General features: G+C 64.6%; 107 protein-coding genes (2 of these 107 running past the window's edge). 52 read left to right on the top strand and 55 right to left on the bottom strand.

The features are described 5' to 3' along the window. Positions 1-946: the 3' portion of an aminobacteriohopanetriol synthase HpnO gene (hpnO, locus tag J2R78_RS02490; RefSeq protein WP_050387129.1), read on the top strand. 446 nt of this gene lie to the left of the window's left edge; 946 of the gene's 1,392 nt are visible here — the last part of the coding sequence; its start codon lies off the left edge, out of view; its stop codon occupies positions 944-946. Positions 947-1,048: 102 nt separating this feature from the next. Here hpnO and J2R78_RS02485 read toward each other — a convergent pair whose 3' ends face one another. The 4 genes from J2R78_RS02485 to J2R78_RS02470 all read right to left on the bottom strand — a co-directional run bounded on the left by J2R78_RS02485 (position 1,049) and on the right by J2R78_RS02470 (position 3,757). Then, on the bottom strand, positions 1,049-1,819 hold the full coding sequence (locus J2R78_RS02485) for an anti-sigma factor (protein WP_253609580.1): 771 nt from the start codon (positions 1,817-1,819) through the stop codon (positions 1,049-1,051). After that, the gene (locus J2R78_RS02480; RefSeq protein ID WP_018270594.1) at positions 1,816-2,373 is read right to left on the bottom strand and encodes a sigma-70 family RNA polymerase sigma factor; all 558 of its coding nucleotides are present in this window, start codon (positions 2,371-2,373) and stop codon (positions 1,816-1,818) included. The genes J2R78_RS02485 and J2R78_RS02480 overlap by 4 nt, the downstream gene beginning before the upstream one ends. A 94-nt stretch (positions 2,374-2,467) precedes the next feature. Beyond that, complete coding sequence (locus J2R78_RS02475; RefSeq protein ID WP_253609579.1) at positions 2,468-2,791, bottom strand: cupredoxin family copper-binding protein; 324 nt, start codon at positions 2,789-2,791, stop codon at positions 2,468-2,470. Between the two features lie 12 nt (positions 2,792-2,803). After that, the gene (locus J2R78_RS02470; protein ID WP_253609578.1) at positions 2,804-3,757 is read right to left on the bottom strand and encodes a metallophosphoesterase; all 954 of its coding nucleotides are present in this window, start codon (positions 3,755-3,757) and stop codon (positions 2,804-2,806) included. 249 nt (positions 3,758-4,006) lie between these two features. On the opposite strand from J2R78_RS02470, the gene J2R78_RS02465 reads away from it, so the two are divergent. Then, positions 4,007-4,414 carry a GFA family protein gene (locus tag J2R78_RS02465; RefSeq protein WP_253609577.1) on the top strand — a complete coding sequence of 136 codons (408 nt, stop codon included), beginning with the start codon at positions 4,007-4,009 and terminating at the stop codon, positions 4,412-4,414. 98 nt (positions 4,415-4,512) lie between these two features. On the opposite strand, the gene J2R78_RS02460 is transcribed toward J2R78_RS02465, so the two are convergent. Beyond that, entirely contained in the window at positions 4,513-5,067 is a 555-nt protein-coding gene (locus tag J2R78_RS02460) for a Spy/CpxP family protein refolding chaperone (RefSeq protein ID WP_233475477.1), read from the bottom strand. 181 nt (positions 5,068-5,248) lie between these two features. Between J2R78_RS02460 and cax the strand changes: the two genes are divergently transcribed. Beyond that, entirely contained in the window at positions 5,249-6,352 is a 1,104-nt protein-coding gene (cax, locus tag J2R78_RS02455; RefSeq protein WP_253609576.1) for a calcium/proton exchanger, read from the top strand. Positions 6,353-6,430: 78 nt separating this feature from the next. On the opposite strand, the gene J2R78_RS02450 is transcribed toward cax, so the two are convergent. Together J2R78_RS02450 and J2R78_RS02445 are read right to left on the bottom strand one after the other, a co-directional pair. Then, positions 6,431-6,664: a hypothetical protein gene (locus J2R78_RS02450; protein WP_253609575.1), complete on the bottom strand. Its 234-nt coding sequence runs from the start codon at positions 6,662-6,664 to the stop codon at positions 6,431-6,433. A 166-nt stretch (positions 6,665-6,830) separates the two neighbouring features. Continuing rightward, positions 6,831-7,277 carry a hypothetical protein gene (locus tag J2R78_RS02445; RefSeq protein ID WP_076833062.1) on the bottom strand — a complete coding sequence of 149 codons (447 nt, stop codon included), beginning with the start codon at positions 7,275-7,277 and terminating at the stop codon, positions 6,831-6,833. A 14-nt stretch (positions 7,278-7,291) separates the two neighbouring features. Between J2R78_RS02445 and J2R78_RS02440 the strand changes: the two genes are divergently transcribed. Beyond that, positions 7,292-7,783, top strand: coding sequence for a hypothetical protein (locus tag J2R78_RS02440; RefSeq protein WP_253609574.1), 492 nt, complete (start codon positions 7,292-7,294; stop codon positions 7,781-7,783). A 254-nt stretch (positions 7,784-8,037) separates the two neighbouring features. On the opposite strand, the gene J2R78_RS02435 is transcribed toward J2R78_RS02440, so the two are convergent. Together J2R78_RS02435 and J2R78_RS02430 are read right to left on the bottom strand one after the other, a co-directional pair. Then, entirely contained in the window at positions 8,038-8,952 is a 915-nt protein-coding gene (locus J2R78_RS02435) for a hypothetical protein (protein ID WP_256560420.1), read from the bottom strand. 14 nt (positions 8,953-8,966) lie between these two features. Continuing rightward, positions 8,967-10,019, bottom strand: coding sequence for an AraC family transcriptional regulator (locus J2R78_RS02430; protein ID WP_253609572.1), 1,053 nt, complete (start codon positions 10,017-10,019; stop codon positions 8,967-8,969). A gap of 205 nt (positions 10,020-10,224) precedes the next feature. Here J2R78_RS02430 and J2R78_RS02425 point away from each other — a divergent pair, with 205 nt between their 5' ends. The 6 genes from J2R78_RS02425 to J2R78_RS02400 all read left to right on the top strand — a co-directional run bounded on the left by J2R78_RS02425 (position 10,225) and on the right by J2R78_RS02400 (position 15,218). Beyond that, positions 10,225-10,611 carry a helix-turn-helix domain-containing protein gene (locus J2R78_RS02425; RefSeq protein ID WP_253609571.1) on the top strand — a complete coding sequence of 129 codons (387 nt, stop codon included), beginning with the start codon at positions 10,225-10,227 and terminating at the stop codon, positions 10,609-10,611. 106 nt (positions 10,612-10,717) lie between these two features. After that, positions 10,718-11,386, top strand: coding sequence for a hypothetical protein (locus J2R78_RS02420; protein ID WP_253609570.1), 669 nt, complete (start codon positions 10,718-10,720; stop codon positions 11,384-11,386). A 106-nt stretch (positions 11,387-11,492) separates the two neighbouring features. After that, a complete protein-coding gene (locus tag J2R78_RS02415) occupies positions 11,493-11,834 on the top strand; it encodes an HdeA/HdeB family chaperone (protein ID WP_018270606.1) in 342 nt (113 codons plus the stop codon). A gap of 93 nt (positions 11,835-11,927) precedes the next feature. Further along, positions 11,928-13,361 carry a DUF1254 domain-containing protein gene (locus J2R78_RS02410; RefSeq protein ID WP_253610065.1) on the top strand — a complete coding sequence of 478 codons (1,434 nt, stop codon included), beginning with the start codon at positions 11,928-11,930 and terminating at the stop codon, positions 13,359-13,361. Between the two features lie 212 nt (positions 13,362-13,573). Beyond that, a complete protein-coding gene (locus J2R78_RS02405; protein WP_309144978.1) occupies positions 13,574-14,575 on the top strand; it encodes a transporter in 1,002 nt (333 codons plus the stop codon). A 133-nt stretch (positions 14,576-14,708) separates the two neighbouring features. Then, a complete protein-coding gene (locus tag J2R78_RS02400; RefSeq protein ID WP_253635991.1) occupies positions 14,709-15,218 on the top strand; it encodes a DUF2721 domain-containing protein in 510 nt (169 codons plus the stop codon). A gap of 26 nt (positions 15,219-15,244) precedes the next feature. On the opposite strand, the gene J2R78_RS02395 is transcribed toward J2R78_RS02400, so the two are convergent. The 5 genes from J2R78_RS02395 to J2R78_RS02375 form a co-directional block, all read right to left on the bottom strand. Beyond that, entirely contained in the window at positions 15,245-16,147 is a 903-nt protein-coding gene (locus J2R78_RS02395; RefSeq protein WP_253609568.1) for an alpha/beta fold hydrolase, read from the bottom strand. A 7-nt stretch (positions 16,148-16,154) separates the two neighbouring features. After that, the gene (locus tag J2R78_RS02390) at positions 16,155-17,774 is read right to left on the bottom strand and encodes a GMC family oxidoreductase (RefSeq protein WP_253609567.1); all 1,620 of its coding nucleotides are present in this window, start codon (positions 17,772-17,774) and stop codon (positions 16,155-16,157) included. 197 nt (positions 17,775-17,971) lie between these two features. Continuing rightward, positions 17,972-19,279 carry an MFS transporter gene (locus J2R78_RS02385; protein WP_253609566.1) on the bottom strand — a complete coding sequence of 436 codons (1,308 nt, stop codon included), beginning with the start codon at positions 19,277-19,279 and terminating at the stop codon, positions 17,972-17,974. 236 nt (positions 19,280-19,515) lie between these two features. Beyond that, the gene (locus J2R78_RS02380) at positions 19,516-19,968 is read right to left on the bottom strand and encodes a MaoC family dehydratase (protein WP_253609565.1); all 453 of its coding nucleotides are present in this window, start codon (positions 19,966-19,968) and stop codon (positions 19,516-19,518) included. Between the two features lie 11 nt (positions 19,969-19,979). Further along, on the bottom strand, positions 19,980-20,471 hold the full coding sequence (locus J2R78_RS02375) for a MaoC family dehydratase (protein ID WP_253609564.1): 492 nt from the start codon (positions 20,469-20,471) through the stop codon (positions 19,980-19,982). 170 nt (positions 20,472-20,641) lie between these two features. Here J2R78_RS02375 and J2R78_RS02370 point away from each other — a divergent pair, with 170 nt between their 5' ends. Continuing rightward, positions 20,642-21,412, top strand: a complete 771-nt coding sequence (locus J2R78_RS02370) for an IclR family transcriptional regulator C-terminal domain-containing protein (RefSeq protein WP_253609563.1) — start codon at positions 20,642-20,644, stop codon at positions 21,410-21,412. A gap of 164 nt (positions 21,413-21,576) precedes the next feature. Continuing rightward, positions 21,577-22,203 carry a pyridoxamine 5'-phosphate oxidase family protein gene (locus J2R78_RS02365; RefSeq protein WP_253609562.1) on the top strand — a complete coding sequence of 209 codons (627 nt, stop codon included), beginning with the start codon at positions 21,577-21,579 and terminating at the stop codon, positions 22,201-22,203. A gap of 43 nt (positions 22,204-22,246) precedes the next feature. Here the strand turns inward: J2R78_RS02365 and J2R78_RS02360 are convergent, their stop codons facing one another. Next, a complete protein-coding gene (locus J2R78_RS02360; RefSeq protein WP_057015672.1) occupies positions 22,247-22,672 on the bottom strand; it encodes a hypothetical protein in 426 nt (141 codons plus the stop codon). 262 nt (positions 22,673-22,934) lie between these two features. Here J2R78_RS02360 and J2R78_RS02355 point away from each other — a divergent pair, with 262 nt between their 5' ends. Beyond that, positions 22,935-24,107 (top strand): M20 aminoacylase family protein, encoded by a 1,173-nt coding sequence (locus J2R78_RS02355; RefSeq protein WP_057015671.1) that lies wholly within the window; start codon positions 22,935-22,937, stop codon positions 24,105-24,107. A 3-nt stretch (positions 24,108-24,110) separates the two neighbouring features. Here the strand turns inward: J2R78_RS02355 and J2R78_RS02350 are convergent, their stop codons facing one another. Continuing rightward, positions 24,111-25,292 (bottom strand): cytochrome P450, encoded by a 1,182-nt coding sequence (locus J2R78_RS02350; RefSeq protein WP_253609561.1) that lies wholly within the window; start codon positions 25,290-25,292, stop codon positions 24,111-24,113. A 138-nt stretch (positions 25,293-25,430) separates the two neighbouring features. Between J2R78_RS02350 and J2R78_RS02345 the strand changes: the two genes are divergently transcribed. Then, positions 25,431-26,339 carry a LysR family transcriptional regulator gene (locus J2R78_RS02345; RefSeq protein WP_253609560.1) on the top strand — a complete coding sequence of 303 codons (909 nt, stop codon included), beginning with the start codon at positions 25,431-25,433 and terminating at the stop codon, positions 26,337-26,339. A gap of 91 nt (positions 26,340-26,430) precedes the next feature. On the opposite strand, the gene J2R78_RS02340 is transcribed toward J2R78_RS02345, so the two are convergent. Together J2R78_RS02340 and J2R78_RS02335 are read right to left on the bottom strand one after the other, a co-directional pair. Further along, the gene (locus J2R78_RS02340) at positions 26,431-28,053 is read right to left on the bottom strand and encodes an inorganic phosphate transporter (protein WP_057015669.1); all 1,623 of its coding nucleotides are present in this window, start codon (positions 28,051-28,053) and stop codon (positions 26,431-26,433) included. A gap of 539 nt (positions 28,054-28,592) precedes the next feature. Beyond that, the gene (locus J2R78_RS02335) at positions 28,593-30,041 is read right to left on the bottom strand and encodes a UdgX family uracil-DNA binding protein (RefSeq protein WP_253609559.1); all 1,449 of its coding nucleotides are present in this window, start codon (positions 30,039-30,041) and stop codon (positions 28,593-28,595) included. Between the two features lie 383 nt (positions 30,042-30,424). Between J2R78_RS02335 and J2R78_RS02330 the strand changes: the two genes are divergently transcribed. From J2R78_RS02330 to J2R78_RS02320, 3 genes are read left to right on the top strand one after another with little or no spacing between them, the layout of a single operon-like run. Next, positions 30,425-31,204 (top strand): ImuA family protein, encoded by a 780-nt coding sequence (locus tag J2R78_RS02330; RefSeq protein WP_253609558.1) that lies wholly within the window; start codon positions 30,425-30,427, stop codon positions 31,202-31,204. Next, entirely contained in the window at positions 31,095-32,744 is a 1,650-nt protein-coding gene (locus tag J2R78_RS02325; protein ID WP_253609557.1) for a DNA polymerase Y family protein, read from the top strand. Before J2R78_RS02330 ends, J2R78_RS02325 begins: the two co-directional genes overlap by 110 nt. Then, positions 32,741-36,178: an error-prone DNA polymerase gene (locus J2R78_RS02320; protein WP_253609556.1), complete on the top strand. Its 3,438-nt coding sequence runs from the start codon at positions 32,741-32,743 to the stop codon at positions 36,176-36,178. Before J2R78_RS02325 ends, J2R78_RS02320 begins: the two co-directional genes overlap by 4 nt. Before the next feature lie 1,056 nt (positions 36,179-37,234). Here J2R78_RS02320 and J2R78_RS02315 read toward each other — a convergent pair. Next, positions 37,235-37,522 (bottom strand): hypothetical protein, encoded by a 288-nt coding sequence (locus tag J2R78_RS02315; protein WP_018270628.1) that lies wholly within the window; start codon positions 37,520-37,522, stop codon positions 37,235-37,237. Between the two features lie 122 nt (positions 37,523-37,644). Here J2R78_RS02315 and J2R78_RS02310 point away from each other — a divergent pair, with 122 nt between their 5' ends. From J2R78_RS02310 to J2R78_RS02300, 3 genes are all read left to right on the top strand, one after another. Beyond that, on the top strand, positions 37,645-39,051 hold the full coding sequence (locus J2R78_RS02310; protein WP_253609555.1) for a CoA transferase: 1,407 nt from the start codon (positions 37,645-37,647) through the stop codon (positions 39,049-39,051). 151 nt (positions 39,052-39,202) lie between these two features. Further along, positions 39,203-40,450 carry an efflux RND transporter periplasmic adaptor subunit gene (locus tag J2R78_RS02305; protein ID WP_057015665.1) on the top strand — a complete coding sequence of 416 codons (1,248 nt, stop codon included), beginning with the start codon at positions 39,203-39,205 and terminating at the stop codon, positions 40,448-40,450. Positions 40,451-40,565: 115 nt separating this feature from the next. Further along, positions 40,566-43,694, top strand: a complete 3,129-nt coding sequence (locus J2R78_RS02300; protein ID WP_253609554.1) for an efflux RND transporter permease subunit — start codon at positions 40,566-40,568, stop codon at positions 43,692-43,694. An 11-nt stretch (positions 43,695-43,705) separates the two neighbouring features. On the opposite strand, the gene J2R78_RS02295 is transcribed toward J2R78_RS02300, so the two are convergent. Both J2R78_RS02295 and J2R78_RS02290 read right to left on the bottom strand, forming a co-directional pair. Beyond that, positions 43,706-44,674 carry an amidohydrolase family protein gene (locus tag J2R78_RS02295; RefSeq protein ID WP_253609553.1) on the bottom strand — a complete coding sequence of 323 codons (969 nt, stop codon included), beginning with the start codon at positions 44,672-44,674 and terminating at the stop codon, positions 43,706-43,708. A 138-nt stretch (positions 44,675-44,812) separates the two neighbouring features. Continuing rightward, positions 44,813-46,231 carry a TolC family outer membrane protein gene (locus tag J2R78_RS02290; RefSeq protein WP_253609552.1) on the bottom strand — a complete coding sequence of 473 codons (1,419 nt, stop codon included), beginning with the start codon at positions 46,229-46,231 and terminating at the stop codon, positions 44,813-44,815. Between the two features lie 242 nt (positions 46,232-46,473). Here J2R78_RS02290 and J2R78_RS02285 point away from each other — a divergent pair, with 242 nt between their 5' ends. After that, positions 46,474-48,345 (top strand): acetyl-CoA hydrolase/transferase C-terminal domain-containing protein, encoded by a 1,872-nt coding sequence (locus J2R78_RS02285; RefSeq protein WP_253609551.1) that lies wholly within the window; start codon positions 46,474-46,476, stop codon positions 48,343-48,345. A gap of 75 nt (positions 48,346-48,420) precedes the next feature. Here J2R78_RS02285 and J2R78_RS02280 read toward each other — a convergent pair whose 3' ends face one another. Together J2R78_RS02280 and J2R78_RS02275 are read right to left on the bottom strand one after the other, a co-directional pair. Further along, positions 48,421-49,200: an enoyl-CoA hydratase gene (locus J2R78_RS02280; protein WP_253609550.1), complete on the bottom strand. Its 780-nt coding sequence runs from the start codon at positions 49,198-49,200 to the stop codon at positions 48,421-48,423. A gap of 124 nt (positions 49,201-49,324) precedes the next feature. Beyond that, positions 49,325-50,284, bottom strand: coding sequence for a hypothetical protein (locus J2R78_RS02275; RefSeq protein ID WP_225641783.1), 960 nt, complete (start codon positions 50,282-50,284; stop codon positions 49,325-49,327). A gap of 49 nt (positions 50,285-50,333) precedes the next feature. Between J2R78_RS02275 and J2R78_RS02270 the strand changes: the two genes are divergently transcribed. Together J2R78_RS02270 and J2R78_RS02265 are read left to right on the top strand one after the other, a co-directional pair. Continuing rightward, entirely contained in the window at positions 50,334-50,879 is a 546-nt protein-coding gene (locus tag J2R78_RS02270) for a sigma-70 family RNA polymerase sigma factor (protein WP_057015660.1), read from the top strand. 2 nt (positions 50,880-50,881) lie between these two features. Beyond that, complete coding sequence (locus tag J2R78_RS02265) at positions 50,882-51,520, top strand: NrsF family protein (protein ID WP_076833110.1); 639 nt, start codon at positions 50,882-50,884, stop codon at positions 51,518-51,520. A 221-nt stretch (positions 51,521-51,741) separates the two neighbouring features. Here the strand turns inward: J2R78_RS02265 and J2R78_RS02260 are convergent, their stop codons facing one another. Beyond that, positions 51,742-52,848 (bottom strand): DUF2336 domain-containing protein, encoded by a 1,107-nt coding sequence (locus tag J2R78_RS02260; protein ID WP_028331661.1) that lies wholly within the window; start codon positions 52,846-52,848, stop codon positions 51,742-51,744. 57 nt (positions 52,849-52,905) lie between these two features. Continuing rightward, the gene (locus J2R78_RS02255) at positions 52,906-54,054 is read right to left on the bottom strand and encodes a GGDEF domain-containing protein (protein ID WP_253609549.1); all 1,149 of its coding nucleotides are present in this window, start codon (positions 54,052-54,054) and stop codon (positions 52,906-52,908) included. Positions 54,055-54,471: 417 nt separating this feature from the next. On the opposite strand from J2R78_RS02255, the gene J2R78_RS02250 reads away from it, so the two are divergent. The 4 genes from J2R78_RS02250 (at position 54,472) to J2R78_RS02235 (ending at position 58,523) form a co-directional block, all read left to right on the top strand. After that, the gene (locus J2R78_RS02250; RefSeq protein WP_016843228.1) at positions 54,472-55,041 is read left to right on the top strand and encodes a sigma-70 family RNA polymerase sigma factor; all 570 of its coding nucleotides are present in this window, start codon (positions 54,472-54,474) and stop codon (positions 55,039-55,041) included. Beyond that, the gene (locus tag J2R78_RS02245; RefSeq protein ID WP_050387103.1) at positions 55,038-55,757 is read left to right on the top strand and encodes a hypothetical protein; all 720 of its coding nucleotides are present in this window, start codon (positions 55,038-55,040) and stop codon (positions 55,755-55,757) included. The genes J2R78_RS02250 and J2R78_RS02245 overlap by 4 nt, the downstream gene beginning before the upstream one ends. 37 nt (positions 55,758-55,794) lie before the next feature. Next, on the top strand, positions 55,795-57,480 hold the full coding sequence (locus J2R78_RS02240; RefSeq protein ID WP_253609548.1) for a S8 family serine peptidase: 1,686 nt from the start codon (positions 55,795-55,797) through the stop codon (positions 57,478-57,480). A 551-nt stretch (positions 57,481-58,031) separates the two neighbouring features. Beyond that, a complete protein-coding gene (locus tag J2R78_RS02235) occupies positions 58,032-58,523 on the top strand; it encodes a TIGR03809 family protein (RefSeq protein WP_253609547.1) in 492 nt (163 codons plus the stop codon). Positions 58,524-58,600: 77 nt separating this feature from the next. Here the strand turns inward: J2R78_RS02235 and J2R78_RS02230 are convergent, their stop codons facing one another. Beyond that, positions 58,601-59,974, bottom strand: a complete 1,374-nt coding sequence (locus J2R78_RS02230; protein WP_253609546.1) for a TIGR03808 family TAT-translocated repetitive protein — start codon at positions 59,972-59,974, stop codon at positions 58,601-58,603. 137 nt (positions 59,975-60,111) lie between these two features. Then, positions 60,112-61,212, bottom strand: coding sequence for an IS30 family transposase (locus tag J2R78_RS02225; protein WP_253609545.1), 1,101 nt, complete (start codon positions 61,210-61,212; stop codon positions 60,112-60,114). 261 nt (positions 61,213-61,473) lie between these two features. Here J2R78_RS02225 and J2R78_RS02220 point away from each other — a divergent pair, with 261 nt between their 5' ends. Further along, complete coding sequence (locus J2R78_RS02220; protein ID WP_057015652.1) at positions 61,474-61,764, top strand: hypothetical protein; 291 nt, start codon at positions 61,474-61,476, stop codon at positions 61,762-61,764. A 32-nt stretch (positions 61,765-61,796) separates the two neighbouring features. Here the strand turns inward: J2R78_RS02220 and J2R78_RS02215 are convergent, their stop codons facing one another. The 13 genes from J2R78_RS02215 to J2R78_RS02155 form a co-directional block, all read right to left on the bottom strand. Then, on the bottom strand, positions 61,797-62,444 hold the full coding sequence (locus J2R78_RS02215; RefSeq protein ID WP_253609544.1) for a pyroglutamyl-peptidase I: 648 nt from the start codon (positions 62,442-62,444) through the stop codon (positions 61,797-61,799). Further along, positions 62,441-63,433 carry a methylmalonyl Co-A mutase-associated GTPase MeaB gene (meaB, locus tag J2R78_RS02210; protein WP_253609543.1) on the bottom strand — a complete coding sequence of 331 codons (993 nt, stop codon included), beginning with the start codon at positions 63,431-63,433 and terminating at the stop codon, positions 62,441-62,443. Before meaB ends, J2R78_RS02215 begins: the two co-directional genes overlap by 4 nt. Before the next feature lie 304 nt (positions 63,434-63,737). Beyond that, complete coding sequence (locus J2R78_RS02205; protein ID WP_256558766.1) at positions 63,738-64,523, bottom strand: RsiV family protein; 786 nt, start codon at positions 64,521-64,523, stop codon at positions 63,738-63,740. Beyond that, positions 64,520-64,864, bottom strand: coding sequence for a DUF86 domain-containing protein (locus tag J2R78_RS02200; protein ID WP_092079463.1), 345 nt, complete (start codon positions 64,862-64,864; stop codon positions 64,520-64,522). The genes J2R78_RS02205 and J2R78_RS02200 overlap by 4 nt, the downstream gene beginning before the upstream one ends. Before the next feature lies 1 nt (position 64,865). Continuing rightward, complete coding sequence (locus tag J2R78_RS02195; RefSeq protein ID WP_092079466.1) at positions 64,866-65,162, bottom strand: nucleotidyltransferase family protein; 297 nt, start codon at positions 65,160-65,162, stop codon at positions 64,866-64,868. 34 nt (positions 65,163-65,196) lie between these two features. Beyond that, positions 65,197-67,353 (bottom strand): methylmalonyl-CoA mutase, encoded by a 2,157-nt coding sequence (gene scpA / locus J2R78_RS02190; RefSeq protein WP_253609542.1) that lies wholly within the window; start codon positions 67,351-67,353, stop codon positions 65,197-65,199. 55 nt (positions 67,354-67,408) lie between these two features. Then, positions 67,409-67,879 carry a GFA family protein gene (locus J2R78_RS02185; protein WP_253609541.1) on the bottom strand — a complete coding sequence of 157 codons (471 nt, stop codon included), beginning with the start codon at positions 67,877-67,879 and terminating at the stop codon, positions 67,409-67,411. Next, entirely contained in the window at positions 67,876-69,750 is a 1,875-nt protein-coding gene (locus tag J2R78_RS02180; protein ID WP_253609540.1) for a methylmalonyl-CoA mutase subunit beta, read from the bottom strand. Before J2R78_RS02180 ends, J2R78_RS02185 begins: the two co-directional genes overlap by 4 nt. Positions 69,751-69,855: 105 nt before the next feature. After that, a complete protein-coding gene (gene folK, locus J2R78_RS02175) occupies positions 69,856-70,347 on the bottom strand; it encodes a 2-amino-4-hydroxy-6-hydroxymethyldihydropteridine diphosphokinase (RefSeq protein WP_253609539.1) in 492 nt (163 codons plus the stop codon). A gap of 6 nt (positions 70,348-70,353) precedes the next feature. After that, positions 70,354-70,734 (bottom strand): dihydroneopterin aldolase, encoded by a 381-nt coding sequence (gene folB, locus J2R78_RS02170; RefSeq protein ID WP_016842351.1) that lies wholly within the window; start codon positions 70,732-70,734, stop codon positions 70,354-70,356. After that, a complete protein-coding gene (gene folP / locus J2R78_RS02165; RefSeq protein ID WP_253609538.1) occupies positions 70,731-71,588 on the bottom strand; it encodes a dihydropteroate synthase in 858 nt (285 codons plus the stop codon). The genes folB and folP overlap by 4 nt, the downstream gene beginning before the upstream one ends. An 87-nt stretch (positions 71,589-71,675) precedes the next feature. Continuing rightward, complete coding sequence (locus J2R78_RS02160; protein ID WP_253609537.1) at positions 71,676-72,083, bottom strand: DUF4332 domain-containing protein; 408 nt, start codon at positions 72,081-72,083, stop codon at positions 71,676-71,678. 57 nt (positions 72,084-72,140) lie between these two features. After that, positions 72,141-72,506, bottom strand: a complete 366-nt coding sequence (locus J2R78_RS02155) for a hypothetical protein (protein ID WP_016841849.1) — start codon at positions 72,504-72,506, stop codon at positions 72,141-72,143. A gap of 339 nt (positions 72,507-72,845) precedes the next feature. On the opposite strand from J2R78_RS02155, the gene J2R78_RS02150 reads away from it, so the two are divergent. From J2R78_RS02150 to J2R78_RS02140, 3 genes are all read left to right on the top strand, one after another. Next, a complete protein-coding gene (locus tag J2R78_RS02150) occupies positions 72,846-74,471 on the top strand; it encodes a helicase HerA-like domain-containing protein (RefSeq protein WP_253609536.1) in 1,626 nt (541 codons plus the stop codon). Between the two features lie 95 nt (positions 74,472-74,566). Next, complete coding sequence (locus J2R78_RS02145; RefSeq protein ID WP_253609535.1) at positions 74,567-75,967, top strand: M20/M25/M40 family metallo-hydrolase; 1,401 nt, start codon at positions 74,567-74,569, stop codon at positions 75,965-75,967. 112 nt (positions 75,968-76,079) lie between these two features. Further along, on the top strand, positions 76,080-76,616 hold the full coding sequence (locus tag J2R78_RS02140) for a transposase (RefSeq protein WP_253609534.1): 537 nt from the start codon (positions 76,080-76,082) through the stop codon (positions 76,614-76,616). Between the two features lie 153 nt (positions 76,617-76,769). On the opposite strand, the gene J2R78_RS02135 is transcribed toward J2R78_RS02140, so the two are convergent. Beyond that, entirely contained in the window at positions 76,770-77,549 is a 780-nt protein-coding gene (locus J2R78_RS02135; RefSeq protein WP_028331642.1) for a class II aldolase/adducin family protein, read from the bottom strand. A gap of 146 nt (positions 77,550-77,695) precedes the next feature. After that, positions 77,696-79,345 (bottom strand): glycosyltransferase family 39 protein, encoded by a 1,650-nt coding sequence (locus tag J2R78_RS02130; RefSeq protein WP_253609533.1) that lies wholly within the window; start codon positions 79,343-79,345, stop codon positions 77,696-77,698. Positions 79,346-79,684: 339 nt separating this feature from the next. Here J2R78_RS02130 and J2R78_RS02125 point away from each other — a divergent pair, with 339 nt between their 5' ends. Further along, complete coding sequence (locus tag J2R78_RS02125) at positions 79,685-80,578, top strand: DUF308 domain-containing protein (RefSeq protein ID WP_253609532.1); 894 nt, start codon at positions 79,685-79,687, stop codon at positions 80,576-80,578. A 177-nt stretch (positions 80,579-80,755) separates the two neighbouring features. Next, the gene (locus J2R78_RS02120; protein ID WP_057015640.1) at positions 80,756-81,169 is read left to right on the top strand and encodes a MucR family transcriptional regulator; all 414 of its coding nucleotides are present in this window, start codon (positions 80,756-80,758) and stop codon (positions 81,167-81,169) included. Between the two features lie 4 nt (positions 81,170-81,173). Here the strand turns inward: J2R78_RS02120 and J2R78_RS02115 are convergent, their stop codons facing one another. Together J2R78_RS02115 and J2R78_RS02110 are read right to left on the bottom strand one after the other, a co-directional pair. After that, on the bottom strand, positions 81,174-81,605 hold the full coding sequence (locus J2R78_RS02115; protein ID WP_141343262.1) for a SufE family protein: 432 nt from the start codon (positions 81,603-81,605) through the stop codon (positions 81,174-81,176). Positions 81,606-81,749: 144 nt separating this feature from the next. Then, positions 81,750-82,130 carry a DUF5330 domain-containing protein gene (locus tag J2R78_RS02110; protein WP_253609531.1) on the bottom strand — a complete coding sequence of 127 codons (381 nt, stop codon included), beginning with the start codon at positions 82,128-82,130 and terminating at the stop codon, positions 81,750-81,752. 433 nt (positions 82,131-82,563) lie between these two features. Here J2R78_RS02110 and J2R78_RS02105 point away from each other — a divergent pair, with 433 nt between their 5' ends. Together J2R78_RS02105 and J2R78_RS02100 are read left to right on the top strand one after the other, a co-directional pair. Further along, positions 82,564-84,375, top strand: a complete 1,812-nt coding sequence (locus J2R78_RS02105; protein ID WP_253609530.1) for an ATP-binding protein — start codon at positions 82,564-82,566, stop codon at positions 84,373-84,375. Beyond that, positions 84,368-85,132: a peptidoglycan-binding protein gene (locus J2R78_RS02100; protein WP_253609529.1), complete on the top strand. Its 765-nt coding sequence runs from the start codon at positions 84,368-84,370 to the stop codon at positions 85,130-85,132. Before J2R78_RS02105 ends, J2R78_RS02100 begins: the two co-directional genes overlap by 8 nt. A gap of 123 nt (positions 85,133-85,255) precedes the next feature. Here J2R78_RS02100 and J2R78_RS02095 read toward each other — a convergent pair whose 3' ends face one another. Beyond that, positions 85,256-86,899 (bottom strand): ankyrin repeat domain-containing protein, encoded by a 1,644-nt coding sequence (locus J2R78_RS02095; RefSeq protein ID WP_253609528.1) that lies wholly within the window; start codon positions 86,897-86,899, stop codon positions 85,256-85,258. A 225-nt stretch (positions 86,900-87,124) separates the two neighbouring features. Between J2R78_RS02095 and J2R78_RS02090 the strand changes: the two genes are divergently transcribed. After that, positions 87,125-87,469 carry a DUF1491 family protein gene (locus tag J2R78_RS02090; protein WP_016841837.1) on the top strand — a complete coding sequence of 115 codons (345 nt, stop codon included), beginning with the start codon at positions 87,125-87,127 and terminating at the stop codon, positions 87,467-87,469. Here J2R78_RS02090 and J2R78_RS02085 read toward each other — a convergent pair. Further along, a complete protein-coding gene (locus tag J2R78_RS02085; protein WP_156436513.1) occupies positions 87,466-88,398 on the bottom strand; it encodes a DUF2336 domain-containing protein in 933 nt (310 codons plus the stop codon). The genes J2R78_RS02090 and J2R78_RS02085 overlap by 4 nt on opposite strands. Positions 88,399-88,693: 295 nt before the next feature. Between J2R78_RS02085 and J2R78_RS02080 the strand changes: the two genes are divergently transcribed. Next, positions 88,694-88,888 carry a hypothetical protein gene (locus J2R78_RS02080; protein ID WP_024579523.1) on the top strand — a complete coding sequence of 65 codons (195 nt, stop codon included), beginning with the start codon at positions 88,694-88,696 and terminating at the stop codon, positions 88,886-88,888. 16 nt (positions 88,889-88,904) lie between these two features. Continuing rightward, entirely contained in the window at positions 88,905-89,672 is a 768-nt protein-coding gene (locus J2R78_RS02075; protein ID WP_038379546.1) for a hypothetical protein, read from the top strand. Between the two features lies 1 nt (position 89,673). Here the strand turns inward: J2R78_RS02075 and J2R78_RS02070 are convergent, their stop codons facing one another. After that, positions 89,674-90,534: a LysR family transcriptional regulator gene (locus tag J2R78_RS02070; protein ID WP_225641820.1), complete on the bottom strand. Its 861-nt coding sequence runs from the start codon at positions 90,532-90,534 to the stop codon at positions 89,674-89,676. A gap of 91 nt (positions 90,535-90,625) precedes the next feature. On the opposite strand from J2R78_RS02070, the gene J2R78_RS02065 reads away from it, so the two are divergent. Beyond that, positions 90,626-91,468 carry an MBL fold metallo-hydrolase gene (locus tag J2R78_RS02065; protein WP_253609527.1) on the top strand — a complete coding sequence of 281 codons (843 nt, stop codon included), beginning with the start codon at positions 90,626-90,628 and terminating at the stop codon, positions 91,466-91,468. Here the strand turns inward: J2R78_RS02065 and J2R78_RS02060 are convergent. The 3 genes from J2R78_RS02060 to J2R78_RS02050 are packed head-to-tail and all read right to left on the bottom strand — an operon-like array spanning position 91,465 to position 94,935. Next, the gene (locus tag J2R78_RS02060) at positions 91,465-92,085 is read right to left on the bottom strand and encodes a DUF1254 domain-containing protein (RefSeq protein WP_057020197.1); all 621 of its coding nucleotides are present in this window, start codon (positions 92,083-92,085) and stop codon (positions 91,465-91,467) included. The two genes, J2R78_RS02065 and J2R78_RS02060, sit on opposite strands and share 4 nt — an antisense overlap. Further along, positions 92,082-92,660, bottom strand: coding sequence for a DUF1214 domain-containing protein (locus J2R78_RS02055; RefSeq protein ID WP_016841830.1), 579 nt, complete (start codon positions 92,658-92,660; stop codon positions 92,082-92,084). Before J2R78_RS02055 ends, J2R78_RS02060 begins: the two co-directional genes overlap by 4 nt. Before the next feature lies 1 nt (position 92,661). After that, on the bottom strand, positions 92,662-94,935 hold the full coding sequence (locus J2R78_RS02050; protein WP_253609526.1) for a transglycosylase domain-containing protein: 2,274 nt from the start codon (positions 94,933-94,935) through the stop codon (positions 92,662-92,664). A 288-nt stretch (positions 94,936-95,223) separates the two neighbouring features. Between J2R78_RS02050 and J2R78_RS02045 the strand changes: the two genes are divergently transcribed. Further along, the gene (locus J2R78_RS02045; protein WP_092079527.1) at positions 95,224-95,760 is read left to right on the top strand and encodes a YcgN family cysteine cluster protein; all 537 of its coding nucleotides are present in this window, start codon (positions 95,224-95,226) and stop codon (positions 95,758-95,760) included. A 159-nt stretch (positions 95,761-95,919) separates the two neighbouring features. Further along, the gene (locus J2R78_RS02040) at positions 95,920-97,515 is read left to right on the top strand and encodes an MDR family MFS transporter (RefSeq protein WP_253609525.1); all 1,596 of its coding nucleotides are present in this window, start codon (positions 95,920-95,922) and stop codon (positions 97,513-97,515) included. Positions 97,516-97,637: 122 nt separating this feature from the next. On the opposite strand, the gene J2R78_RS02035 is transcribed toward J2R78_RS02040, so the two are convergent. Then, positions 97,638-98,882 carry an IS4 family transposase gene (locus J2R78_RS02035; RefSeq protein WP_253610063.1) on the bottom strand — a complete coding sequence of 415 codons (1,245 nt, stop codon included), beginning with the start codon at positions 98,880-98,882 and terminating at the stop codon, positions 97,638-97,640. A 602-nt stretch (positions 98,883-99,484) separates the two neighbouring features. On the opposite strand from J2R78_RS02035, the gene J2R78_RS02030 reads away from it, so the two are divergent. The 5 genes from J2R78_RS02030 to J2R78_RS02010 all read left to right on the top strand — a co-directional run bounded on the left by J2R78_RS02030 (position 99,485) and on the right by J2R78_RS02010 (position 105,371). Continuing rightward, complete coding sequence (locus J2R78_RS02030; protein ID WP_253609524.1) at positions 99,485-100,708, top strand: ABC transporter substrate-binding protein; 1,224 nt, start codon at positions 99,485-99,487, stop codon at positions 100,706-100,708. A gap of 94 nt (positions 100,709-100,802) precedes the next feature. After that, on the top strand, positions 100,803-101,678 hold the full coding sequence (locus J2R78_RS02025) for a branched-chain amino acid ABC transporter permease (RefSeq protein WP_050424320.1): 876 nt from the start codon (positions 100,803-100,805) through the stop codon (positions 101,676-101,678). 1 nt (position 101,679) lies between these two features. Further along, a complete protein-coding gene (locus J2R78_RS02020; RefSeq protein WP_253609523.1) occupies positions 101,680-102,606 on the top strand; it encodes a branched-chain amino acid ABC transporter permease in 927 nt (308 codons plus the stop codon). Beyond that, on the top strand, positions 102,607-104,085 hold the full coding sequence (locus J2R78_RS02015) for an ATP-binding cassette domain-containing protein (protein ID WP_225164487.1): 1,479 nt from the start codon (positions 102,607-102,609) through the stop codon (positions 104,083-104,085). A gap of 41 nt (positions 104,086-104,126) precedes the next feature. Next, positions 104,127-105,371, top strand: coding sequence for an ABC transporter substrate-binding protein (locus tag J2R78_RS02010; RefSeq protein ID WP_253609522.1), 1,245 nt, complete (start codon positions 104,127-104,129; stop codon positions 105,369-105,371). Between the two features lie 155 nt (positions 105,372-105,526). On the opposite strand, the gene J2R78_RS02005 is transcribed toward J2R78_RS02010, so the two are convergent. Together J2R78_RS02005 and J2R78_RS02000 are read right to left on the bottom strand one after the other, a co-directional pair. Beyond that, positions 105,527-106,741, bottom strand: coding sequence for an NAD(P)/FAD-dependent oxidoreductase (locus tag J2R78_RS02005; protein WP_253609521.1), 1,215 nt, complete (start codon positions 106,739-106,741; stop codon positions 105,527-105,529). A gap of 83 nt (positions 106,742-106,824) precedes the next feature. After that, the gene (locus J2R78_RS02000; RefSeq protein ID WP_253609520.1) at positions 106,825-108,459 is read right to left on the bottom strand and encodes a thiamine pyrophosphate-requiring protein; all 1,635 of its coding nucleotides are present in this window, start codon (positions 108,457-108,459) and stop codon (positions 106,825-106,827) included. 424 nt (positions 108,460-108,883) lie between these two features. Between J2R78_RS02000 and J2R78_RS01995 the strand changes: the two genes are divergently transcribed. Continuing rightward, positions 108,884-109,048, top strand: coding sequence for a Flp family type IVb pilin (locus J2R78_RS01995; protein WP_016841801.1), 165 nt, complete (start codon positions 108,884-108,886; stop codon positions 109,046-109,048). A 30-nt stretch (positions 109,049-109,078) separates the two neighbouring features. Here the strand turns inward: J2R78_RS01995 and J2R78_RS01990 are convergent, their stop codons facing one another. Both J2R78_RS01990 and J2R78_RS01985 read right to left on the bottom strand, forming a co-directional pair. Continuing rightward, a complete protein-coding gene (locus J2R78_RS01990) occupies positions 109,079-109,306 on the bottom strand; it encodes a hypothetical protein (RefSeq protein ID WP_253609519.1) in 228 nt (75 codons plus the stop codon). A gap of 54 nt (positions 109,307-109,360) precedes the next feature. Further along, positions 109,361-110,338 carry a Ku protein gene (locus tag J2R78_RS01985; protein ID WP_253609518.1) on the bottom strand — a complete coding sequence of 326 codons (978 nt, stop codon included), beginning with the start codon at positions 110,336-110,338 and terminating at the stop codon, positions 109,361-109,363. 264 nt (positions 110,339-110,602) lie between these two features. Here J2R78_RS01985 and J2R78_RS01980 point away from each other — a divergent pair, with 264 nt between their 5' ends. From J2R78_RS01980 to J2R78_RS01960, 5 genes are all read left to right on the top strand, one after another. After that, complete coding sequence (locus tag J2R78_RS01980; protein WP_016841798.1) at positions 110,603-110,755, top strand: hypothetical protein; 153 nt, start codon at positions 110,603-110,605, stop codon at positions 110,753-110,755. A gap of 415 nt (positions 110,756-111,170) precedes the next feature. Further along, positions 111,171-111,329: a hypothetical protein gene (locus J2R78_RS01975; RefSeq protein ID WP_168856472.1), complete on the top strand. Its 159-nt coding sequence runs from the start codon at positions 111,171-111,173 to the stop codon at positions 111,327-111,329. A 161-nt stretch (positions 111,330-111,490) separates the two neighbouring features. Then, positions 111,491-111,688: a hypothetical protein gene (locus tag J2R78_RS01970; protein ID WP_028331616.1), complete on the top strand. Its 198-nt coding sequence runs from the start codon at positions 111,491-111,493 to the stop codon at positions 111,686-111,688. A gap of 169 nt (positions 111,689-111,857) precedes the next feature. After that, positions 111,858-112,136 (top strand): hypothetical protein, encoded by a 279-nt coding sequence (locus J2R78_RS01965; protein ID WP_057020207.1) that lies wholly within the window; start codon positions 111,858-111,860, stop codon positions 112,134-112,136. Positions 112,137-112,191: 55 nt separating this feature from the next. Further along, positions 112,192-112,560: the 5' portion of a hypothetical protein gene (locus J2R78_RS01960; RefSeq protein ID WP_253609517.1), read on the top strand. 48 nt of this gene lie beyond the right edge of the window; 369 of the gene's 417 nt are visible here — the first part of the coding sequence; its start codon is at positions 112,192-112,194; its stop codon lies beyond the right edge, outside the window.

Raw genomic sequence — 112,560 nt, 5'->3', positions numbered from 1 at the left:
CGGGCATTCGTTCCACGGCCTGTCCTACGGCGCGCTGTCGCTGACGGATGATTCGAATTTCCGCGGCGGATTCGAGCCGCTGCTGCCGGGCTGCACTCCGATTCCCTTCAACGATCTCGAAGCGCTGGAGAAGGCGCTGTCGTCGCGCCAGGTCGGCGCCTTCATCGTCGAGCCGATCCAGGGCAAGGGCGTCAACATGCCCACCGACGAGTTCCTGCCCGGCGCGCTGGCGCTGTGCCGCAAATACGGCACGCTGTTCATCGCCGACGAGATCCAGACCGGCATCGGCCGCACCGGAAAATTCCTCGCGATCGAGCATTGGGGCATCGAGCCCGACATGGTGCTGCTGGCGAAGGCGCTGTCCGGCGGCCACGTGCCGATCGGCGCGCTGCTGACGCGCAAGAACATCTTCGACAAGATCTTCAACCAGATGGACCGCGCGGTGGTGCATGGCTCGACCTTCGCCAAGAACGATCTCGCGATGGCCGCCGGCATTGCCACGCTCGACGTCATCAAGGCCGAGAAGCTCGTCGAGAACGCCGCCAAGCGCGGCGCCGAGCTCCGTCTTGCGCTGACGCGCATGGTGCCCGGCTATGAACTGATGAAGGAAGTTCGCGGCAAAGGCCTGATGATCGGCGTCGAGTTCGGTCCGCCGAAATCGCTGCGGCTCAAGGCGTCGTGGAATCTGCTGGAGACCGCCAACAAGGGCCTGTTCTGCCAGCTGATCACGGTGCCGCTGTTCAAGGATCACAAGATCCTAACCCAGGTCGCGGGCCACGGCCTCCACACCATCAAGCTGCTGCCGCCGCTCATGATCACCGAAGCGGACTGCACCTGGATCGAGAAGTCGTTCGACGACGTGATCGCCGGCAGCCACAAGGTGCCCGGCGCGATCTGGTCGCTCGGCAAGACGCTGGTCGACAACGCGGTGCGCAAGTCGGCGTAGGCCTCACGATGTAGCCCGGATGAAGCGAAGCGAAATCCGGGATTCTCACAACTGGCAAGACCGTTCCCGGATTGCGCTGCGCTGCATCCGGGCTACAAGATTTCACCCCTCCTTGTTGGCGCGCATCGCGCCCTCGAACTTGTCGCCGAACTCGCTCAGCTCGTCGGCGCCGAGATCACTGACCGCCCAGTAGTTCAGGCCGCGGTCGCTCCAGCGGCGGATATTGAAGCCCTGCAGTGTCGAGATCTTCGCCGCCTTGCGTTCGGTGTTCGCGGTCTGCGCCACGAACAGGTTGATGACGTGCTGGCGCCGCTTGTAGACCACGGCGCCGATCTCGCGGGCGTTGACGTAGTCGAGCCGGCCGCCGATCAGCGTGAAGCCCTGCGCGGTGAGATCGATCACCGGCGGCGAGACGTCGAGCTTGCCGTTGAACCAGGGCTTGACCGTGTGCTGATCCGTCGAGATCACGTCGGTGAGGTGGCCGGCCTGCAGCGAACGCAGATGCGCCGACACCACCTCGTTCTCGATGCGCTGCTCGTCATCGTTGCGCAGCACGATCGCGACAAGGCCGGTCGCTGCCATGGCCGACACCGCGGAGCCCAGCGCGAAGCCGCGCAGCACCGAGCGCCGGCTCGGCGCCGCCTGCACTTGTGGTTGCGGCAGCGACTTCTCGATCCTGCGACGCAGCTCGAGCGGCGCCTTGTAGCGCAAATCGCTCTCGGCGATCGCCTGGCGGATCTCCTGATACTCCTTCATGAGCGCGGCACAATGCGCGCATCCCTCGACATGGGCTTCCACTTCGCGCGCATGGCCGGCGTCGAGTTCGCCGTCGATTAGCGCGTGGATCAGCACTTCGGCTTCCTCGCAGGTCATTTCGCTTGCTCCTGTTCCGCAAGCCAGGCCGATCGCAGCATGGCGCGGGCGCGCGCGAGGCGCGACATCACGGTGCCGACCGGCACGGCGGCGACATCGGCGATCTCGCGGTATGAAAGATTCTGGATTTCCCTGAGCACGAAGGTCTCGCGGAACGGCTCGGCAAGCGCCGCGACCAGCTTGCGCACGGTTTCGCCGTCGAAGCGGCGCAGCAGCTGCTTTTCCGGGGTCTCCGGGGCTTCATTCCACAGCGGGGTCTGCTCGCCGCCTTCGGGCAACTCCTCGACCGCGGTCGGGGCGGTCTTGCGCCTTGCATATTCGGCACGGCAGACATTGCGCAGGATCGCGAACAGCCACGGCTTCATCGCAGGTCCGCGGTAGCTGTCGAAATGCTTGTAGGCGCGCAGATAGCATTCCTGCACCGCATCCTCGGCGTCGGCGGCATCGCGCAGCAGATAGCGGGCCAGCGTATAGGCGTCGTCAAGGTACGGCAGCGCGGCCTCGCGGAAGCGCCGCGCCTTTTCGGGATCGTCTTGCGACGCGTTGACAACCATCGTGTCCTGTCCGGCATGTCGAGAGACGGCTCGTGCCCGGCCGGGGGCGGAGGGCCACCGGCCGGGCATGGTTGTGATTGTATGGGTTGTCACGTTACCCAACCTTGACACTGCCTGTCATGTGCGGATGCAGCGAGCAGAAATACTTGTACTCGCCGGGCTCCGTGAAGGTGAAGGAGAAGGTGCCGTCGGTATCCATGGTCTTGGAGCGGAATTTGCCCGCGCACACCACGGTGTGCGGGATGTCGTCGCGGTTGGTCCAGGTCACTGTCGTGCCGACCTTCACGTCAAGCTGGGGCGGGGTGAACGAGAAGTTGTCGATGTGAACCGCGGTATCTTCGGTGCGGGCCGCCGTGACCGGCAGCAGCATGGTCGCGACCACGGCGATCCCGAAGTCGCGTCGATTGATCGAACTCATCGGTCTTGTCCCTCAGTCTTGCAGCGGCGTGTCGATGATCGCCAGCGGCTGGCTGTTCTGCTTGAAGTTGATGCTGGCGACGCCGAGCATGCTGCGCAGCTTGGCATCCTCCACCTTCATCGGGCCGGGCGAGGGGGCGGAGCCCGGCGCCGGCTGCGGGAAGGCGGTCGAACGCGCGGTGTGGAAGGTGACGTTGCCCTCGACCTTCTGCATTACCTGGTGGATGTGGCCGTTGAGCACCGTGACCGAGCCGAAGCCCTTGACGTATTCCAGCGCGCGGGCGCCGTCCTCGGTGCCCCAGCCCCATTGCGGATAGACCGTCCACAGCGGGATGTGGGCGAACAGCACGATCGGCATCGACTTCGAGCGGCCCTTGAGGTCGTTCTCCAGCCATTCGAGCTGCTCGTTGCCGAGATTGCCGAGGCCGCCGCCCTTGAGGTCGACGACGTTGACGAGGCCGATGAAATGCACGCCGCCGGCATCGAACGAATAGTAGCCCGGACCCTTGGTGCCGCGGCCGTAGCGCTCCTTGTAGAGCTTGACCTCCTCGTCGATGAAGTCGTGCTCGCCCGGCACGTAGTGCACGTCGAGCTTGGCCTGCGAGATGATGCGATCGGCGTCATCGAATTCGGACGCCTTCGACAGATGCGTGATGTCGCCGGTGTGGATCATGAAGGACGGCTTGACCGGCATCGCCCGGACCTTGTTGATGGCCTCTTCCAGCGTGCCGATGGCGTTCGGGTTGGCCGGCTTGTCGAAGCCGACATGGCTGTCGCTGATCTGCATGAAGGTCATGCCGGGCGCAGCTTCCGCAGCCGCGGCCGATCCGATGATGCCGAGCGAATGCGGCACGCCGCCGGTGACGGTCCACAGCACGCCGGTGCCTGCCCAGGTCATGCATTCCAGCACCTTGCGTCGGCTAACGCCTTTTTCCTCATCGCGATGGTCGTGATCGTGTCCGCTCATGGCAAGTCTCCCGTGGGCCCAGGGATTGGGTTTCCGGGGAGATGATCGGCGGGGCCGGGGCTTTATTCCCGACGCTTTGGCGGGGCCGAGGGCAGGGATGACGATTTCGTGAGGTACGACGCCGGTCTGCATGATCGGTGGGCGCAGGGGACCGCGCGACAGCTCGACGCAAGGGCAAGATGCGCAATTGAAGCGTTGCTGCTTGCGGCGTTATCGACCCGGCAAACCACTGATCGAGCGGAGGAAAACATGGCTGACGTCACCGGCGGCTGTCACTGCGGCGAGATCCGTTACGAGGTGACCGGCGAACCGGTCGTCCATGCTTTGTGTCACTGCACCGATTGCCGGCGCCACGCTGGCGCGCCGATGGTTGGCTGGGTCATGGTGGCCGAGGACATGGTCAAGGTGACCAAGGGGCAGCCCAGGATCTACCGATCCTCGGAGCACGGCCGGCGGCACTTCTGCGCGAACTGCGGTAGCGGACTTTTCTATACCAACGGCAACATGCTGCCCGGGTTCATCGACATCCAGAGCGGCACCTATGACGATCCCGACGCGGTGCCGGCCACGATGCATATCCAGGTCGCGGAGCGGCTGCGCTGGATGGAGGATGCACACGAGCTGCCGACCTTCGATCGCTTTCCGCCGCCGGAATGACCGCCGGTTGATGAACGCGGCGCTGCCTCTGGCGAAGCGGCGATGCGCGCCGCGACATGGAATCGCCCCGCAACGTAGACGCCTGCGCCCGTTTGGCTTTACTCGTCCTCGTCTTCCGGACCGCCGCGCTGCTCGATCGCATTTCGCACGCTACGCATGACAGCGAACGACACGAACGCCATCCTTCTCTTCTGATCATCGCTCAATGTCTTGTAGAGCGGCTCCCAGGCATCGGCGAGCTTCTTGAGGTCGGTCCCGCGCTGAATCAGCCGATCCGCCCTGCGCTGCATGAATTCGACCGGATTGCCTTCATGCATTCCGTCCATCGGTCCGTTTTCGTGCAATTCGGCAATGCGCTCCAACCGAGCCTGCCGATTTTTCGCTCTGGTGCGGATCGCATCCTCGATGGCCGGCCAGTACTTCTCCTGATCCGGAGTCAGCTGCAAGGCGGCCTTGACGATGCCGACGCGCATGTCGGTCAGGCTCTTCAGGTCGGCGGCGCTGGGTGGCGCAACGCCGACAGTCGGGGATGTCTCTGCTGCGATGGCGAGAGACGAGGTTGTCATCAAAAGTGCAATCGCTGCGGCGGCTGCGTTCCTCGTCATTGCAAACTCCTGAGCTGCTTTTCTTGGACGTCCCGAGAAGGAAAACATAGCCGGATCGGCTGCCGGTTGATCTAGGTCAAAGGGGCAGGGAGCCGGAGGCAGGAACGCTCTTCTGACCGTTCGCAAAATACCGAGCGACGTCGGCTGTTTGCGGGTTGAGCTAGATCAAGCGCGGGCGGTCCATGGTGTTCAGAAATTGCTGTCCAACTCCCACCGACCGGGCGGTCCCATGCACCTTCTGCTCAAGGAAATTCGTCACAATCCATTATTCTGGATGCTTGTCTTCGTGCCGATTGTGCTGGTGGTCGAGACGGCAGCTCCGTCCGCCCACACAGCACTGTTTGTGCTCGCCGTGCTGGCCATCGTGCCGTTGGCTGCCCTTCTCAGCCACGCGACGGAAAGCGTCGCGGAGAAAACGGGCGACGCAATCGGAGGCTTGCTCAACGCAACCCTGGGCAATCTGACCGAGCTGATTATCGCGATCGCTGCGCTGCATGCCGGCGAATACATGCTGGTGAAGGCATCGATCGCTGGTGCCATCGTCACCAATTCACTCTTCATGCTCGGCGCATCGTTCCTGCTCGGGGGGCTCCGCCATCACGTTCAGGAATATAACCGGGCCGGCGGGAGGATGTACGCAGCGCTGCTGCTGATGGCCACGATTGCGTTGCTTGCGCCCTCGGCTGTTGCCGACCTCGATCCGGCGCGCGGCGAGGCCATGGCGCTGGCTCTCAGTACGGGCCTCGCTGTGCTGCTGATATGCGCCTATGGGCTCGGCTTGCTGTTCTCGCTCAAGACACACAAGGAGCTGTTCGCAAGCGAGGAGCATGGCGAAACCGGCGGCGCCGGCTGGCCGATCGGACTTGCGTTAGGCACCCTTCTCGTCGTCACGGTGCTGGTTGCACTGGTCAGCGAAATATTCGTTAGCTCGGTGCAGAAAGCGGGCGAGACGCTGGGATTGAGCCCGGCGTTCGTCGGTTTCATCATCGTCGCGCTGGTCGGCGCCGCGGCAGAAATGGCGGTCGCGTTTTCTGCGGCGCGCAAGAACCGTCTCGATATGAGCGTCAGCATCGCGCTCGGCAGCGCGTCTCAAATCGCCTTGTTTGTCGCGCCGGCGCTGGTGCTTCTGAGCTACGTCGTCGGTCCGAAGCCGATGGATTTGCAGTTCTGGCCGGGCGCCGTGACGATGGTCATGATCGCCTCCGCGACGTCCTGCTTCATCACCAACAGCGGACGGTCGGCATGGTTTATCGGCGCCTTGCTCGTGCTCATCTATGTGATTTTCGCCATGACCCTGTACATGGTGCCACCTGGATCGCACGGCCCGGTTTGATCAACGGCGAGCGTTGCCGGCACCAATCCGGACGAGGGCGCGTGTTCTTCGTCGCGTTCACGCGGACCCCTGATGGCTTTAGAGCGGTAGCTCGCTCTGACCGCGCGTCCAGTCGATGATGTCGATCTGGAGCCCCCGTTTCAGAATCTCGGCCTCAAGATTGCTGGCATGCCGCTTCCATTCGGCCGTCGACCGGACCCGGAATTTTGGATCTTCACCGTTTGCCTCGAACTCATCGTCGGCTTCGAGCGCGCCGCGAACAGCCTCGTACATCATCTTAAGGCTCGCGTCGGTGAAGGCGTTGTACTCCATCGAGCCGTCTCCTTGGAAAAGCAAAATTCAAGGGACCGCCACGATGGCGATCATGGCGTCTCTTTGCGATCGATCCATTCAAAATGGACATGCCGATGCCTGAACGAAGCTCGACAGCGAGCCGGTGCGGTGCAACCGCATGTCCATCCATTGCAGCTCAGCCGGATCAATACTGCGGGCAGACCATTTGCCCGTATTCATTGTAGTAGCAGCTTTGGTTGCCGTAGTAGCCATAGGCGCCATACGCGCCGGCTGCGGCTGCAGCGCCGACGGCGGCAGCACCATAACCCCAGCCCGGCCGATAGTAGCCTCTGCCGTAGCCGGGATAGCCGGCGACCGGGCGGCCAGGGCGCCCTGCAATCGGTCGACCGGGATAGCCCGGACGCCCTGCAATCGGTCGGCCACCTGGACGGCCGGCAACGCGATATCCTCCACCGTGAACTCTTCCGCCGCCTACATGCATGCCACCGCCACGCATCCCGCCGCCGTGAAAGCCGCCTCCGCCGCCGCGGAAGCCGCCGCCTCCTCCGCGACGGGCATAGGCGTCATCAGGAATCAGGCAGACAGCGACGAGAACCAGAGCCGCCAGAGCGGCGAGGATGCAACGAAGCATGGCGTGTCCTCCCTATGGGACAATTTGCGAACGGCGACACTGCGACAATTTCGCCTCGCGAGATTGACGTAGATCAACGGAATGCAGCAGGGCGCGCATTCCAAAAGGGTCAGGCAGCTGTCATCAACCCCAGGCACAATCTGTACTCTGCTGCCGAAGCATCTTGCCTGGAATGCGAACGTGAGTTCCATGGCATTTGCTTTTCGCCTCAGTCAGGCGACAGCCATCGTTTCATTGCCGAGTTCACCTGGTGTTTTTACCTCCTGCAGAACGCAGCCAAGAGGATCAACGTGCGCAAAGCGGATGTGACGTGCGCGTGCTGTGGCGCAGGTTTCCGGCGGTTGGAGCTATGGTCCGAACCTGGCACCAAAGGTGAGTATCGCTGTCCCGTTTGCGACTACTTGCTCGAGGCCTTCGATGGCACCAACCTGATCGCCTATCGGCTGACGATCCAGCCGGTGCGCGCGCCGGTCTCCTCGGCGAAGCTGTTCGACGATCAACAATAGCCGGACGATTGGTTGCCGCGAGCGCGCTTCGGTTTCTGAGGTAACGGCTGACGCCATGACTGTTTGGCCGTGTCACTGCACCGATTGGCGCAGCATCCCGGCGCGCCGATGGCCGACCCGGTGATGGCCGCAGAGGACGCAGTCAAAGTGACCGGAGCAGAACTACCTGTCGTAGGAGCACGGTCGGGGGCGGGTCGCTCGCACCCTCGTCGGATGGTCTCGGTGCTTGCTTGCTCGGGCGGCCGGGGCGCCGGCTAGTTCTTGACGGCATACAGAGGCGTTCTGAACGTCAGTTGATAGGCCGGTTTCGGCACCCACATGATTTCGGCTGTGACGCCAAACAGTCGGTTGTCATTATCGTCCACGCGGTCGAGATCGAACCGCACGATCGGTTGCGCAAAGGGCTGAATCGATGCGAGGTTCAGAAGCTGCGCGCCCTCGAAGGATTGCACGCCCACGCGGCCGGTAAATTTCCAATTGTTCGGCCATTGATAGTAGCCGCCGACATAGGCAATCGTGTTGGGGTTGATCCTTCCCAGCGCACCGTCGACGTCGGTTCGCGTGTATTGGAAACCGCTGAGGAAGCCTCTGGTCTCATCGGAATCGAGCGCATAGTCAAATTCGAGAATGTGGTTGAAGGAGGTTGTGCTCAGTGGACCATCGGGAATCGACTTTGTGATAGTCGACTGCAGCGTCACGGTAGGAAAGGTTCCACCGTTCTGCTCGTAAAGGTCGGCCTGGAAGCCGATGTTCCAGCTTGTGATTTGAAGGGACGAAAAGCCGGAGCTTCCAAAGCTCGTCGAACTTCCGGAGACGCCGGCATAGAGCGAGGCGCTCTCGGTGACATCGACCGTCAGCGGAAAATCCATATTGAGGGATTTCGCTGCTGGCAGGCCGACCGGAGATGCCGCGCCGCCTGATGTCGCAAGCGTCTGCGTATTGAACAGCGTCGGATGGCCAAAGCCGAACGCGAGCGATCCTGCCGGAACCTGTGCGTAGATCGTCCTGAGGTCGAGATAGATCGTCGGCACCGAAGCATTGGCAAGGCCATCATCGTTTGCGGCAAAGGCCTGCGCAACCGGGACGGCGATGAGCAGCGCGCACAATGCCGCGCTCAAGATCGATCCGGGAGCCAGGAGCCCCGCGTTGTTACGTGGCGGCGCGTTCAAGGCGAGAACCTTCCCTAGGCGCGGCGATTGCCATTGGATCGGGAGGCAGGCCGATCGATCGTGGCTTGTCCGTTCCTCGACCTCTGCCGAAACTCCCGTGGGGTGCAGCCGGAAATCCGGCGGAAAGCCCGCGTGAAGTGGGCAGGGTCGGCATAGCCCGACGAGAATGCAACGTCGATGATCTTGATTTCTGTGCTGCCCAGAAGCTTGGCCGCATTGTTGAAGCGAGCCTGCTCAAGCAGACCCGAGTATGTCAGACCAGCGAGCGAAAGCCTCCGCTGCAGACTCCTGGTGCTCACGCCCATCATCTCGGCGGCCTGCATGATCGTGAGGCCTCCTTGATCAAGGTAGGAGGGCAAGCTTAGCTTCAGTGCGCTGACGACGTCCTTTCCGAATGACTGCGGCTCGTGATCGGCGGGCGTCGGCCGAACGTCGCTTGCGGGATTTGCAAGACTGAGGAGTTCTACCGGCACTTCGATCCATGACGCCTTTTGACCCGACATGAAGCGCGTGTTCGGCCAATGCGACTGGACCTCCGGGCTCGGCGTGTAGAGTGCTTCAAACGCAATCACTCTCGGAGACCAACTGATCCCGGCGAACTGACGGACGATGTGCAGGACGAATATGTTCTGAAGCCACTGGGATATCTCAAGATGGGAAATGCCCTCCGTTCCAATAAGCTTGCTGCAAATCTTCAAATTCTCGCCGCTTGGCTCGAGCCATAGTTGGAGGATCGTATCTTGGCACGGCGCCCACCGGCATATTTGCTGCAGGGCAACCAGAAGCGTTGGCGCATGGCGCACCCGCGCCCGCATGGCTTCGCTCAAATGTTCGAACGACAGTCGTTGGGCTGCGCGAAAGGCAATTTCCGATAGGCCCTGCTTTTGCTGAGCGGCCGTCGCGAACCGAACCGCCGGCAGCAAAGGCACGTAATGATCCGCTTTTTCTTCAAAGGACGTCGGGAGTTGAAATTTGGCGAGAAGTGCTGCCGTCGAGCCGCCTATTTCAGAATGGAGCTCAGCGAACGGGATCAGAAATTGACAACGGGTCAATGGAATGACGGTCATTACTACCTACCCAAGAAGTTTTGCCGCGATCGCAGCTTAGCAGGCCGGAACTCGTCTTGCGTTGTCTTTATCGCGCAACCAGCTGCGACGAATTCCGATTGGCGAAAGTTTTGGCGGCTGATGGCCAGATCGGTGGGCGAAGCTGCATTATCTTGAAGCGTCGTTTCTCCTGCAGGAGCACGGGCTTCACGCCTCAAACCAACCGATGAGAGCTGTCCGATTGCCTTCAGCCCAGGCGGTCCGCGCAGTCATTGTCGCGTCGCTGCGACACGGTGACGCAACTCTTGATAGCACCGCTCACGCCCTCAAGATCAGCTCGCGCACGTTGCAGCGACACCTTGGTCGCCTGGGCACCAGCCACAGCGAAATGCTCGCGGAAGTTCGCTTGAACATCGCTTGCCGCTTGCTCGCAGACTCAAGCAAGCGGCTGTCGGAAATCGCGAAATTCGTCGGCTATAGCAACGCCAGCAGCTTCAGCCGCAGGTTCGTGCGTTTGATGAAAATCCAACCTATCGTTTACAGGCAGCGGCAACTTGCCGATCGGCAGGGCCAAGCGGGCCATCGCAAGAGATCCCACACCGCTGGGCCATGACAATTCCGATCATTGGCGCGAAATGGCAAGACGCGCGATTTGAATTGGCGCGAAATGCTTAGCGAAGCTGATTGCCGAGATTGCGCTCCCCAAAGGAATAACAAACATGACCCTTCGCTCAGCTCTGTTGGTATTTTGCGTCGCCGGATTGATTGCCGCTCCCCATAAGGTGCTTTCCCAAACTGCACCCGAGAACAAACCACACGTACCGCTCGAGAAGTCGATAGGTCAGGCAAAGCCGGAAGTCGTGCCATCGCTCTTCGTTCTCAACTCGCGCGGTGCGAGCTTGAAGGACGGGAAGCTTGTGCTGACGGGGGTTTCACCGAATGCGATCGTGTTCGCCGATCGGCCCGTGAGGGCAGCCGGTCATGATCTCACATCGCGCATTGTCGAGGATTGGGGCAATGGCAGTGACAATTTCGCGAAAGACCCTCCAAACGCCACGGTGTCCGGGTTCAGGAAAGACGGATCATCGGTAACGGACGCCGTCGTCGTCCTGAAATCGCCCAAGCTCGAAGGCGACAGGCTGACTTTCGATGTCGATATGCTCGAAGGCGACCTTGCGGGGGCTGATGGACCGGCGTCGATCTTTATCGACATCATCGGTCGTCCGTTCACGCCGCTGTCTTTTGCCGGCGTTGCCCGCCGCACCGCCTGGCGAGGTGCTTACTACCGCGGCGCTGCAGTCGCGGGTGCGGCCGCACTTGGAGCTGCGGCAGCCTATCCGTACTACGCCCCCCGATGCGGATACTATCCTTATCCGCCTTGTTACTGAGCAACGCGACCGTCGCGTCGAAGCCGCTGGGCCGACAGGTGGAAGATCGGCCGCGATCTAAGCCGGGCACGCGAGCTCACAGGAGAGCATCATGAGACGAACCGCTATGATCGCAGCATCGCTGATCGTCGCCGGCATTCAGTCGGCGCACGCGCAGACAGACCTCAGCGCCTACGCCAACGCCGAAGGCTATCTGGACGTTCAGAAGCTGACCTGCGCGCAACTCGCCGGAACATGGCAGGGAGACGCCGATCTTCTCACTGCCTGGTACAGCGGTTGGTACAACGGGCTTGCGCGCAAGCACTACCTCGACATCAAGAAGTCCCGCGAGGCCGAGCACGAAGTGATTCAACATTGCAAGGCTCATCCTGACCAGCTCATCATCGAAGCCATCGCAGTGGTCTTCAAGGATATGAGAGCGGCGCTCGGGATCAGGATGCAGCCCTGACCCGCGGGCTAGGACACCTTTTACGGCGGGCCGACAGTCGGAGCAGCCTGACGATTGTTTGAAGATCATTCGATTTGCAAAGGAGAGAAAACAATGGAGATCACGCGTCGCAATCTTGCGCTCGGCGGAATGGGGCTGCTCACCGGAGCGGCGATAGGTCGACCAGCCGTCGCCGAGGAGGGAGCTTTCCTGGGTGTCGGTCAGGGCTTGGAAGACTTCTGGCTCGCGAGCGACGCCTACATATTCGGCTATCCGTTGGTGACGATGGAGATGACGCGGAGGATCATCACCAACGTCGCGGAGCCCGTGGGCACGCGCGGGCCGATGGGCCATATCATCAAGCTGCGCCAATATCCGGACGCGTCGTTCCGTGATGTCACTGCGCCCAACGCGGACACGCTCTACACCACGTCCTTCTTCGACGTCGGGAAAGAACCGTGGGTCCTCAGCATCCCGGACATGAAGGGGCGCTATTTCCTGATGCCCATGCTTGATGGCTGGACGACGGTGTTCCAGGTGCCGGGAAAGCGCACCACCGGCACCGGTGCACAAACCTATGCCATCACCGGGCCCGGCTGGAAGGGCACGCTGCCGGACGGCGTGAAGGAGTACAAATCGCCCACCAATATCGTGTGGCTGCTCGGCCGCATCTATTGCACCGGAACGCCGGAGGACTACGCCGCCGTCCACAAGCTGCAGGATGAGTGCAAGCTCGTTCCGCTCAGTGCTTACGGCAAGCCGTACACACCGCCTCCAGGAAAGGTCGATCCTTCGATCGACATGAAGACGGCCGTCCGCGAACAGGTCAATCGCATGGACGCGGTGTCGTATTTCAAGCTGCTATGCGAGCTCATGAAAAGCAACCCGCCGAACGCGGCAGACGCGGCCCAGCTCGCCAAATTTGCCCGCATCGGCATCGTACCCGGGCGGGACTTTGACGAGACCAAGCTGAAGGCGGACTTCCTGAAGCGTGTCCCCGAGGTGTCATTCGACAGGATCATGCTTCAGTTCAAGGTCAACAAGGCCATCACGGATGAGAATGGCTTTGCGTTCACGACGAAAACCGGCATCTACGGGACGGACTACCTGATGCGGGCCCTGGTAACCGCGATCGGACTCGGCGCCAACCGCCCGCAGGATGCGGTCTATCCGACCTCGCAAAAGGATGCGGATGAGCGCAAGTACAATGGTGCGAACAAGTACGTCATGCGGTTTCCCAAAGGCCACTTGCCTCCGGTCGAGGGATTCTGGTCGCTCACGATGTACGACAGCAGCTACTTCTTCGTGAACAATCCGCTCAACCGATATTCGATCAGTGCGCGGGAAAATCTGAAGGAAAATCCGGACGGCTCGACCGATCTCTACATTCAGAAGGACTCGCCCGGCAAAGACAAGGAATCGAACTGGCTTCCTGCGCCCGAGGGAGATTTCATACTCATGCTGCGGATGTATTGGCCGCAGGAAACCGACCCTTCGATCATCAACGGCACTTGGACGATTCCGGCCGCCAAGAAGATCGGGGCCTGAGAAACTGGATTCATGCCGGCTCCAACCGGGCCGGCATGAATCAATGTGCTACAATTTGCGCGGGCGAATCGTGCGCCTGAGCGAGCCGTACAGGTCGTTCCGCACCGCACCAAAGGGGGCGTGACATGCGGCTTCGCGGTCTTTCGATGAGGCGGCGACCAAACGGGCGAGGCAAGACACTCAGGGATGTCGGCATCGCCATGATACTGGTCATGGCGTCAGTTTCATCTGAGGCCGCGCGTGCCGACGAGGCCGGCGTCTCATATTGGCTTCCCGGCCGCTTCGGCAGCCTCGCTGCGACCCCGCAGGTCCCTGGCTGGTCGATGGCGGAGGTCTACTATCACACCAGCGTAAGTGCATTCGGCAATGCCGCGGCCGCCAGGGAGATCCAGGTTGGCAGAATCCCCGCCGCGGCTAACGTCAACCTAAACCTGCATCTCAACGCGCAGGCGGATCTCATCCTTCTCAATCCCACTTATACGTTCGCAACGCCGGTGCTGGGTGGCCAACTTGCCATCGGCGTGACCGGGCTGTTCGGACGGTCGAGCGCGGATCTTGCGGGGACGCTGACGGCGGCCGTCGGTCCGCTGGCGACAACCCGCACCGGCAGCTTCGGCGATTCGATCACATCGGTCGGCGACCTCTACCCGCAGGCGACGCTGAAGTGGAACGCCGGGGTGCACAATTTCATGAGCTATGTAACGGGAGACATCCCGGTCGGAGCATACAGCCCGAGCAGCCTTGCCAATCTCGGCATCGGTCACGCGGCCATCGATGCCGGCGGCGGCTACACCTACTTTAACCAGCAGGCGGGCCACGAATTTTCCGCGGTCGCGGGCTTCACCTACAATTTCAAGAATCCGGATACCCAGTACCAGAGCGGGGTCGACTTCCATCTGGATTGGGGCGCCTCCCAATTCCTGTCAAAGCAGGTTTTCGTTGGCCTGGTTGGATATGCCTATCAGCAGGTCACCGACGATTTCGGCCAGCACCCTGTCCTGGGAGGCTTCCGGTCCCGCGTGCTTGGCGTTGGTCCGCAGATCGGCTTCCTGTTTCCCGTAGGCGACATGCAGGGTTATCTGAATCTCAAAGGGTATGGAGAATTTGCAGCAGAGAATCGCCCGGCCGGCTGGAATACCTGGTTGACGTTCTCGATCTCTCCGATGGCGCCGACCAGCACCGTGACGCCGACCCGACGGGTCGTGACAAAATAGCAGCGCTGCTGGCGCCTTCGATTGTGCCGAGATCACGCCACTATAGGCCGCAACCGTGCCGGTGGCGACGCCCGCCGTTCGGACGCCGCCCGGCAATTTTCGCCGACGCCGGTTCGATACGCGGGCGTCGTGATTGTCAGGCCGCAGGGCCCAAGTTGCCAATGCTCGGCCGGTTGATTTCGGCCGCGTTAACCCGAAAGTGGAGTCAATGTTACCGGATACGCCGTCGGTCAGTCAGCTCTCTCAAGTGATTTCTCAAGCGGCTGCGCCCGCATTTCTGCTTGGCGCATTGGCGGCCTTTATCGCGGTGCTGATTTCCCGCCTGAACCGGATCATCGACAGATCGATTTACCTGAACCAAATTTCGGATCAGGATCAGGCGAGATGCCGGCTCAAGGCAGACCTGCCGCGTCTTGCTCGGCGCGCCACCATGATCAATCGCGCGATCTTCTGGTCCATCATGGGAAGCATTTCGATCAGCGTTGTCATCGTCGTCGGCTTTGTGAGTGCGTTCCTTCACATCCAGCACGAGCGGGGCGTTGCCATTCTCTTCATTGTTGCCGTTGTGGCTTTCATCGTGTCGTTGGTCGATTTCGCGCGAGAGGTCCGAATTGCCCTGAGCGAGTTCGATCACTACGGCTAGACGCAACGCATTGATACGTGCACGCCTTAACGCGCACGCGCGGCAAATGTCGTGAGCGCTGCCACCATCAACTCCGGCGCTTCCTGCGCGACGCAATGTCCGACACCGTCGAAGGTCCAGCGGCTTGCATGCGGGATCAGCGCCGCGGCGCGGTCGGCCATTTCCTTGTAGATCGGCCATGACTGCTCGGCGGTCGCGATGCAGACCGGGCAGGCGATCTCGGAGAACCACGGGAACGGATTGCCGCGGCCATCGCCGGTGTAGATCTGCTCCATGGCCTGGAAGATCGGCCCTAGCAGGGCCGACTCGATTTCCGGCGTACAAAGCAGCCGCATGCGGCCGTCGTCGAGCCGCGCAAAGCCGTGATGGACATAGGCCCACAGCGACCGTTCGGTCCATGGTGCGAAGGCCGGCGCGGCGCGCAGCCGCTGGAACAGATCGTCGGCGCTGTCGAACTCGGCCCGGCGGCGCAGCACGCCCTGCACCGAGCCGTTCGCGATGTCGCTGAGGTCTCCGGCGCGCGGCGCGCGCGGATCCATCGCGGTCGGCTCCGTGACATGCAGGCGCGCGAAGCGACCGGGCATCAGTCTGGCTGCGAGCAGCAGGTCGGTTGCGCCGGCACTGTGACCGATGGCGTAGATGTCATGGAGGTCGAGGCGCTCCACCACCATGCGGACGTCTTCGGCAAAATCCTGGAAGTGATAGCGATCGGCCGGCGGCTTGTGGCTCAAGCCATGGCCGCGGCGGTCGAGCGCGTAGACCGTGTAATCGGCCGCCAGCGCCTCTGCGACCTCGGTCCACACCTCCGCGACAAAGCCTGTACCGTGCAGCAGCAGCGCCGGCGGCTTGTCCGAGGCCGGCTCGCCCCATTGCGCCACCGCAACCTGTGCACCGGCATCTCCAACCAGGAAGCGCTTCGGGGCGTTCATCGTCTCTCTATCGCGCATCCTGCAGGATCATCGCGGCCGCCTTCTCGGCGATCATCGCCGTCGGCGTGTTGGTGTTGCCCGAGGTGATGGTCGGCATCACGGAGGCATCCGCGATGCGCAGGCCATGCAGGCCGTAGAAGCGCAGCCGCTCGTCGACCACGGCCATCGGATCATTGGCGGTTCCCATCTTCGCGGTGCCGACGGGGTGGAAGATCGTGGTGCCGATGTCGCCGGCAGCCTTGGCAAGCGAAGCATCGTCGTCGCCGACCGAGGGGCCGGGCAGGAATTCCTCGGGATGATATTTCTCCAACGCCTTCTGCTTCATCAGCTTGCGCGTGGTGCGGATTGCGTCGGCCGCGACCTGGCGGTCGTCGTCGGTCGACAGATAATTCGGCGCGATCGACGGCTTGTCGTCGGGAACGGACGATTTGATGCGCACGGTGCCGCGCGAGCTCGGCTGCAGATTACAGGCGCTCACCGTGATCGCGGGGAAGCGATGCAAGGGATCGCCGAACTTGTCGAGTGACAGCGGCTGCACGTGGAACTGGATGTTGGCGCGCGCGCGCGTCGCGTCCGAGCGCGTGAAGATGCCGAGCTGTGACGGCGCCATGGTCAGGGGACCGCGGCGGCGAAATGCGTAGTCGAGGCCCATCAGGCCGCGGCGAACCAGATTGTAATAGGTCTCGTTCAGCGTGCGCACGCCGGAGACCTTGTAGATCGCGCGCTGCTGCAGATGGTCCTGCAGATTATGGCCGATGCCCTGCACGTCGAGCACGATGTCGATGCCGAGCGGCGACAGCCATTCGGACGGACCGATGCCGGAGCGCTGCAGCACCTGCGTGGTTCCGATCGAGCCGGCGCAGAGGATTACCTCACCCCTGGCGCGCGCCTCCACCACCTCATTGCCCTGGCGGAACAGTACGCCGGCAGCGCGGCCGCTCTCGATGATCAGGCGATCGACCAGCACGTCGGTTTCGAGCCTGAGATTGCTGCGGTTCAGCACCGGCTTGAGGAAGCCGCGCGCCGACGACCAGCGCCGGCCGCGCTTCTGGTTGACGTGGAAGTAGCTGGTGCCCTCATTGTCGCCGGTGTTGAAATCCGGGATGCGTTTGATGCCCATCTCCTCGGCGGCATCGCCGACCGCGTCGAGGATCTGCCACGACAGCCGCGGCGCCTCGATGCGCCAGCCGCCGCCGACACCATGATGCTCGCTTTCACCGAGGAAATGATCCTCCAGCCGCCTGAACGCCGGCAGCACGTCGCTGTAGCTCCAGCCGGTGAGGCCGAGCTGCCGCCAGTGGTCGTAATCCGCGGCCTGGCCGCGCATCGAGATCATGGCGTTGATGGCGGAGGATCCGCCGATCACCTTGCCGCGCGGGTAGGCGAGCGCGCGGCCGTTGAGGCCGGGCTCGGCCTCGGTCTTGAACATCCAGTCCGATCGCGGATTGCCGATCGCGAAGAGATAGCCGACCGGGATATGAAACCAGATCCAGTTGTCCTTGCCGCCGGCTTCCAGCAGCAGCACGCGCTTCTTCGGATCGGCCGACAGGCGGTTGGCCATGATGCAGCCCGCCGTGCCTGCGCCGACGATAATGTAGTCGAAATCACCCTCGAGCCTTCGCGGCATGTCCTCTTTCCCGGCAAGCGTCTTTTGTTGGGCCCCTTCTATAGCGTTTTCGAGCGAAGTGGAGCCCGGTTCGCGTGAAGAAAACGCGTCAATACAAGAAAATAGAACTCGGTACTGACAGAGTCAGGACCGAGTTCTATCCAGACGCGGCCGGTCGAGACAAGCCCGGCAGTGGATGCCGGGCGTGCGCTGGATGATCAGGGGCGGCTCGGTTCGGCCAGTGTGACCTCATGTCTCGCGCGGGGAACACAGACGATCAGCGTCAGCATGCCGATGCCGAGCACGGCGCCGACGAGGGCGAGCGGTGCGTAGATGCTCCCGGTTGCGGCAGTCATCCAGCCAATCAGGGCAGGGCAGACCGCGCCGCCGAACGAGCCGATCGCTGAGATCAGCGCGATGCCGCCGGCCGCGGCGCTGCCCTCCAGCATCGCGTTCGGAATCGTCCAGAACAGCGACAGGATCGCGAAGATGCCGATCGAGGCGACGGCGAGCAGCGTCACGGTCAGGAGCACGCTGTCTTGCGCGGCTTGCAAGGCGATGAAGCAGGCCGCCGCGACGAGGCCGCAGCAGACCACGTGCCAGCGCCGTTCCCGTGTGCGGTCGGAACTGTAGCCGATCGCCACCATGCCGAGCGCGGATGCAACCGAGATCGCGCCGCTCAGCCAGCCGATCTCGGTGGTGGTCGCCACGCCGACGCGTTTCAGCAGCGTCGGCGTCCACAACAGGATGGTGTTGAGCGAGCAGAAGAACGCGAAGTAGATGAAGGAGAGCAGATAGACGCGCGGCTCGCGCAGCGCCGCCGCGAAGCTCCGCGTGGTGCCGGGAACAGCGGCGCGGTCGCGGGCGAGGTCGCTTGCGACCTGCCGCCGCTCGTCGGCGCTCAGCCAGCTCGCGACCTGCGGTCCGTCGGCGAGGTAGAAATAGGCGGCGATGCCGAGCAGCACGGCCGGGCCGCCTTCGAGGATGAACAGCCACTGCCAGCCATGTAGGCCATGGACGCCCTGCATGTGATCCATGATCAGGCCCGACAAGGGACCCGCGATGACGCCGCCGAGCGGCACCGCCATCACGAACAGGCTCGTCATGCGGCCGCGCACGCGATCCGGGAACCACAGCGTCAGATAATACAGGATGCCGGGGAAGAAGCCGCCCTCGGCGGCGCCGAGCAGGAAGCGTAGCAGATAGAGGTGATACTGGTTCTGCACCAGCGCGAGCAGCACGGTGACTGCGCCCCACAGTACCATGATCCGCAGCAGCGTCTTGCGGACACCGACCTTGACCAGCAGGAGATTGCTCGGCACTTCGAGCGCGACATAGCCGACCGAGAAGATGCCGGCGGCAAGCCCGAACACCGCGTCGTCGATCTGCAGGTCGTGCAGGAACTGCAGCTTGGCAAAGCCGATGTTGAAGCGGTCGATAATCGCAACCGTGTAGCACGCCAGCAGGAACGGGATCAGGCGCCAGGCGATCCGTCCATAGAGCCGCGAATGGGCCGCATCCTGCATGAAAGTCTCCTCGAAATGATTATTTGATTGTTTGTTGGTGCCGCGACGGCGGTAGGCTCCCTCGCCCCGTTCTTACGGGGAGAGGGTTGGGGTGAGGGGCCGTCTCCCATAGACGGTGACAGCAACCCTCGCGGAGGCTCCCCCTCACCCGGAATGCATCTAGCGATGCATTCCGACCTCTCCCCGCAGGCGGGGCGAGGTAAGTCGAGCCCGTTGCTCCGATCGAGTGCGCGCGGCTAGCCCGCCTTCGCGTTCGGCGGAAACTCCAGCATCGCTTCGCCGGCCGCGACCGTCTCGCCGCGCTGGTTCTGTACGGCGACGTCGACCAGCACCCAGCGTGACTTCGCGGTCGTTTGCTTGGCTTTGATGGTGCCGGCCGGGCGGATGGTGTCGCCGGGCTTCACCGGCTTCAGCCAGCGCGTTTCGAGCCTGCGATGGATCGCGCCGGCCGGAAGCGCCCAGTCGGTCAACATGCGCGAGATCAGGCCGAAATTGTTCATGCCGTGCATGATGATGCCGCCGAAATTGGTCTTGCCGAAATCGCCCTTCATGTAGTTGTCGTCGAGATGCAGCGGGTTGTAGTCGAGCGACGCATCGCAGAACAGGCGGATCGATTCGCGCGAAACCGCGAATGCCGGGCCGTCGATGGTGTCGCCGGCCTTGAGAGATTCGAAATTCGCCGGGGTCATGGTGATCCTCCTTACATCGGACGGATGGTCTGGCCGCGACCCGAGCAGATCACGTCGCCATGCTGGTTGAAGAAGACGTTGTCGTGCACCACGAACAGCCGCTCGCGCTTGATGAACTTGTCGAGTGCGCGAGCCTGCAGGGTGATGGTGTCGCCGGGGCGGGCCGGGATGCTGTAGCTCCACGACTGTCCGGCATTGACGGTGCCCGGTGAGCGCATCCAGTCGTCGGCCGGCGTGCAGGCGAACATCAAGAGGATATGGATCGCGGGCGGCGCGATCAGCCCGCCATAGGGCCCGGCCTTCGCAGCTGCTTCGTCAAGATAGAGCGGATTGGTCTCGCCGACTGCGCGGCAGTACAGCGCGATCGCTTCCTGCGTGAGCTTGTAGGGCAGCGTCTTGCGCGGCTCGCCGGGGACGATGTCGTCCCACACCTTGCGCAGCTTCGCGTCTTTCCAGAAATCGGTTTCGAACGGGGTGGCCGCAGAACTTTCTGCTTGCGTCATCGTGCATCCTCCTGCTACTGAGTTCGCCAGGCGAACAATTAATTCGCTGTATGAATTGACGCTAGCGTGGTCGGGAGCCCCTGACAAGCGCGCAGAGCCGCGTCATGTGCAGGCAGCCATGCGGGCTGCGATGTCGTGAGCGCGATGACGGAACCAGCTGGGCGCCCGCCATGAGCAAAGAGAGTGACGGCTTCGTGCGCGCGATTGCGCGCGGCTTCTCGATCATCGAGGCACTCGGCAAGCCGCCGGGGCGGCACACGCTGGCGGAGGCCGCCGATACTGCCGGCCTCAACCGCGCCACCGCGCGGCGTATCCTCGCGACCCTTGTCGCGCTGAAATATTGCGCGTCCGACGGACGCTATTTCAGCCTGCGGCCGCGCGCGCTCGGGCTCGGCCTGTCCTATCTCAACGCGCTGCCATACTGGGGTCATGCGCAGCGCGCGCTGGAAAATCTGCGCAACGAGATCGGCGAGTCCTGCGCGATGGCGGTGCTCGACGAGGATGAGATCGTCTATGCGCTGCGCCTGCCGGCGCGGCGGATCCTCTCGGCCAATCTCGGCGTCGGCAGCCGGCTGCCCGCGCATCTGGTGTCGCTCGGTCGCGTCATGCTCGCGGCGCTGCCGCCCGGCACCCGCGAGGTTTATCTCGCGACCGGGGGCTTCAGGCAGGTCACGCCGCGCACGGTCACCGATCCGGAGCGTCTCGGCGAGTTGCTCGCGCGCGTCGAGAGCGACGGCTATGCCTGGGTCGATGGCGAGCTCGATCCGGCGATCTGCGGCATCGCGGTGCCGTTGCGCGATCCCGCGGGCGCGGTGGTCGCCGCGCTCAGCGTCAACACGATCTCGGGAACGGTGAGCGAAGCCGGCGCGCGCAAGAAGTTCCTGCTGCCGCTGCGCCGCACCGCGCAGGAGATCCGCAGCCAGATGCTGACATCAGGGTAGGGGACGGCCGTTATCGACGCCTTTTCACCCGCTCCGGACCTGGATGGCTTTCCACGCCCATGCCGAATGAATAGTCTTTCGCCTTGCTGGCCGGGTGAACTGCCAAGGAAAATCGCGGCCACGTCAAAGTGCAGATCGATTGCTCAACTTGCCGGAGGATTGCCGTGGCCGACCCAGTCCGCGCCCCTTTCTATCACGACGGAATGCGTGAGTTGCAGGACCGCTTCGACGGTCGGCGTGTCGCCGACGGCCTCGAGAAGCATCGCCTCCACTTCGAGTTCTGGGAACAGGACCGCAAGCTCATCGAGGAGACACGCTTCTTTTTCATCGCGACCAGCTATCAGGACAACGTCGATTGCTCGATGCGTTCCGGCGATCCCGGCTTCGTGAAGATCACCGGGCCTGATACGCTTGAATTCCCTGAGTACGACGGCAACAACATGTACCGCACGCTCGGCAATATTCAGCGCAACCCGAACGTCGGATTGTTGTTTGTACGGCTCGACGGCAAGACGTTTCGCACGCGCATCCGAGGCAAGGCAACGATCCACGACAGCGCCGAAGTGCTTGCCGGGCATCATGGCGCGAAGGTCGTCGTGCGCGTCAAATGCGAGATCTTTCCAAATTGCCCGCGCTACGTTCCGGACCTGATGGGCGCCTCAGCGGACGTACCGGCGAATCTGTACGTGCCTCGGCCCGGGTACGAGCCGCCCGCCCCGGAATGGAAAAGCCGGGATTATCTCAAGGACGTGCTTTCGAAGTACGATCCGCATCGGAAACGTGACGCATAGCGGACAGCCGGGAACCGCATCCGGACGAGCGAGCAAACCGCGATCAGGGCAGCGGCGCCATGTAGGGAATGCTGCCGACCAGAGCGAACACCTGCACCGCGTTGCACAGCATGCCGCCCCAATGCAGCTGGCGCAGCCGCCGCACCGCGGTGGGATCACCCGAGTCTCGCGCGTCCGCCTCAGCATCGAGCCGCCGCAAGAACCATCGGCGCGCCAGCACCGCGAACGCCGCGATCAAGGCGATGCCAAGCGCAACGGCGAACCGGCCGGCCGTGGCAAAGGCGAGCGTGCCGATCACGCCCGAAACAGTGAGCACCAGGAAGTAGGCATTGAACATGCCACGCAGCAGCCGTGTGACCGGCGGGACGTCGAGCTTCACAAGCAGGAACGCCGGCGCCGCCAGCAGGAAGTATCCCATCGGCACCAGCAGGATGATGGTGGAAAACAGGACCGCTTGATCCGGCGTCATGCAGCCGCTCCGTGTTGGAAGGCGGGAGGATTTCGGTGCGGGAAACCTGGGGTAGTATCCGTGCGGGATATGTGCCGCACTATTAGGCTTTGGTCGGATGCGATGATATCAGACCTGAGGTCTGCGCAAAGTCCAGCGAGGGACGGCCCGCATCCCGATTGCGAATGCAGGCTCCAGCCGCGAGCATGCCACATCTGTTTGGGTGGACCGGCTCTTGCATGCTAGAGATGACTTACGTCCAACCTCTGAGGCCAGAATTCTCATGCCCATCGTGAACCGCGTCGCCGATCTGCAACCCGATATCCAGGCCTGGCGCCGCGACATCCATGAAAACCCCGAGCTGCTCTACGATGTGCACCGCACTGCATCATTCGTCGCCGACCGGTTGCGCGAGTTCGGTTGCGACGAGGTCGCGACCGGGCTCGGCAAGACCGGCGTGGTCGGGGTCATCAAGGGCAAGAAGGGGCCGGCGAAGGGCGACGTCAAGGTGATCGGCCTGCGCGCCGACATGGATGCGCTGCCGATTCACGAACAGACCAATTTGCCCTACGCCTCGAAGACGCCGGGCAAGATGCACGCCTGCGGCCATGACGGCCACACCGCGATGCTGCTGGGGGCGGCGCGCTATCTGGCCGAGACGCGCAATTTCGCCGGCGAGGCGGTCGTGATCTTCCAGCCGGCCGAGGAGGGCGGGGCCGGAGCAGCCGCGATGATCAAGGACGGCCTGATGGATCGCTTCGGCATCGAGCAGGTCTACGGCATGCACAACGGTCCGGGGATTCCGATCGGCTCGTTCGCGATCCGCACCGGCCCGATCATGGCCGCGACCGATGCGATCGACATCAAGATCGAAGGGCTCGGCGGTCACGCCGCGCGTCCGCACAAATGCATCGATTCCGTGCTGGTCGGCGCGCAGCTCGTCACCGCCTTGCAGCAGATCGTCGCGCGCACCGTCGATCCGCTCGACTCCGCCGTGATCTCGATGTGCGAATTCCACGCCGGCAACGCCCGCAACGTGATCCCGCAGACCGCGGAGCTGCGCGGCACCGTGCGCACGCTGACCCGCGAGGTGCGCGACCTCATCGAGAAGCGCGTGCGCGAGGTGGTCGATGGCGTTGCGAAGATGACCGGCGCGAAGATCGATCTCACCTATGAGCGCGGCTACCCGGTCACCGTCAACCATGAGGCGCAGACCGAATTCGCGAGCCGCATCGCGCGCGAGGTCGCGGGCGCGTCCAACGTGCACGAGATGCCGCCGCTGATGGGCGCCGAGGATTTTTCCTACATGCTGGAAGCGCGGCCCGGCGCCTTCATCTTCTGCGGCAACGGCGACAGCGCCGGCCTGCATCACCCCGCCTACAATTTCAACGACGAGGCGATCGTCTTCGGCACGTCGTATTTCGTGAAGATCGTGGAAAACGCGCTGGCGGCGTGAGGTTCACGCATCCCATCTGACCGGCAGCGTCACCGGACCGCGGAACACCCAGCCGCGCACGACCGGCGGCGCCTCCGCGCGGAGGCGCAGATTGCGCAGGCGCGCGAACAGCATCGGCGCCACGATCTTGCCGACGGTGAGCCGCGACACCCAGGTGCCGGCGCAGAAATGCGGTCCGGCGCCGAATGCCAGATGCGATTGCTTGGGCCGCGTCACGTCGAAGCGATCGGGCTCGGCGAAGCGGCTGCCGTCGCGGTTCGCCGCGCCGACGCAGAGGCCGATCTGAAGGTCTTGCGGCAGCGTGGTGCCGGAGAGATCGACGTCGCGGGTGACGCGGCGCGGATACATGCCGATCGGCGAGATCCAGCGCACCGCTTCCTCGAGCGCGGCCGGCCACAGCTCCGGCTTCGCCAGCACGCCGTCCTTCTGTGCCGGGTTTTCCAGTAGGCCGAGCACAAGCGTCAGGATCGCATCGCGCGGCTCGTTCAGGCCGCCGCCGATGATCACCTTGATGTTGGCGCGAATGCCCTCGATCGGCATCGACGGATCGGCATTGACCATCGAGGACAGGATCGAAGGATTCGGCTGGCTGCGGTGATCGTCGAACACCGCGTCGATCGCGGCATCGACATCGGCGCTCGCCTGCATTGCCTTGCGCTCGATCTCGGCGTCGGCGGCGTAATTGCCCGCGCCGTCGATCAGCGCCTGCGACCACTCGGCGAGGGTCTGCCACGGCATCGCGCGAAAGCCGATCATCGCCATCAGGCTGAGCGAGGCCATCGGCGCGGCAAGGGCGGAGAACAGATCGGCCTCTTCGGTCGCCAACAGATCATCGATCAGCTTTTCTGCGATCGCGGTGAATTTCGGTGCCCAATGCTCCTTGATCGTGGCCGGGCGGAACGAGGGCTCGATCGCCTTGCGGCCGATCGCGTGTTCAGCGCCGTCCTTGCGCATGAAGGTCGGCCCCATCACCTTGTTGACCAGCGAGGCCGGATTGTCGGCCGAGTAGGTCGCGGGATCGCGCTCGATCCGCATGATGTCGTCGAAGCGCGTCACCAGTGTCAGCTTCGCGGGCGCGACGAAGACCGCCGGCGCGATCTCGCGCAGGCGGCGGAAGATCGGATACGGGTCGTCGAGCAGATCCTGATACGCGATATCGGTGACGACAGGCACGGCGCTGGTCATTGGTCCTCCCGGAAGCGCTTTTTCGCCAAAGCTAGCTCCAGGCGCGCGATCGCTCAATTCGATGGGATCGATCTGGCTCATCGAAATATTCTATGACCTTGTGCTAGGCTGGCCGCCAGTAATGCAGGGAGGTGCAGCGTGGTGGCCAATTCCTCGATCGATCCGATCGACATCGGGACTCTGCGGACCCTCGTGCTGGTCTATGACCTGCAGTCGTTCTCCGCGGCGGCCAAGCGGCTCGACGTCAACCAGTCCACCATCAGCTATGCGATCGAGCGACTGCGCGGTGCGCTGCATGACCCGCTGTTCGTTCGCAGCGGCAATGGCGTGACGGCGACCGAACGCTGTGCGGCGCTGGTTGCCTGGGCGCGGGACATGATCGGCGAGATCGACGGGCTTGCATCACCGGCGGAGTTCGATCCGGCGACGGCGCAGGGAAGCGTGACGATCTCCTGCAACTATCACGAACGCCAGACCCTGATCCCGCAATTCAGCACGCGGCTGCGTGCCGGCGCGCCGCGGGTCCGTCTCGTCCTGCTCGATGCCGCGGGCCACGGCGACGTCCATCTCAAGCAGAACCAGTGCGACATCGTGCTCGGTCCGGTCGGGATCGTCGGCGAGAGCTTCTTCCGGCGCCATATCCTCACCGACCACTATGTCTGCGTGATGGATCGGGCCAATCCGCTGGCGCGCGGCCGGATCGCGCTGTCGGCCTATGCCAGGGCCGAGCATGTCTTCATCACCCACAGCGGCGAGTGGCAGCCGCTCTATCTCGAGGCGCTGAAGGTGAGGGAAATCGAGATCGAGCCGGTGGTCAGCCTTCCGAACCACGACAGTCTGGAGCGCATCATCACCGGCACCAGGCTCGTCGCGACCATCCCGCATCATCTGGCGCGGGCGATGCGCGGCGGCCTCCATGTCGCTGCGCTGCCGTTCCGCGTGCCGATCTCGATCGACATGTACTGGGGCGCCCGGACGGCCAAATCCGGCTTGCACAAATGGGCGCGCGGCCTGCTGGCCGAGGTTGCGAAGGCCTGCGCCGCCTGAGCGAGGAGCCGGGCTGCAGGTCCAAAGCAAAAGGCCCGCACCGGAGTGCGGGCCTTTGTCCGGCGCGTTGCTGCGCCGAAAGCGTGGGGCGTCAGAACAGGTGGTAGAACACGTAGTAGAGAACGCCCGAGATGATCATCGCGGCCGGCAGCGTCAGCACCCAGGCCATCGCGATGTTGCGGATCGTGGCCCATTGCAGGCCGGAGCCGTTGGCGGCCATGGTGCCGGCGATGCCTGACGACAGCACGTGCGTGGTCGAGACCGGCAGGCCGTAGCCGTCGGCCGCCGCGATCGTCGCGGCCGCCGTGATCTCGGCGCAGGCGCCCTGCGCGTAGGTCAGGTGGGTCTTGCCGATCTTCTCGCCGACGGTGACGACGATACGCTTCCAGCCGACCATGGTGCCGAGGCCGAGCGCGATGGCGACGGCGAACTTCACCCAGCTCGGGATGAACTTCGTCGCGGCATCGAGCGAGCCCTTGTACTGGTTCAGCGTGGCGATGTCGGCAGCGGTCAGCTCGGCTTCCTTGTCCTTCATCAGGAAACGGATCGCCTCGGACGCCAGGTACATGTCGTTACGGGTGTTGCCGACCGCGTCAGCCGGGAACTTGGCCAGCGATCCATACTGGGCAACCTGCTGGCCGATGTCGCGCACCAGCACCGCAAGCGACGGAAAGGTGCCTTCGTTGATCTGGTGCTGCGCGACATAGTTGGTCACGGCCGGGCGCGGATTGCCGATCACGTTGTAACCGGCGGCCTTGCCTTCGATGACCTTGCTGGCCGCGGTCGAGTGCGCCGTGAACAGCTCGATCTGGCTCGAGGGCATTGCGCGGTTCAGCGCATAGGCGGTCGGAACCGTGCCGATCAGGATCAGCATGATCAGGCCCATGCCCTTCTGACCGTCGTTGGAGCCGTGGAAGAAGCTGACCAGCGTGCAGGTCAGGATCAGGATGCCGCGGATCCACCACGGGGGCGGCTGGTCGCCGACCGGTTCGCCGAACAGCGCCGGGGTCGCGCGCTGCAGCGCGATCTTGAGGAGGTAGAGCAGGCCGGCGGCGAGCGCGAAGCCGAACAGCGGCGACAGCAGCAGCGCCTTCGCGATGTTGGTCGCCTGCGACCAGTCGACGCCCGAGGTGCCGTCACGGCCGCGCAGCAGCGCGTTGGTGATGCCGACGCCCATGATCGAACCGATCAGGGTGTGCGAGCTCGAGGCCGGCAGGCCGAGCCACCAGGTGCCGAGATTCCAGATGATGGCGGCGATCAAGAGCGCGAACACCATGGCAAAGCCGGCACTGCTGCCGACCTGCAGGATCAGTTCGACCGGAAGCAGCGAGACGATGCCGAACGCGACGGCGCCGCTGGAGAGCAGCACGCCGATCAGGTTGAACATGCCCGACCACACCACGGCGACATGCGCCGGCAGCGAGCGGGTGTAGATCACGGTGGCGACCGCGTTCGCGGTGTCATGGAAGCCGTTGACGAATTCGAAGCCGAGCGCGATCAGCAGCGCGACGAACAGCAGGATATACGGCAGGAACGAGGTGATGCGCGTGCCGGTGGCGTCGACATCGGCATAGATGCTGTAGGCAACGAACAGCAGCGCGGCCGCGACCACGCCCAAATAGATAACCCCGGTGAGAGGATGAAAGCCCTTGTCGAGGTCCGGACCCTTTTTCAGGGCGGGCTCGATCGAGCCGGGTAACGCCATATCGCTCATGGTAAACTCCTGTCCCAATGCTCCCGATTTTGATCGATGCATATGACAAGCAATTGAAATCCGGCCCCGCGAGATGCACCGGTTTGCGGTGACGGTGGACATCGAGCCGAATTTTTGTGCAACGCATTGAGCGCGCACGTGGCTTCGCGGCCTCGTGGCAATCGTCAGCAAAAAGGGATCGCGGATCGCGACGGAAAGCTGTGGCCTGCGTTTCGCAGGGCGAGACAATGTGCGGAGGACGTCACACCGGCATCCGGCCGGCCGGGCAGCCGGAGAATTCGGCGGGCGCCTGCGAGTGGGAGGATCGCGAATGAGGGAGGCGGATTGATGAGAGATGAGGTGGCGCGCCGCACGATCGGGGCTAGCAAACCGCGCAGCGCGCCCGCCTCAGGGTACGTCATGGCGTGAACATGACGCCCGATACCTGCGGAACATGCTACCCTACCACGGATCAATTAAAGGTTGTAGGTATTTGTCCGCGGCTTAGAACAATTTCTCGTTGCGATGTGGTTCCTCAGGTTCCGCTGGTTTTACGGAACTCAAGCTGCATCGACTGATCTGCGCAACTGATGTGCGGCGATTTTCAGGTCGTAGATAAAGCGCTGATATTCCAGCGCCTTGGCTTTTTCATCCGGCAGCCGCAACAGATAGGACGGGTGCACAGTGACGAGCACCTTGGTTCCGTCGTGGTCGATCAGATGGCCGCGGTTCTTGTTGATCGGCGTGATCTTGCCGAGCACGCTCTGCGCCGCGGTGGCGCCGAGCGCCATCACGAGGTCCGGCTTGATGGTGGCGAGCTCGCGCTCATACCACTGGCGGCAGGCGCGGATCTCCGGTGTGCTCGGCTTCTGGTGCAGCCGGATCTTGCCCCGCGGCACGAATTTGAAGTGCTTCACTGCATTGGTGATATAGACCTTGCGGCGATCGATGCCGGCTTCCTGCAGCGCGCGATCGAGCATCTGGCCGGCCGGTCCGACGAAGGGGTGGCCTGCGAGATCTTCCTTGTCGCCGGGCTGCTCGCCGACCAGCATCAGCGTTGCGCTCTGTGGTCCCTCGCCGAACACGGTCTGGGTTGCGTCTTTCCACAGCGGGCAGGCGCGGCAATCGGCGGCCTCCTCGCGCAAGGCCGCAATCGTGTCGTGAGCTTGCCTGTCTTGAACCTGCTTGCCTTGAACTTGCTTGCGGGACATCGGCGTATCCTGCCGCTTCTGCGGCTCGGCCGCCTTGCGTGCGATGAAGGGGCCGCTGGTCATGCGCATTGCGTCTTCGATCAGAGGCTTAATGATCGAGTCCTCGGGCAGGTTCCTCCAATAGGCTTGCGGCATCTCCATCACTTTCAGCCGTGCGGGATTGAAGCGGCCGTTGTCGTGACGCCGCCAGGCCTCCTCGAGCCGGTCCTCGGTCGGCACTTCGGATTTGGCGACGCCCGGCGTGATCGAGATCGCGTGCCCGTCCCAATGTGCGCAGACGTCGGGGGTCAGGATCGACCACGGCATGTCGGCGAAACGGCCGGCGAAGAACGGCGCGGCAAGCTCGACGATGTGATGCTCCGGCTCGAACCATGCGACGTAATGCGCCGTCCGTTCGCGGCCGATCTCGCGGAAGCGCAGATGCGCATGCATCCTGTCGATATCGACATAGACCGCGCGCGCCATCGCGTGGACCTCGGCGACATCGGGATCATCGGTCGCACTGAGAAGATCGTGATGGCTGCGCAGCCGCCACAGCAGGCGATAGAGCAGGGCGAAGCGTTCGTCACTGCGATGCAGGATCGCGGCCTTTGCGAGCTCGACGAATTTGGCCGACACATTGAACCGCGCCTGCGGCGTATCCGGCAATTCATTCACGCAGGATGCCGACGACAATTCGTCGTCGCTGCGTACGGTCCATGTGATCTCTGCGGGCTTCACATCGTTCAGCGCCAATCGCCGCGCGGCCTTGCGCCAGCCCTCGAAATCGGTGTCGTTGTCGAGCACGATGATGCGCATGCGATTGCTCCGTTTCCGTCACGCGCCATTTTCGGGGCCTGCGTGGCTGACACTGCGGAAGATCAGGGCTCGTCCGGTTCGGCGGCTGCTGAATCCCATTGATTCCACTCATGAATCGATGAGTTCACCAATCCGATTGACTCCGCGGGCCCTGTTAGCTTTATATTAGAACATACCATGAACAAATGAGCCAGTCCCTGGTTCTCTGTTCAGACCAGTGACGGCCTCAAATTTTGGTTGGAAGGAGCGGCGCATATGCCGGAGCGCGATCAGCAAAAGTGGTCGCCGGTTTTGCGTCCGATCGCGCTCCTCTTTTTTAAGAAAGGCGCATGATCTTGTCGCCAAACCGCTCACACTTTGGCGGATCATGCGCCGCCGCACGCATGGGTACGCTTGCGTCTCTGCGCGGCAGCATCGCGCGCATCGAGGCGCCATCGGATGCGGCGATGCCGAACCGCGTCGCGCTCGGACACGCCGGCGCGGATGCGATGCTGCGCGGCGGGCTTGCGCCGGCGGCATTGCACGAGGTGTTCGCGGCCGGCCATCAAGGCGGCGCGGCGACCGGCTTCATTGCGGGGCTCGCCGGACGGCTGTCGGCACGCAAGCCGCTGGTCTGGGTGCGGCAGGATTTTTCCGATCGCGAAAACGGCGCGCTATCGATGCGCGGGCTTGCCGAGCTCGGCCTCGATCCGCGCCTCTTGGTCACGGTGCGCGCCGCCGATGTCGACAGCGGCCTGCGCACCGCGGCCGACGCGCTCGCCTGCGATGCGCTCGGCGCGGTCGTGCTCGAGGTCTGGGGCCAGGCGCGCCAGCTCGATCTCGTCGCCAGCCGCAAATTGACCCTGGCCGCGCAGGCCTCCGGCGTCACCGCGCTGGTGCTGCGGATCGCGGCAACCCCGATCCCCTCGACCGCGGAGACGCGCTGGATCGTGCGCGCGGCGCATTCGCCGCCGGGCAATGCCGCGAGGGTGTGGGGCGCGCCGCGCTTCGAGGCCGAACTCGTGCGCAATCGTCATGGCCCGGTCGGGCGATGGATCATGGAATGGAAATGTGATGAGTGCCAATTCAGTGAACCGTCGGCGTATTCTCAGCCTGTGGCTGCCACGCCTGCCCATCGACCGCATCAAGCGCAAGCTCGCGCAGGACATCGCCTCGCAAGCTGATGCACGGGAGGTGGCAGGGCTCCCTCCCCCGCAAGCGGGAGAGGCGAAGAAAGCAGAACTCCCCAGCGTCGTCGTCGCAAAAGACCACAACGCCATCCTGCTGCACGCGATCGACGAGGCCGCGGTGCGCGCCGGGCTGTCGATCGGGCTGCCGCTCGCCAATGCGCGGGCGATCTGTCCGGAGCTCACGGTCTATGATGCCGATCCCGCCGCCGATCTGAAGACGCTGAACGACATCGCCGACTGGTGCGACCGCTTCACGCCGCTGGTCGCGCTCGATCTGCCTTACGGTCTGTTTCTCGACATCACCGGCTGCGCGCATCTGTTCGGCGGCGAGCGAGCGCTGCTACAGACCGTGACGGGGGCGCTGAGCCGGCGCGGCTTTGCCGTCAGCGCGGCCATTGCCGGCACCTCGATCGCGGCGCGTACGCTGACGCGCACCGCCTCGGGCAAGATTGTCGCCGATGGCGAGGAGGCGGCGGCGGTCGGCCCGCTGCCGGTGTCGGCGCTCGGCGCCGATGCCGCTGTCACCACCGGCCTGCGCCGCGCCGGCTTGAAGACCATCGGCGATGTCGCCTCGCGCGCGCCGCATGAAATCTCGGCGCGGTTCGGTGCGGCCTTCACCACCTTGCTCAACCACGCGCTCGGGCAGGGCGATGCTCCGATCAGCCCGCGCAAGCCGCTGCCCGATTACATCGTCGAGAAGCGTTTCCCCGAGCCGATCGCGACCGACACCGTGATCGCGCTGACGCTCTCAAGCCTTGCCAAGATGCTGGTTGCGGCGATGGACAAGCAGGGCAAAGGTGCGCGGCAGCTGGAAGCGAGCTTCTTCCGCACCGACGGTGCGGTGCGCGCGATCATGGTCGAGACCGGGCGTCCGGTGACGCGGCCCGAGATGATCGATCGCCTGTTCCGCGAGCGGCTCGATGCGCTGAATGATCCGCTCGATCCCGGCTTCGGCTTCGATCTCATTCGCCTCGCCGCAGGGCGTACCGAGATCGTGGTACAGCAGCAGCGCGATCTCGACGCCACCATACACGACAATGACGAGCTCTCGGCGCTGATCGATCGCATCGCCGCCCGCATCGGCGGAAAACGCGTCGTCGTGCATCTGCCGCTGGAAAGCCACATCCCCGAACGATCGGCGCTCGCGCTGCCGGCGCAGCATCATCTGGCCGCGGCCAGCGCCGCCGCCTGGCCGGAGCGCGTCGCCGGCGAACCGCCGCTGCGTCCGCTCAGGCTGTTCGAGCGGCCCGAACCGATCAAGGTGCCGTTCGCGACCGTGCCCGACGGTCCGCCGCATCAATTCACCTGGCGGCGCGCGCAGCATGACGTGGTGCGGGTCGAGGGCCCCGAGCGCATCGCGATGGAATGGTGGAAGCAGGACGGCGCGTCGCTGACGCGCGATTATTTCCGCGTCGAGGATGCCGAGGGCCAGCGCTTCTGGATCTTTCGCGACGGCCTCTACGAGAGCGAGCTGCGGGACGAGGAGGGCAAGTCCGTTCCGGCCAACTGGTATGTGCATGGGCTGTTCGCATGAGCACACCGCCACCCGACTATGCCGAGATCGGCATCACCAGCAATTTCTCCTTCCTGCGCGGCGGTTCCGATCCGCGCGCCTATGTGCATCAGGCGAGCGAACTCGGGATTCCCGTGATCGGGCTCGCCGATCACAACACGCTGGCCGGCGTGGTGCGCGCCTGGAAGGAGCTCGACAGCGAGAAGGTTGCCCATCCGCCAAAGCTTTTGATCGGCGCCCGCATCGTCTTCATCGACTCTACGCCCGACATCCTGGTCTATCCGCGCGATCGCGCCGCCTATGGCCGGCTGTGCCAGCTCCTGACCCGCGGCAAGCGCGGCGACGACATCGTGCGGATCGAGAAAGGCGAGTGCCATCTGAAGCTCGCCGACCTCCTCGACTTCGTCGAGGGGCAGCTCCTGGTGCTGGCGCTGCCGCATCGCTTTGAGGAGGCAGGCACGCTCGATCTGCTTGCAAAGCTGAAGGCAAGCGCCGCCGACGGCGTCTGGCTCGCCGCAAGCCTGCTCTATCGCGGCGACGACAGGCGCCGCCTCGCGCGGCTGCATGGCCTCGCCACCGACGCCGGTGTGCCGCTCATCGCCACCAACGAGGTGCTCTATCACCATCCGGCGCGCCGCCCGCTGCAGGACGTGCTGACCTGCATCCGCGAAAAGACCACGATCGAGGCGGTCGGCCGCAGGCTCGAGGCCAATGCCGAGCGGCATCTCAAGCCGGCGCATGAAATGATCAGGCTGTTTCGCGATCTGCCGGACGCGATCGCGGAAACCATGCGCTTTGCTGCACGCATCTCTTTCTCGCTCGACCAGCTCAAATATCAGTATCCCGACGAGCCGGTGCCGCCGGGCAAGACCGCGCAGCAGCATCTGGAAGATTTGACCTGGGCCGGTGTCGACAAATATTTCGGCGGCGAGATCGACGAAAAGCTTCGCACCACCCTGAACAAGGAGCTCGCGCTGATCGCCGAGCTGAAATACGCGCATTACTTCCTCACCGTGCACGACATCGTGCACTATGCGCGCAGCCAGAACATCCTGTGCCAGGGACGCGGCTCGGCAGCCAATTCCGCGGTCTGCTTCGTGCTTGGCGTCACCTCGGTCGATCCGACCAAGGTCGATCTGTTGTTCGAGCGCTTCATCTCCAAGGAGCGGCTGGAGCCGCCCGACATCGACGTCGATTTCGAGCATTCGCGGCGCGAGGAGGTGATGCAATATGTCTACCGCCGCTACGGCCGCCACCGCGCCGCGATCATCGCCACCGTGATCCATTATCGCCCGCGCAGCGCGATCCGTGACGTCGGCAAGGCGCTCGGGCTGACCGAGGACGTCACCGCGGCGCTCGCCGACACCGTGTGGGGCAGCTGGGGCAAGGGCCTCAACGACATGCAGGTGCGACAGGCCGGGCTCGATCCCAAAAATGCGATGATCAACCTCGCGGTCGAGCTCGCCACCGAGCTGATCGAGTTTCCGCGTCATCTCTCGCAGCATGTCGGCGGCTATGTACTGACCCAGGACCGGCTCGACACCTATGTGCCGATCGGCAACGCCGCGATGGACGACCGCACTTTCATCGAATGGGACAAGGACGACGTCGACGCCCTTAGCATGATGAAGGTCGACGTGCTGGCGCTGGGCATGCTGACCTGCATCCGCAAATGTTTTGACCTGATCGCCGACCACAAGGGCGAGCACTGGGAGCTAGCTTCGGTCCCGCAGGACGACAAGAAAGTTTACGACATGCTGTGCCGCGGTGAATCGCTCGGCGTGTTCCAGGTCGAGAGCCGGGCGCAAATGAACATGCTGCCGCGGCTGAAGCCGCGTACCTTCTACGATCTCGTCATCGAGGTCGCGATCGTGCGCCCGGGGCCGATCCAGGGCGACATGGTGCATCCTTATCTCAGGCGGCGGAACGGCCAGGAAAAGGTCAGCTATCCATCGCCGGCGCCCGACCAGGGCGACAAGGACGAACTCTACAACGTGCTGCACAAGACGCTCGGCGTGCCGCTGTTCCAGGAGCAGGCGATGCGGATCGCGATCGAGGCGGCCCATTTCACCTCCGAGGAAGCCAACGGCTTGCGCCGCTCGATGGCGACCTTCCGCAATCTCGGCACCATCGGCAGCTATGAGGAGAAGCTGGTCGGCAACATGGTGGCGCGCGGCTACGATCCGGACTTCGCCCGCAGCTGCTTCGACCAGATCAAGGGCTTCGGCTCTTACGGCTTCCCGGAAAGCCACGCCGCGAGTTTCGCTCAACTCGTCTACATCTCCTCATGGCTGAAGCATCATCATCCCGATGCGTTCTGCTGCGGCCTGCTCAACTCGCAGCCGATGGGCTTCTATGCCCCGGCCCAGATCGTCGGTGACGCCCGCAAGAACGGCGTCACGGTGCGCGAGGTCGATGTCTCCTTTAGTTTTGCGCAGAACATGCTGGAGGAGAAGGTCGGCGATCATTGCGCGGTGCGGCTCGGCTTTCGCCAGATCGACGGGTTTCATTGGCTGGATGAGGACGAGGAGAGGCTGAAACAGCTTCAACTGTCATTCCGGGATGGTGCGCTAGCACCAGACCCGGAATTTCGAGATTCCGGGTTCTCGCTTCGCGATCCCCGGAATGACGGTGTTGAGACAGACTGGGCCGACCGCATCGTCGCCGCGCGCGATCGGCGGCCCTTCACCTCGCTGGAAGATTTCGCGCGCGACACCGGCCTGCCCAAGCGCGCGCTGATCCTGCTCGCCGACGCCGATGCGTTCCGCTCGCTCGGGCTCGACCGCCGCGAGGCGCTGTGGGCGGTGCGGCGGTTGCCCGACGACGTGCCGCTGCCGCTGTTCGAGGCCGCCACCGCGCGCGAGCAGCCGGATGAGGGCGCCAAGCCGCTGCCGGAGATGCCGCGTCCGGAGCAGGTGGTCGCCGACTATCAGACCATTCGCCTGTCGCTGAAGGGCCATCCGATGGAGTTTTTGCGCGACACCTTCACGAAGGAGCGCGTCGTCGCCTGTCACACCATCAACCAGAGCAACGACCGCCGCCGCGTCCGCTGTGCCGGCGTCGTGCTGGTGCGGCAGCGGCCGGGCAGCGCCAAGGGCGTCGTGTTCATGACGCTGGAGGACGAGACCGGCATCGCCAACATCGTGGTGTGGCCGAAGGTGATGGAGCAGTACCGCAAGGAGGTGATGGGCGCGCGCCTGATCCTGGTCGAGGGCTATATCCAGAGCAGCCCGGAGGGCGTGACGCATCTGGTGGCGCAGCGCATGACCGATCGCTCCCACGATCTGATCGGCCTCGCCAATGAATCCTTGAGCCGCAAGCATCCGGTGCCGGCGGGCCCCGCGCTGATCGAGCCGCTCAACGACGACCGCCGCGATCACGGCGACAACTCGCCGCAAAAGATCCGCCACCCACGCAACGTCCGCATCCTGCCGCCGTCCCGCGATTTTCATTGAACCGCGTGCGACGGCTCTCTCACCGTCACCCTGAGGAGTCCGCGGAGCGGCCGCTCGAAGAGCGACGGCCCGGCTTTCTCCGCGCGACTGCCAGCGGGGCCGTGCATCCTTCGAGGCGCGCAAGCGCGCGCACCTCAGGATGACCGTATCATCTATCCACGTTATCGCGAGCGAAACGAAACAATCCCATCCTATGCCGTCGATCCCCGAATATTTTCTTCGGCTTTTCGGAATTTGACTTGACGGCAGACCCAACTCAGATGTTCAATATGTGTGTCTCACCCGATCGAGGGGCGCTTCGCGGTCGTCACGAACGTGGGTCGAGATGCGGTGGACGCCGATTGCGCAACTGACGAGTGCGCATGAGGCGGACGGCGAAATCGTGCAGGCCTGACGCCCTAGCGGTAGGTGTCTTTTCGCATTGCGCGATGCGCGTTGCGAAGACGGTGACAACAAAGCCCAGTCTCGCCGGGGAGAGCACGTATAAGCCGTAAGCCATCGCGCAGGGAAAGCCGGGTTGTTTCCGGTTACACCTGTGGTCCTACCCCCGAGCTTTCTACCCATTGCTCGGGGCCCATGGGTGCGATCGGCACCCGGCTTTCCCTGCGCCCTCTGTTTCCAGAGTGGCGAAACGAAATGCAAAGCTCGGACAGATCATGTCGCGAGAATGCGGGTGCATGCCACCGATGCCGTAACAAATTCAGTGTCGTCCGGGACCCATAACCACAAATGGGAATTGTCTTGCGCGACGCCGGAACGACGAGTCCCATTCACAACACCCGCTGCGGAGTATGGGTCCCGGCCTTCGCCGGGACGACGGCGGAGGACGTGTCCTCTCGGTTCAAAACCCGCATGCGCGGGTGCCGCGGCGTATGGGTTCTCCGAGTTCATGCGGCGCGAACGCGCCATTGTCCATCCAACCAGTTCATCGACTGATGTCGCGTGAATGCGAACGCGTAGCCTACACGCCAATGCTGACACGTAGCTTACAACCGGTCCCTGTCGGACGGGCCCCACGTCGCATCGACGACGGATGACTTCCTCAGCCGCCGCATGCTACTCCACCGCGGCGCCGACCGGCGGTCCACCCGGCGGGCGGTGCAGGAAGGTGATCGATGCATAGGCGCCGACCCACGAGCCGAGGGCAGCGAAGGCGACGTAGAGCCAGTTTTCGGTGTAGCTGATCACCGCATAGGAGGAGAGCACATACCAGACGCTGCTCCAGGTCGCCGCCGGCACGCGCTTGCGCGCCACGACCGCCGAGGTGAACATGACATAGACCGCGTCGGTCGCTGCGGTCGCGAGGAAGACAGCGCCGGCGGTGAGAGGATCGATGGCAGCCATTGCAACTCCTGTGTGGGTCGGGCAGAGCTGGATATAAGCAGGGCCGGAAATGATTGTTGGGATCGGGCACCGCCTTTTTGTCATCATGCTCGGGCATAGAATAATCGCAAACGGGTATGCGCATGCAGGACATTCGTGAAATCCTTTCCGATGTCTGGACCGGCGCCGGCGGCGCGCCGGCCGCGCTCGATGCGGTCACATTGACCGGCAGCGAGCCGCAGCTGCCGTCGTCGTTTCGGGTCGCAGCCGCAGCGCAGGCGCCGATCGCAGCAGCCGGCCTCGCCGCGGCCGAGATCTGGAAGGCCCGCAGCGGCGAGCAGCAGGACGTCGCGGTCGACATCCGCCATGCCGTCGTCGAATGCCGCAGCGAGCGCTATTTGCGCGTCGACGACAAGCCGCCGCCGCCGGCCTGGGACAAGATCGCCGGCGTCTATCGTGTCAAAGACAACCGCTTTGTCCGCCTGCACACCAATTTCCCGCATCATCGCGACGCCGTCTGCAAGGTGCTCGGCTGCAACGCCGAGCGTGACGAGGTCCAGGCCGCGCTGCTGCAATGGGACGGCGAGGCGTTCGAGACCGCGGCCTACGCCGCCGGCGGCGTCGTCGCCTTGATGCGCTCGCACGACGAGTGGTCGGCGACGACGCATGCCAAAGAACTGGCAAAGCTGCCGCTGATCTCGATCGAGAAGATCGGCGAGGCCGCACCGAAGCCGTGGCCCGCGGGCAACCGGCCGCTGGCCGGCATCCGTGTGCTCGATCTGTCGCGCGTGATCGCCGGTCCCGTCGCCGGCCGCACGCTCGCGGCGCATGGTGCCGACGTGATGCTGATCTCCGGTCCCGATCTGCCGGCGATCCCCTGGCTCACCATCGACACCGGCCGCGGCAAGCTCACGAGCTTCCTTGAACTGCGGAGCGAGGAGGGGCGGGGTGTGATGCAGGGGCTGTTGGCGCAGGCCGATATTCTCTCGCAGGGCTATCGGCCGCAGGCGATCGCGCGGCTCGGCTTCTCGCCGGAGGAAGCGGCGCGGATCAATCCCGGGATCGTCTATGTGACGCTGTCGGCCTACGGCCATGCCGGCCCGTGGGCCGGGCGCCGCGGCTTCGACTCGCTGGTGCAGACCACGACCGGCTTCAACCACGCCGAAGGACGGGCGGCCGGCACGGATGGGCCGAAGGAATTGCCGGCCCAGATGCTCGACCACGCCACCGGATATTTCATGGCGTTCGGTGCCATGATGGCGAAGGCCCGCCAGGCCCGCGAGGGCGGCAGCTGGCACGTCCGGGTATCGCTGGCGCAGACCGGGCGCTGGCTGTGGAATCTCGGCCGCCTCGAAGCAGGCCTTGCGACCGAGGACCTGACGGCGGATGTGGTGCAGCCCTTCATCGAACGGCTGCCGTCCGGCTTTGGCACGCTGAGCTCGGTCCGGCATGCCGCCGTGCTGTCCAGGACCCCGGCCCATTGGTCCCGTCCGGCCATGCCGCTCGGCAGCCATCCTCCGGAGTTTCCTGCCCCGGAGTTTCCCGGATGAGACATTCAGCTGCCGTTCAGGCTATGCAAACTTTAACGACAGGCATCGCCGAAGGGCGATTTTTAGGTTGTTTGAGACGCCAATTCAGCACTATTAGCGCACCGCTGGGGCCGTCCCGCCGGATGCTGCAACGATCGACCCCGCGGACCGCATGGTGAAAGAGTTTACCAAGAGAATGCAGAGCTTTAGCCGCCCGCGCCTGGTCGTGGCCGCGGCGCTACTGGCGGTTGCCTGCGCGGGTGCCTATGGCTACACGCGTTTCGGCTCGGAAAAGCAGACATCTTCGGAAGTCTCCAGCCAGTCCCGCAAGGGCGGCGCGCGCTATGCGCCGTCGGCGGCCGAGTGGGCCAGCCTGACCTTCCAGACCGTGAGCGAGCACACTTTCCGCTCCGAGCTGGTGACCGAGGGCAAGATCGGCATCGATGAGGACCGCTCCACCCCGGTCTATTCGCCCTATACCGGGCGCGTCACCCGCCTCATGGTGCGGCCGGGCGATGCCGTGGTGAAGGGCCAGCCGCTGTTCGTGATCGAGGCGGCCGACACCGTGCAGGCACAGAACGACTACATCGCGGCGATGACCGGTCTCAACAAGGCGCAGTCGGCGCTCGACCTGGCGCAGATCCAGGAGAAGCGCGCCAAGGATCTGTCCGAGGGCAAGGCGATCCCGCTGAAGGACTATCAGCAGGCCCAGACCGCGCTGGTGCAAGCGCAGAACGATGCGCGCTCGGCGCAGACGCTTTTGGAAGCGGCGCAGAACAAGCTGCACATTCTCGGCTTCGGCGACGACGACATCACGACGCTGCGGCAGAAGGGCCGCCTCAATCCGGAGACGACGGTGTTCGCGCCGATCGGCGGCACCGTGGTCCAGCGCAAGGCCGGTCCCGGCCAGTATGTCTCGACCGGCGCCAGCGACCCGGTCTACGTGATCGGCGATCTGTCGACGGTCTGGCTGATCGCCTTTGTCCGCGAATCCGACGCAGACAATGTCGCGGTCGGCCAGGACCTCACCTTCAGCGTGATGGCGCTGCCGGGCAAGACGCTGAACGCCCGGGTCAACTATGTCGCCGCGGCGATCGACGCGACCTCGCGCCGGCTCCTGGTTCGCGCCACCATCGACAACGCCGACAAGCGGCTGAAGCCCGAGATGTTCGCCAATGTGACGCTGTATTCGAAGGGCGATCACCCGGCAGTCGGCGTGCCGAAGCAGGCGCTGATCTACGAGGGCGATCAGGTTCGGCTCTGGGTCGCGAGGGCCGACGACAAGACCATCGAGCTGCGTCAGATCAAGCCCGGCCTAATCAATGGCGACCTCGTCGAGGTGGCCGGCAACCTCAAGCCGGGCGAGCAGATCGTGACGAAGGGAAGCCTCTTCATCGACCGCGCCGCATCAGGCACCTAAGCGCATGATCCGGAAAAGCGGGAAGCGGTTTTCCCTCGCGACAAACGCGCAACGCGTTTGCGCGGAGATCACGCTCAATAAGAAAACTCCCTTCCAGTTGAAAGCGCCGATCTGAATGGATCGCCTCGTCGCCCTTGCCGTCAATCGCCGCTACTTGATGGTGGCCATGTTCGTGGCCGTCTTGATCGGCGGCCTGCTCGCGTTCAAGCAGCTCAACATCGAGGCCTATCCCGATCCGACCCCGCCGATGGTCGATATCGTGACGCAGAGCCCGGGCCTCTCGGCCGAGGAGATCGAACGCTACATCACGATCCCGATCGAGACCCAGGTCGCCGGCATCAAGAACCTCAAGACCATCCGTACCATCTCGCTGTACGGCCTTTCCGACGTCAAGCTGCAGTTCTCCTTCGACTACACCTATGACGAGGCGCTGCAACAGGTGCTCAACCGCCTGTCGCAGCTCGCGCCGCTGCCGGGCAACGTGCTGCCCGGCATCTCGCCGCTCAGCCCGATCGGCGAAATCTTCCGCTACCGCCTGAAGGGACCGCCTAACTACAGCGTGCTCGACCTCAAGACGCTGCAGGACTGGGTGCTGCAGCGCCGCTTCCGCGCGGTGCCCGGCGTGATCGACGTCACCGGCTGGGGCGGCAAGACCAAGACCTACGAGATCCAGGTCGACTTCAACAAGCTGGTCGCCAACGGACTGACGCTGCCGCAGGTGCTGCAGGCGGTGTCCAACGCCAACATCAATGTCGGTGGCAACACCGTGAACATCGGCTCGCAATCGGCCGTGGTGCGCGGCGTCGGCCTGATCCGCTCGATCGACGACCTCGCCAACACCATGGTCTCGCAGTCCGGCGGCAATCCGGTGCTGGTGCGCGACATCGCCCATGTCACGATCGGCGAGAAGCCGCGGCTCGGCATCGCCGGCCTCGACAATGACGACGACATCGTGCAGGGCATCGTGCTGATGCGCCGCGGCGAGCAGAGCTCGCCGACGATCTCCCGCGTCGAGCAGCTGGTCCACGACATCAACCATTCCTCGATCCTGCCGCCCGGCGTGAAGATCGAGCGGATCTACGATCGCAAGGACTTGATCGAGCTCACCACCCACACCGTGCTGCACAACATGGTGGTCGGCATCCTCCTGATCGTGCTGTTGCAGTGGATCTTCCTCGGCGACCTCCGCAGCGCGCTGATCGTCGGCGCGACGATCCCGTTCGCGCTGTTCTTCGCCGTGATCATCCTGGTGCTGCGCGGCGAATCCGCCAATCTGCTGTCGGTCGGCGCGATCGATTTCGGCTTGATCGTCGATGCCACCGTGATCATGGTGGAAGCGATCTTCCGCCGGCTGTCGCAGACCACCGCGCTGTCGGAAGACGAGCGAAGCCACATCTCCGAGGACACGGTGATGGGGATGAAGAGCCACGCGATCCTGTCGGCGGCCGCCGACGTGTCGCGCTCGATCTTCTTTGCCGCGGCGATCATCATCGCGGCGTTCCTGCCGCTGTTCACGCTGTCCGGCGTCGAGGGCAACATCTTCGGCCCGATGGCGCGCACCTATGCTTACGCGCTGGCCGGCGGGCTGCTGGCGACGTTCACGGTCACTCCGGCGTTCAGCGCGATCATCCTGCCGGCGCATATCCACGAGACCGAGACCTGGATCGTCAAGAAGCTCGACGCGATCTACCTGCCGGTGCTGAACTGGGCGATCGCCAACCGCAAGCTGGTGATGGCCGGCGCGGCCGGCCTCGTGGTCATGACCATCATCTTCGCGCGCTTCCTCGGCCTCGAATTCCTGCCCAAGCTGGAAGAGGGCAATCTGTGGATCCGCGCCACGCTGCCGCCGACGATCTCGCTGCAGGAGGGCAATGCCTATGTCAACGAGATGCGGAAGCTGATCCGCAGCCGTCCCGAGGTGGTATCGGTGGTGTCGCAGCACGGCCGTCCCGACGACGGCACCGATGCGGCCGGCCTGTTCAACGCCGAATTCTTCGCGCCGCTGAAGCCGGCCAGCGAATGGCCAAATACTCACGACAAGGACGTGCTGACCGCGCAATTGCTGGCGCAGTTGCAGGAGAAATTCCCGGGCGTCGAATTCAATTTCTCGCAGTATCTGCAGGACAACGTGTCGGAAGCGGTGTCCGGCGTGAAGGGCGAGAACTCGATCAAGCTCTACGGCAATGATCTGCAGGCGCTGACCGACACCGCCAACAAGATCAAGTCGGTGCTGTCGACGGTGCAGGGCGTCACCGATCTTGCGGTGTTCACCTCGCTCGGCCAGCCGACCATCCAGATCGACGTCGATCGCGCGCGCGCCGCGCGCTATGGCCTGTCACCGGGCGACATCAACGCCACGATCCGGGTTGCGGTCGGCGGCGACAGCGCCGGCGACCTCTATGAGCCCGGCAGCGACCGGCACTTCCCGATCATCGTCCGCCTTGCGCCGGAATATCGCAAGAGCGCGGAGGCGATCCAGAACCTGCGGATCGGGGTGGCCAACGCCAATGGCGGCATCACGCAGATCCCGCTCTCCGAAGTGGCTTCGATCAACCTGATCTCCGGCGCGGCCTATATCTACCGCGAGCAGCAGGAGCGCTATTTGCCGATCAAGTTCTCGGTGCGCGAGCGCGACCTCGGCAGCGCGATCCGGGAGGCGCAGCAGAAGATCGACGAGCAGGTGCAACTGCCGCCGGGATCGCGTGTCGAGTGGGTCGGCGAGTTCGGCAATCTGCAGGACGCGATCAGGCGGCTGTCGATCGTGGTGCCGATCAGCCTCGCGCTGATCGCGGTGCTGTTGTTCTTCAATTTCGGCTCGATGGTCGACACCATGCTCGCGATGAGCGTGATCCCGATGGCGATCTTTGGCGGCGTGCTCGGGCTGCTGATCTCGGGGATTCCGTTCAGCGTGTCGGCGGCGATCGGTTTCATCGCGCTGTTCGGCATCGCGGTGATGGACGGCATCATCATCCTGTCGCAGTTCAACCAGCTGATCGACGAAGGCTACGACCGGATGCGCGCGGTGATCCGCACCGGCGAGCTGCAGTTGCGTCCGGTGCTGATGACCTGCGTGGTGGCGGGCGTCGGCCTGTTGCCGGCGGCGGTGTCGGAGGGCATCGGCTCGCAGGTGCAGAAGCCGCTCGCCATCGTCGTTGTCACCGGCATGATGCTGGCGCCGCTGGTGATCCTGATCACGCTGCCGGTCTTGATCTTCTATTTCTCGCGCCGGCCGCGCGAGCGCTAGCTCAGAAGGAATCAGGTGAAGCCGTAGAGCCGTGCCGGGTTGTCGACCAGGATCGCCTTGCGGATCGCGACATCCGGCGCCCAGACCGGAAGCTGGTTGAGGAGGCGGCCGTCGTCGATCTGAAACAGCGGCGTCACGTCGGTGACCTTCCTGCCTTGCGGCGTCACCGAATCCGGGTGCGGCCAGTCGGTGCCCCAGACGATACGCTCGGCATTGGCCGCGATCAGCGCCTGCGCCAGCGGCGTGGCGTCGGCATAATCGGGCGCGAGCTTGGAGGCGCGGTAGGCGCCGGAAATCTTGACATAGGCCTTGCCGGATTTGACCAGCGCGAGCAGGTCGGCAAATCCCGGCTGGTCCGTGCCGAGGGCGGCCTCGGCGCCGCCGAAATGGTCGAACACGACCGGCACCGGCGCTGTAGCGACGAGGTCCTTGATCGCGGAGATCATGGCGAGGCTGGTGAACAGCTGCACATGCCAGCCGCGCGCCTTCATCCGCTCGATCGCGGCCGAGAAGCGCTGTCGGCCGACATTCGGATCGTTGACGCCGCCGGTCGCGAGGTTGAGGCGGATGCCGCGGAAGCCGGCCTTGTTCATGGCATCGAGATCGCTCTCGCTGGTCTTGTCGTCGATCACGGCGACGCCGCGCGCGGTCGGCCCGCGGGCCGTGATGCCGAACAGGGTCGACGAATTGTCGGGGCCATAGACGCTCGGTGTCACGATCACCACGCGCTCGACATGGAGCGTCTTGTGCAGCGCGCTCATCTCCTCCGGCGAGGCCGGTTCCGGCGTGTAGACGCGGCCGGCGAAGAACGGGAATTTCTCGGGGTCGCCATGGATGTGAGTGTGGCAGTCGCACGCCCCTGCAGGCACGTCGAAATTCACCGCGGTCGATGGTTGCGCTGCCTTGGAAAATGCGTTGCTGCTGGTCATGGTCACTCCGGCTGCGATGGAAGCCAGCATCATATCGCGTCGCGTCAGCATTGGACGTCTCCCTGCGTGCTCGGCTGTTATGCGCGTCATACGCGCGCCGGCATTATGGGTTGCCGGCGGGGGCGGAGGTTATCGGCGGAGAGAGCAGGCGGGAAGGGCAAGTTCGCGGTGCGAACGGTTCCGTAATGCCTATTGTCCCGACGGCGTGCGCAGGCCGTGCCAGGCGTCGCGCACCTGATGGTAGTGCACCTCGGGCAGGTAGTCCGGCGTCTTCAGGTTCAGCGTCTTGACGTCGAGGCGCCCGGTCGCGCTGAGCAGCGTGTAGGAGGCGATCACGCGGTCGCGCTGCGCACCGATCAGTCGTGCCCGCGCGGTGATCAGATCCTGCTGCGCGTTGAGCACGTCGACCGTGGTGCGCTGGCCGCCCGCGGCTTCCTTCTGCACGCCGGCGAGCGCAACTTCCGCGGCCTTCATCTCGGACTCCGAGGCCGACACCGCGATCTTGGCGCCCTCATTGGCGACCCACGCGCTGACCACGGCGGTCTTGGCCTGATTGCGGACCTGATCCAGCACCAGCCGGCTCTGCGCCGCGACTTCCTTGGTCTGCCGGGTCTGCGATGCGGCGGTGCCGCCGTCATAGATCGGCTGCGTCACCTGACCGATCACCGAGGCTTGATCGGTGCCGAAGCTGCCGAGCGTGGTGTCGGTGTCGCGGCTGCGGCTGACGCTGCCCTGCACGGAGACATTCGGCATCAGGCTGCTCTCGGCGACGCGGATCGAGGTCGAGGCAACGTCGACGTCAAAGCCTGCCGCGGTGACGGCGGGATGCTCGCGGAGCGAGAGCGCGATCGCATCCTCGCGGCTGCGTGGCAGCAGCCGGTCGATGGTCTCGGCCGGACGCAACTGGGATGGCGCAGTGCCGACCACCTGCGCATAGGTAGCCTGGCTGATCGCGTAATTGACCTCGGCGGCGTTGAGGTCGGCGAGGCCGCGGTTGAGCCGCGCCTCGGCCTGGGCGGTATCGGTCGGCGTCACGTCGCCGGCATTGAGGCGCCGTTCGGTGATTGCCCGGGTCTCCTTCAGGAAGGCGACGTTGGCGCGCTGCGCCTCGACCAGGGTCTGGTTGGCCAGCACATTGGTGTAGGCGGTGACGGCGTCGAGCAGCACACCCTGGCCGACATTGCGCAACGCCTCGCGGCCGGACTGCACCTGCAACTCGGCGACGCGGACGCTGTTGGCGGTCTTGAAGCCGTTGAACAGGGTCTGCGTCACCGTGACGCCGATCTGCCACGGCTTCAGCGTTGCGGTCTGGATCACATTGCCGGGCAGCTGATCGCGCACCGCCTGCAGGCCGACCGACAGGCCGGCAATGATCTGGGGACGGTAACCGGCCAGCGCCTGCGGCACGTTCTCGTCGGTCGCACGCTGGCGCGCCCGCTCGGCGTTGAGTTGCGGATTGGTCTGATACGCCTTGACCAAGGCTTCCGGCAGGCTCTCGGCGCGGGCCGCGGTATCCGTCAGCAGCGCACATGCCAGCACGCCAAGGCCGATGCCCGACAAAAGCACGCGCCTCGCTACGTCGCCAACCCTGGCGGCACGCTCAACCATGTGATCCCGCAAACCAAAACTCCGGCAGTGCGCCCCCGCCGACGCCGCCGACACATCTACCTGTTTACGGGGCGGTGCCGCCACAGACAAACCGCCGCGCGACATCTGCACATCATTTCAGTTCTTGTCTGTTGCCGGTTCGTCACAGGCGCACGTATCGGTCATATGACGTATAAGTTTGAACCGCCGGCCGTCGATTCAACGATGCCGGTTATCCACCGTCTCGTCCGGGTCCATTGCTGATGCCGATATTCTTCTCCGACCCCGAGGCGATCGCGGAGCACATCATTCGTGACGTCGGAACCGAACTGGTGGTCGGGCTGCCGCTCGGCCTCGGCAAGGCCAACCACATCGTCAACGCGCTGTATGCGCGAGCAGTGACCGACCGCTCCATCAACCTCACGCTGTTCTCCGCGCTGACGCTGGAAAAGCCGAAGCCGAAGAGCCTGCTCGAACGGCGCTTCATCGGACCGGTGATCGACCGCCTGTTTGGCGGCTATCCAGATCTCGCCTACGCGGATGCGCTGCATCATGGCGCACTTCCGCCCAACATCAAGGTGATCGAGTTCTTCTTCCTCGCGGGGCAGTGGCTGCACCAGCCATTCGCGCAACAGCACTACATTTCCGCCAACTACACCCATGCGGCGTCATATTTGTTGTCGCGCGGACTGAATGTCGTGCCTCAGCTAGTTGCCAAGCGCATGGTCGACGGCGCGCCGCGCTACAGCCTGAGCTGCAACACCGACACCACGCTCGACGTGCTGCGCGCCCGTGCGCAGGGGCGGGCGTCGTTCAAGCTGATCGGCCAGGTCAATTCCGAGCTGCCGTTCATGCCCGGCGCCGGCGACCTGCCGGCGGATGAATTCGCCGCGGTGCTCGACAGTCCAGAGACCGATTTCCCGCTGTTCGCGCCGCCGTCCGAGCCGATCAGCGACACCAAATATGCGATCGGCTTGCATGCCGCCGGTCTGGTCCGCGACGGCGGCACGTTGCAGATCGGCATCGGGCAGGTCGGCGACGCGCTGGCGCAGGGGCTCGTGGTCCGCCATCGCGACAACGCCGAATTCCATGGCATCATGCAGCGCCTTGCGCCCGGTACCGGGCAACTCGCCGCGGCCGAGACTGGGTCGTTCGAAAAGGGGCTCTACGGCGTCAGCGAGATGCTGTTCGAGGCGTTCCTCGGGCTGATCGACGCCGGCATCCTCAAGCGCGAGGTCGGCGGCGTGATCCTGCACGGCGCATTCTTCCTGGGCCCGCCATCATTCTACCGGGCGCTGCGCGAGATGGCACCGGAGCAGCTGGCGCGAATCCAGATGATGCCGGTTTCCTTCACCAACGAGATCTTCGGCGACGAGGACGGCAAGCGTCGCGCCCGGGTCGATGCGTGCTTTGTCAACAATGCGATGATGGCGACGCTGCTCGGCGCTGCGATCTCGGACGGCCTCGAGAACGGCCAGGTCGTGAGCGGGGTCGGCGGTCAGTATAATTTTGTGGCGCAGGCATTCGCGCTCGAGGGCGCACGTTCTGTGCTGGCGCTGGAGGCGACCCGTCAGTCCGGCAAGCAAGCGCAGTCGAACATCCGCTGGTCCTATGGACATGAGACCATCCCGCGGCATCTGCGCGATATCTTTGTCACGGAATATGGCGTCGCCGACGTCAGGGGGAAATCCGATGCCGACGTGATCGCCGCAATGCTGCAGGTCTCGGACTCCCGCTTCCAGGGCGAATTGATGCGGCAGGCCAAGGACGCCGGCAAGCTGCCGCGCAGCTACGAGATTCCCGCGGCGCATCGCGAAAATTATCCCCAGCGCATCGGCGATGCGCTGAAGCCCGCGCGCGATGCCGGGCTGCTGCCGTCATTCCCGTTCGGCAGCGACTTCACCGATGTCGAGCAGCGGCTGATTCCGGCTTTGCAGATCTTGCAGCAGGCGCAGCACATGCCGCTGCAACTCGCCGGCCTGCTGTGGCAGGGCATGCGGCATCCGCCCGATGCCGCCGACCGCGAATGCCTGGCGCGGCTCGGTCTCGACAAGCCGATGCATTTCGCCGAGCGCGCCTATCGCGCGCTCGTCACCGCGGCATTGCAACGGAGCCGAACGGCTAAGGCGCGATGAGATCATCGCGCCTTAGCCTGTTGTCTCAGCATGATCTTGTCCGGAAAACCGCTTCGCACTTTTCCGGATCATGCTTTAGCGGTTCTTGTTGACCGGCTTGCGCTTCTCGATGAACGCCGCCATGCCCTCGGAGCGATCCTCGAGCGCGAAGGTCGAGTGGAACAGGTTGCGCTCGACATTCATGCCTTCCGCGAGCGGCGTCTCGAACGCGCGGTTGATGGCTTCCTTGGCCATTGCGGCGGCCGGACGCGACATCGAGGCGATCTTCTCGGCTGCCGCGAGCGCCTCCTCGAGCAGCTTGTCGGCCGGCACGATCCGTGACACGAGGCCCGAGCGCTCGGCTTCCGCCGCATCCATCATCCGCCCGGTCAGGCAGAGGTCCATCGCCTTCGACTTGCCGATCGCACGGGTCAGGCGCTGCGTGCCGCCGATGCCGGGAATGGTGCCGAGGGTGATTTCCGGCTGGCCGAACTTGGCGGTGTCGGCGGCGATGATGATGTCGCACATCATCGCGAGCTCGCAGCCGCCGCCGAGCGCATAACCCGCGACCGCGGCAATGGTCGGCTTGCGGCAACGGGCGACGCGGTCGCCGCCGATGGCGGTGAAATCGCTGTTGAACATGTCGATGAAGCCTTTCGGCTGCATCTCCTTGATGTCGGCGCCGGCCGCGAAGGCCTTCTCGCTGCCGGTGATCAGGATACAGCCGATCTTGTCGTCGGCCTCGAGATCGTCGACCGCCGCGGCGATCTCGCGGAACACGCCGAACGAGAGCGCATTCAGCATTTTCGGCCGGTTCAGCGTGATGACGCCGACCGGTCCCTTGCTTTCGACAATGATGAATTCGAACGTAGCCATGGACGCAAACCCCGTGCCTGATTTGCCGGGCAATGTGCCCGCTGACGGGATGCGCTTCAAGTGGCTGAAACGAGGCTTTGGGCTGCGGTGCGGCGCCCCCCGCGCCGCACCGCAGGTGCCTCCGCTAGGCCATGAACATGCGCGCGGCGGAGGCCACCGTGAGCAAAGCGCCGAACCCGATGAAGATCTTCCCGATCAGCGAGGTCTGGTCCCAGCTCGCGCTGTCGCTGCTCGCCAGAACCGGGGCCGGCTTGGGTGCAGCCACGGCAACCGTCGGCGGCGGCGCCGGCGATGCCTCCTGTTGAGCGGTCTGCGGCTGGGCCGGCTGCGGCTGTTCCGCCGGCTGCTCCTGCTGCAGGGCTCGGTCGACCTCGTTGAGCTGGTCGGATGCGACCACATTACCGTCGGACTGGTCTGCGGGCTTGTCGGCCGCGGCAATCAACACATTGGCTTTCACCGGCGTCGCCGCTGCATTGTCGTCGCCGGAGGTCAGCTCCGCATTGGCGTTGGCGACGGTGGCGGGAATGCCTGCCGAGGTGACCCTGCCGGCGTCGTTATTGGTGGCCTTCTTGCTGTCGGATTTGTCGGCGGTCTTGTCAGCGGTCCTGGAGGACCGGTGGCGTGCCGAGCGCCGGCCATGCCGCGAACTCTGCTCGGCAGACTTGTCGGTCGTTGCGCTGTCGGATTTCGATGCCGATGCGTCCGATCCGGCCGCATGCGCCGGCAACGGAGCCGCGAGACACACAAGAAGCCCTGTCAGTCCTGTCGCAACCATCAATGCCAAGCGCCCGCTGGCTTTGATCTTCATTTTGATGATCTCCCCATGTCGCCCGCCCAAGGGCGAAAAGAGACCCCGCTGCGTGTCCACACCGGGGCAGAAAAAGGGAATCTTCGGGCATCCGGGGGCAAAAGCTGGGCAATTTCTTCCCAGTGGCCCATCGACGGCAGCAGCACCGATGCTTGTCGGACCGATCGGTGTTATGAGCCGTGACGTCTGGAAACCCGCCGGAGCGATTCTTTGAGGCCGATCCTCGGCGCGGTCTTGCTGGAGGATAGAGATCACGAATTCGTGATCGTCTGGCATGCCGCGTAACGAACTGAAAGATCGGCCGAATTGCAATTCAGGAGCCTGCGTGCGCGAACGTGAGGATGAATGGACCGGCCTGATGCGGTCGGCCATTTCAGGCGATGATGCGGCGTACCATCGCCTGCTCAAGGCCATCACGCCGGTACTCCGTGCTGCGGCGCGCCGCGGCCTGGCGCGCGCGGGACAACCGGTCGATCAGTCCGAGGACATCGTGCAGGACATCTTGTTGGCGGTACATTTGAAGCGACAGACCTGGGACACCAGCGCGGCGTTCGCGCCGTGGCTGTTCGCGATCGCGCGCAACAAGCTGATCGACGCGCTGCGCCGCCGCGGCAAGCGGATCTTCGTCAACATCGATGATTTCGCCGAGACGCTGCCCGGGGAAACACCGGAACCGACGGCCTCGCCGGGCGAGGTGAGCGCCCAGTTGCAGGCTTTGCCTGCGCGGCAGCGCGAGGTGCTGCAATCGATCGCGGTCGACAGCACCTCGATCAAGGACACCGCGGCGAAATTCTCGATGACCGAGGGCGCGGTGCGGGTCGCGCTGCATCGTGGGCTTGCGAGCCTCACTGCGAAATTACGGGATCGATGAGCATGGACACCGATCAACTCATTCGAACCCTTGCCGCCGACAATGCCTATCGCGCGCGTCCGATCGGTCTTGCGCTGATGCTGGCACTGCTGGCGGCGGCGCCGGTCTCGCTCCTGATCTTCTTCGCCGAACTCGGCGTGCGGCCCGACGTGATGATCGCGATGCACAATCCGTTCTTCGACCTGAAATTCGCCGTGACGCTGGCGCTTGCCGCCTCGGCGATCGCGGTCAGCCTGCATCTGTCGCGCCCGGAGGCCTCGCTGCGCGGCTTCGGCTGGTGGCTGCTGATTCCCGCCGGCATCCTCGTCGCCGCCATCAGCGGCGAGATGATGATGCCGCAGCGTACGCCGATGATGACGCGGCTGATCGGCAAGAATTCGATGGCCTGCATGACCGCGATCCCCGCGATGTCGCTGCCGCTGCTGGTCGGCGCGCTGTACGGGCTGCGGCAGGGCGCGCCGGCGCGGCCGGCGGTCGCCGGCGCGATAGCCGGCCTGCTCTCGGCGGGGCTCGCGGCAACCGTCTACGCGTCGCACTGCACGGATGACTCGCCGCTGTTCGTCGCCACCTGGTACACGCTGGCGACCGCGATCGTCGCGAGCGTCGGCGCGCTGATGGGAAACCGGGCGTTGCGATACTGACTGCTTGTAGCCCGGGCGGAGCGAAATCCGGCTGAGCCCTAACCTCCCCTTGAAAAGGGGAGGTCGCTTTGCTCGTCAGAGCAAAGCGGGTGGGGATCAGCTCTCTCCAAGGGCAGCGTCGCCTGCGGCTCACCCCCATCCCGACCTTCCCCCTTTCAGGGGGAAGGGGAAGAGAACGTCGTAGCCCGGATTTCGCTCCGCTGCATCCGGGCTACGGGAAATCAGGCCGCGGGCGCGGACTGCTGCATGCGATGGAAGCGCAGCACCTGCTGCGCGGTCGACGGCCGCAGCCGCTCATAGGTGTCCTTGCAAGCCTGCAGATCGGTCGGCTCGCCGCCCGAGATGTCGTCGCGCAGGTTGATGATCGCCCGCACCGTCGACCATGACAGGCCCGAGACCTTGGCCAGGATCATGACGCCCTCGGCGCGGGTTTCGATCATCATGTTCTCGGCGACGCTGACCGAGACGTTGGCGAGCGCGGCGAGCGAGGCGTTGGTCTCGTCGAACTTGCCGGCCTCGGCGAAGGCTGCGAGCTGGAATTCGTCGAGCCGGCCGTCCTGGTAGAGCGACTTGACCAAGGCATGCGCGATCGTGGTGTCCGGCGTCACGGCCGCCGGCGCCGAGCGCGCGCGTCGCGTCGCTTCCTTCACCGCGATCGGAATCTCCTTGGCCTGCTGCGGATTGGCAGCCTCGAGCCGCTGCCTGACCGCGTCCGAGGCCTTGGCGACCAGCTTGAGATAGAGATGCCGCGGGATGTTCGGGCGCAGGCCGACGCAGGTCGACAGATTGTCGTCGCCCTCGGCGCGGCTGACCAGGCGGGTGAAGCCGCGCTCGGTGAATTCCGCGCCGGGATTGTTGACCGCGCTCTGGATCACCTCGTCATTGCCGCGCAGCACCAGCACGTCGGTGACGGCGCCGCTCAGCGTCTTGCGGTTCGAGATCGCGAGCAGATGCGCCTGGCTCTTGCTGCGCGCCGTTTCGATCAGGGTGTCGTCGTCGAGCCGCGGCGACAGCGTCAGCACGGGGCCCGCGACCTCGATCAGGTCGTCGAAGGCAAGGGTGCGGATGGTCTGCGGCGGTGCGGTGTCGATCGGGGCGAGGCGGTCGGCGAGCAGCGCCTTGGCCGAGTTTTCGATGTGCTCGAGCAGGCATTGGAAAACGTCGTCGAACAGCACGATCTGCTCGTTGGAATAGTTCACCGAGCCGTTGATGAAGAGGTCGGTCACGCGGCGCAGCGTCTCGACGCGGCGTGCGACGGTGCCGTGCGCGAGCGTCGTCTGCAGCTCGTCGAGCAGACTTTCGGGGGCGGTCTCGGGCTTCAAACTCATGACTCTGTCCTGGAGCGGTGGCGACGGCTTCTCCGGCGCCGAAGAGGGAAATGGATTTCAGGCGCTGGCGATGCGGTTGCGTCCCCTGGCCTTGGCTGCGTACAGCGCGCCATCGGCGCGGGCGAGCAACGTATCGGAGTTCTCGCGCGGCTTGAGCGTCGTGACGCCTGCGGAGATCGTCACCCGCATGCCGGGCGAGAATGCGCTCCAGTCGAGATCGGCGATGATCGTGCGCAGCCGCTCGAGCGCGCGCATCGCCTGATCCTGCGACAGGTCGGGCAGCACCAGCAAAAATTCCTCGCCGCCGTATCGGCCGAAGCGATCGACGCTGCGGAGGTTGGCGAACATGCCGATGGCGAAGGTGCGCAGCGCCTCGTCGCCGATCGGATGGCCGTAGACGTCGTTGATGCGCTTGAAATGGTCGAGGTCGATCAGCGCAACCGCGCAGGAGCTGCCGTTGCGCGCGCAGCGCGCGATCTCCTCTTCGAGCGTGCGCATGATGCTGCGGCGATTGGAGGCGCCGGTCAGTTCATCGAGCTCCGCGAGCTCCTCGATGCGCCGGTAGGCCTCCTTCAGCTTCAGTCCGCTCTGGTACAGCGATTGCTGCATCGAACTGGAGAAGATGCCGAGGCACATGCAGCGCCCGATCGTCAGCGCGAACACCAGCATGGTGGCGAGGCGATCGATCCGGGTCGCGGTCGGCATCCCGATCGCCTTGTCGGTGCCGAGGAACAGCGCGGCGAGGCCCAGCACCATGACGGTCCAGACGATCGCAGTCTGCCGCGCCGAGGTGCGCAGCGCACCGAAGCCGAACACCACGAACAGGTTGCAGAGAAACAGCACGCCGACTTCCGGCGCGATGTAGGTGAACACCAGCAGGTTCACCATGTTGATCGCCGATTGCGGCGCGACCAGATAGTGGTCGCGGAAGCGCTCGTGAAGGCCGCGCTCGGAGAGCGCCACGTAGACGGCGACCAAAGACAGGCCGGTCAGCGCGTAGGCGGCCGCCACCCAAACCGACGTGGTGCCGCCATGCGCGTAGATCAGCAGCACGACGGCGTCGAGCACGAAGCAGGCCGCGATCATCGACTGGATCTGGCGGCGCTGCTTGGCCCGGCGCGCCAGGCGCTCGGCCGTCAGCCTGGGACGGCCGCTTTCCGATGCGCCCGCGATCGGGCTGGGAAGTGACGACGCAGCGCTGCCCATGGTCTCGCCATTGGTGAAATCCGGCGAAAATCTACGTGGGAAAGCCTTTAGGTTTGGTATCTTTTGGAACCGAATCTACCCCGGTGTAACCCGGTCATCGCCCTTGTTTCGTAAGGGGAATCCGTTCGCAGCGGCGAGGCGGGAGCGATGTGCGGCAAGCCTGCGCCGTGGCGGACTGCGTGACGGTGCTGGCGTGCCGATAAAGCCTTGGTATGGTCGCGCCGGATGGTGCCTGTCCGCGAGAGTTCTAACTACTATGATACCGTTTATCGAGTCTCGGCTGATTTTTCCTCATTGGAAGCGCCGACTGTGGCATAGATCACACATGCAGTGCGGACATTGCCGTAATGTGAAGAATCTTGGCTCTCGCGTCGAACCACGCACCGCCCCCTTCAGACCAACTTTGCGAGACGGGCATTGAGCGCGACACAGGCGGCTTCAGACGACGTTCTGATCGCTCGGATCGCTCAAGGCGACCGGCTTGCCATGCAGGTGCTGTACGGGCGGCACCATGTCAGGGTGTACCGCTTCGGGCTTCGGCTCGTGCGGGACGAACAGGTGGCGGAAGATCTCATCAGCGAGGTCTTTCTGGACGTGTGGCGTCAGGCGGGCAAGTTTGAGGGACGATCCGCCGTTTCGACCTGGCTTCTGGCGATTACCCGGTTCAAGGCGTTGTCTTCGCTGCGGCGAAGGAAGGACGCCGAGCTGGACGATGAGGCCGCGAACGCGATCGAGGACACGTCCGACGATCCGGAAACGGTGGTGCAGAAGAAGGACACCGGTGACACGCTGCGTAGGTGCCTGACGGGACTATCGGCGGAACATCGGGAAATTGTCGATCTTGTCTACTATCACGAGAAATCCGTGGAAGACGTCGCTGAGATCGTGGGGATTCCGGAGAATACCGTGAAGACGCGCCTGTTCTATGCGCGCAAGAAACTTGCCGAGTTGCTGAAGGCAGCCGGTGTCGAGCGAGGTTGGCCATGATGGCTGCGAGAACAAAGGTGCAAGAGCCTGACGATATCGAGATGCTGCTGCCCTGGCACGCGGCCGGCACGCTGAACGCGCGTGACACGCGCCGAGTCGAGGACGCGCTTGCGAGCGATCCGGAGCTCGCCCGGCAATATGCCGTCATTCGCGAGGAATATGCCGAGACCATCGGCCTCAACGAGAGCCTCGGTGCGCCCTCGGCGCGCGCGATGCAGAAGCTGTTCGCCGCGATCGATGCCGAGCCGGAGCACAAGCCGTCGATGGGCGCGCGCATGTCGGCCTCTGTCTCGGAGTTCTTTTCGAAATTGTCGCCGCGGACGCTGGCGTGGTCGTCCGGCCTCGGTGCGGTCGTGGTGTTGTTGCAGGCGGGCGTGATCGGCGCGGTGCTGATGCGCAGCCAGCCGGCTTTGTTCCAGACGGCGTCGCTCGATGTCGCCGAGCGCAGTGCGCCGGTCGCGCCCAGTGCGCCGATCACCCGCGACCTCGGCGCCAGCGTGGCGGCGACGCCGACCCGGCTGCTGGTGCGCTTCACACCCGATGCCAGGGTCGCCGACATCACGTCGCTACTCGACAATTACCAGGCCTCGATCCTCGACGGGAAGGGCGGGATGTTCCGGCTGCAGTTCCGCGCAATGGACAAGAGCAGCGTCGCTGCGCTGATTGCGCGTTTGCAGAAGGAGAAGATCGTCAGCCTCGCGGTCGAAACGCCGTAGTCGGCGGCTGACGGTTCTGCGCCGAGTTGAGGTCACCATGGCCGCTAACGGCCGGACCAGATTGACGAACCACGCGATCGGCGCAGCCGCAGCCTTGTTGCTGGTCTGTGTTGCCGGCTCCGCCTCCGCCCAGAATTTCATGCGATCGCCGACCGGTGGCGCGCCACAGGTCTCGCCCGGGATGCGGGCCAATCCCGGTATCGGAAGGCTTGGTGGCAATCCCGCCGGCGGGTTCGGCGGCTCAGTTGGCCGCATGCCGCCGCCATCGGTGGACCGCGGCCCGGCCACGTCGTGGACCGACGATGGGCCGCGATTGCGCGTGCCGTCCCCCGTGCGCCCCGCGCCCCGTCTCTCTGCCAGCTGCGATGACGGCGATCGCGGCCAATGTTCCGACCGGCCGGTTGCCGGCAACGGCGGCGGCAAGGGCGCAACGCGGAAGGGCAGGGCCGGCGGTGGCGGCAGTTTGCGTGCGCAGGATGCGTCGAGCGTGCGAACCGTGCCGAATGAGCTCGTGGCCGAAATCGACGGTGCATTGACGGAGGCGGAGGCCGATGCACTCGCGCGCCGTCATGGGTTGAGGCGGATCGCCTCGCAGAACGTCGCGCTGCTGGGTGCGACGATCGGCCTGTTCCGCATCCAGGGCAATCGTTCGGCCGAAATGGCGAGCCGCGAGCTCGCAAGCGATGCCGGCGTCCGCTCCGTACAGCCCAACTACCGTTACGCGTTGCAGGATCAAAAGGCGTCGGGCGGCAGCGATCCGGCGCAATATGCCCAGACACAGCTGCATCTGCCCGCGGCCCACAAGCTGGCGCGCGGGATGAATGTCACCATTGCCGTGATCGATTCCGGCGTCGACGCCGCCCATCCGGAATTGGCGAACACGGTCGCCGATACGTTCGATGCGCTCGGCAGCAAGGATGCTCCAAACGCCCACGGCACCGCCATTGCCGGCGCGATTGCGGCGCGTGTCAGGCTCACGGGGAGCGCGCCGGAAGTGCGGATCCTGGCGATCCACGCCTTCGGTGCGGTCGCGGGCGGCGCCGGGAGCACCTCCTTTGTGATCCTCAGGAGCCTCGACTACGCGGTGGCGCATGGCGCGCAGATCGTGAACATGAGCTTCGCCGGACCGAAGGACGCCCTGGTCGAGCGCGCGGTGGCCGCTGCCGTGATGCGGGACGTCGTGCTGGTCGCCGCGGCCGGCAATGCCGGCGCGACATCGCCGCCGCTGTATCCGGCCGCTCATCCCGACGTGATCGCGGTGAGTGGCACCGATGCCGACGACCGGCTGGTGGCGGCCTCGAACCGCGGCAGCCATATCGCGTTGGCGGCCCCGGGCGTCGACCTCCTCGTGCCGGTGCCTGACGGCAAATACCAGCTGATGTCGGGCACATCGTTTTCGGCCGCGTTCGTCAGCGGCATCGCGGCCTTGGTGCTGGAACGGAATCCGGCATTGAAGCCCGCCGAGGTGCGACGGGTCCTGACCAGCACGGCGCGCGATCTCGGGACACCTGGACGTGACGATCTGTTCGGTGCAGGGGAAGCGGATGCGCTTGCCGCGGTGATGGCGGCGACCAGTGCTCCCGTTGCCTCTGCCGCGGGCAAACCGTCGCAGCCTGCACAGCAGGCCGACGGCAATAACACTTCCGTGAGCCGCACGTCGAATGAACCCCCGCCGTCGATCGCATCGGAGGATTCCGCTGCAAATCGCCGTGCTGCGCGATGATTTTCGACGCCGAACGCCTGCAACGGTGCGATGGAACCGCGGCGCGAGAAGGTTAAAAAAATCGCCGGCGATTTGAACGTCCGCCTTCCTCTCACGACTTATGTGTGTGGGAGCGGTTTAACCCTCCCCGGCTATATCAGGCGCGAGCGCCCATCCACCCCAAGCGCCCATATGGCTTTGACCCGTCCGGTTGTCCCCCCGGACGGGTCTTTCATTTTGGGGGCACCCTTGCGTGTCGGACTCGACGGTGCGCGGCACGATGGCGCCGACCGATCGCAACGGGATGGGCGACGCGCGACGGCGGCGGTTTGCTGTGGATCTTTCCGCCGTGCGTTGCCCGGGAGCGGTGCGCATCGCCACCATGGCAAGTCGATGACTTGAAGGCAGTTCGCGCGAGAAACTCCGTAGTAGAGCGGACTTCTTCGATCGCCCGTTTGCGATTAAGAATTTAGTTAGACTTTATTTACCTTTTCCACAGAATATCGGCGTCACGTCCAGTTGATTCGGTTCGGTTGCGTCTGCGTCCGTTTCTTTTCCTGCGGGCAAGTTGAATGACACATCGGACCGACGTGGCCAGAGGCCAGGAGATCGTTGCACGCTGGTGCAACCTCGCCGAGCAAAGGCTGGAGCACCTTACCGAACTGTTCGATACCGGGCGCTGGCGGCGCTATCACAGCGAGCAGGCCTTTCTCGAGAACATCAGGGAAGCCCGCGCCGCGGTCGACATCTGGCGCGAATTGCTGACCCGCGAAGCCTCGCTCGACAATTCGCCGATCGATCTGTCCTGGCTCGGCCGCGGCAGGTCGAAACTGCCGCCGCCCCACATCTCGCCGCCGCCCGAGCGCCGGCCGGAGGCTGCGGTCCTGGCCGAGGCGGCGATTAAGGCGGTCGCGGCCGCGCTGGAAACGGCGGCCGAGGTGCTGGAGCAGCCGCCCACGGTCGCCGACGCGCCGCCGCTGGAGATGCCGCCGGTCATGCCGCCGCCGGTGCTCGATCTCGACACCATCCAGCGGCGCTATCCACTGCTGCGCAACACGCTGTAGGCGACCGCTCTCGCTTATTTTTTGAGCGTGATCTCCGTGCTTGTCGCGAGGAAAAACCGCTTCGCCCTTTTTCGGATCTAGCGCCGCACCGCGTTCGCGCCGACCACGAGCTGCGCATATTGCTGGGCGCCGCCTGCCGACAGATCCGGCGTGATCGGGCGGGCATGGTCGAGCCCGACCACCGCGCCGCGCGGGGTTTCCGAGATCATGTTGTTGTTGATCAGCGCCGTGCCGGCGCCCGGCACCACCGAGACGCCGATGCCGACGAAGGCGTTGCGGACCACGTTGCCTGATATCGCGACATCGCGCAGGTACTTGCCCCAGCCGGCGACGATGCCGAAGGTCGGCGCGTTCTCGATTACATTGCCGGTCACGGTGCTGTCGGCCTCGACATAGATGCCGATGCCGGCGCCGTCGTTCGGGTCGGTGCCTGCAGGGCGCTTCGGCAGCAGGTTGCGGATGATGTTGCCCTGGACCACAGCGATGCGGCCGCCCTCGTTGAAATTGCACACGGAGACGCCGATCGCGGCGCCGTCGACGGTGTTGTTGGCGATCACAGCGGCCTCGAACGAGAACTCCGAATAGAGCGCGACCTCGCGGACATTGCTGACGCTGTTGTCGGTGATGTGGATGTTGGAGGCCGAATTGCCGCGCACCGCCGAGAAGTCGCAGTTCTTGATGCGGTTGCCGCGCACGATCACGTTGCCGGCGCGGAAGGCGTTGATGGCGTTGCCGTACTGCCCGGAGCCGCCGGGGCCGGCCTTGATGTCCTCGATGCGGTTGTCCGCGACGATCGAGCCGTCGTCGCCGATCGCGGTGCGCAGGATCTCGATGCCGTTGTCGTTGGTGCCCTTAATGGTGTTGCGCGACACCATCAGGCCCAGCGCGTCGAACGACACCAGCGCCGTGGTCGCGATCTCGGTGAAGACGTTGTTGCTGACGTCGCCCGACATCTGCTCGAACCAGATGCCGTTGCCGCCGCTGCCGGTGAACCGGCAATCGGTGATGCGGATGTCGCGGCCCGATAGGCAGTGCACGAGGCCGCGCCGGTTCGGCAGCGGGACGTTGCCGCCGTCGAAGCTGAGGCCCATCAGGACGACGCCGCCGGCGCCTTCGCCTTCCAGCAGCGAGGCGCCGCCGTTGAACACCAGCCGGCTGGCGCCGCGCACGCCGATCAGCTGGCTGCCGGGCACAAGCCGCAACGGGCCGGTCCGGTAGACGCCGGGCGGGAACGCCAGCGGCACCTGCGCCCGCGCGGCGTCGTCGATCGCGCGCTGCAAATTGCGGGTCTGGTCGTCGGGGCTGCCGGGGTGCACGCCATATTGCGTGACGTCGCGGCCGAGCGAGCCGGTCGATGGCGCGGCGGCACGCGCGGCGTCCGGCGACATCGCAAGCGCGCCAGCTGCGCCGGCGGCGGTTACTCCGATCAGATGGCGGCGGTTGACGTCCATGGGCAAGGCCCTCGCAACATTCGCGAGCGGTGACGTTCGCGGGTCGAGTGGTAGCGCGAAAGGCGGCGCGGCATGGTGAACACGCCGACGCAGCGGGGCGATTGTTGGCGGTAGGGTTAATCGCGGGTGCAACCGATTCACGTGTCAAACAGGCGTTCCCCGGTATCATCACGCGCGCATGCGCGGGCCCGACACCGGGGAGATGCGGGCCCACGGCTCCTTCCCAGGCGTCGTCCCGGCGAAGGCCGGGAGGTGGATTCACATTCGAAGTGCAACACTTGAGCAAAGGACTCGGCAGGCGTGCGGTAGTCAAGGCATTTGCGCGGGGTGTTGTTGTAGGCGGCGATGAACTGGCGGAACCTGGCGGTCGAGAGGGTTACGAGATCCGTCTTGCGGGGAATAAAGCGGCGCATCCTGCCGATGGCGTTCTCGATGCCACCCTTCTGCCAGGGGGCATGGGGATCGCAGAAGAAGGTCGCGATCGAGAGGCGGTGCAGCGCCAGGTGACCGGCGAACTCGGTGCCGTTGTCGAAGGTAACGCTCTGGCGCAGCTCTTGTGGAAGGGTCGCGAAGAAGCCCACGAGATGGCGGGCGACACCGCGCGCGACCTTGCTGGCAAGGCGGATGCCGAGCAGCAGCCGCGAGGTGCGCTCGTGCACGGTCAGCACGGCCTGACCGTATTTCGAGAACATCATCAGGTCGGCCTCCCAGTGTCCGGGCACGCTGCGGTCGGCCGCTTCGAGCGGCCGATTTGCCAAGGATACACGGCCTTCGATGAAGCTTGCGGGGCTGCCGCCCCGCTTGCCGCGGCAGCCGCGCTTGCTCTTGGCGCGCGGCAGATAGCGCCGCCAGTTGAAGTCCGTGGTGCGCCTGAGTTGGCCATAGATGAAGCGGTAGATGGTCTCGTGGGAGATCACCTTGCGCCCGCACTCGCGGGCCAGCCGGCCAGCGACCTGCTCGGGCGACCAGCCGCGGCGAAGGCGTTGCAACACCGCGCGGCGCAGGCCGGGCTCCCGTTCGAGGCGTCCGCCCGTCCAGCGCCGCGCTCGCATCTGGTGCTGGGCATAGCTCGGCTTGTAGCCGACCTGGCTCCCCCGATTGCGCCTCAGTTCCCGCGAGATCGTTGATGGCGAGCGATCCAGAGCTGCCGCGATTTGCCGGACCGAGCTGCCATTGGCCGATAGGCAGGCAATCTCGCATCGGTCGTCCAGAGAGAGCTGCTTGTAAGTCCGCCCCATGGCAACACCTCCTCAAGGAAGTGTTGCACTTCGTTTGTGAACTCAGGGGATCCATACGCCGCGGCTTGTGTTGTGAACGGGACTCGTCATTGCAGCGACGCTCAACAATGATCTTTCGTGGTTATGGGTCCCGGCCTTCGCCGGGACGACACTGAATGGCCGTTGCAGACCTCGTCATTCGATCCAATTTTAGTATTTGCCGGGGTCTACGGTTGACGCGTCTGGAGTATTGCTCGCCCGCTGGCTTGAGAGGAGAGACCGGTGTTTGACGTAGGAGACCTGGTTGTCTGCATCGACAATGGCCCGAAGAAGGGAGCCATTGGGCCGGTAGTGCCCATCCATCATCTGCTGCACAAGGGGCGCATCTACCGTGTCAATTTCATCGGGACGACCTGGACGGGGAGTCTGACCGTCGGGCTAGCAGGCGTCGCGTTACCTCCTCCGATGATTGGGTTCGAACCTTACAGATTCCGCAAGATCGATCCTGCGGAGCCTGAATTTATTGAAATGATGCGCAGCTTGCGTACGCGTGAGTTGGAGGATGCCAACTAGGGGCGTGCACTTGCACCACCCAATCCGCACGCTCACGCGCGTGCGGCTTGCCGCGTTAGCTTCACCAGCTCCATCAGCATGGCCTCGCCGGCATCGACGAGCGCTTCCAGCGTGATGGATGATTTGCCGGGCGCTGCCGTGCCATCATGGGCGAGCGGCGGAACGTGGACGAATTGCGCGAGGCGCAAGTCATTGTCGTGGTTCACGGCCTCGATCGCGCGCCAGCTCAGGTAGTTGCAGAGATAGCTGCCGGCGTCGCGCGAGGCTCGCGCGTCGATCCCGGTCGCCAGCACGGCGCGCAGCAATTTTTCAGTTTGAGGCCCGAACAAGCGCGCATCGGCGCCGCCCTCGATCGATCCCTTGCGCGCATGCTGGCGGCCGGCATCCGGGAAGCGCGTCGTCACCGCGTTGCGGGCGCGGCTTTCGATCCGCAGATAGCCGGTGCGGCCGGCGAGGCCGAACATCAAGAGCGCTTGCGGGCGATGTTGTGCGATCAGCTCCGGCAATTCGCGATCGACGGCGGCGTAGGTGACGTCGAAGATGTGGCTCGACAATGCGACGTCGTCGAAGGCCGGGCGGCGCAGGGCGGTCAACCGCTTCACCAATGGCATGGTCGGGTTGAACGGCGCGCCCGGGAACGGCCCGAAGCCGGTGACGAGGATGCGCAGCCTGCCGCTCAATGCAGCATCTCCGCGATCTGTTCGGCAGCGACCGCGGGCGAGATGCGGCCGCCGGCGACCTCGGCCTCCATCTTCTTCACCTTGGCGCGGATCGCGGCATCCGAGCGCAGCCGCGCCATCATCCGGCTCTCCAGCATCGACCACATCCACTTCACCTGCTGTTCCCTGCGGCGGCCGGCGAACTCGCCCGAGGCGTTCATCGCGGTACGGTGGTCGAGGATCTTCTGCCAGAGCCGGTCGAGCCCGGCGCCGGTCAGCGCGGAATAGGTCTCCACCGGCGGATGCCAGTGCTCGGAGCGTGGTGCCAGGATGTGCAGCGCGCTGCGATAGTCGGCGGCGGCGAGGTTGGCGCGCTTGAGGTTGTCGCCGTCGGCCTTGTTGATCGCGATCATGTCGGCGAGCTCGACAAGGCCCTTTTTGATGCCCTGCAGCTCGTCGCCGGCGCCGGGCAGCATCAAGGCCAGGAAGAAGTCGGTCATATCGCAGACCGCGGTCTCGGACTGGCCGATGCCGACGGTCTCGACCAGCACCACGTCGAAGCCGGCGGCCTCGCACAGCAGCATCGCCTCGCGGGTCTTCGCCGCGACGCCGCCGAGCGTGCCCGAGGAGGGCGAGGGGCGAATGAAGGCCTGGTCGGAGACGGCGAGCCGCGCCATCCGGGTCTTGTCGCCGAGGATCGAGCCGCCGGTGCGCGCCGAGGACGGATCGACCGCCAGCACTGCAACCTTGTGGCCGCGCTCGATCAAGAACATGCCGAGCGCATCGATGGTGGTCGATTTGCCGACGCCGGGCGAGCCGGTGATGCCGACCCGCACCGCCTTGCCGGTGTCGGGCAATAGCGCCTGCACCAGCTCGCGCGCCGCCGCCTGGTGGTCGCCGCGCCGGCTCTCGACCAGCGTGATCGCCCGCGCCAGCGCGGCGCGGTGGCCAGCACGGAGGTCCTTGGCGAGGGCGCTGATGTCGGGAGCGGCAGGCTTCGGTGAGGTCATGGTGTTGGTTTACAACGGCTGGCCATGGCAGGCGAGGGGAACGCGGATCGGCACGTCGCAGGGGCGCACTGCCAAAATGTCGAAAACAACCCCTTGCAAAGGAGCCGGCGGCTGGCAGCCGGCGTGCGACAAGGCTACTTGACACGTCGGGCAACTCAGCGGCATTCTTCCATTATCCAGAAATCGTGCAGACACCCGTAGCCCGGGTGAGCCAACGGGTCGCGCGAACGCGCGCCCGATGACAGGCTCCGCGATGTCAGGGGAAACCGGCCCCACATATCGCTTCGCTCATGCGGGCTACGAACTATTGCTGCTCGTCCGCATCGCCCTTCGGCCGCGCGCCGGCGAAGATTTCTGCGCCATCCGGCGTCAGATAGGGCTTCAGCGTCTCCCACGGAACGAAGATGACATACTGGCCTTCGGCGTAGGGGCCGACGGCATAGGGCGGGTAGTGGAAGGTGAGGCCGGAACTCTTGCCTGACACGGTCGACGGCGCCAGCGTCACGGCGCCGATCTTGAGCAGGGTTGGCTTCAACTCCTTGTACCACTCGGCGGTTGCGGTCTCGCCGGCGCCGCGCCGCTTCCTCTCGGCGTTGAGCGCGCTGACGATGGCCTTGCGCATCGCCGTCAGAGTCGGGCCGTTGTCCGTCGTCTCGGTGAAGAAGGGACGGATGCTGATGCGCTTCTTCGCCGTGGTGTCCCACAGGATGGTGTTGACGTCGGAGTTCGGATGCGCGCCGTGGGTGTCCATGTAGTCGTCGCGCAGCACGCTCACATAGCGGCCGTCGACGACGGAGCGCTCGGAGTATTTGCGTTCGAACGAGTAGCCGCCGCGATCTTTGAAAAGCTCAGGCCCCTGCTTGCGGTCGGCCGCAGCCGCGGCGGCATTCTTCTCGATCCACTTCTTGCCTTCCGCGAGGTAGCCGGCTGCCAGCGCGCTGTCTGCCTTGATCTTGTCGTCGAGATAGACGTTGGCCTCGATGCTTGCGTTCCTGATCGTGGCATCAGGCTTGGGGTCTGCGGCGATGGCGAGGGAAATGAAGACGAAGCCCGATATCAGGGCAACGGCCCACTTCACGATGATAGTCAATGCTTCGATTCCCTGGCGAGTTGATCGACGAACGCCTTCAATGGCAACAGATCATCCTCAATCATGATCCATAACAAGCCAGCGTCGGTCCGATGATAGGCATGGCGCAACCAGTTTCCGAGATCGGCCAATCGCCTCCAGTTGATACCTGTTTCCTTGGCCTTCAAATCGGTTGGAATGTGCCTTGATGCTTCGCTGATCATCTCAAGCAGCCGCTCCACGGCCAGCCGCATCACCAGATTGCTGGTGAAGCTCTCGCGGGTTTGCCCGGCCGTTATGTCCCGAATGCTATCGATCGCTGCGGCAATGTGGCCTATGCGGTCTGCAACGGTTGGCTGCACGTCAGAATACTTCGAGAATATCGTCGGCAATTCGTTGTGCCAGGCGAGGAGGAAGGGATCGCTTCATCGTTGCTTGCGCCTGCAAGCCCGTCGCGTCTTCAATGATATGCTCGACGCCGATCAGGTTGAGTAGCGAAAACGAGGCATCGGGCTCGACTTCAACCAGCACATCGACGTCACTGTCGTGCCGATAGTCGCCGCGCACGCGCGATCCAAAGATCGCAAGCTTCGACACGCCCTCTGCCTTGATGGCATCGGCATTCTCTCGTATCGCTGCCACGATCTCTTCGCGTGTCATGGTTTGGGACCTTGCAATCCCGCTAATCTATCATCTACTCCGCCGCCGCGCTATGGCCGAGCCGGGCGTTGAGCTTGTGGATCAGCTCCTCGGCGGCATCCGAGATCACGGTGCCCGGCGGGAAGATCGCCTCGGCGCCGGCGGCATAGAGCGCGTCGTAATCCTGCGGTGGCACCACGCCGCCGATGATGATCATGATGTCGTCGCGGCCGTGTTTCTTCAGCGCCGCCTTCAATTCCGGCACCGCGGTGAGATGCGCCGCGGCGAGCGAGGAGACGCCGAGGATGTGGACGTCGTTCTCGACCGCTTGCCGCGCAGCTTCGTCGGCGGTTGCGAACAGCGGTCCGATATCGACGTCGAAGCCGACGTCGGCAAAGGCGGATGCGATCACCTTCTGGCCGCGGTCATGGCCGTCCTGGCCGATCTTGGCGACCAAGATGCGCGGGCGGCGGCCCTCGGCCTCCTCGAACGCATCGATCAGGGCCTGCACTTTTTCGACCTTGTTGGACATCGCCGCTGCCTCTCGCTTGTAGACGCCGGTGATGGACTTGATCTCGGCGCGGTGGCGGCCGAACACCTTTTCCATGGCGTCCGAAATTTCGCCGACGGTGGCTTTGGCGCGAGCGGCGTCGATCGCCAGCGCCAGCAAATTGCCGTTGCCTTCGCCCGCCGAGCGGGTAAGCGCGGCGAGCGCCGCATCGACGTCCTTCTGGTTGCGCTCCTTCTTGAGCCGCGCCAGCTTGTCGATCTGCAGCCGACGCACGGTGGAGTTCTCCACCTTCAAGACGTCGATCCGCTTCTCGTTCTCGGGCTTGAACTTGTTGACGCCGATCACCGCCTGGCGGCCGGCATCGATCCGCGCCTGGGTCTTGGCGGAGGCTTCCTCGATCCTGAGCTTCGGCACGCCGGCCTCGATCGCCTTGGCCATGCCGCCGAGCGCCTCGACCTCCTGGATGTGCCCCCAGGCCTTCTGCGCGAGATCGCGGGTCAGCCGCTCGACATAGTAGGAGCCGCCCCAGGGATCGATGATGCGGTTGGTGCCGCTCTCCTGCTGCAGGAACAATTGGGTGTTGCGGGCGATACGCGCGGAGAAGTCGGTCGGCAGCGCCAGGGCCTCGTCCAGGGCGTTGGTGTGCAGCGACTGGGTGTGGCCTTGCGTTGCCGCCATCGCCTCGATCGTGGTGCGCATCACGTTGTTGAACACGTCCTGCGCGGTCAGCGACCAGCCCGAGGTCTGGCAATGGGTGCGCAGCGACAGCGAGCGCGGATCCTTCGGATTGAACTGCTTGAGCAGCTTGGCCCATAACAGCCGCGCGGCGCGCATCTTGGCGACTTCCATGAAGAAGTTCATGCCGATCGCCCAGAAGAACGACAGCCGCGGCGCAAAGCGGTCGACGTCGAGGCCCGCGGCAAGCCCGGCGCGCAGATATTCGACGCCATCGGCCAGCGTATAGGCGAGCTCGAGGTCCTGCGTCGCGCCGGCCTCCTGCATGTGGTAGCCGGAAATGGAAATGGAATTGTATTTCGGCATCCGCTGCGAGGTGTAGGCGAAGATGTCGGAGATGATCCGCATCGAGGGCGCCGGCGGATAGATGTAGGTGTTGCGCACCATGAACTCTTTCAGAATGTCGTTCTGAATGGTGCCCGACAGTTTCTCCGGCGGCACGCCCTGTTCCTCGGCAGCCGCGACGAACAGCGCGAGGATCGGCAGCACCGCGCCGTTCATGGTCATCGACACGCTCATCTGGTCGAGCGGGATGCCGGCAAACAGCGTGCGCATGTCGTAGATGGAATCGATCGCGACGCCGGCCATGCCGACGTCGCCGGAGACGCGCGGATGATCCGAGTCATAGCCGCGATGGGTGGCGAGGTCGAAGGCGACCGACAGGCCCTTCTGTCCGGCCGCGAGGTTGCGGCGATAGAACGCGTTGGAATCCTCCGCCGTGGAGAAGCCGGCATATTGCCGGATGGTCCAGGGCTGGTTGACATACATGGTCGGGTAGGGGCCGCGCAGATAGGGCGCGATGCCGGGCCAGGTCTCGAGGAAGTCGATGCCTTCGAGATCGGCCTCGCCATAGACGGGCTTCACCGGGATGCCCTCGGGCGTCAGCCACGGCTCGGCGCTCGCAGCCGGGGCCGTACTGGCCACGGGCTGGAAGGCGACATCGGCGAAATTGGGAATGCGGGTCATCCCTGGGCTTCCTCAAACTGGCGATTGCGTTCGATCAATCGCTGTAGCTTCTAATTCAATCATGGTCCGGATGCTGATGGCTGACGATGGTCGCCATCTTGTCCGGTCCGTAATTCTGCATCGTGGTCTGGCTCGGCAGGTTGGCGATGCCGACCACCCAGCCGTGGCGGGACTCGGTTCCGAATTGCTGCGTCGGTATCACCCGGTCGGGCCGGTCGAAGGCGCCGGTCATGATCTCGATCCGCGGCCCGTCGATACGGCGGAAGCTCAGGGGTGTTCCGCAGGCCGCGCAGAAGTCGCGCTCGGCGATCGAGGAGGACCTGAACGCGGCGGGCTTGCCGCGGGTCCATTTGAAGTCGTTGCGATCGATGTCGGCGAAAGAGGCAAATGGCGCCCCGGACGCCTTCTGGCACATCCGGCAGTGGCAGATGCTGATCCGGGTCGGCGCCGCCGAGACGGCAAATCGGACGGCGCCGCATTGGCAGCCGCCGGTCAGAACAGGTGTCGTTGGTGCCTCTGCGCTCATGTCTGCTCCATCCGCCGATAGGCCTCGCGCAATGTCGCCAGCGCATCACCGCCGGCGAAGACGAACTCGCCGATGCCGGCCGCCCGCAGCGCCGCTTCCTGGTCGGCGGGCCGCCCTGCCAGATAGATATGCCTTGCACCGGCGCCTTGAAGGGCCCTGGCGGCCTCACTGGCGCTGGCGGCATAGACCTTATCCGAGGAACAAATGCACGCCATCGCCGCGCCCGAGGCCTTGTAGGCCGCGGCCAGCGCCGCCGCGTCGGCAAAACCCTCGCTGTCGATAGCCTCGATCCCGCCGGTTTCGAAGAAACTCTTGGCGAAGGTCGCGCGGGCTGTGAAGTCCGCGGCGGTGCCGAGATTGGCCAGGAATATGTTCGGCCGGGCGCCATGCGCCTTCAGCGCGGCATCCGACTTGTCGCGCAGCGCCTCGAACGGTTCGGCAAGCCGCGTCGGCGCGAGGGCGTCGAATTTCACCTTGGCGCCGGCGAGGGACGCCGGCGCTGATGGTTTCACATCCAGCACTGCGGGGGCGGCCTCGCGCAGATCCGGAAATTCGCTGGCGCCGGTCAGCACGTCGCGGCGCTTCGCCACATTGGTCTCGCGCAGCAATCGCGTCGCGGCGACCTTGTTTTGCAGCAGCCCCTGCTCGAGCGCGGCGAAGATGCCGCCGGCCTTCTCGATCTCCTGGAACAGCGTCCACGCCGCCTCGCAGAGCTGCGAGGTCAGTGTCTCGATGCCGCCGGCGCCGGCCGCGGGATCGGACACCTTTGCCAGGTTGGATTCATCGAGCAGCACGAGTTGCGTGTTGCGCGCCACGCGCCGGGCGAAGTCGTCAGGCAGGCCGAGCGCCAGCGTGTGCGGCAGCACCGTGATCGCATTGGCCCCGCCGAGCCCGGCCGCAAAGGTCGCGATCGTCGCACGTAGCATGTTCACATTGGGATCGCGCTGGGTCAGCATGCGCCAGGCGGTCTGCGCGTTGACGAAGATCGGCTTTGGCGCAAGCCCGCAGGCCTCTTCGATCCTTGCCCAGAGGCGGCGCAGCGCGCGGAATTTCGCCATGGTCAGGAACTGGTCGGCATCGGCGCTGAGGCGGAACGAGATGCCCGCGCGCGCCGCATCGAGATCGATGCCGGCGCCTTCCAGCATGCGCAGATAGGCGAGGCCCAGCGCGAGCGTGAACGCGAGTTCCTGCACCTCGGAGCCGCCGGCATCATGGACCGGCCGGCCGTCGGCCAGCACGAACGGCCCCTTGAAGCCGCGCTTGATCAGGCCATTGACGACCTGGCCGAACGACTTTTCGTAGTTGGGCCAGGCGATGGCCGCAGCACCGCGCACGGCCATGGTGCTGAGCGCCTGGTAATTGAAATGCAGATCGAGCTTGGCCGGGTCGAGCTTGCGGACCTCGACCATGTCGGCAAAGGTCTCGCCGGCGTTCTCGCGGCCGATCACCGGGTTGAGCGCGATCATGATGCCGGCATCGAGATGGACGCCGCCGCAGGCGCGCGCCAGCGTCTTCTTGCTGGCATCGGCAAGACCGAAGCCGCGCGCGCCGGGACCGCCGGCGAACTCGAATTCGAGGCCGGTCGCGCCGTTCTCGAGATCCTGCAGCGCCTGCGCATTGGCTTGTGCGGCATCGGGATGATCGACCCGCTGCAGGATCTGCCAGGGTGCAGCGGCGGCGCGGCCGGCAAGCGGGCTTGAATTGGTGGCGCGGCGGTAGATCGGATCGATCTTCAGGCCGTCATAGGTCTTGCCGACCAGCTTCTCGAACGGGGCGCCCTTCAGCACGCCGTCGACCAGCTTGCGCCAGTCGTCATAGGTCGCAGGTCGAAAATCCGAAGCCAGAGCCAAATCGTCAGTCGAGGTCGTCATCCGCCCAAATCGTCCTTCACCGGCCCCGCGCGGGGCCCCTTGATTTGGCCGGAAATTGCCACGGGCGGGCGGCCAAGCCAAACGGTTGTTTGCGGTGGTTTGGCTTTAATCGAGGTCCGCTAGACGGAAAATACCGTCGGTAGAGACCTTGGCCAGCGCATCGGCGACGCGGCGCCCGGCGATGACGCGGTCGGGAACGATCTCGGCGAGCGGCACCAAGACGAAGGCGCGTTCGAACAAACGCGGGTGCGGCAGCGTCAGTTCCGGCTTGTTCAGTGTGACGTCGTCATAGGCGATCAGGTCGAGGTCGAGGGTGCGCGGCCCCCAGCGCTGCTCGTTCTTGCGGTCGCGGCCGAATTTGGCTTCGATCTTGTGCAGCGTGAACAGCAGCGCATGCGGATCGAGACTGGTCTCGATCTCGATGCAGGCATTGATGAAGCTGTCCTGCTGCTGCTCGCCCCAGGGTGGTGTCGAATAATCCGACGAGCGTGCGATGAGCGCGGCCTGGGTCATGCCGCAGATATTGGCGATCGCCTTGCGAAACGTGGTGCGGACGTCGCCGACATTGCCGCCGAGGGCGATCAGGACGTCAGCCATCTGCTTTCAACCCTGGGGCGGTTGATGGCGCGAGCGGGTCAGTACGACGCCGACATCGTCGAAGATCGCGGCGATCGGCGCGTGCGGCTTGTGCACCGTGACCTTGACCGCCCGGATGCGCGGAAAACTCGCCAGGATGTCCTCGGCCACCGCACCCGCGGCGCGCTCCAGCAGCTTGTAGTTGGTGTTCTTGAATGCCGACGTCGCGGTCGCCACCACGTTGGAATAGGAGACGGTGTCGGAGAGGCGATCGGTGCGCGAGGATTCCGAGAGGTCGGTATAGAGCTCGAGATCGATGACGAAGCGCTGCCCGACTTCGGTCTCATGTTCCATCACGCCATGACGGGCATGGATGACGATCCCGGTGATGAAGATCGTATCGGTCATTGCTGTCCCTCGATTGCTGCGGCCACGCGCAGCGCCTGAACGGTTTCGGCGACGTCATGCGCGCGGATGATGCGGGCGCCATTCCGCGCGGCGATCAGATGCGCCGCGATCGAGCCGCCGATCCGCTGTTGCGGCTCCGACGGCACGACCGTGCTGATGAAGCGCTTGCGCGAGGCGCCGACCAGCAGCGGCAGTCGGAACGCGTCGAGCTCGGAGAGCCGCGCCAACGCGATCATGCTCTGCTCCGGGGTCTTGCCGAAGCCGATGCCGGGATCGAGCACGATCCGGTCGGGCGAAATGCCGGCGCTCGCGGCGATCGCGAGCGAGCGCTCGAAGAAGGCGGCGATGTCTTGCATGATGTCGATCGCCGGATCGGCCTGCTCGCGATTGTGCATGATGATCACGGGCACGCCGCGCGCGGCGACCAGCGGCGCCATGCCGGCATCGCGCTGCAGGCCCCAGACGTCGTTGGCGATCGCCGCGCCGTGGTCGAGCGCCCAGGCCACGACCTCCGATTTCATACTGTCGATCGAGACCGGCACGCCAAGGGCGATCACGTCGGCCAGCACCGGTTTAAGCCGCGCCATCTCGGCCTCGGCGGTGACCGGCTGCGAGCCGTAGGGACGGGTGGATTCCGCGCCGATGTCGATGATATCGGCGCCCTCGGTGACCAGCTTGCGGGCCTGTGCCAGCGCCTCTTCGGGTGCGGCGAACTGGCCGCCGTCGGAGAACGAGTCCGGCGTCACGTTCAGGATGCCCATCACGGCCGGATAGGGCCGCGACAACAGCGCCGGCAGCACCGCCGATACGGCCGGGCCGGTCACCGTCGATGCCATGGGCTTGCTCGCCATCATGCGGTGGCTTTGCGCTGACCGCGGCGGCAAGTCAAGGTGTGGCGCTGACGGGTGACGCGGCCCGCGGCCGAATGCCGTTAAGACAGGCTAATAGGTGATCTTGGGAGGCAGCTTGCGTGCCTCTTCGATCAGCAGCTCGACCGACTTCTCCGACGGCATCACGCGGACGAGCTTACGCCGCACATTGGCGTCCTTCATGCTCTGCGCGAGCCGCGACGGGTTGCGGTGCGCGAGCTCGCGCACGGTGGTGACGCCGGCGGCGCGGACCAGGCCGACCTTCGCCTTGCCCATGCCGGGAATCCGCATGTAGTCGGAGATGTTGGCCCATTCGAGCAATTGTTGTTCGCTGATCCCGGTCTTGGCGGCGAGCGCCTTGCGTCCCTTGACGGTGCGGGCGGCTTCAAGCAGTGCGTCGGTCGTGCGGATACCGTGCGATTTCAGTTTGGTGGCGCAATAGGCGGACAGGCCTTCGATCTCGGAGAGGGGGTATGTCATGATACTCGTATGCAGGTAGAAGGGAGCGCACGTGCAATGGCGTTTTGGGAGAATGCTTCAGGCAAACTGGCTGAGGCCCGGCGTCCCCGAGATGATCTCGCCCATTTGATCCGCTCCGATTTTGTCGCGGCCGAACCTGAAAAGTTCACGCGCGACGTTCTGAATCTCACTCATGCTCAATCCAAGCGCCATCAGCCGGGTGCCGACAGCCATCAGACCGCCACCCATCAACCGCGATAGACCACCGCTGTTGTTGGAGGCGGCGATTGCCGCTTCGGCGCCGGGGATTTGGTCGATCAGAGCCTGAACTTTGTCGGAAGGTCCCTCGTTACGGAGGAAACCCAGAACGATGCCGATGGTTTTTTCAGCGACAGCACCGTCGATGCCGGCCTTCGCGGCCAGCTGCCCAACCAATTCGTCCATATTGCCCCGCCTCAACCGGTTTTTGCCGGATCATTCTTGAAGATTTATCTTGAGCGCCTGTGTCACGAAATACAAGCGATCCGCGCATTTCAGTTCGTTTTCTTTTTCGATCGCGTCGGGAGTGTTGCACCTCTGCAAGATTGAGCGGCGGATTCACACCATCTTGTCGCAATGCGCAATGCCTTTCGTCACTTGGCCGGGAATAAAGTATGAGGAACTGGTGGAGCGACAATATACATCAGTGCGCGCCGATGGTTTCAATCGACCTGCAAGATGCAATATGATGTCATCGGTTCGAATGGATCGAGCCGATTTAAAATCGCGTTAAGAGGCGAAGCGATGGCGACGTCCGACACCAAGTTGGCCGACACCGATGAGAAGATCTTTATCGGCAAGGGCGAGGAAACAGCCTGGCTGACGCTTGCGCTGGCCAACCGCCACGGCCTTGTGACCGGTGCGACCGGAACCGGCAAGACCGTCACGCTACAGGTCATGGCTGAAGGATTTGCGCGCGCCGGCGTTCCGGTTTTCGCAGCCGACATCAAGGGCGATCTTTCCGGTATCTCCGAAGTCGGCGAGGCCAAGGACTTTATCCTGAAGCGCGCCAAGGAGATGGGCCTGACCTTCCAGCCGGATCAGTTCTCGACCGTATTCTGGGACGTGTTCGGCGAGCAGGGCCATCCGGTGCGCGCCACCGTCACCGAGATGGGACCGCTGTTGCTCTCGCGGATGCTCGATCTGAACGACGTGCAGGAGGGCGTGCTCAATGTTGCCTTCCGTGTCGCCGACGAGAACGGCCTCACGTTGATCGACATGAAGGACCTGCGGGCGCTGCTGGATGCGATCGCCCCGGACGGCAGCAAGAAGGCTGCCGAGGACGAGGAAGATCCGCTGGCGCCGATCCGTAAGGCCGCGCAAGGCTACGGCAATGTATCCAAGGCGACCGTCGGAACGATCCAGCGTCAGCTCCTGGTGCTCGAGAACCAGGGCGGCGCCAAGTTCTTCGGCGAGCCGGCGCTGACGCTGAAGGATTTCATGCGCACCGACCGCGACGGCCGCGGCATCGTCAATATCCTGGTCGCCGACAAGCTGATGCAGAGCCCGCGGCTTTACGCCACCTTCCTGCTCTGGATGCTTTCGGAATTGTTCGAGGAATTGCCGGAGGCCGGCGACCTGCCGAAGCCGAAGCTGGTGTTCTTCTTCGACGAGGCGCATCTCTTGTTCACCGACGCGCCGAAGGCGCTGATGGACAAGATCGAGCAGGTGGTGCGGCTGATCCGCTCCAAGGGCGTCGGCGTCTATTTCGTCACCCAGAATCCGATCGACGTGCCGGACAAGGTGCTGGCGCAGCTCGGCAACCGCGTGCAGCACGCGCTGCGCGCCTTCACGCCGCGCGACCAGAAGGCGGTTGCCGCGGCCGCACAGACCTTCCGGCCCAATCCGAAGCTCGACACCGCGCGGGTGATCATGGAGCTCGGCAAGGGCGAGGCGCTGGTGTCGTTCCTCGAGGGCGGCGGCACGCCGTCGATGGTCGAGCGCGTCATGGTGCGCCCGCCGTCGGCGCGGATCGGGCCGATCACGCCGGACGAGCGCAAGGCGATCATGGATGCGAGCCCGGTCAAGGGCAAATACGACACCGCGGTCGACGCCGAATCCGCCTACGAGATCATCCAGAAGCGGCTCGCCGGAACGGCGGCGCCGGCGGACGGCAGCGCTGCTGGCGGCGAGGGGGGCGGCATCCTCGGCCAGATCGGTTCGATCGCGTCCACGATCTTCGGCACCAACGTCAAGCGCGGCCGCATGTCGACCGGACAGGTGATCGCGCGCAGCGTCACGCGCTCGGTGACCGACAAGGTGATCGGTGGCGTGGCCGCCGATCTCGGCAAATCGCTCGGCGGTTCGGTTGGCGGCTCGATCGGCCGGGCGCTGGTGCGCGGCGCGCTCGGCGGATTGCTGCGCCGATAGCATAGCGCCGGTCGGCTGAAGCGGGAGACCGGCTTTGCCTCCCGCGGCGGGCGCGCTACAACCTGGCGCAACGTCCAACAAAAAGGATATCCGCGATGTCCAACGCCAAGCTGCAGCTCGTCCTCGACCGTATCGACGCCGATTTCGACAACAGTCTCGAGCGGCTGTTCACGCTGCTGCGGATCAAATCGATCTCGGCCGATCCGGCCTTCGCTGATGACTGCAAGGCGGCTGCCGATCATCTCGCCAAGGATATCGCGACAGTCGGCTTCAAGACCGAAGTGCGGCCGACTGCCGGCCATCCGGCCGTGGTCGGCAAGCTGAACGGCTCGACCGACGGACGCCCGCACGTGCTGTTCTACGGCCACTACGACGTGCAGCCGGTCGATCCCTTGAATCTCTGGCACCGTCCGCCGTTCGAGCCTGTCGTGACCGACCATGCCGACGGGCGCAAGATCATCGTCGCGCGCGGCGCCGAGGACGACAAGGGACAGTTGATGACCTTCGTCGAGGCGTGCCGTGCCTGGAAGACGGTGACGGGATCGCTGCCGGTCGACATCACGATCGTCATCGAGGGTGAAGAGGAGATCGGTTCGAAGAATTTCGTGCCGTTCCTCGAGGCGAACAAGGACGACCTCAAGGCCGACTTCGCGCTGGTCTGCGACACCGGCATGTGGGACCCGAATACGCCGGCGATCACCACCTCGTTGCGCGGCCTGGTCTATGACGAGGTCAAGATCAAGGCCGCCAATCGCGACCTGCATTCCGGCGTGTTCGGCGGCGGCGCGCAGAACCCGATCCGCGTGCTGACGCGGATCCTCGGCGGCCTGCATGACGAGAATGGCCACATCACCATCCCGGGTTTCTATGACGGCGTGAAGGATTTGCCGCCGGATATTCTGGCCCAGTGGAAGCAGCTCAATCTGACGCCGGAGAGCTTCCTCAAGCCGATCGGCCTCTCGGTGCCCGCCGGCGAAAAGGACCGGCTCCTGATCGAGCAGGTCTCCTCGCGCCCGACCTGCGACATCAACGGCATCGTCGGCGGCTATACCGGCGAGGGCTCCAAGACGGTGATCGCGGCCGAGGCGTCGGCGAAGGTCTCGTTCCGCCTAGTCGAGGGACAGGATCCCGAGAAGATCCGAAGGGCGTTCCGCGACTATGTGAAGGCGCGCCTGCCGGCCGACTGCAAGGCCGAGTTCACCGACCATTCCAGCGCGCCGGCGATCGCGCTCGACTGGAACATGAAGCCGCTGGCAGCCGCGCGCCGTGCGCTGACCGACGAATGGGGCAAGGAGGCGCTCTTGATCGGCTCCGGCGCCTCGATCCCGATCGTTGCCGATTTCAAGCACACGCTCGGCCTCGACAGCGTGCTGATCGGCTTCGGGCTCGACGACGACAACATCCATTCGCCGAACGAGAAGTACGACCTCAAGAGCTACCACAAGGGCATCCGCTCCTGGGCGCGGATCCTGGCGGCGTTCGGCGACGCCAAATAGCGCGCAGGCGCATCGCAAGCAAAAACGCCGCCCGGAATTGGGCGGCGTTTTGATTCGGATGTAGGATGGGTAGAGCGAAGCGAAACCCATCGCTTCTTCATTGCGATCAGTCATGGTCACCTATCGTCGTAATTTCATTGCTGGAGGCAGTTTCTTCTTCGCGGTCAATCTAGAGGACCGGCGTCTGCGATTGCTGACAGACCACATCGATCAACTGCGCGCCGCCTTCCGTGAAACGCGCGAACGGCATCCTTTCACGACCGAGGCGATTGTCATTCTGCCCGATCACCTCCATGCAGTTTGGAGCTTGCCGGAAGGTGATGCTGACTTTGCGACGCGCTGGCGGCAGATCAAATCGGCATTTTCACGAAGCCTCCCGGTCGGCGAACTCATTTCGGGTAGCCGAGCGGCCAGGTCGGAACGCGGCATCTGGCAGCGGCGATACTGGGAGCACACGATCCGGGATGAAAGTGACCTCTCTCGTCACATCGACTACGTGCACATCAATCCACTCAAGCACGGCCTCGTGAAGCGGGTGAAGGACTGGCCGTATTCGTCGTTTCATCGCATGGTCAGGCTCGGAGTCTACCCAGAGGATTGGGCTGGCGACGGGGAGAGAACGGATGGAGCGTTCGGTGAGCGGTCTTGATGCTGAGGCGTGATGGGTTTCGCTGCGCTCTACCCATCCTACGGGTCTCGGCCAGGCCCCCGAACGTAAAAACGCCGCCCGGAATTGGGCGGCGTTTTGATGCCGATAGTGCAGAGGGTGTTGGTGAGCACTCTACCCGAAGATTGTGAAATTTCAATCACGGTAGCCGGGATTGACCCGGTCGAGCTTGCGCAGCAGCGGCGGCCAGACCAGCTGGGTCGAGCGCAGCTCGGCGCGGTCCGGGTTGGAGAGCAGCTCAGTGTTCTTGTCGATCGCATGCTGGTCGACCGGATAGGCAATCGGTCCGAGCGCGCGGGTCGCCACCTGCATCGAGCAGGCGCGCTCCAGATGGTACATCCGCTCGAAGGCGGATGCGACCGAGCGGCCGACCGTCAGGGTGCCGTGATTGCGCAGCAGCATGTGGTTCTTGCTGCCGAGATCGCGCTGCAGGCGCGGGCGCTCGTCATGATCGAGCGCGATGCCTTCATAGTCGTGATAGGCGAGGTCGTGGGTGACGAGCTGCGCGGTCTGGTTCAGCGGCAGCAGCCCGTCGGGGCCGCTCGACACCGCGGTGCCGTCGACGGTGTGCAGATGGAGCACGCAGCCGGCGTCCTCGCGCACCTCGTGGATCGCCGAATGGATGGTGAAGCCGGCCGGGTTGATGCTGTAGTCGCTCTTCGAAAGCTGGTTGCCGTCGAGGTCAACCTTGACGAGGCTCGACGCGGTGATCTCGTCGAACATCAGCCCGTAGGGGTTGATCAGGAAGTGATGCTCGGGCCCCGGCACGCGCGCGGAGATGTGGGTATCGACCAGATCGTCCCAGCCATAGAGCGCGACCAGCCGGTAGCAGGCGGCGAGATTGATCCGCTGCTCCCATTCCGCCGCACTCATATCCGACGGCACTTCCTTCAGGCGCGCTTCCGCTGGCGACATGGCCGATTGCTCCATTGATGGCGTTATTGCTTGGTCCAAGCGTAGCGCCGCCGCCGGACCGCAGCAAGGCAGGGTAACGGCGTGACAGTCATGTCGGCATGCGGCCCACGATCGGAACGGCAATCGTCAGTGGGCAGCGTGATGCGTTACGGCGCTGGGATCGCCAGCAGGCTCGAGATGCTGCGGCCGCGGATGTCGTAGACGCGGGCGAACACGACGTCGTCGCGCTTGATCTCGACCATGACCGGCGCGGCCAGCCCCTTGCAGTAGAATTCGCCGAGTGTCATCGCGAAGTCGGCGGCATTGCTGTCCCATCCGATCGTGAAATCAGGGCCGAGCGCGACCTGCGCGGGGCGCTGCGGTCCGCACACCGCGACCTTCCACTTGCGGTTCTGCGGCGGCACTTCCTGCCGCTCCGCCAGCTGCTCGCGCAGCCCGTCGGATGCCTGCTTCAGCGCCAGGCCCCAATAGTCCAGCATGAAGAAGTTGTCCGCGGTACGCACCGTGCCGGCGATGTGGTTGAAGTGCGTGTACTGATACGGATGCAGGCGGATCATTTCGCTGAGCGGCAGCAAGAGGCCGAACGCGAACATGGCGAGCGCCGCGGGCTGCCAGGCCCGGCGGTTCTCGCCGAGCCAGTCCATGCCGCGCGCGAATGCGATGCCGGCCAGCACCGTCATCGGCGGAATCACGAAGATGAAGTGACGGATGCCGTTATAGAGCGCCGGCCGCTTCACCATCGCGATCGCCAGCGGCAGCGTCGCCGCCAGCGTCAGCATCAGCATGATCGACTTGCGCTTTGCGGTGACGTCGTAGCGCGACAGCGACATCAAGGTGATGACGACGGCGGCTGCCAGCAGCACCAGCAGCACTTCGGGAAGCTGCAGCGCGAACAAGGTGGGCAGATAGGACCACGGCATGTCCGGCACCGACACCAGCGCGCCGTCGAACATCTCCTTCCACGGTTTCTCGAAGAAGTGCGAGAAATAGGTCACCGCTTCGAGCGGATGTCCGGGCTCCATGATCGACCACGGCCAGATCAGGCCCATCACGAGATAGCCCAGCACAAGTCCCGGCAGCAGCACATAGACGACATGGGCAAAGCGGTGGGTCGCCTCGCGCGGGCCCTGCTTGCGGAATTCCTCGATCAGGAGCGGGACGAAGCCGACCACGGCGTAGATCAATGCGAGCCCGCCAAGCACGCGGCAGCCGATCGACAGGCCGGCGCCCAGGCCGACGATCAGGATGGTGCGCGGCGAGGGCGCCGGATATTCCTCGATCAGGCGGACCAGGCCCATGATCAGGACCACCATCGCCACGGCGAACGGCGCATCCTTCGGATTCATGAACATGTGGCCGTAGAAGGTCGGGCACAGCGCCAGCAGCAGCAGCGCCGCCAGTCCCGCCAGCGGGCCGCCGACGCGGCGCGCCAGGCGCCAGGTCACCGCAAGGCCGATAACGCCGACGATCGCGCCGAGCAGGCGGCGCGTCTCGAACAGTTCGAGCGGAATGATCTTGTGCAGCAGGGCCGCGGCCATATCGAAGCCGCCGCCGTACATATACAGATTGGCAAACGACAGCGCGCCGGTGTCCTTGAACCCGGACTCGTACATGCGCAGCAGGAGGTCGGCATATTCAGCGTGGGTGTAATCGTCCCAGCCCAGACCGTAATCGCGGAACGTCAAACCGGCGACCACGGCGACCACGCCGAGGACGAGGACAGCGAGATCGTCGCAGGTCTTCTCCACCGAGCGCCGCGCAGGCGCCTCGAGGGCAGACGTCGTAATCGATGACATAGCTAGTGATACCGGCGTGCCTGTGGCCCAGATTGGCGCTTTAGGGCCTCATTCCCCGGCATCCATAGCGCAGTTCCGTTTCCGAGTAATTGGTAATTGTGGCGTAATTTCCCAGATGCGTTGCAATAAATTGGCAGCAATTCGTAGCCAGTAAATCTACGGGAGCTGGCTGCCCGACAGTCACTGCGGCCGCGGTGAAGTAGCGCATCGCGGCTTGGTTAAGCGGGATTTTAGGGAACTCTGTCTACAATTGGCGGTTGGCGGTGTGGGCAATATGACGGTATCGTGGCGTTGGTGGCCCGCGCCGATTTTCGGTCGGGTCTCCCGGGGGTTAGTTCGATGAAGGTTGGTCTGTTGGTCGTCGGCGCGGGCCTGGTCGTGGCGGGCTTGGCGGCGATCGGCCTCGGAATTCCAAACAAGGAATTCAGCGTCGGCGGCACGTTGATCGCAACAGGCGTGACCGGCGCATGTACCGGCGTGCTTGTTCTGGCCCTTGCCGCCATCCTTCGCGAACTCCAGGCCATGGGCGACCGGCTCGATGCCGTCGTGGCGGTGGGTCTGCGGTCCGGGTCGCCGTCTGCAACTTCCCCGCGCGGCACTCCCGACGATCCGGTGTTCCCGCCGCCTGAGCCGAAGGTCTCGGCGCCTCCGCCGCTGGCTCCAGCGTTCCCGCCATCCGCTCCCGCGGCGCCGCCGCCCTGGCACGACGAGATCGCCTCGCGCGGCGCATCAGGCGAGGTGCCGCCGCCCGCACCGGCGGCCGCGCCCGCGGATGGCGCTGCGCCGCCCAAGCGGCGCAATCTGCTGTTTTCCTCCTCGCGCAAGGAGCGCGAGCGGAGCCAGGGGCGTGCCGCCGAGCCGCTCACGCCGGATCTGTTGTCGCCGGAACTGCGTCCGAATCCGGGTGGTTCGGCCGAACCGGCGTCGGCAACCTTCGACGATGCCTGGCCGAAGACCGACCGGCCGCGGCCGGTCGACGTCGCCCCGCGGCGCGGCCCCCGGACGCCATCCACCTTCGGCGAGGCCCAGTCGGCCGCCGCCGCCTCGCCGTCGTCGGGCCATCCGCCGCCGCCCCAGGAGCAGCCGCCGGTGACCGTGCTCAAATCCGGCGTCGTCGACGGCATGGCCTATTCGCTCTATTCGGACGGATCAATCGAGGCGCAGATGCCGGAGGGCATGATGCGATTTGCCTCGATCGACGAGCTCAGGTCGCATCTGGAGCAGCGGCCTTAAGATCCGGGCCAATACTTGCGCGCGGCCGGCCCGTAGCCGGAAACGCGGCCGTTGTTGTCAGATTTGCTGCAATTCGTGCATATTCGCAAAGTAGTACGCGATTCCATTAATGTATTGCTGCGCATGGATACTGTCCGGTGGGCGCCGGGCTGCCGATAGCACGGGGAAGATTGAGCCATGTCCGATACGTCAGGCAAAACGCCGGTCGAGCTGACCGCCAACATCGTTTCGGCCTATCTCAGCAACAATCCGACGCCGGCCTCGGACATTCCGAACCTGATCAGCCAGGTCCACTCCGCTTTGCTGCGGGTGTCGAGCGGACGCAACGACACGCCGAGCGAGCCGGCCAAGCCTGCGGTGTCGATGAAGAAGTCGATCACGCCCGAATATCTGGTGTGCCTCGAGGACGGCAAGCGCTTCAAGTCGCTGAAGCGCCATCTGCGCACCCAGTACAACATGACCCCGGAGCAGTATCGCGACAAATGGGGCCTGCCGGCCGACTATCCGATGGTGGCGCCGAACTATGCGGTGGCGCGATCGCAGCTCGCCAAGAAGATGGGTCTCGGTCAGCAGGCGCGGAAGCGGAAGTAAAGATCTACGCGGCGGACGCCAGCGCCTCGCGCGCATCGTTGCGGATGCGGTCGACCATCGAGCGCAGGCCGTTGGAGCGCTGCGGCGTCAGATGGTCGCGGAAGCCGAATTCGTCGAACAGCGCGAGCGCGTCGGTGCCGAGGATTTCCTTGGGCGTTTGCCCGGAAAACAGCGTCAGCACGATCGCGACCAGGCCGCGCACGATGTGGGCGTCGCTGTCGCCGATATAGATCAGGCGCGGTTCGCCGTTGGCATCGCGCTCGATCCGCTTCGACAGCCAGACCTGGCTGACGCAGCCCTGCACCTTGTTCTCGGCCGAGTGCTCCGCCTCCGACAACGGTTCGAGCGTGCGGCCGAGCTCGATGACATAGCGGTAACGGTCGTCCCACTCGTCCAGCAGCGCAAAATTGTCCCTGATTTCGTCGATCGTCGTCATCGTGGCCCGCGTCCTGTCCTTGCCGGCTTATATAGGAAGGCGGGCCGCGAAAGCGATGAAAATGGAACCGGTTCCCGGCTGTTTTGACGCGTTTTCTTCACGCGAACCGGTGCCTGCCTCGCTCGACAGCGCTTTGGTTTCCGCTCACGGCGTCGGCGGCAGGCGGAATTCGATCGACTGATCCTCCGCGGTCAGCGTGTCGCGGAACGCGGTGGCTGAATCGGTCTCGTCCTGGCTGATCGAGCCGGTATGGTCGGGTGGCTTCTTGTCGGTGATGATCTGGTAGAGCTTGCGCGCCCCGTCGGTCGCGCGCTGGCCGATCGCGGTCGCGGCCTGGCCGCCGACCTCGCAGGCGGACGGCTGGCGCTTGCAGAACTGACCCATGTCGTTGATCGTCGCGGTCGCGGCCGACACCGCGTCCGACGCGCTGATCTGCGGCGCCTTGTCCGCTTCGGGTGTTTTGTCTCTCGGCAGCAGCACGAGCACAAGCCCGAGCCAGAATGCCAAACGCAGCAGGAAGAACATGGCGCGATCCCGGTCGTCTGTCTTGTCTTGCTTCTTGCGCGGTCGATGCCGCTATTGGCCTTGAGAGTTAGCATCGGTCGATAAATCGGAAGTATCTGCATTGAAGTAAATCCGCCGAAAAATCGCGGAAAATTCGCCTGAATTGATTCGCCGTAAATTTTCGATTGATGGCGGCCGACGCGCGCCGGATACGCAGGATTCGCCCCGTCCACCATTTCGAAACCATAGAATGTCGCATCCGGAAACCAGCCGTTCACCATCCCCGACAAATGGCCGGTGAATAGCGGGTCAAACCCACTCCAATGCACGGTGTTTGGCGGCAGGCCGCCCAGCCTTAGCGTTCGCTTAAGTTCGCTCTGACACGTTGACCTGCAATCACGAAGGAGGCGTTCCGGCGCGTCTGTGTTGACGATTGAGCCGAAGCGCGAGTGCTGTGAGTAGTTTGAGTCTGATCCGCGATTGCCTGGATGCGCTGCTGCATCCGTCGGCGCAATATGATGCGCTGACGCGTGCGCGCCATCGTGCCTTCATGGCGCCGCGGCTGCTCGGCAGCCTGGCGGCGCTTGCCTCGTTCCCTGCCTTTCTTGCGATGCGCGGCGCGCCGACGGCGATCGAGGTCGCGGCATTCGCCTGGCTGATCGCGCCGATTCTGCTGTCGTGGTTCCTGTCGCGCACCGGCCGCTATGAAGGCGCGCATGTGCTGTCGTCGCTGGCGCTCGCCGGTCTCGTGATGATGATCGCGGCGACGACCGGCGGCATCGCCTCGTTCGCCGCCGTGTGGCTCGTCGTGATTCCGATCGAGGCGGCGCTGTCGGCCTCGCGGCGTGTGGTGGCGTTTGCGTTCGCGCTGGCGATGATCTGCGCGGCGCTGCTGAGCGTGCTCGGCCATTATCATGTACTGCCGGTCGTCGATCCCGCGGTTGCTTCGAACAGCACGCTGGTCGGTTTCGGCGTCGTGTCGGCGATCTTCTACGCCGCCGGGCTCGCCTTCGGTGCGGAGTCGCTGGCGCGCACCAGCGTGGCGCTGCTCTATGTCGAGGAAGAGCGCTACCGCCTGCTCGCGCATAACATGAGCGACGTGCTGTCGCGGCACAGCCGCAACGGCGCGGTGCGCTTCATTTCGCCCGCGGCCGAGAACATGCTCGGCGTGCCGGCATCGCGGCTGTTGGGCCATGGCCTGTTCGACCGCGTTCATGTCGCCGATCGCCCGGCCTATCTCACGGCGCTGTCGGACGCCGCGCGCGGTGACTCCCGCAGCGTCGAGTTCCGCGTGCGCCGTGACGGTGCGCGGGGCGAAGCCGTCGCCGAATTCATCTGGGCCGAGATGCGCTGCCGCCCGCTCGATCAGGCCGCCGCCGATGCCGAGGTCGTCGCCGTGATCCGCGACGTGACCGATCGCAAGGTGCAGGAGCAGGCGCTCGAACAGGCGCGCAACGTGGCCGAGCAGGCCGATGCGTCGAAGACGCGCTTCCTGGCCACCATGAGCCACGAACTGCGCACCCCGCTCAACGCCATCATCGGCTTCTCCGAGATGATCGCGCAGGAAGACGTGCTCGGCCTCGACGTGGCCCGCCGCAAGGAATACGCGCAGCTGATCAACGATTCCGGCCAGCATCTGCTGTCGGTCGTCAACGGCATCCTCGACATGTCGAAGATGGAGTCCGGCAATTTCGAGATTTCGCCGGAGCCGTTTGCGCCGCGGCCGGCGCTGCTCAATTGCTGCAATCTTGTGGCGTTGAAGGCGCGCGAGAGTGGCGTCGATCTCGTCACCCGGGTGCCCGACGATCTGCCGATCGTGAACGGCGATCCGCGCGCGTTCAAGCAGATCGTGCTCAATCTGGTCTCGAACGCCATCAAGTTCACCGAGCGCGGCGGCAAGGTTACCGTGTCGGCCGGCGTCGAGGGATCGCGGCTGGTGCTGCGTGTCTCGGACACTGGCGTCGGCATCGCCGCCGATGATCTCAAGCGGATCGGCGATCCGTTCTTCCAGGCCGGCAAGACTTATCAGCGCCGCCACGAGGGCACCGGTCTTGGTCTTTCCATCGTGAAGGGGCTGGTCGGCCTGCACCACGGCGAAATCAATGTGGAGAGCAAGGTGGGCGAGGGCACCATTGTATCGGTCGCGCTGCCGCTGGCGTTCACCCCGCCCGCCGCCGTCGAGCCGTCCAGCAATGTCTCGACCCTGAAGCCCGCGCTGCGTTCCGGACTACAAGAGCAAACCCATCAGGTGAAGAAGAGTGCCTAGACAGACTTTGGATGACGATGAAACGCCGCGCCGTCGCCGCGGCGCCAAGGCAGTGGCCATCGCGGCCGAGGAGGAACGTGGCCTCGTCCTGCGCCTGCTGCTGCACAGTCCGAAGGATCTGGTCGCCGGCGTGCTGGCGACGTCTGCCATCGTTGCGATCCTGATCAATGCGCTGTTCCTGCAGGCGGGCCGTCATCCGTCGCCGATGTTCGGCGGTTCGGTTGTGACGCTGCCGCCGCCGGCCCCGGTTGCCGCGGCCACCAGCCCGATACCGCGCCCGCGTCCGGCCGAGGCGGCTGCCCGATCGATTGAGCCGGCCGCCATGGAGCCGAGCAAGCCCGTCGACGTGAAGCCGGTGGAGACCAGGCCGGCCGAGACCAGGTCCGTCGAAGCCAAGCCGGCAGAACCCAAGGTCGAGGCCAAGCCGGTCGATCCGATGGCCAATCTGGTGCTGAAATCGACCACTGCGCCGCCGGCCGCAGCACCGTCCCCGGCCGCCGCGCCGTCCAGCGTCATTCGTCCGCCGGCGTCGATTCCGACACAGCATCTGAGCCCGGCCGGCAAACGCATCGCCGCAGTCCAGCGTACGCTAACGGAGTATGGCTACGGCCAGCTCAAGCCGACCGGCACGATCGGCGCCGATACCCAGCACGCGATCGCGAAGTTCGAACGCGCCCGCAAGCTGCCGGTGACCGGTCAGATGTCCGATCGCCTGGTACGCGAGCTCGGCGCGATGATCGGCCATTCGATCGAGTAGTCGTCTCTCTGCGAAGGCATTGAATGCGTATTCGTCATGCCCGGGCTTATCCCGGGCATTGACGTCTTTGAGACTTGTTGCAGCCAAGACGGGGATGGCCGGGACAAGCCCGGCCATGACGAGTTAAGGCGCATCGCCCAGCAGAACGTCCCTGACCTCGTCGGAGAACAGCTTCCTGCGTCCGGCCACCAGCACCCATTCCGGATCGTCGCGATCCGGAATAGCGCGCGGCATCCCGTGATCGAGCAGGGCCTGCGCGCAACCCACCCAGTCGCCGCCGCTGACCGGCTCGTTGCAGGAGGCCCATGACAAGGAGCCGGACGTGTTGTCGCCGAAGCCGTGCTGCTCGGTCCACTCCGCGCCGTGCTCGAGCAGGAATCGCGTCAGGCCGGCATTGCCGCGGAACACCGCGTGATTGAGCGCCGACGCATCCCAGTCGCCGCCACGCACCGTGATCGGCCAGCCGAGCTCGACCATCAGCCGCACTGCATCGTCGCCGCTTGCCGCGGCGAGCTCCGGAAGCAACCGCAATTGCTGCGGTGAAAGTGAACCCGGAAGATCGGGCCGACCAGCCTGGATTCGCCGCGCCTCGCTCTCGTCACCACTGCTGCACGCCGCGACGAACCGCTCATCATCGGCAAGCGTCTCATCGCCGGTGCGTTCGCGCAGCAACTCGGCGACATCGGTCAGTCCGAACTGCAATGCGTAGCGGTAGGCGCTGAGCCCGCCTGGTGTTGTGATGCGCGGATCTGCGCCGGCGTCGAGCAGTATCGCGATGCAGGTTCGCGACCGCCGCCGGCGGATCGCCCACAGCAACGGCGAGCCGCATTCGGTCAGCGGCGCGTTGCCGGCGGGTTCGTTTGGATTGCCGCCGTGCCGCAGCAGCAGGTCGAGCGCCGCCACGTTCTCGTCATCGAGCACCTTGTACATCGCGTTGGTGCCGGCGATCCGTGCGCCATGCTCAAGCAGCAGGCCAGTCGTCACCGAGCCTTCGAGCGAGTGGTAGAGCGATTCATTGTCGTTCGGATTGGCGCCCGCTTCGAGCAACAGTCTGGTCAGTTCGAGATCGTGGTTGCGGCCGGCGGCGCCGTACAGCGCTGACAGCGGATTGCTGTCATCGGGTGCGTCGAGCGTTCCGGGCGGCCAGCGGCTGCTGATGTGCTGGTCGGGATCGGCGCCGGCCTGCAGCAGCAGGCGTGCGCAGCGATGCAGCCGCGCCTCAAATTCCGGAATCTGCAGCAGGCTGGAATGCGTCACGGCGACCAGCGGCGGCAGTTTGAACGGACCGCCGGGACGGTTGACCCATGTGGGATCGTCGTTGGCGGTGCGTTGCACTGTCTCCTCGTCACCGATGGCGCAGGCGAGATAGGGATCGTCGGCGACAAGACTGGAATCCTCGGTGAGCATCCGCGCCGCAACGCGCGGATTGGCGCGGTCGGTGGTGCCGGCGACGTCCGCGGCATAGACCAGCTGCAGCCATCGCCGCACGCGATCGGCCTTGCTTTTACCAAGCGGCAATTGTGCGTCGACATAGCGCCGCAGGTCCGGCCAGGAGGCGAAGCCGAGATCGCGCGCCACGCAGGACTGCGCATCGTGCAGCCGCAGATCAAGCGCGGCGATTTGAGCGTCGCTGCGCCCGGCCGCAGCCGGAAGCGCATGCCGGAAACGCGCGTAGGCCTCTGGCGCCTGCCGCCGATAAAGGCGAATGAGTTCCTTGGCCTGCTTCTTCAGATGATCGAGATTCAATCGCGCGGGCGATCGGTCCATGGAAACCTCCGTGCATCATCGCCGATGGTCCACAAAACCGGCTGCACAAAGGCTTGGGTGGCCGCTCAATTGATGCAAGTGGGTTCAACCCTTCCCGTGGACCCGGGCGCGGCTTGCACCGCGGATGCAAGGATATGGGTGACGATTGGTTCGGTCAACCCGCCGCGGCGTGACGACATCTGTGACAATTGGACGTGACCGCGCCGCTGGCTTATAGGTCGGCGCATGCGATTGAAAACAAGCATTTGGGTCGCGGCGTATCTGCGCCGCTGCCAGACCGAGGGCGTGTTCGGCGCGGTCCGCAAGAAGGGCGCCGAGGAAGCCGGGGCCGTGTTCGTCAAGGTGGCGCTGATGGACGGCAACGCGATGCTGTATGCGCCGGCGCCGCAGACGGTCTATGACGACAGCCGTCCGGTCGAGCGGCTGTTCGTGCCGACCGCACCACAGCCGGTATCCGAGCCGTCTGTCGAGGAGCGCTTGACCAAGGAGCTCCGCTTCGATCCCGATGCCTGGATCGTCGAGACCGAGGACCGTGCCGGGCGGCACTTCCTCGATCTGGCCAAGGGCTAACTTCCAGACTTCTGATTTCGGACAGCGGGCGCGCTGCCGGGTTGCAACGCGGGGCGCGTCTGCGAGGATGTCGCGCGCACGCGATGGCGCTCATCGTCATAGAGCGACGAGCGATACCTGGCGCGGGCCACCGCCATGGTCGAGCCGCGCCACGCCGCCAGCATCACCAACGCCGAGCGCTCGCTCAGGCGATCGTAGAGCCGCGACAGCCGATAGACGTAGTTGACCGAGGAGCCGGCTTCCGGATTGAGGAACATCAGGATCCGCTGGAACGCGGCGCTCGACACGTCAAGCGCCCGCATCGCGCAGGCGAGCGGCTCGCCGCCGGGATCGTTGACGACGTCCGCGGCGATCCGCGACGGCAGGATCAGCGCCTCGCCGAGTTCGAGCGTGAAGTTATCGAGGTCCTCGGCAAACGCTGCCATCTCCAGGATATGGATCGCGCGCGCGGCGCGCGCGGCCGGGATCCGCGCCGCAGCCTTCAGCGGCGTCTCCTGCAGATTGTGCAGGATCTGCGCGCGCTCCCTCGTGCTGGCGGCAAAGAACATGTCGGAGATTTCGGCGGCATCGTTTGGCCGCATGGCAAGGCTCGCGGCCATCCGCAGCTCGGCTTCGGTCGGGACCTTGGCCGGCAGCGCTGACGGGGCGGGCGCGGGAATTGGCGTGGCCGCCGGCATCGGCTGGTCGGGACCGACGCGGCGCAGCCCGAGCTTGTCCACGATCCGGGCGGGCGTCGCCGGATAGATCGCAAGCCGCGCGCGGACCGCGGCACGCGTCGCGTCGTCGACCTCGTCGATCAGGCGCGTCGTCAACTCGACGAACTGGCGCTCTTCATCGGCGGAGTGGGCGCTCGCCTGCACATAGAGGTCGGTCAGGACGCGCAGCAGCGTCGGGCGGATGTCGACGCCCTCGCGACGGGAGAGCGTCATCAGCCCATCGAAACCAGGAAATAGCGGAGCTGCGCTCATCTCGGGCGTACGCGACTTGCCAGTGAACTTCGGTTTGAAAGCCTTGTGGCAGCGAGCCTACGCAGGCTGTTTTAAGAGGCAGTTAAGGAAAACAAGCCGTGAAGGTGAATGCTCGAATTTGCGCGTGTCTATTAAGGCACAGCGCCATATCCGTAACCGTCCGTGCCGGCGGCTTAAGATGTCATTAACCATGCGCGTTCTTAACTCGGCATGCGCGGGGCAAATCATGTCCGTGCGGGGCCAGAGAGAACGGAACATGGGCACCATCGTTGAGTTTCCGGCGGATGCGGCTGCACGGCGGCCGAGCATGGCCGGTGCTGCCGGCGAAGGCATGGGGACCGTACTGATCCTTCCCGTCGTCCGGATCGAGCGAACGACGGAGGAGACCGGCGGTGGTCGCGGACCGGAGCAGGGCACTGCGCAGGGCCGCCGTCGCCGACGCCGCTCCTGATCGCGGACATCGGGCAATGCCGGAGCTTGTGCAGCGGACCGTCGCGCGGCGGTCACTCCCGGCGCTGATCCTGCTGCTGGCAGGCTCGGCGCTCGCCGGCTGCAGCGGCGGGGATTTCGGCCGCACCCGCGCCGATTTCCGCAACGACGACATGCATCGCTGGATCGGTGCCGAGGCGACCGGCAGCATCGGCAAGAACGCCTCGCAATTCCAGCTCACCGAACACGAACGTCAGCTGCGCGACCTCGCCTATCAGTTCATCGAGCCGCCGCTGTCGCGTCCGGCGTGGAAGAGCGTATTCGGCGACTACCAGCCGCTGCCCTCGCCGTGGCGGCAGAGGGTCGTGTTCGATCGCACCGCCTATGGCCGCAATTTGATCGACGAGCCGCATCGCTCGTTCGCCTCGCGCTATTCGCTGCTGATCGACGAGGTGCGCGACGACATCACCCGCTTCGAGCCGTTCTTCGCCACCGCGATCCAGGTGATCGAGCTCGATCGCAAGCGCAATGCCAGCCTCCACATGATCGCCGACGTGTCGCCGCGCGAGCGGGCTGACGCGGTGGCGCGGATGGAAGAGAACACGCTGATCGTGCAATGGGTCCAGCAGGCCCTGGAGCGGCGGATCTCGTCCTATCGCTGGGCGCTGGAGCGGCTGGTGATCCAGGCGCCCGACGGCATGGCGGCTGACGCCGAACGCCAGATCAACGAGCTCGCCCGGCTCACAGCCAATGCGCCGCTCATCTCCGCGCCGGTCACGGGCCAGGCCGTGGTGACGAAGGGCTAGTCTAGGCGCGCTTCGTTTTCTTCGCCGTCGATTTGACCCGGCGACTGTTGGCTTGCCGCGGCAGGCTCGCAATGAACGCCTTCAGCGCATCGGAGGGCGGGTGGGCCGAGGGATAGGCGAGGCCGACCTGGCGAGTCACGTCGATATCGATCGCGCGCATCGTGACATCAGGATTGCCGCGCGCCACGCCCTCGGGGACGATGGCGACGCCGACCCCGGCCGCCACCAGCGCCATCGCCCACTCCTCGGATTCCGCGATCGCCACCGGCTTGCGCGGCGGTGAGGCACGCTTGAAGAATTCCTGCTGTTCGCAATGGCAGCGATCGATCATCGGAACGCCGGCGAAGTCGGTGGTCCGCAGCGTCTCCTTCAGCGTCAGGGGATGCGAGGGCGGCAGTGCCGCGACATAGCGCTCGCTCCACAGCGGGATGAAGTGCTCGCCGGCGCCGACCATGGTCTTGGCGACGATCCGCGCGTCGGCCTTCTCGCTGGCGCCGACCAGCCGGAGCGCAAGATCGGTATTGCCGGTCAGCGGCTTCAGCAGCGCGATGGTCCGGGCCTGATCGAGCGTCCGCAACAGGCCGAGCGTCAGCGCCTGCCGCGTCGCGGGCTTGCGGAAGAGGTTTCGCGCCGCGTCCGCCTCGTCGATGATCCTGCGGGCGATGCCGTGAAACTGCGCGGCAGAGGCGGTCGGGGCCATGCCCTTCTTGTGCCGGATGAACAGCGTGGTGCCTAGCTCGGCCTCGAGATTGGTGATCGCCGCCGAGATCGACGGCTGCGAGATGAAGCAGCGCTTCGCCGCGGCGGTCAGATTGCGCTCGCGGTAGACCGCGGCGAAGTAGCGGAGTTCGCGGATATCCATAGGTGTATCCTATCACAGGGATAGAAAGACAATATTTTACCTATGGAAACGCGAGTGGCAAGTCTGCGCCTGTTACAGCGGAGGACCTGTCATGCGCATCCACCATCTCAACACCGGCACGATGTGCCCGATCGGAAAGCGGCTCGTGAACGGCAGCGGCAGCATCTTCCAGCGGGCGCGGATGGTCTGTCACTGCCTGCTGGTCGAGAGCAATGACGGCCTCGTGCTGGTCGACACCGGGATCGGGCTCGACGATATCGGCGACCCGCCGCGGCTCGGACGCAAATGGGTGCGGCAGACGACGCCGCGGCTCGATCCGGCCGAGACGGCGGTGCGGCAGGTCAAGGCGCTCGGCTTCTCGCCGGACGATGTGCGCCATGTGCTGCTGACGCATCTCGACCGCGATCACGCCGGCGGCGTGCCGGACTTTCCGAAGGCCAAGGTGCACGTCGATCGCAAGGAGTACGACATGGCGGTAACGCATCAGGTCACGCCGCCGCAGGGGCGCTACATCACGGCGCAGTGGCAGCACGGGCCGGACTGGGCGTTCTATGGTGCCGGCGGCGAGGACTGGTTCGGCTTCAAGGGCGTGCGCGCGCTCGGCGACCGCGAGCCGGACATTCTGATGATCCCGTTGCCGGGCCACACGCTCGGCCATTGCGGGATCGCGGTGCGCGACAAGGACAGGTGGCTGCTGCACGCCGGCGACGCCTATTTCCACCACGCGCAGCTCGATGCCAGGCCGCGGATCCCGCTGGTGCTCGGCATGTTCCAGCGCCGGGCGGACATGGATCGCGCGATGCGCATCCAGAACCAGGAGCGGCTACGGCAATTGAAGGCGGCGCATGGCGCTGATGTGACGATCGTCAACAGCCACGATCCCGTCGACTACGAGACCTGCCGCTGCGGCCGGCACGCGCTCGCCGCGAGCTAGCGCTTGCGTGCCGCAGGCGGCGGGGCCGGCACAGGCAGCGGCGGCGGCGCCTCCTGCTTGGCCGCGACCGGCTCGGTCTGCACCTTGCAGGAGGAGGCGGCGAGCGAGGCCTGCGCCTGCGGCATCAGGCCGGGCTCCGGCGCCAGCGCCTTCAGGAGGATCAGGCCGGTTGAGGTCGGCGAGTCGATGATCAGCCGGTCGGCGGCGGTGATTTCCTCGTCCTCCGGCAGCTCGTTGTGCTGCGCTTCCGTCATCAGGTCGAGCTCGATCACCTTCTTGCCGGCCGAGCGGTCGTTGATCGCGTAATAGGCGACCTCGTTGCGGGTATAGAACGACACCGACGTATAGGCCTGGCTGACCGGCACGGTGAGCTTGAGCGGCCCGGTCGAGAGATCGTAGCGGCAGATCGCCACCGCGAAGGCCGGATCCATCAGCGGCATCGGCGAGTGGCTCGGGTCGGCCAGCGGCAGCTGCGTCACCTCGTTGAGCTTGGTCATCGGCGTCAGCCGCGAATAGGCGTCCTGCGAGGCGATGCGCGGCAGCGCCAGCACGCTGACGAGATGCACCACGCCGCCGAGCAGCACGCCTGCGAGGATGGTGAGCAGCACGCGGATCATGGGCAACCCGTCGTTGCGATCGACGGCATCGGCGCGTCGCGCTGCGTGCGGGTCGCGACCCCGACCGGCGTATCGTAAAGGCGCAGCATCAGCGCGTAGCGCTCGATGCCGCCGGTCGGCAGCCAGTTGCCGGCGCGCGAGCGCGAGGCGATGTGGATCTCGAACGTGCCGTCGGAGGCGCGCATGATCTCCTGGCTGGTGAAGCCGTAGCGCTGCAGCGTGTTGGCGACCAGGTGCCCCTTGCGGTCGAACAGCGTCAGCGTCCAGAACCGCGCCGCCGGCGTCACGCCGCTGACCACGATGTCGCAGCGGCCGTCGAGCGGCTTGTTCTTGTCGTCTGTGGTCGCCGAGAACGCGATGCCGTCGCCGGTGCCGATCGGCAGCTCGCCGCTGCGCGCGATGGTGGCGCGCGAATAGGGATCGACGTCGGAGGTGCCGCTCTTCGGCCGCGCGGTCCAGGCGCCGATCTTCAGCGTGCCGAGATCGGTGCCGCGGGTCGCCGTCGCGTAGGTCAGGCCGAGGCCGACGGCGGTGGCGATGACGAGTGCCAGCAAAGTGGTGAGGAGGAGCCGCACGTTAGTTCTTGCGTGGCGGTGCCGGTGTCGCGCCGTCCGGCCCGGCCGCGGCAACGTAGTTTTCGGGGAACGCCAGCGCGCTCGAGGACTCGGCCTTGCCGGTCTTCGAGGACTCGTTCAGCGTGGTCTTGCCGGCGGTCCTGGCGGCGTCATCGAGCAGCTTCTCGACCCGCACCAGGATATCCGCGCCGCGCTTGGTCAAAACCGGCGGCGGGCCCGGCTTGGTCTCCAATACGCGCGGCGCCGTGTTGGCCTGGGCATTGGCCTGCGCCGGCTGCGGCGGCAGCTTCTGGCCCATGCCGACGCCGACCAGCTCCTTGACCTCCACGCCCTGATGCGCCGCGACCATGATGTCGTGCCAGGTCTGCGCCGGCAGCGAACCGCCGGTCATGCGGTTGGTCGGCGAATAGTCGTCATTGCCGTACCAGACCGCGCAGGTGAAGTTGCCGGTGTAGCCGACGAACCAGGCGTCGCGATAGGCGTTGGTGGTGCCGGTCTTGCCGGCGGTCGGAATGCCGTCGAGCGCGGCGCGGCGCGCGGTGCCTTCGCTGACCACGTGGCTCATCATGCCCGCCATATCGGCGGCGATGTTCGGCGGAATGGCTTGCCGCGGCTTCGGACCGTCGCGGTCCCAGCGCCAGACCAGGTCGCCGGCGCCGGTGCGCACCTCGAGCACGGAATGCGGCGTCACTGCCTTGCCGCGGTTCGGGAAGGTCGCATAGGCAACCGCGTGCTCCAGCACCGTGACTTCGTCGGAGCCGATCGGCAGCGACGGCGTATCGGGCAGCGGCGCCTTGAGGCCGAAGCGGCGCGCGACCTCGACGATCTTGGCGCGGCCCGCCTTCGGCCCTTCCTTGCCGCCCATCATGATCGAGAGCTTGACCGGCACCACGTTGATCGAGCGGGTGATCGCCTGCGTCAGCGTGACCTGACCCGAATAGGAATGGCCATAGTTCTGCGGGCACCAGTTGCCGATGCAGACCGGGCCGTCCACGATCTTCGAGTTCGGCGTGAAGCCGTTCAGCAGCGCCGTGGTGTACACATAGGGTTTGAACGATGAGCCCGGCTGGCGATAGGCGTCCGTGGCGCGGTTGAACTGGCTCGCACCGTAGTCGCGTCCGCCGACCATGGCGCGGATGCCGCCGTCGAGATCGGACACCACGGTCGCGGCCTGCGTCGCGTGATAGTCGCGCCCGAACTGTCGCAGCTGGTTCTCGATCGCTTCCTCGGCCGCCTTCTGCACGTTCATGTCGATCGCGGTGCGGACCACGAAGACGCGCTCGGTGTAGGATTTCGGGAAGGTGTCGACCAGCTTGCGCATCTCGTCGAAGGCATAGTCGAGATAGTAGTTCGGCGAGTTCTCGTCGCGCCGGTCGACCGCGACCGCGGGATTGCGGCGGGCACCGAACACCTGGCCCTCGGTCATGAAGCCGGCATCGACGAGGTTGTCGAGCACGACATTGGCGCGGGCGCGGGCCGCGGGCAGGTTGATGTGCGGGGCGTATTTGGTCGGCGCCTTGAACAGGCCGGCGAGCATCGCGGCCTCCGCGAGATTCACGTCGCGCACCGACTTGTTGAAGTAGAAGTGTGCCGCGCCGTCGACGCCGAAGGTGCCGCCGCCCATATAGGCGCGGTCGAGATAGAGCTTCAGGATCTCGTTCTTGGTGAGCCGCGTCTCCAGCCAGATCGCGAGGAAGGCTTCCTTCACCTTGCGCTCGATGGTGCGCTCGTTGTTCAGGAACAGGTTCTTGGCGAGCTGCTGGGTGATCGACGAACCGCCCTGGCGGACGCCGCCGGCCTGCGCGTTGGTGACCAGCGCGCGGGCAAGGCCCGGCACGTCGATGCCGAAATGGTCGTAGAAGCGGCGGTCCTCGGTCGCGAGCGTCGCCTTGATCAGATTGTCCGGAAAATCTTCCAGCGGGATCGAGTCATTGTGCTTGATGCCGCGGCTGCCGATCGGGTTGCCGTAGCGGTCGAGGAACGTCACCGCGAGGTCGGACTTCTTCAGCCAGTCCTCGTCGGCGGTCTCGCGGAAGGCGGGGATCGCGAGCGTCAGCATCAGGATCATGCCGCCGAGCCCAAGGGTTGCGGCCTCCGACAGCGGCTCGATGAACACCCAGCGCTTCCAGCGGCCGACATAGAAGCGGTCCATGAAGGTGGAATAGCGCTCGTAGAGCTCGCGCAGGCCCTTGCCCGACGAGAACAGCGTCGAGTCGATACGCGCATCGAGGTCCAGGAAGAAGTTCCGGACCCTCTGTTTCCAATGGGACGGCATGATCTGAAAGGACCGGACCCTTGATCAGTTCGACTGCGCTGCGGGCGCCCAAACCGGGCACAGGGCAGCGTCTTGCTTCGATGTTGCGGCAATCCCAAGGCGCTTTTGCGTCGATGGGGACTCGTTCGTTGTTCTATCCGAGCGGCTGCCATAAACCAATGGCGCGGCTTGTGAATTTAATGGGAGCCCTAACGCTGCCCACCGGCTTTTTCGACCCCGCAATACCACCCCCTTGCGCAAGCGTTGCCGGCATCCCAAGAAGAGTTGCACCGCCATTTCAGGGATATCATGACCGCATCGCCCAAGCGCCCGTCGGACCAGGAGGGATTCTTCTGGAAAACCAAGACGTTGGAAGAGATGTCCAACGCCGAATGGGAGAGCCTGTGTGACGGCTGCGCACGGTGCTGCCTGGAGAAGCTCGAGGACGAGGACACCGGCAAGATCTATTTCACCCATATCTCCTGCAAGCTGCTCGATTCCGGCCTCTGCACCTGCAAGGACTACCCGAACCGTTCCGACCAGGTTCCGGATTGCGTCCGCCTGACTCCCGAAAACGTCCGGACGCTGAACTGGCTGCCGCCGAGCTGCGGCTACCGGCTGGTGGCCGAGGGGCGGGACCTCTATTGGTGGCATCCCCTGATCTCGGGCGATCCCAACACCGTCCATGAAGCGGGAGTTTCGGTACGCGGGCGAGTGGAGGGCACCGAGCTCGACGTCAACGACGCCGATCTCGAGGATCATATCGTGCGATGGCCGGCGCTGCTGCCGAAACGGGCACAATTGAAGAAGCGGCCGAAAATGCTGGGCAAGACGACCAAAGCGTGACGTCGTCGCCGCGTCCGCGATCACGTCACCGCGAGAACATCGCCGCGGGATGCACCCATGCGCTGGGGTGCCTGCCTCAGCATTGAATTGCTGCATAAATTGCAAAGCAGAGAATGATTCCATCGCGGGATGCGCCCGCGCAGCAGCATTACGCCTCAAATGAACAAGTATGAACGGCAGAGCCGGATTCCTGCCGACCAAGCGACATTGCCCGACGACATTGCCGAAGAGCTGTCACGCCTTCCGAGCGAGGTGATCGAACTCAGCGAAGCGCCGCCGCTGGCGCCGCCGGTACCGCTCAATCCGGACGAAGTCCGCACCATCGTCATCAGCCTGATGTTGACGATGTTCCTGGCCGCGCTCGACCAGACCATCGTCGCGACCGCGCTGCCGACGATCGGGCGCCAGTTTCACGACGTCACCAATCTGTCCTGGGTGATCACCGCCTATCTCTTGGCCTCGACGGCGGTGGCGCCGGTGTTCGGCACGCTGAGCGACATCTATGGCCGCCGCGTCATGATCATCACCTCGCTCAGCCTGTTCGTGGTCGGCTCGGTGCTGTGCGCGATCGCGCCCAGCATGACGATGCTGATCGTTGCCCGCGGCCTGCAGGGGCTCGGCGGCGGCGGCATCATGCCGGTGGTCCAGACCGTGATCTCCGACGTGGTGAGCCCGCGCGAGCGCGGCCGCTATCAGGCCTATTTCTCCAGCGTCTGGATGGCCGGCGGCATTCTCGGCCCGGTGGTCGGCGGCGTGTTCGCCGAGCATCTGCACTGGTCGATGATCTTCTGGATCAACCTGCCGCTCGCGGCGGCGGCGCTGGCGCTGCTGCTGCCGAAGATGGGCAAGATCCCGGTGTTCCACCGCAAGCGCAAGGTCGACTGGCTCGGCGGCATCCTGCTGATGGCCTCGGCCGTCGTGTTGATGCTGGTGCTGACCTGGGGCGGCACCCGTCTGTCCTGGCTGTCGCCGACCATCACCGCGATGGTGGGCGCCTCGATCGCGCTCGCCGGCGCCTTCGTCTGGCACGCGCGCCGCGCCGACGAGCCGTTCCTGCCGCTGTCGCTGCTCGGCGGCTCGGTGGTGCCGTTCGCGATGGGGGCGGGCGGCTGTGCGCTCGGCGCCATGGTCGGCCTCACCGTGCATCTGCCGCTCTATTACGAGGTGGTCTATCATCTCACCGCCAGCGAGGCCGGCCTCGCGCTGATCCCGCTCGCGGCGATCTCGACCTTCGGTGCGGCGATCGCCGGCCGGACCATGGCGAAGGCCAAGCACTACAAGCGCGTCGCCATCGTAGGCACCTCGGTGGCCGCGATCTGTGCCGTCGGCATGGCGGTGACGACGCTGCCGCTGTGGGGATTATTGCTGTTGATGAGCGTGTTCGCGCTCGGCCTCGGCACCACATTCCCGATCAGCGTGGTGTCGTTGCAGAACGCGGTGGCGCGGCCGCAGGTCGGTACCGTGACCGGCGCGATGAACTTCTTCCGCGCGATGATGGCCTCCTTCACGGTCGCCGCCTTCACTACCATCCTGCTGATGACGCTGGGGACCGACATCTCGCTCGCCGGCGAGCATCATGCCGCCTCCGCCGGCACCGTCAGCGCGATCCCGATGGCCGACATGATCCATGCGTTCCGCTACGTGTTCGGCGCCGCCGCCGTGCTGCTGACCACCGCCTCGATCTGCATGATCACGATGGAAGAGCGCCCGCTCGCTGGTCCCGCCGCCCACCCGCCGGCGGAGATGGCGGAGTAGAGGCAGTCGACTCATACACCGCTGTCGTCGCCGCGGCGGATGTTGTGAATCGGACTCGTCGTTCCAAATCGCGTAACAATGAGCATCCGTGGTTGTGGGTCCCCGCTTTCGCACTAGTGCATCTACGCGTTTGTCGGGCCATTTGCGAGGATTTGGAAGCGGGCCATTCCGGTGTGGAAGGTGATTGGTCCAGGTGGACGGTGGGAGGCGTAGCCGGTCCATCCGCCGAGTTTTGCGATGATCCATGCCGCCCAAGCAAGAGTGTTGGGGCGATGGTGGTTTTTCTGAAGCTCGGTGCGACCTTTCATGGTTTTGTTGATGGCCCTGAGCGTCTCGATCTCTTCTGCGGTGAAGACAAATTCAGCCGGCAATTCTTCGCCACTGTTGCGGGCCTGAACGAGTTGAATGACGATACATGCCGCTCTGGTGGCGACCGCCACGAGCTTGATCAGGCCTTCGGCGCTCTCGATCTGACTATCCTCGATGCGCAAACCCTGGCTCTTCAGCGAGCGAAAGAGTTGCTCAATGATCCAGCGCTGGCGGTACCAGGAGACGATCTGCCAGGCGTCTTTAACGGTGGCGACCGGATGAGTGGTCAGGAGCAGCCAGCGAATGGGCTCCGCACCTCTCGGCGGATGCAACTCGACCACTTCTACGAAGCTGAGTTTGATGCCCTCCGCCAAGTCGGTGACGCCGGGCCTCTGCGGCCGCTTGAGCACGACGGTTCCGAAGCGCATCGAGAGATGGGCCTGCCGGCCGCGCCGATCCATTCGCTGCGGCAGATCGATCACCGCGTTGTCGCAGAAGCGGCTCCGCTCGACCGCCTGATAAAGTGTGTCGCCATCGACCAGCGCATGGTCGTGCATGGCACGCGACAGAAGATGGACATTCTCAGCTGGCGTCAGCGCCCAGTGAGCAAAGAAATCCCCCTCGCGGTCGTTGACGACGGTGATCATGCGGGCATCTGCCAGGACGTCGCGGCCTTGCTCGGCGGCCGTCACCCAGCGCGCCGACTCCTTGTCGGCCAAGGCGCGCCGCTCATGCGGGATTTTTACCTTGCCTTTGCGCGTCCAAACGTTGCCGCCAGTAAGGCCAAGACAGACCCCGCTGTCGGCATCCACCGCCATCATCGCATGCAACAGCACGCCGCGAGCATTGCCCTTGCCGACTTTGCCCAGCCCGCGCCGCCGTCCCGCCGGGGTCTGGAACTTGACCTCGCTCGTATCCTGGATCGCCAGCACATGACGCCCGCTGACCGCAGTCCGCGTCTGCGCGCTCCAGCCCTCAATCAATTTATCGATCGTGACTTGGGGGTTGTTCACAAACCGCCAGAACGCCATATTGGCAGCCCAATCGCCCCGGGCCATCTGGCGCAAGCAGACGCTGCGCGTGCAAAGCATAGCCCGGAGAAGCGTCGCCCCCTTTTGTCGAGACGAACGTCCCCGAACTCACCCAAAGACAAATCCGGCTGCATCGCTGGCGCTCCTTCGAATCAAAGCGCCAGTGAGAGAATCATACAACATGCTGCAGAGACGCCACTTCTTGCTGCACCGAGTCAATCTGTCGCGCCCCAAAACCGTGTAGACACGCTAGCGCTTTCGCAGGGACGGCACTGAGCTTGTCGCACGGCCAGCGGGCAACAATTCGCGTTCTCGCGACATGAATTGCCCGAGCCGTGCTTTTCGTTCCGCTCTCTCCGCTTCGCTCGCCCCGCGTAATTTGCGCAGCGGGGAATGACGATCTGAGCGATCGGTGCACCACCACTTTATTCCCCCGCTGCCTCATGTTTGTTCATTTGGTGAGCGCCGACCCACTACTTTAGTCGCCGTCCTTGCATGGCGATCTGCGCGCAGTTTCACTTGCTGCGCATTTTGTCGCGGCTATAGTCGCGCCCCAAGAGCTCGAAGCAGCCGAAGAAAAAGAGGAGAGAAACAGGGTGACAAGAACATTGCGACTCCCCGTGCACGCGATGCAGAAACTTGCAGGAGCGGCCGTGTTGGGCCTGTTGGCTGCGGCGCCGAGCGGAGCGCTGGCTGCCGACACCCTCAAGATCGGCGTGATCGCCGAAGCGCAGGCGATTGCCGGTGCATCGATCCCGCAGGCGGCGCAGCTGGCCGCCGACGAGATCAATGCCAAGGGCGGCATCGACGGCCGCAAGATCGAGATCGTCAGCTACGACAACCACTCGTCCTCGGCGGATTCGGTGCGCGCGTTCCAGCGCGCGGTCAACGAAGACAAGGTCAACGTCGTCATTTCGAGCTACATCAGCGAAGTGGTGCTGGCGCTCGAGCCCTGGGCTTCGCGCCTGAAGACGCCGTTCGTCACGCCCGGCGCCGCCTCCAACGAGATCAGCAAGAGCGTCCACGCCGATTACGAGAAGAACAAGTACACCTTCCACGGCTACCTGACCTCGGCCGCGCTGGCGCTGTCGGTCTGCGACGCCGCCAAGGAGCTGCTGGTCGATCAGAAGCACATGAAGACCGCGGTCATCATGAGCGAGGATGCCGCGTGGACCAAGCCGCTCGATGTCGGCTACGAGGAATGCCTGCCGAAGATCGGGCTCAAGGTCGTCGACCACATCCGCTTCTCGCCCGACACCACCGACTTCACGCCGATCTTCAACAAGGTCGAAGGCTCCAAGCCCGACGTGATCATCACCGGCATCTCGCATGTCGGCGTGCAGCCGACGGTGCAGTGGAAGAACCAGCAGGTGCCGATCCCGATGTTCGGCATTTCCTCGCAGGCGACCAACGAGACCTTCGGCAAGGACACCAACGATGCGGCGGAAGGCGTGCTGTATCAGGGCGTGTCCGGCCCGAACGTCGCGGTGACGCCGAAGTCGGTGCCGTTCGCGGAAGGCTTCAAGAAGCGCTACGGCAACTATCCGTCCTACGCGGGCTATACCGCTTATGACGAGGTCTACTACATCGCCGATGCGGTGAAGCGCGCCGGCTCGGTCGAGGCCGACAAGTTGGTCGATGCGCTGGAGAAGACTGACTGGGAAGGCACCATCGGACGCGTCCAGTTCTACGGCAAGGACGATCCGTTCACCCATTCGATCAAGTACGGCAAGGGCCTGATCACCGGACTGATGCTGCAGTGGCAGGGCGGCAAGCAGGTCGCGGTCTGGCCGAAGGTGGTCGCCAAGAGCGACCTCAAGTTCCCGAGCTTCATCAAGGTCACCACGAACTGACTGATGATCATGCTCCCGGGCCCCACCCGGGAGCATCCCTGTTCGGTTCTGTGTCCTCCACAACAGGCAGCCCTGCTGCCGCGGCCAATCTGAGATGCTTGCCTTACAAATCCTGATCGATGGCTTTGCCATCAGCGCGCTCTATGCGCTCGGCGCCACCGGTTTCACCCTGATCTTCGGTGTCTCCGGCGTCCTCAACCTCTCCCACGGTGCCATCATGGTGGCCGCGGCGGTCGCGGCCTGGGCCGCGGCCAGCGTGCTGCACCTCGACATCTACACCGGCGCGCTGTTCGGTGTCGGCGTCGCGCTGATCGTGTCGTTCGCGACCTATTTTGCGGTCGTCAAGCCGATCCAGAATTCAACGCGGATCCCCAATGAGGAGAAGGAAATCTTCGTCCTCACCGGCACCCTGCTGTGGGGCATCATGATCCAGGAACTGATCGCCTATTTCTTCACCAACAACGCCAAGACGGTGCTGCCGATCGTCGAGGGTGTCGTCGATATCTTCGGCAACCGCACGCCGCGCAACAATATCTTCACCGCGCTGGTCTGCTGCCTCGTGATCGGCCTGCTGTGGCTCCTGGTGAACCGCACCAGGACCGGCAAGGCGGTACTGGCGGCCTCGATGAACCCGCGCGGCGTCACGCTGCTCGGGCTCGAACTCACCCAGATCTACATCGTGGTGTGGGGCATCTACGGCATTCTCGCCGGCATCGCCGGCGTGCTGCTCGGCATGTTCCTCGGCGTCAGCTCCTACAGCGTCGGGCCGCTGACCGCGAGCGCGTTCTCGATCGTCGTGCTCGGCGGCCTCGGCAGCGTGTCGGGTTCGCTGATCGCAGCCTTCGTCGTCGGCTATCTCGAGACCATCACGGCCTACATGATCTCGCCGGCCTATCGCACCATTCCGGCGCTGCTGCTTCTGGTGTTCGTGATGTATATCCGGCCTCAGGGCCTGCTCGGGAGGCGCTGAGATGGCCAGCTTCTTTTCCTCGCGCCTGTTCTTCATTTCGCTGGTCTGCGTGGTGATCGCCGCGACGCTGCCGTTCTACGTCTCGGGCTACATCCTCGGGCTGCTGACCGTCGCGTTCTATTTCGGCGTGTTCGCAATGGCCTGGGACCTCTTGTTCGGCTTCGCCGGCGAGGTGAATTTCGGGCCGACCTTCCTGATCGGCACCGGCGCCTACACCGCAGGAATTCTCAACAACCAGTTCGGCTGGTCGGTCTATGTCTGCATCCTGCTCGGCGCGCTGGCCTCGGTCGCCGCGGGCTTCGTGCTGGCGCTGCCGGCGCTGCGGGTGAGAGGACCGTATTTCGGCCTGACCACGCTGGTGGCGGTCTTGATGCTGCAGAACTTCGTCGTGGTGTTCGCAGATCTCACCGGCGGCGAGATCGGGCTCACCATCCCTGACGTCATCACCATCAATGCCGGCGCCAATTACTGGATCGCGCTCGGCTTCATGACCGTGAGCGCGGCCATCCTGTACGGCCTGTCGCAATCGCCGGTCGGCCTCGTGCTGCAGGCGAGCGGGCAGGATCCGGTGCAGGCCGGCGCGCTCGGCTTCAACATCGTCAAGCACAAGCTCGCGGCCTTCATCGTCAGCGCCTTCTTCTCGGGACTGTCGGGCGCGCTGCTCGTGTTCTACTTCGGCACCGCCTCGGTCGGCACCGTGGTTGACGTTGCGGTCGGCGTGAACGTGATCGTCTCCGCCGTGCTCGGCGGCCGGCGCACCGTGCTCGGCGCCGCATTAGGCGCGATCTTCCTGATCGTTGCCGGCGAATTCCTGCGCCCGACCGGCGAGCTTGCGACCTTCATCGTCTCGGCGGTGGCGCTGCTCGTCGTCCTGTTCTTCCCCGGCGGTTTCCTCGGAGCGGCCCTGTCACGCGAGGCGCGCTCTTAAATGGATCAGACTGTGACCACAGCAACGCTCACCGTCCGTGGATTGACCAAGCGATTCGGCGGCTTGACCGCCGTGAAGAACCTCTCGTTCGACCTGCATCCCGGCGAGATCCTCGGCCTGATCGGACCGAACGGCTCGGGCAAGTCGACCGCAATGAAGAGCGTGATGGGCATCGAGCGCCCGACCGCAGGCGAGGTGCTGTTCGAAGGCGAGAACGTCGCCGGGCTGCCTGCGCACAAGATCGCGCGCAAGGGCTTCGGCATGGTGTTCCAGCACTCACGGCCGCTGAACCGGCAGACCGTGCTGGAGAACATCATGGTAGCGCTGTTGCCCGACAGCCTGTTCATGCTGTTTCCCGACAAGGCGCTGACCGAGCGCGCCAAATGGATCGCCGAGCGTGTCGGCCTCGGGGCGGTGATGGACCGCCGCCCGCCGACGCTGCCATTCGCCGACCTGCGCCGGCTGGAATTGGCCAAGGCGATCGCGCGCGACCCCAAGGTCGTGCTGGTCGACGAGCCCTTCGCCGGTCTCACCAGCGCCGAGGTCGGCACCTTCTCCGCATTGATCCGCAGCTTCCGCGACGAGGGTCGCGCGGTGATGCTGGTCGACCACAACGTCAAGAGCGTCGCGGCGCTGGTCGACCGCGTGCTCGCGATGTATCTCGGCGAGGAGATCACGACCGGCCGCGCCGAGGACGTGATGAAGAACGAGACCGTGCGGCGGGTCTATCTCGGCGGCGCGATCCAGACCCATGCGCGGCCCGAGACCTCGTTCAAGGACAAGGTGCCGCTGCTGCAGGTCGAGAATGTCAGCGTGCATTACGGCAAGGCGCAGGCACTGGAAAACGTCTCGATCCACGTCCATGAGGGCGAGTTCGTCTCCGTCGTCGGCCTCAACGGCGCCGGCAAGACCACGCTGTTCAACACCATCTCGGGTTTCCTGCCCTATACCGGCGAGATCCTGCGCGGGGGCGAGAAGCTGCGCGGCACGGGACCTGCGAAGATCGCCCGCTCAGGCCTCGTGCAATGTCCGGAATCGCGCGAGCTATTCGGCGAGATGACGGTGCGGGAAAATCTCGACCTCGGCGGCCAGCATCTCGACGACGCGGCGCGGGCCAAGCAACTCGCCTGGCTGTTCGAGCTGTTCCCGATCCTGAAGGAACGCCAGGGCCAGATGGCGCAGACGTTGTCCGGCGGCGAGCAGCAGATGCTGGCGATCGGCCGCGCGCTGATGATGCAGCCGCAGATCCTGATCCTGGACGAGCCGACGCTGGGGCTTGCGCCTGTTATCCTTGAGCTGCTGTCGAAGGCGCTGGAGAAGCTGCGCCAAACCACCAAGATCACGGTTCTGCTGGGCGAGCAGAACGTGACGTTCGCGCTTCCGCATGCCGACCGCGTCTATGTGCTGGAGCACGCGCGGATCGTCTGGGAGGGCGATCCGGGCCGGTTCGCCGCGGAGGCCGGCAAGGACTTTCTCTGACGTTCGCAGTTCGAAAAGAAGAAAGCAAAACAAGGGAGATCATGATGACAGCATATTCAACCGCGACCCGCATGAGCCTGTTGGCCTCGGCGCTCGTGCTCTGCCTCGCGGCGCCGGCCTATGCGCAGTCCAAGGACCCGATCAAGATCGGCATCATTGCCGAAGTGCAGTCGATCGCGGGTGCGGCGACGCCGGGCGGCGCGCAGATCGCAGCCGACGAGATCAACGCCAAGGGCGGCGTGATGGGCCGCAAGGTCGAGATCGTCACCTACGACAACAAGAGCTCGTCGGCGGACTCGGTGCGCGCCTTCCAGCGCGCGGTGAGCGAGGACAAGGTCTCGGCCGTGATCGCGAGCTATATCAGCGAGGTTGTGCTGGCGCTCGAGCCGTGGGCTGCGCGGCTGAAGATGCCGCTGATCACGCCCGGCGCCGCCTCCAACGAGATCACCAAGGCGATCCACAACGACTATGAGAAGAACAAGTACACCTTCCACGGCTACCTGACCTCGGCCGCGCAGGCGCAGCTGGTCTGCGACGCGGCCAAGGAGCTGTTGGTCGACCAGCTCAAGTTCAAGTCGGTCGCGATCATGAGCGAGGACGCGGCCTGGACCAAGCCGCTCGACGTCGGCTACGAGGCCTGCCTGCCGAAAGCCGGCCTGAAGGTGGTCGAGCACATTCGCTTCTCGCCCGACACCACGGACTTCACGCCGATCTTCAACAAGATGGAAGCCGCCAAGCCCGACGTGATCGTCACCGGCATCTCCCATGTCGGCGTGCAGCCGACCGTGCAGTGGAAGAACCAGCAGGTACCGATCCCGATGTTCGGCATCAGCGCGCAGGCGCTGAGCCCGACCTTCTGGGGCGACACCAACGGCGCCGCCGAGGGCGTGCCCTCGCTCGCGGTGGCGACGCCTGATGTTGCCGTCACGCCGAAGACCAAGCCGTTCGCGGCGGCGTTCAAGGCCAAGTTCGGCACGCCGCCGGCCTATACCGGCTACACCGCCTATGACGAGGTCTACATCATCGCCGAGGCGATTCAGCGCGCCGGCTCGACCGATCCGGACAAGATGGTGACCGAGCTCGAGAAGACCGACTTCGAGGGCACGATCGGCAAGATCCAGTTCTACGGCAAGAACGACGAGTTCACTCACGGCATCAAGTCCGGTCCGGGCGCGGTGACCGGCCTCGTGTTCCAGTGGCAGGGCGGCAAGCAGATCACGGTCTGGCCGAAGGCGATCGCCGAGGGCCAGATGAAGTTTCCGAACTTTGTGAAGCTGTCGCAGTAGCAGACGTACGCGCCGTCGTTGCGAGGAGCGTAGCGACGAAGCAATCCATTTATCCCGGCGTGGAGGGGTGGATTGCTTCGCGGAGCCTGTCATCCGGCGGCGCTTCGCGCCGACCGGGTGGCTCGCAATGACGATCGGCGAATGTGAGTCCCAAACTACTTGCGCGTCGGCGGCGCCGTCTGGATCGTCGGCGCGGCCGCCGCGAGCAGCGCGGCGCGGTCGCCGTTGCGTGGCGGATAGATGCGCTGCTGGTTGATGGTCTGCTTGGTGAGCTTGGCGGCGGCGCCTGTGGTGTGCACCTCGCGGTCCCAGCCGGTGGTGTAGAGCGCACCCCAGGCGCCGAGATCGAGCACCGTCACATACCAGTCGATATTGAGCTGCAGCAGCTTCTCGCCAAACAGGTCCGCGACCACATTGTGGCCGGCGAAGCGGCCCATCGGCCGCGCGAACTGGCAGGACATCACCGTCGGGTGCTCGCCGTCGATCAGGCAGGCGGCGACGTCGCCGGCGGCGAAGACGTCCGCAAGGCCTTCGACGCGCATGGTGTGGTCGACTTTGATCCGGCCGAGCGCGTCGCGCCTGGCCGGCAGCGAGGCGGCGAGGGGGCTTGCGCGCATGCCGGCGCACCACACCACGGTTTTGGTCGGAATAATCTCGCCGGAGTTGAGCGTGATGCTGTCGGAGCTGATGGCACTGACCCGGACATTCAGCCGCGTCTCGACGCCGAGCGCGGCCAGCGCCTCGTTGATGACCGGGCGGCCATGCGCGCCGAAGGTCGCGCCGACGACGGGATTGGGATCGATCAGGATGACCCGATGATCGCCGGTGATGCCGGCGTGCGCCAGCTTGGCCGGCATCTCGGTCGCGACCTCGATCCCGGTGAACCCTGCGCCGACGACCGCGACGCTCGCGCGTGCCTCTGACGGCGGTTGTTTGCCGAGCGCCGCCAGATGCGTGTCGAGCCGCATCGCTGCTTCATAGGTGTCGACATCGAAGCCGTGGGCGGCAAGGCCCGAGATGGCGGGGCGGACCAACTCGCTGCCGGTGGTCAGCACCAGCCGGTCGTAGCTCACAACCTCCGCGCCTGCGCTCGTCCTGACCGTGACGGCGCGCGTCGCCGGATCGATCGCCGCGACCTCGGCCACCCTATGGCTGACGCCAACCGGATCGAGCAGGTCCTTGAGCGGCAGCGCGACATCGCCGAGATCGACCTCGTAATTGCGCACCCGGATGTTGTGATAGGCGTTGCGATCGACGACCAGGATCTCGGTGTCCGCTGCCCGTGCACCGATCTCGTCGCGCTTGCGGGCTGCGCCGAGCGCGGCCCATAGCCCGGCAAAGCCGGCCCCCAGCACCAGGATGCGCGCCATCTCTCCCTCCGAAGTTGCACCGGAGGGAGCTTGCCTGTGCTGGCGCGGTCAAATCAAGTGGCAGAGCGGCGTGTGAGGTGCCGTCACGTCCCCGGCCGCGACACCTCGGTCTCCTTGCTGGTGATGAATTCCAGCAGCACCGGCACGCCTTCCTTGGTCTTCTGGATGCCGCGCTTGATCGCGGGGATGATGTCCTCGGGCTTGGTCACCCGTTCGCCGTAGCCGCCGAAGGCGCGGGCCATCGCGGCGTAATCGCCGGAGATGTCGGTCGAGCGGTATTTCTCGGTCGAGATCGGCATCACCTTCAGTTCGATCGCCATCGAGAAATTGTTGAGCAGGATCGACATGATCGGAATCCGCTCGCGCACCGCGGTCTCGAAGTCCATCCCCGTGAAGCCGATCGCGGCGTCGCCCCAGACATTGATGCAGAGCTTGTCGGGCTTGGCGAGCTTGGCGCCCATCGCGAGACCAAGGCCGTAGCCGAGCTGCGTGGTCTTGCCCCAGCCGATATAGGACAGCGGCTCGACCGACTTCCAGAACGGCGAGAGCTGGTCGCGCGGGCTGCCGGCGTCGTGGGTGATGATGGTGTTGTGGATGTCGACGGTGTGCTGCAGGTCCCACAGCACGCGGTAGGGATTGAGCGGCGCGTCGTTGTGCGTCAGCTTCGGCATCCACTTGGCGAGCCACTCCTTGTGGGAGGCGGCGATCTCCTCGGCGACCGCGCTTGCGTTGCGGTCCGAGGTCACGGTCTTGCCGATCTCCTCCAGCAGCGCGTCGAGCACCAGGCCGGCGTCGCCGACGAGGCCGACCTTGGCCTCGACATCCTTGTTGATGTGGTTCAGATCGAGCGTCGAATGGATGATGGTCTTGCCCTTCGGCATCGCGATGCCGAATGACGTCTCGGTGAAGGAGCAGCCGATACCGAAGATCACGTCCGCTTCGGAAAGAAATTTCGGCACCGCGCGCGGCACCGCGAGGCCGCCGGAGCCGAGCGAGAGCGGGTGCGTCTCGGGGAAGGACGACTTGCCGCCGAGGCTGGTGGTGACCGGGATCGCGAGCCGTTCGGCGAGGCGCTTCAGCTGCGGCCAGGCCTTTGCATAGTTCACGCCCTGGCCGGCATAGATCACCGGACGCTTGGCGCCAACGAGCAGGGCAGCTGCTTCCTTCACATGGACGGGGTCGGCGCCGTAGCGGGTGCGCAGCACCGGCGTGTAGTTCAAAGGCTCCGGCACCTCCTCGTTCCACATGTCGGCGGGGATTTCGACGATGACCGGCCCGCCGCGGCCGTTCTTCAATTTTGTAAACGCCCGCCGAAAGATGTTGCAGACCTCGGCTGCGATGTTGATCGGCTCCGACGATTTTGAGAACGCCTTCATCGCCTGGCTGGAATTGAAGTTCGGGTCGATATTCGCCAGTCGACGCGCATAGCCCATCGGCAGCACAAGGACGGGCACGGATTCGCCGTAGCATTGCGCGACGCCGCCCATCGCGTTCTCCGCGCCGGGGCCGTGCTGCATGCAGAAGGCGCCGATCTTCTCGCCCGATGTGACGCGGGAGATTGCGTCCGCCATGTGCACGCCGATGCGCTCCTGGCGCACCATCACCGGGCGGATGTCGGCATTGGCGGCGTATTCTATCAAATGGTTGACCGGGTAGCCCGTGAGGATCTCGATCCCCTCGCGCTTCATGATTTCCGCGATCGCGGTGCCGAGCTTCATGACGGTCACTCCCTTTGCATGCGGCCGGTTCGTTCCGGCCTCGTTGTCGCCTGTCCGATAAAGGAACAGGATTCCGCGGCACCGGTAAAGCGTGGCCGGGGCCGGATCAGGTAGTTCTGATATGCGTTTACGACTGGAGCTGTTTCCGGTCAGACAGGATCAGAACGGAGCTCTAGGTACTTGTTTTGACGCGTTTTCTTTGCGCGAGCCGGTGTCCACTTCGCTGGAAAGCGCTCCGGCCGCGGCCCGGTGCCTCGCCCGGCGGCAACCTGATGCAGGCAGAACTAGCAGGGAAATTCCCTGCAACCTTTAAGCGATCGTTCATCCTTTCCCTCAATGGGCCGTCAACCAATGTGGCCTAGTTTCGCAAGCATATTACTACGGCGCGGGAGAAAAAGCCGCGAGCGTCGGACAGGAGCTTTTCATGCGCGCGTTGATGGCAAGGTTTCTGCGTGATGAGGTCGGGGCGACGGCCATTGAATACGCCATCATCGCCGGTGGCATCAGCATCGTGATCGTCGCGGGCGTCAGGGGCATCGGCACCAGTGTAAGCGGCCAATTCAATGCCGTCAGTTCGGCATTCAAGTAAGCGCTGCCGGCAGTTCGCCATTTTCCGGATTCAGTCGTCCCCATTCAACGCGCGCAGCATCGCGATGCGCGCGAACATCAACCAGCCGGCACCTTGTTCCGCCGCATTGATCAAATGCTCGACCGCGATCTGCCAGCGCGTCTCCTCCTGGGTGTCTTCCGATAGCTTCATGATGTAGTCGGCAGCGTGCTGCAGCGTCACCAGCGTGCCGCCGCGATGCAGCGCGATCGGTTCGTCAAACGGCGTCGACCAGGGCATCTCGACCGGGACATCTCAGGAGCTGTGGACCGGGCTCATCTTGCGGTCGCTGCGCTAGCCTGCCTTCTTGCGCGCCGCGGTGCCCTGGGCGCGCGTTGTCTTCTCGGCCTTCTTCGGCTCGGGCTTGGCGGCCTCCTTGGGCTCGCGCTTGCCGCTGCCCGAGATCGGCAGCAGCATTTCGCGCTGGCCCTCGATGCGCTCCTTCGGCTTCTTGCCCTTCGCGGCCTTTGCTTCAGTCTTGGCGGGCGCGGCCTGCTTCTCGTTGGCGAGGCTCTTCTTCAGCGCGTCCATCAGGTTGATGACGTTGCCGCTGGTCTTCGCCGCGGGCTTGGCGACCTTGATGCCGTTGCGCTTCTGGTTGATCAGGTCGATCAGCGCCTGCTCGTAGCGGTCCTCGAACTCCTCCGGATCAAAGTCGGCGGACTTCTGCTCGACGATGTGCTTGGCGAGATCGAGCATGTCCTTGGTGATCTTCACATCCTGGATGTCGTCGAAATACTCCTTCTCGCTGCGCACCTCATACGGGTAGCGCAACAGCGTGCCCATCAGCCCGTTGTCGAGCGGCTCGAGCGCGATGATGTGCTCGCGATTGGTCAACACCACGCGGCCGATCGCGACCTTGTTCAGGCTGCGGATGGTCTCGCGGATCACCGCAAAGGCGTCGTGGCCGACCTTGCCGTCGGGAACGAGGTAGTAGGGACGGATCAGATAGCGGCTGTCGATCTCGCTGCGCGGCACGAATTCGTCGATCTCGATGGTGCGGGTCGAATCCAGCGCGATGTCGTCGAGCTCTTCCTTGGTGACCTCGATATAGGTGTCGGTGTCGACCTTGTAGCCCTTCATGATGTCTTCGGTGGAGACTTCCTCGCCGGTCTCGGCGTCGACCTTAGCGTATTTGATCCGGTGGCCGGTCTTGCGGTTGATCTGGTTGAAGGAGACCTTTTCGGTATCCGATGTCGCCGGGTACAGGGCAACCGGGCAAGTCACGAGCGAAAGGCGCAAAAAGCCCTTCCAATTGGCGCGAGGGGCCATGGGGAAACTCCAGGGAAACTCCGATTACGCAACCGACGGAACGGTCAAGGATAACACCGGGAACCCCAGTTTGAAACAACACGGCCCGGTGAATCTCGCAACGGCGTTAACCGTGTCCTCGCGCTGCGCCCGTTTGACGCGGCGGGCGGGACTGCCGTCGGCCCAGCCGTCAACGCTCTCGGAACATCGCTCCCGATCACGCGTTGGCTGTCGAAGGGGCGCGGCAAACGCCGGAATTACAGGCACTTAAGCAAAGAGGTTGCCATGGCAACGGAACGACACGGTCAAATCGTCGAAACCCCGACCGAGGCACGGCAGGCCGAGCCTGGACCTTCGGTTCTCGCGCTGCTCACGGCCTCGACAGGGCTGGCCGTCCTGATCCTCGGCATTGTCTGGTTCGCCTTTTTCCGCGTGTGAGGCGATTATCATTGGTTGACCGCGTGCGAGGATTTGATTGTTAAACTGAGAGGCAGGGCGAAGCGGGCAGATTGCTCCCGGGAAGAATCCGTTCGGCCGCGCCGGCCTCCGGCGCGCGGCTATCCTGCATGCCGGCCACATCGCATGGTCAAGCTGCACGACCGTCTTGATCGACGTATGTGACGTCGATCGGGCGAGGATCCGAAGGGAAATTCCGGCGCGCGGGCCGCCGCGATCGCCGACGTAAAATTCCTGATCGTGTCGAACGGAATTTCCACTGCGCGATGGCGTGCGGCCTGGCGGCGTTTTGCAGCGGTGATCTGTGATGCGCGATGCGAATGGCTGCTGCGACGCGTCACGAGATCATCGAAATTGACTGCTAGCTGATTTGAATCAGTTACGCCTTGAGCCTGAGATGTTCTACTCGCAAGAAGAAAAAAACTCGTTGCTGGCGCGCTTCAAGGAGAAAAGCGTTTCAGGTGTCTTCGTCGGACTGACGGTGCTGGCGATGGCGGGGTGGATTTATCTTCTCAGCTCGATGTTCCTGAAATTCATGCTCTGGTGGTTCTCCTGAGACGTTCTCTCGCGAGAACAATTATTGTCGACGCCTGATCATTGATGCGTCGTTCGATTGCACAAAAATTCCAGCGGCTGAACAATCTTTCGGCGCGTCCAATCATGATGTCGTCACAACTTCGAATGTTAATAACATCGGGGCGAACGTGGACGGTTGTGATGGTTTCTCCTGCTCTGATTCTCGCGGCGGTGTTCGTCGCAGGCTTCTTCTCCGGTTTCGCCGCGCGCTCGTGGCGGTCGCACAAGCGCCGCGCGCAATATCGGATCTATGCACCGTATGTGGCGCCATCAGCCGCGAAATCGTCGAGGCGGGAACAGCCGGTCAGTGCGTTCGGCCACATGCGTCGCGCGTTCTAGCGGAGTAGTTCGATCGAGGTAGCGCGACGGTGTGCGGTGAGTTGGGGTTGGCTGGCAACATGCAATCGGTCATCATGTCGGCGTCCGTTGCGGCAGGCGGGTTGGTTGCATGCCAGCGTGCCCCTGATCTCGTCGCCAGCCCCGCGGATCGCAAGGGAACTTTCACGTCATGAGTGATCTCAGGGGGCATTCGCCAAGGCGGTATGTCGTCGATGTCAGTGGCAAGCGTGTGCTGGTCGGGCTGACGCTTGAGGAGACGTCGGAGTTCGAGGACCTGGACTCCTCGCTGCCGGGACTGGCGGACGGGCACGATAATGGGACGGGCCTGGTGCCGTCAGCCGGTGAGGGACGGTGGCTCGAACTCTATGACAAGCACGACAAGGCCTGGATCAAGTGGAAAGCCGACCTGAGAGCCGGGCATGAGGGCAATTCACCCTTTTTTAACTAAGACCGGGCGATTTTGACCTGTGCTGCCTCAATGGGCCCGAACCGGATACTGACAGATGTTTCAGCTGTTTTTGCGGTCTCGCGCGCACGACCTGATCAAATCGCGGCGCGGCGAGGAAGGGTTCAAGGCACGCTCGGCTGAGCGCGATGCCGAGACCGATCGCGCCCGGATCGGATCGATCATGGCCGCGATCGAGGCCGCGTTGCAGGCGGCCGAAAGCGAGCAATCCGGTCTTGGCCGCCGCGTCGATGATGTTCTGGCCCGCGCCGCGGTGACTCTCGGCAACGGCACCGACGAATATCTGGAACGCGAGGCGCTTGACAACTATCATCAAGACCTGTTTGACGCCGAGATCTTAAACGGCCAGCGCCGGCTGAAGGAATTGGCGACCGAGATTGCGCACTTCAAGTTCATGAAGGCCGCG

It is taken from the genome of Bradyrhizobium sp. USDA 4538, assembly GCF_024171045.1.
In the GTDB taxonomy this organism is placed as follows: Bacteria; Pseudomonadota; Alphaproteobacteria; order Rhizobiales; family Xanthobacteraceae; genus Bradyrhizobium; species Bradyrhizobium australafricanum.
This window is presented reverse-complemented; position numbering and strand designations above follow the sequence as displayed.

Excerpts from the sequence above, each read along its gene's own strand:
- J2R78_RS02485 (WP_253609580.1), bottom strand. The coding sequence starts at position 1,819 with ATGACCTGCGAGGAAGCCGAAGTGCTGATCCACGCGCTAATCGACGGC.
- J2R78_RS02480 (WP_018270594.1), bottom strand. The coding sequence starts at position 2,373 with ATGGTTGTCAACGCGTCGCAAGACGATCCCGAAAAGGCGCGGCGCTTC.
- J2R78_RS02475 (WP_253609579.1), bottom strand. The coding sequence starts at position 2,791 with ATGAGTTCGATCAATCGACGCGACTTCGGGATCGCCGTGGTCGCGACC.
- J2R78_RS02470 (WP_253609578.1), bottom strand. The coding sequence starts at position 3,757 with ATGAGCGGACACGATCACGACCATCGCGATGAGGAAAAAGGCGTTAGC.
- J2R78_RS02465 (WP_253609577.1), top strand. The coding sequence starts at position 4,007 with ATGGCTGACGTCACCGGCGGCTGTCACTGCGGCGAGATCCGTTACGAG.
- J2R78_RS02460 (WP_233475477.1), bottom strand. The coding sequence starts at position 5,067 with ATGTTTTCCTTCTCGGGACGTCCAAGAAAAGCAGCTCAGGAGTTTGCA.
- cax (WP_253609576.1), top strand. The coding sequence starts at position 5,249 with ATGCACCTTCTGCTCAAGGAAATTCGTCACAATCCATTATTCTGGATG.
- J2R78_RS02450 (WP_253609575.1), bottom strand. The coding sequence starts at position 6,664 with ATGGAGTACAACGCCTTCACCGACGCGAGCCTTAAGATGATGTACGAG.
- J2R78_RS02445 (WP_076833062.1), bottom strand. The coding sequence starts at position 7,277 with ATGCTTCGTTGCATCCTCGCCGCTCTGGCGGCTCTGGTTCTCGTCGCT.
- J2R78_RS02440 (WP_253609574.1), top strand. The coding sequence starts at position 7,292 with ATGGGACAATTTGCGAACGGCGACACTGCGACAATTTCGCCTCGCGAG.
- J2R78_RS02430 (WP_253609572.1), bottom strand. The coding sequence starts at position 10,019 with ATGACCGTCATTCCATTGACCCGTTGTCAATTTCTGATCCCGTTCGCT.
- J2R78_RS02425 (WP_253609571.1), top strand. The coding sequence starts at position 10,225 with ATGAGAGCTGTCCGATTGCCTTCAGCCCAGGCGGTCCGCGCAGTCATT.
- J2R78_RS02420 (WP_253609570.1), top strand. The coding sequence starts at position 10,718 with ATGACCCTTCGCTCAGCTCTGTTGGTATTTTGCGTCGCCGGATTGATT.
- J2R78_RS02415 (WP_018270606.1), top strand. The coding sequence starts at position 11,493 with ATGATCGCAGCATCGCTGATCGTCGCCGGCATTCAGTCGGCGCACGCG.
- J2R78_RS02410 (WP_253610065.1), top strand. The coding sequence starts at position 11,928 with ATGGAGATCACGCGTCGCAATCTTGCGCTCGGCGGAATGGGGCTGCTC.
- J2R78_RS02405 (WP_309144978.1), top strand. The coding sequence starts at position 13,574 with ATGGCGTCAGTTTCATCTGAGGCCGCGCGTGCCGACGAGGCCGGCGTC.
- J2R78_RS02395 (WP_253609568.1), bottom strand. The coding sequence starts at position 16,147 with ATGAACGCCCCGAAGCGCTTCCTGGTTGGAGATGCCGGTGCACAGGTT.
- J2R78_RS02390 (WP_253609567.1), bottom strand. The coding sequence starts at position 17,774 with ATGCCGCGAAGGCTCGAGGGTGATTTCGACTACATTATCGTCGGCGCA.
- J2R78_RS02385 (WP_253609566.1), bottom strand. The coding sequence starts at position 19,279 with ATGCAGGATGCGGCCCATTCGCGGCTCTATGGACGGATCGCCTGGCGC.
- J2R78_RS02380 (WP_253609565.1), bottom strand. The coding sequence starts at position 19,968 with ATGACCCCGGCGAATTTCGAATCTCTCAAGGCCGGCGACACCATCGAC.
- J2R78_RS02375 (WP_253609564.1), bottom strand. The coding sequence starts at position 20,471 with ATGACGCAAGCAGAAAGTTCTGCGGCCACCCCGTTCGAAACCGATTTC.
- J2R78_RS02370 (WP_253609563.1), top strand. The coding sequence starts at position 20,642 with ATGAGCAAAGAGAGTGACGGCTTCGTGCGCGCGATTGCGCGCGGCTTC.
- J2R78_RS02360 (WP_057015672.1), bottom strand. The coding sequence starts at position 22,672 with ATGACGCCGGATCAAGCGGTCCTGTTTTCCACCATCATCCTGCTGGTG.
- J2R78_RS02355 (WP_057015671.1), top strand. The coding sequence starts at position 22,935 with ATGCCCATCGTGAACCGCGTCGCCGATCTGCAACCCGATATCCAGGCC.
- J2R78_RS02350 (WP_253609561.1), bottom strand. The coding sequence starts at position 25,292 with ATGACCAGCGCCGTGCCTGTCGTCACCGATATCGCGTATCAGGATCTG.
- J2R78_RS02340 (WP_057015669.1), bottom strand. The coding sequence starts at position 28,053 with ATGAGCGATATGGCGTTACCCGGCTCGATCGAGCCCGCCCTGAAAAAG.
- J2R78_RS02335 (WP_253609559.1), bottom strand. The coding sequence starts at position 30,041 with ATGCGCATCATCGTGCTCGACAACGACACCGATTTCGAGGGCTGGCGC.
- J2R78_RS02330 (WP_253609558.1), top strand. The coding sequence starts at position 30,425 with ATGGGTACGCTTGCGTCTCTGCGCGGCAGCATCGCGCGCATCGAGGCG.
- J2R78_RS02325 (WP_253609557.1), top strand. The coding sequence starts at position 31,095 with ATGAGTGCCAATTCAGTGAACCGTCGGCGTATTCTCAGCCTGTGGCTG.
- J2R78_RS02320 (WP_253609556.1), top strand. The coding sequence starts at position 32,741 with ATGAGCACACCGCCACCCGACTATGCCGAGATCGGCATCACCAGCAAT.
- J2R78_RS02315 (WP_018270628.1), bottom strand. The coding sequence starts at position 37,522 with ATGGCTGCCATCGATCCTCTCACCGCCGGCGCTGTCTTCCTCGCGACC.
- J2R78_RS02310 (WP_253609555.1), top strand. The coding sequence starts at position 37,645 with ATGCAGGACATTCGTGAAATCCTTTCCGATGTCTGGACCGGCGCCGGC.
- J2R78_RS02305 (WP_057015665.1), top strand. The coding sequence starts at position 39,203 with ATGGTGAAAGAGTTTACCAAGAGAATGCAGAGCTTTAGCCGCCCGCGC.
- J2R78_RS02300 (WP_253609554.1), top strand. The coding sequence starts at position 40,566 with ATGGATCGCCTCGTCGCCCTTGCCGTCAATCGCCGCTACTTGATGGTG.
- J2R78_RS02295 (WP_253609553.1), bottom strand. The coding sequence starts at position 44,674 with ATGCTGACGCGACGCGATATGATGCTGGCTTCCATCGCAGCCGGAGTG.
- J2R78_RS02290 (WP_253609552.1), bottom strand. The coding sequence starts at position 46,231 with ATGGTTGAGCGTGCCGCCAGGGTTGGCGACGTAGCGAGGCGCGTGCTT.
- J2R78_RS02285 (WP_253609551.1), top strand. The coding sequence starts at position 46,474 with ATGCCGATATTCTTCTCCGACCCCGAGGCGATCGCGGAGCACATCATT.
- J2R78_RS02280 (WP_253609550.1), bottom strand. The coding sequence starts at position 49,200 with ATGGCTACGTTCGAATTCATCATTGTCGAAAGCAAGGGACCGGTCGGC.
- J2R78_RS02275 (WP_225641783.1), bottom strand. The coding sequence starts at position 50,284 with ATGCCAGACGATCACGAATTCGTGATCTCTATCCTCCAGCAAGACCGC.
- J2R78_RS02265 (WP_076833110.1), top strand. The coding sequence starts at position 50,882 with ATGGACACCGATCAACTCATTCGAACCCTTGCCGCCGACAATGCCTAT.
- J2R78_RS02260 (WP_028331661.1), bottom strand. The coding sequence starts at position 52,848 with ATGAGTTTGAAGCCCGAGACCGCCCCCGAAAGTCTGCTCGACGAGCTG.
- J2R78_RS02255 (WP_253609549.1), bottom strand. The coding sequence starts at position 54,054 with ATGGGCAGCGCTGCGTCGTCACTTCCCAGCCCGATCGCGGGCGCATCG.
- J2R78_RS02245 (WP_050387103.1), top strand. The coding sequence starts at position 55,038 with ATGATGGCTGCGAGAACAAAGGTGCAAGAGCCTGACGATATCGAGATG.
- J2R78_RS02240 (WP_253609548.1), top strand. The coding sequence starts at position 55,795 with ATGGCCGCTAACGGCCGGACCAGATTGACGAACCACGCGATCGGCGCA.
- J2R78_RS02235 (WP_253609547.1), top strand. The coding sequence starts at position 58,032 with ATGACACATCGGACCGACGTGGCCAGAGGCCAGGAGATCGTTGCACGC.
- J2R78_RS02230 (WP_253609546.1), bottom strand. The coding sequence starts at position 59,974 with ATGGACGTCAACCGCCGCCATCTGATCGGAGTAACCGCCGCCGGCGCA.
- J2R78_RS02225 (WP_253609545.1), bottom strand. The coding sequence starts at position 61,212 with ATGGGGCGGACTTACAAGCAGCTCTCTCTGGACGACCGATGCGAGATT.
- meaB (WP_253609543.1), bottom strand. The coding sequence starts at position 63,433 with ATGACCTCACCGAAGCCTGCCGCTCCCGACATCAGCGCCCTCGCCAAG.
- J2R78_RS02195 (WP_092079466.1), bottom strand. The coding sequence starts at position 65,162 with ATGACACGCGAAGAGATCGTGGCAGCGATACGAGAGAATGCCGATGCC.
- scpA (WP_253609542.1), bottom strand. The coding sequence starts at position 67,353 with ATGACCCGCATTCCCAATTTCGCCGATGTCGCCTTCCAGCCCGTGGCC.
- J2R78_RS02185 (WP_253609541.1), bottom strand. The coding sequence starts at position 67,879 with ATGAGCGCAGAGGCACCAACGACACCTGTTCTGACCGGCGGCTGCCAA.
- J2R78_RS02180 (WP_253609540.1), bottom strand. The coding sequence starts at position 69,750 with ATGACGACCTCGACTGACGATTTGGCTCTGGCTTCGGATTTTCGACCT.
- folK (WP_253609539.1), bottom strand. The coding sequence starts at position 70,347 with ATGGCTGACGTCCTGATCGCCCTCGGCGGCAATGTCGGCGACGTCCGC.
- folB (WP_016842351.1), bottom strand. The coding sequence starts at position 70,734 with ATGACCGATACGATCTTCATCACCGGGATCGTCATCCATGCCCGTCAT.
- folP (WP_253609538.1), bottom strand. The coding sequence starts at position 71,588 with ATGATGGCGAGCAAGCCCATGGCATCGACGGTGACCGGCCCGGCCGTA.
- J2R78_RS02160 (WP_253609537.1), bottom strand. The coding sequence starts at position 72,083 with ATGACATACCCCCTCTCCGAGATCGAAGGCCTGTCCGCCTATTGCGCC.
- J2R78_RS02155 (WP_016841849.1), bottom strand. The coding sequence starts at position 72,506 with ATGGACGAATTGGTTGGGCAGCTGGCCGCGAAGGCCGGCATCGACGGT.
- J2R78_RS02150 (WP_253609536.1), top strand. The coding sequence starts at position 72,846 with ATGGCGACGTCCGACACCAAGTTGGCCGACACCGATGAGAAGATCTTT.
- J2R78_RS02145 (WP_253609535.1), top strand. The coding sequence starts at position 74,567 with ATGTCCAACGCCAAGCTGCAGCTCGTCCTCGACCGTATCGACGCCGAT.
- J2R78_RS02140 (WP_253609534.1), top strand. The coding sequence starts at position 76,080 with ATGGTCACCTATCGTCGTAATTTCATTGCTGGAGGCAGTTTCTTCTTC.
- J2R78_RS02135 (WP_028331642.1), bottom strand. The coding sequence starts at position 77,549 with ATGTCGCCAGCGGAAGCGCGCCTGAAGGAAGTGCCGTCGGATATGAGT.
- J2R78_RS02130 (WP_253609533.1), bottom strand. The coding sequence starts at position 79,345 with ATGTCATCGATTACGACGTCTGCCCTCGAGGCGCCTGCGCGGCGCTCG.
- J2R78_RS02125 (WP_253609532.1), top strand. The coding sequence starts at position 79,685 with ATGAAGGTTGGTCTGTTGGTCGTCGGCGCGGGCCTGGTCGTGGCGGGC.
- J2R78_RS02120 (WP_057015640.1), top strand. The coding sequence starts at position 80,756 with ATGTCCGATACGTCAGGCAAAACGCCGGTCGAGCTGACCGCCAACATC.
- J2R78_RS02115 (WP_141343262.1), bottom strand. The coding sequence starts at position 81,605 with ATGACGACGATCGACGAAATCAGGGACAATTTTGCGCTGCTGGACGAG.
- J2R78_RS02110 (WP_253609531.1), bottom strand. The coding sequence starts at position 82,130 with ATGTTCTTCCTGCTGCGTTTGGCATTCTGGCTCGGGCTTGTGCTCGTG.
- J2R78_RS02095 (WP_253609528.1), bottom strand. The coding sequence starts at position 86,899 with ATGGACCGATCGCCCGCGCGATTGAATCTCGATCATCTGAAGAAGCAG.
- J2R78_RS02090 (WP_016841837.1), top strand. The coding sequence starts at position 87,125 with ATGCGATTGAAAACAAGCATTTGGGTCGCGGCGTATCTGCGCCGCTGC.
- J2R78_RS02085 (WP_156436513.1), bottom strand. The coding sequence starts at position 88,398 with ATGACGCTCTCCCGTCGCGAGGGCGTCGACATCCGCCCGACGCTGCTG.
- J2R78_RS02080 (WP_024579523.1), top strand. The coding sequence starts at position 88,694 with ATGGGCACCATCGTTGAGTTTCCGGCGGATGCGGCTGCACGGCGGCCG.
- J2R78_RS02075 (WP_038379546.1), top strand. The coding sequence starts at position 88,905 with ATGCCGGAGCTTGTGCAGCGGACCGTCGCGCGGCGGTCACTCCCGGCG.
- J2R78_RS02070 (WP_225641820.1), bottom strand. The coding sequence starts at position 90,534 with ATGGATATCCGCGAACTCCGCTACTTCGCCGCGGTCTACCGCGAGCGC.
- J2R78_RS02065 (WP_253609527.1), top strand. The coding sequence starts at position 90,626 with ATGCGCATCCACCATCTCAACACCGGCACGATGTGCCCGATCGGAAAG.
- J2R78_RS02060 (WP_057020197.1), bottom strand. The coding sequence starts at position 92,085 with ATGATCCGCGTGCTGCTCACCATCCTCGCAGGCGTGCTGCTCGGCGGC.
- J2R78_RS02050 (WP_253609526.1), bottom strand. The coding sequence starts at position 94,935 with ATGCCGTCCCATTGGAAACAGAGGGTCCGGAACTTCTTCCTGGACCTC.
- J2R78_RS02045 (WP_092079527.1), top strand. The coding sequence starts at position 95,224 with ATGACCGCATCGCCCAAGCGCCCGTCGGACCAGGAGGGATTCTTCTGG.
- J2R78_RS02040 (WP_253609525.1), top strand. The coding sequence starts at position 95,920 with ATGAACAAGTATGAACGGCAGAGCCGGATTCCTGCCGACCAAGCGACA.
- J2R78_RS02035 (WP_253610063.1), bottom strand. The coding sequence starts at position 98,882 with ATGGCCCGGGGCGATTGGGCTGCCAATATGGCGTTCTGGCGGTTTGTG.
- J2R78_RS02030 (WP_253609524.1), top strand. The coding sequence starts at position 99,485 with ATGCAGAAACTTGCAGGAGCGGCCGTGTTGGGCCTGTTGGCTGCGGCG.
- J2R78_RS02025 (WP_050424320.1), top strand. The coding sequence starts at position 100,803 with ATGCTTGCCTTACAAATCCTGATCGATGGCTTTGCCATCAGCGCGCTC.
- J2R78_RS02020 (WP_253609523.1), top strand. The coding sequence starts at position 101,680 with ATGGCCAGCTTCTTTTCCTCGCGCCTGTTCTTCATTTCGCTGGTCTGC.
- J2R78_RS02015 (WP_225164487.1), top strand. The coding sequence starts at position 102,607 with ATGGATCAGACTGTGACCACAGCAACGCTCACCGTCCGTGGATTGACC.
- J2R78_RS02010 (WP_253609522.1), top strand. The coding sequence starts at position 104,127 with ATGATGACAGCATATTCAACCGCGACCCGCATGAGCCTGTTGGCCTCG.
- J2R78_RS02005 (WP_253609521.1), bottom strand. The coding sequence starts at position 106,741 with ATGGCGCGCATCCTGGTGCTGGGGGCCGGCTTTGCCGGGCTATGGGCC.
- J2R78_RS02000 (WP_253609520.1), bottom strand. The coding sequence starts at position 108,459 with ATGAAGCTCGGCACCGCGATCGCGGAAATCATGAAGCGCGAGGGGATC.
- J2R78_RS01995 (WP_016841801.1), top strand. The coding sequence starts at position 108,884 with ATGCGCGCGTTGATGGCAAGGTTTCTGCGTGATGAGGTCGGGGCGACG.
- J2R78_RS01990 (WP_253609519.1), bottom strand. The coding sequence starts at position 109,306 with ATGCCCTGGTCGACGCCGTTTGACGAACCGATCGCGCTGCATCGCGGC.
- J2R78_RS01985 (WP_253609518.1), bottom strand. The coding sequence starts at position 110,338 with ATGGCCCCTCGCGCCAATTGGAAGGGCTTTTTGCGCCTTTCGCTCGTG.
- J2R78_RS01980 (WP_016841798.1), top strand. The coding sequence starts at position 110,603 with ATGGCAACGGAACGACACGGTCAAATCGTCGAAACCCCGACCGAGGCA.
- J2R78_RS01975 (WP_168856472.1), top strand. The coding sequence starts at position 111,171 with ATGTTCTACTCGCAAGAAGAAAAAAACTCGTTGCTGGCGCGCTTCAAG.
- J2R78_RS01970 (WP_028331616.1), top strand. The coding sequence starts at position 111,491 with ATGGTTTCTCCTGCTCTGATTCTCGCGGCGGTGTTCGTCGCAGGCTTC.
- J2R78_RS01965 (WP_057020207.1), top strand. The coding sequence starts at position 111,858 with ATGAGTGATCTCAGGGGGCATTCGCCAAGGCGGTATGTCGTCGATGTC.